General features: G+C 60.4%; 100 protein-coding genes (1 of these 100 cut by a window edge). 51 read left to right on the forward strand and 49 right to left on the reverse strand.

Features of this window, described 5'->3' with window-relative positions; genetic code table 11:
- Positions 1-495: 495 nt before the first annotated feature.
- Positions 496-1,503 carry a hypothetical protein gene (locus CCGE531_RS19570; RefSeq protein WP_120667000.1) on the reverse strand — a complete coding sequence of 336 codons (1,008 nt, stop codon included), beginning with the start codon at positions 1,501-1,503 and terminating at the stop codon, positions 496-498.
- 467 nt (positions 1,504-1,970) lie between these two features.
- Between CCGE531_RS19570 and CCGE531_RS19575 the strand changes: the two genes are divergently transcribed.
- A complete protein-coding gene (locus tag CCGE531_RS19575; RefSeq protein ID WP_120667002.1) occupies positions 1,971-2,375 on the forward strand; it encodes a GFA family protein in 405 nt (134 codons plus the stop codon).
- A gap of 144 nt (positions 2,376-2,519) precedes the next feature.
- On the opposite strand, the gene CCGE531_RS19580 is transcribed toward CCGE531_RS19575, so the two are convergent.
- Both CCGE531_RS19580 and CCGE531_RS19585 read right to left on the reverse strand, forming a co-directional pair.
- The gene (locus tag CCGE531_RS19580) at positions 2,520-3,602 is read right to left on the reverse strand and encodes a hybrid-cluster NAD(P)-dependent oxidoreductase (protein ID WP_120667004.1); all 1,083 of its coding nucleotides are present in this window, start codon (positions 3,600-3,602) and stop codon (positions 2,520-2,522) included.
- Entirely contained in the window at positions 3,592-4,845 is a 1,254-nt protein-coding gene (locus tag CCGE531_RS19585; protein ID WP_120667006.1) for an aromatic ring-hydroxylating dioxygenase subunit alpha, read from the reverse strand. The genes CCGE531_RS19580 and CCGE531_RS19585 overlap by 11 nt, the downstream gene beginning before the upstream one ends.
- A 109-nt stretch (positions 4,846-4,954) precedes the next feature.
- On the opposite strand from CCGE531_RS19585, the gene CCGE531_RS19590 reads away from it, so the two are divergent.
- The 3 genes from CCGE531_RS19590 (at position 4,955) to CCGE531_RS19600 (ending at position 9,279) form a co-directional block, all read left to right on the forward strand.
- Complete coding sequence (locus CCGE531_RS19590) at positions 4,955-5,842, forward strand: LysR substrate-binding domain-containing protein (RefSeq protein ID WP_120667008.1); 888 nt, start codon at positions 4,955-4,957, stop codon at positions 5,840-5,842.
- A gap of 348 nt (positions 5,843-6,190) precedes the next feature.
- On the forward strand, positions 6,191-7,120 hold the full coding sequence (locus CCGE531_RS19595) for a substrate-binding domain-containing protein (RefSeq protein ID WP_120667009.1): 930 nt from the start codon (positions 6,191-6,193) through the stop codon (positions 7,118-7,120).
- 14 nt (positions 7,121-7,134) lie between these two features.
- Complete coding sequence (locus CCGE531_RS19600; RefSeq protein ID WP_120667011.1) at positions 7,135-9,279, forward strand: HAMP domain-containing methyl-accepting chemotaxis protein; 2,145 nt, start codon at positions 7,135-7,137, stop codon at positions 9,277-9,279.
- A gap of 149 nt (positions 9,280-9,428) precedes the next feature.
- On the opposite strand, the gene CCGE531_RS19605 is transcribed toward CCGE531_RS19600, so the two are convergent.
- Both CCGE531_RS19605 and CCGE531_RS19610 read right to left on the reverse strand, forming a co-directional pair.
- Positions 9,429-11,252, reverse strand: coding sequence for an ABC transporter ATP-binding protein (locus CCGE531_RS19605; protein ID WP_120667013.1), 1,824 nt, complete (start codon positions 11,250-11,252; stop codon positions 9,429-9,431).
- Positions 11,253-11,742: 490 nt separating this feature from the next.
- Positions 11,743-13,191 (reverse strand): hypothetical protein, encoded by a 1,449-nt coding sequence (locus CCGE531_RS19610; RefSeq protein ID WP_162943962.1) that lies wholly within the window; start codon positions 13,189-13,191, stop codon positions 11,743-11,745.
- 1,122 nt (positions 13,192-14,313) lie between these two features.
- On the opposite strand from CCGE531_RS19610, the gene CCGE531_RS19615 reads away from it, so the two are divergent.
- The 3 genes from CCGE531_RS19615 to CCGE531_RS19625 are packed head-to-tail and all read left to right on the forward strand — an operon-like array spanning position 14,314 to position 16,855.
- Complete coding sequence (locus tag CCGE531_RS19615) at positions 14,314-14,835, forward strand: hypothetical protein (RefSeq protein ID WP_245459306.1); 522 nt, start codon at positions 14,314-14,316, stop codon at positions 14,833-14,835.
- Positions 14,836-14,837: 2 nt separating this feature from the next.
- A complete protein-coding gene (locus CCGE531_RS19620; protein WP_120667017.1) occupies positions 14,838-15,503 on the forward strand; it encodes a response regulator transcription factor in 666 nt (221 codons plus the stop codon).
- Positions 15,500-16,855 (forward strand): HAMP domain-containing sensor histidine kinase, encoded by a 1,356-nt coding sequence (locus CCGE531_RS19625; RefSeq protein WP_120667019.1) that lies wholly within the window; start codon positions 15,500-15,502, stop codon positions 16,853-16,855. The genes CCGE531_RS19620 and CCGE531_RS19625 overlap by 4 nt, the downstream gene beginning before the upstream one ends.
- Before the next feature lie 47 nt (positions 16,856-16,902).
- Here the strand turns inward: CCGE531_RS19625 and CCGE531_RS19630 are convergent, their stop codons facing one another.
- The 9 genes from CCGE531_RS19630 to CCGE531_RS19670 form a co-directional block, all read right to left on the reverse strand.
- Positions 16,903-17,127, reverse strand: a complete 225-nt coding sequence (locus tag CCGE531_RS19630; protein ID WP_162943963.1) for a hypothetical protein — start codon at positions 17,125-17,127, stop codon at positions 16,903-16,905.
- 64 nt (positions 17,128-17,191) lie between these two features.
- Positions 17,192-17,686, reverse strand: coding sequence for a hypothetical protein (locus CCGE531_RS19635; protein WP_245459307.1), 495 nt, complete (start codon positions 17,684-17,686; stop codon positions 17,192-17,194).
- A 618-nt stretch (positions 17,687-18,304) separates the two neighbouring features.
- Positions 18,305-19,447 carry a fumarylacetoacetate hydrolase family protein gene (locus CCGE531_RS19640; protein WP_120667024.1) on the reverse strand — a complete coding sequence of 381 codons (1,143 nt, stop codon included), beginning with the start codon at positions 19,445-19,447 and terminating at the stop codon, positions 18,305-18,307.
- 181 nt (positions 19,448-19,628) lie between these two features.
- Complete coding sequence (locus CCGE531_RS19645) at positions 19,629-20,999, reverse strand: alpha-glucosidase/alpha-galactosidase (protein ID WP_120667026.1); 1,371 nt, start codon at positions 20,997-20,999, stop codon at positions 19,629-19,631.
- A gap of 18 nt (positions 21,000-21,017) precedes the next feature.
- Complete coding sequence (locus CCGE531_RS19650) at positions 21,018-22,688, reverse strand: ABC transporter ATP-binding protein (protein WP_120667028.1); 1,671 nt, start codon at positions 22,686-22,688, stop codon at positions 21,018-21,020.
- 13 nt (positions 22,689-22,701) lie between these two features.
- Positions 22,702-23,829 (reverse strand): ABC transporter permease, encoded by a 1,128-nt coding sequence (locus CCGE531_RS19655; protein ID WP_120667030.1) that lies wholly within the window; start codon positions 23,827-23,829, stop codon positions 22,702-22,704.
- On the reverse strand, positions 23,829-24,839 hold the full coding sequence (locus CCGE531_RS19660) for an ABC transporter permease (protein ID WP_120667032.1): 1,011 nt from the start codon (positions 24,837-24,839) through the stop codon (positions 23,829-23,831). Before CCGE531_RS19660 ends, CCGE531_RS19655 begins: the two co-directional genes overlap by 1 nt.
- Positions 24,840-24,998: 159 nt before the next feature.
- Entirely contained in the window at positions 24,999-27,086 is a 2,088-nt protein-coding gene (locus CCGE531_RS19665; protein WP_120667034.1) for an ABC transporter substrate-binding protein, read from the reverse strand.
- Positions 27,087-27,219: 133 nt separating this feature from the next.
- The gene (locus tag CCGE531_RS19670; protein WP_120667036.1) at positions 27,220-28,686 is read right to left on the reverse strand and encodes an alpha-glucosidase/alpha-galactosidase; all 1,467 of its coding nucleotides are present in this window, start codon (positions 28,684-28,686) and stop codon (positions 27,220-27,222) included.
- Between the two features lie 245 nt (positions 28,687-28,931).
- Between CCGE531_RS19670 and CCGE531_RS19675 the strand changes: the two genes are divergently transcribed.
- Together CCGE531_RS19675 and CCGE531_RS19680 are read left to right on the forward strand one after the other, a co-directional pair.
- Complete coding sequence (locus CCGE531_RS19675) at positions 28,932-29,801, forward strand: AraC family transcriptional regulator (RefSeq protein WP_245459309.1); 870 nt, start codon at positions 28,932-28,934, stop codon at positions 29,799-29,801.
- 195 nt (positions 29,802-29,996) lie between these two features.
- Positions 29,997-32,240 carry a glycoside hydrolase family 2 TIM barrel-domain containing protein gene (locus CCGE531_RS19680; RefSeq protein ID WP_120667040.1) on the forward strand — a complete coding sequence of 748 codons (2,244 nt, stop codon included), beginning with the start codon at positions 29,997-29,999 and terminating at the stop codon, positions 32,238-32,240.
- Positions 32,241-32,261: 21 nt separating this feature from the next.
- Here CCGE531_RS19680 and CCGE531_RS19685 read toward each other — a convergent pair whose 3' ends face one another.
- Positions 32,262-33,173: a GntR family transcriptional regulator gene (locus CCGE531_RS19685; RefSeq protein WP_120667042.1), complete on the reverse strand. Its 912-nt coding sequence runs from the start codon at positions 33,171-33,173 to the stop codon at positions 32,262-32,264.
- Between the two features lie 246 nt (positions 33,174-33,419).
- On the opposite strand from CCGE531_RS19685, the gene CCGE531_RS19690 reads away from it, so the two are divergent.
- The 4 genes from CCGE531_RS19690 to CCGE531_RS19705 all read left to right on the forward strand — a co-directional run bounded on the left by CCGE531_RS19690 (position 33,420) and on the right by CCGE531_RS19705 (position 38,347).
- Positions 33,420-34,439 (forward strand): aldo/keto reductase, encoded by a 1,020-nt coding sequence (locus CCGE531_RS19690; protein WP_120667044.1) that lies wholly within the window; start codon positions 33,420-33,422, stop codon positions 34,437-34,439.
- A 271-nt stretch (positions 34,440-34,710) separates the two neighbouring features.
- The gene (locus CCGE531_RS19695; protein WP_120667046.1) at positions 34,711-35,700 is read left to right on the forward strand and encodes an ABC transporter substrate-binding protein; all 990 of its coding nucleotides are present in this window, start codon (positions 34,711-34,713) and stop codon (positions 35,698-35,700) included.
- A 90-nt stretch (positions 35,701-35,790) separates the two neighbouring features.
- Positions 35,791-37,341: a sugar ABC transporter ATP-binding protein gene (locus CCGE531_RS19700; RefSeq protein ID WP_120667048.1), complete on the forward strand. Its 1,551-nt coding sequence runs from the start codon at positions 35,791-35,793 to the stop codon at positions 37,339-37,341.
- 34 nt (positions 37,342-37,375) lie between these two features.
- On the forward strand, positions 37,376-38,347 hold the full coding sequence (locus CCGE531_RS19705) for an ABC transporter permease (RefSeq protein WP_120667050.1): 972 nt from the start codon (positions 37,376-37,378) through the stop codon (positions 38,345-38,347).
- 134 nt (positions 38,348-38,481) lie between these two features.
- On the opposite strand, the gene CCGE531_RS19710 is transcribed toward CCGE531_RS19705, so the two are convergent.
- The 4 genes from CCGE531_RS19710 to CCGE531_RS19725 all read right to left on the reverse strand — a co-directional run bounded on the left by CCGE531_RS19710 (position 38,482) and on the right by CCGE531_RS19725 (position 42,828).
- The gene (locus tag CCGE531_RS19710) at positions 38,482-39,486 is read right to left on the reverse strand and encodes an acyltransferase (protein ID WP_120667052.1); all 1,005 of its coding nucleotides are present in this window, start codon (positions 39,484-39,486) and stop codon (positions 38,482-38,484) included.
- Positions 39,483-40,778 carry an O-antigen ligase gene (locus CCGE531_RS19715; RefSeq protein WP_120667054.1) on the reverse strand — a complete coding sequence of 432 codons (1,296 nt, stop codon included), beginning with the start codon at positions 40,776-40,778 and terminating at the stop codon, positions 39,483-39,485. The genes CCGE531_RS19710 and CCGE531_RS19715 overlap by 4 nt, the downstream gene beginning before the upstream one ends.
- 9 nt (positions 40,779-40,787) lie before the next feature.
- Complete coding sequence (locus CCGE531_RS19720) at positions 40,788-42,062, reverse strand: polysaccharide biosynthesis/export family protein (RefSeq protein WP_120667056.1); 1,275 nt, start codon at positions 42,060-42,062, stop codon at positions 40,788-40,790.
- A gap of 85 nt (positions 42,063-42,147) precedes the next feature.
- Positions 42,148-42,828 (reverse strand): sugar transferase, encoded by a 681-nt coding sequence (locus CCGE531_RS19725; protein ID WP_120667058.1) that lies wholly within the window; start codon positions 42,826-42,828, stop codon positions 42,148-42,150.
- 741 nt (positions 42,829-43,569) lie between these two features.
- Here CCGE531_RS19725 and CCGE531_RS19730 point away from each other — a divergent pair.
- Positions 43,570-43,860: an exopolysaccharide production repressor protein gene (locus tag CCGE531_RS19730; protein WP_120667060.1), complete on the forward strand. Its 291-nt coding sequence runs from the start codon at positions 43,570-43,572 to the stop codon at positions 43,858-43,860.
- Between the two features lie 112 nt (positions 43,861-43,972).
- The gene (locus CCGE531_RS19735) at positions 43,973-44,983 is read left to right on the forward strand and encodes a glycosyltransferase family 2 protein (protein WP_120669206.1); all 1,011 of its coding nucleotides are present in this window, start codon (positions 43,973-43,975) and stop codon (positions 44,981-44,983) included.
- A gap of 15 nt (positions 44,984-44,998) precedes the next feature.
- Here the strand turns inward: CCGE531_RS19735 and CCGE531_RS19740 are convergent, their stop codons facing one another.
- Together CCGE531_RS19740 and CCGE531_RS19745 are read right to left on the reverse strand one after the other, a co-directional pair.
- Positions 44,999-45,943 (reverse strand): polysaccharide pyruvyl transferase family protein, encoded by a 945-nt coding sequence (locus tag CCGE531_RS19740; protein ID WP_120667062.1) that lies wholly within the window; start codon positions 45,941-45,943, stop codon positions 44,999-45,001.
- Between the two features lie 87 nt (positions 45,944-46,030).
- Positions 46,031-46,990 (reverse strand): glycosyltransferase family 2 protein, encoded by a 960-nt coding sequence (locus CCGE531_RS19745; protein WP_120667064.1) that lies wholly within the window; start codon positions 46,988-46,990, stop codon positions 46,031-46,033.
- 724 nt (positions 46,991-47,714) lie between these two features.
- Here CCGE531_RS19745 and CCGE531_RS19750 point away from each other — a divergent pair.
- The 8 genes from CCGE531_RS19750 (at position 47,715) to CCGE531_RS19785 (ending at position 57,210) form a co-directional block, all read left to right on the forward strand.
- A complete protein-coding gene (locus CCGE531_RS19750; RefSeq protein WP_245459311.1) occupies positions 47,715-48,800 on the forward strand; it encodes an acyltransferase in 1,086 nt (361 codons plus the stop codon).
- A 4-nt stretch (positions 48,801-48,804) separates the two neighbouring features.
- On the forward strand, positions 48,805-49,608 hold the full coding sequence (locus CCGE531_RS19755) for a glycoside hydrolase family 16 protein (protein WP_120669208.1): 804 nt from the start codon (positions 48,805-48,807) through the stop codon (positions 49,606-49,608).
- Between the two features lie 106 nt (positions 49,609-49,714).
- Complete coding sequence (locus tag CCGE531_RS19760; RefSeq protein ID WP_120667065.1) at positions 49,715-50,923, forward strand: glycosyl transferase family 1; 1,209 nt, start codon at positions 49,715-49,717, stop codon at positions 50,921-50,923.
- Positions 50,924-50,943: 20 nt separating this feature from the next.
- Positions 50,944-51,918: a glycosyltransferase family 2 protein gene (locus CCGE531_RS19765; protein ID WP_281024462.1), complete on the forward strand. Its 975-nt coding sequence runs from the start codon at positions 50,944-50,946 to the stop codon at positions 51,916-51,918.
- Positions 51,915-52,853 carry a glycosyltransferase family 2 protein gene (locus CCGE531_RS19770; RefSeq protein WP_120667069.1) on the forward strand — a complete coding sequence of 313 codons (939 nt, stop codon included), beginning with the start codon at positions 51,915-51,917 and terminating at the stop codon, positions 52,851-52,853. Before CCGE531_RS19765 ends, CCGE531_RS19770 begins: the two co-directional genes overlap by 4 nt.
- Positions 52,850-53,875 carry a glycosyltransferase family 2 protein gene (locus tag CCGE531_RS19775; protein ID WP_120667071.1) on the forward strand — a complete coding sequence of 342 codons (1,026 nt, stop codon included), beginning with the start codon at positions 52,850-52,852 and terminating at the stop codon, positions 53,873-53,875. Before CCGE531_RS19770 ends, CCGE531_RS19775 begins: the two co-directional genes overlap by 4 nt.
- Positions 53,876-53,879: 4 nt before the next feature.
- Positions 53,880-54,785, forward strand: coding sequence for a UTP--glucose-1-phosphate uridylyltransferase (locus tag CCGE531_RS19780; RefSeq protein WP_120667073.1), 906 nt, complete (start codon positions 53,880-53,882; stop codon positions 54,783-54,785).
- Between the two features lie 82 nt (positions 54,786-54,867).
- The gene (locus CCGE531_RS19785) at positions 54,868-57,210 is read left to right on the forward strand and encodes a polysaccharide biosynthesis tyrosine autokinase (protein ID WP_120669212.1); all 2,343 of its coding nucleotides are present in this window, start codon (positions 54,868-54,870) and stop codon (positions 57,208-57,210) included.
- 5 nt (positions 57,211-57,215) lie between these two features.
- On the opposite strand, the gene CCGE531_RS19790 is transcribed toward CCGE531_RS19785, so the two are convergent.
- The 5 genes from CCGE531_RS19790 to CCGE531_RS19810 all read right to left on the reverse strand — a co-directional run bounded on the left by CCGE531_RS19790 (position 57,216) and on the right by CCGE531_RS19810 (position 61,528).
- Positions 57,216-58,103, reverse strand: coding sequence for a DMT family transporter (locus CCGE531_RS19790; RefSeq protein WP_120667075.1), 888 nt, complete (start codon positions 58,101-58,103; stop codon positions 57,216-57,218).
- 128 nt (positions 58,104-58,231) lie between these two features.
- Complete coding sequence (locus CCGE531_RS19795) at positions 58,232-58,792, reverse strand: NADPH-dependent FMN reductase (RefSeq protein ID WP_120667077.1); 561 nt, start codon at positions 58,790-58,792, stop codon at positions 58,232-58,234.
- A gap of 72 nt (positions 58,793-58,864) precedes the next feature.
- Entirely contained in the window at positions 58,865-60,091 is a 1,227-nt protein-coding gene (locus CCGE531_RS19800; protein ID WP_120667079.1) for an FAD-dependent oxidoreductase, read from the reverse strand.
- Between the two features lie 10 nt (positions 60,092-60,101).
- Positions 60,102-60,413, reverse strand: coding sequence for a MocE family 2Fe-2S type ferredoxin (locus CCGE531_RS19805; protein ID WP_075855758.1), 312 nt, complete (start codon positions 60,411-60,413; stop codon positions 60,102-60,104).
- Positions 60,414-60,439: 26 nt separating this feature from the next.
- Positions 60,440-61,528: a fatty acid desaturase family protein gene (locus CCGE531_RS19810; protein ID WP_120667080.1), complete on the reverse strand. Its 1,089-nt coding sequence runs from the start codon at positions 61,526-61,528 to the stop codon at positions 60,440-60,442.
- Between the two features lie 150 nt (positions 61,529-61,678).
- Between CCGE531_RS19810 and CCGE531_RS19815 the strand changes: the two genes are divergently transcribed.
- Entirely contained in the window at positions 61,679-62,707 is a 1,029-nt protein-coding gene (locus CCGE531_RS19815) for a LacI family DNA-binding transcriptional regulator (RefSeq protein WP_120667082.1), read from the forward strand.
- Between the two features lie 158 nt (positions 62,708-62,865).
- Positions 62,866-63,678, forward strand: a complete 813-nt coding sequence (locus CCGE531_RS19820; protein ID WP_120667084.1) for a TIM barrel protein — start codon at positions 62,866-62,868, stop codon at positions 63,676-63,678.
- A 36-nt stretch (positions 63,679-63,714) separates the two neighbouring features.
- On the opposite strand, the gene nikR is transcribed toward CCGE531_RS19820, so the two are convergent.
- From nikR to cbiE, 3 genes are all read right to left on the reverse strand, one after another.
- Positions 63,715-64,152: a nickel-responsive transcriptional regulator NikR gene (nikR, locus tag CCGE531_RS19825; RefSeq protein ID WP_120667086.1), complete on the reverse strand. Its 438-nt coding sequence runs from the start codon at positions 64,150-64,152 to the stop codon at positions 63,715-63,717.
- A 76-nt stretch (positions 64,153-64,228) separates the two neighbouring features.
- Positions 64,229-64,987, reverse strand: coding sequence for a precorrin-4 C(11)-methyltransferase (gene cobM, locus CCGE531_RS19830; RefSeq protein ID WP_120667088.1), 759 nt, complete (start codon positions 64,985-64,987; stop codon positions 64,229-64,231).
- Between the two features lie 19 nt (positions 64,988-65,006).
- Positions 65,007-66,248: a precorrin-6y C5,15-methyltransferase (decarboxylating) subunit CbiE gene (gene cbiE / locus CCGE531_RS19835; protein WP_120667090.1), complete on the reverse strand. Its 1,242-nt coding sequence runs from the start codon at positions 66,246-66,248 to the stop codon at positions 65,007-65,009.
- Here cbiE and CCGE531_RS19840 point away from each other — a divergent pair.
- Positions 66,232-67,002, forward strand: a complete 771-nt coding sequence (locus CCGE531_RS19840) for a cobalt-precorrin-6A reductase (RefSeq protein ID WP_120667092.1) — start codon at positions 66,232-66,234, stop codon at positions 67,000-67,002. The genes cbiE and CCGE531_RS19840 overlap by 17 nt on opposite strands.
- Here CCGE531_RS19840 and CCGE531_RS19845 read toward each other — a convergent pair.
- From CCGE531_RS19845 to CCGE531_RS19875, 6 genes are all read right to left on the reverse strand, one after another.
- Positions 66,966-67,730 (reverse strand): precorrin-3B C(17)-methyltransferase, encoded by a 765-nt coding sequence (locus CCGE531_RS19845; protein WP_120667094.1) that lies wholly within the window; start codon positions 67,728-67,730, stop codon positions 66,966-66,968. The two genes, CCGE531_RS19840 and CCGE531_RS19845, sit on opposite strands and share 37 nt — an antisense overlap.
- On the reverse strand, positions 67,727-68,464 hold the full coding sequence (locus CCGE531_RS19850) for a precorrin-2 C(20)-methyltransferase (protein ID WP_120667096.1): 738 nt from the start codon (positions 68,462-68,464) through the stop codon (positions 67,727-67,729). Before CCGE531_RS19850 ends, CCGE531_RS19845 begins: the two co-directional genes overlap by 4 nt.
- Positions 68,461-69,093 (reverse strand): precorrin-8X methylmutase, encoded by a 633-nt coding sequence (locus CCGE531_RS19855; protein WP_120667098.1) that lies wholly within the window; start codon positions 69,091-69,093, stop codon positions 68,461-68,463. Before CCGE531_RS19855 ends, CCGE531_RS19850 begins: the two co-directional genes overlap by 4 nt.
- Positions 69,094-69,095: 2 nt before the next feature.
- Positions 69,096-70,523 (reverse strand): precorrin-3B synthase, encoded by a 1,428-nt coding sequence (gene cobG / locus CCGE531_RS19860; RefSeq protein WP_120667100.1) that lies wholly within the window; start codon positions 70,521-70,523, stop codon positions 69,096-69,098.
- Positions 70,524-70,581: 58 nt separating this feature from the next.
- Entirely contained in the window at positions 70,582-71,358 is a 777-nt protein-coding gene (gene cobF / locus CCGE531_RS19865) for a precorrin-6A synthase (deacetylating) (RefSeq protein ID WP_120667102.1), read from the reverse strand.
- Positions 71,359-71,521: 163 nt separating this feature from the next.
- Positions 71,522-72,358, reverse strand: a complete 837-nt coding sequence (locus CCGE531_RS19875; RefSeq protein WP_120667105.1) for a helix-turn-helix transcriptional regulator — start codon at positions 72,356-72,358, stop codon at positions 71,522-71,524.
- A gap of 121 nt (positions 72,359-72,479) precedes the next feature.
- Between CCGE531_RS19875 and CCGE531_RS19880 the strand changes: the two genes are divergently transcribed.
- Positions 72,480-73,676: an MFS transporter gene (locus tag CCGE531_RS19880; RefSeq protein ID WP_120667107.1), complete on the forward strand. Its 1,197-nt coding sequence runs from the start codon at positions 72,480-72,482 to the stop codon at positions 73,674-73,676.
- A 63-nt stretch (positions 73,677-73,739) separates the two neighbouring features.
- On the opposite strand, the gene CCGE531_RS19885 is transcribed toward CCGE531_RS19880, so the two are convergent.
- Both CCGE531_RS19885 and alr read right to left on the reverse strand, forming a co-directional pair.
- The gene (locus tag CCGE531_RS19885; protein WP_120667108.1) at positions 73,740-74,990 is read right to left on the reverse strand and encodes a D-amino acid dehydrogenase; all 1,251 of its coding nucleotides are present in this window, start codon (positions 74,988-74,990) and stop codon (positions 73,740-73,742) included.
- 33 nt (positions 74,991-75,023) lie between these two features.
- Positions 75,024-76,157 carry an alanine racemase gene (gene alr / locus CCGE531_RS19890; protein WP_120667110.1) on the reverse strand — a complete coding sequence of 378 codons (1,134 nt, stop codon included), beginning with the start codon at positions 76,155-76,157 and terminating at the stop codon, positions 75,024-75,026.
- Between the two features lie 124 nt (positions 76,158-76,281).
- Here alr and CCGE531_RS19895 point away from each other — a divergent pair, with 124 nt between their 5' ends.
- Positions 76,282-76,746: an Lrp/AsnC family transcriptional regulator gene (locus CCGE531_RS19895; RefSeq protein ID WP_120667112.1), complete on the forward strand. Its 465-nt coding sequence runs from the start codon at positions 76,282-76,284 to the stop codon at positions 76,744-76,746.
- Positions 76,747-76,791: 45 nt separating this feature from the next.
- Here the strand turns inward: CCGE531_RS19895 and CCGE531_RS19900 are convergent, their stop codons facing one another.
- Both CCGE531_RS19900 and CCGE531_RS19905 read right to left on the reverse strand, forming a co-directional pair.
- Positions 76,792-78,606 (reverse strand): PAS domain-containing sensor histidine kinase, encoded by a 1,815-nt coding sequence (locus CCGE531_RS19900; RefSeq protein ID WP_245459313.1) that lies wholly within the window; start codon positions 78,604-78,606, stop codon positions 76,792-76,794.
- Between the two features lie 204 nt (positions 78,607-78,810).
- Positions 78,811-79,695: a LysR substrate-binding domain-containing protein gene (locus tag CCGE531_RS19905; RefSeq protein ID WP_120667114.1), complete on the reverse strand. Its 885-nt coding sequence runs from the start codon at positions 79,693-79,695 to the stop codon at positions 78,811-78,813.
- A 237-nt stretch (positions 79,696-79,932) separates the two neighbouring features.
- Here CCGE531_RS19905 and CCGE531_RS19910 point away from each other — a divergent pair, with 237 nt between their 5' ends.
- Positions 79,933-81,252 carry an MFS transporter gene (locus CCGE531_RS19910; RefSeq protein WP_120667116.1) on the forward strand — a complete coding sequence of 440 codons (1,320 nt, stop codon included), beginning with the start codon at positions 79,933-79,935 and terminating at the stop codon, positions 81,250-81,252.
- Between the two features lie 61 nt (positions 81,253-81,313).
- On the opposite strand, the gene CCGE531_RS19915 is transcribed toward CCGE531_RS19910, so the two are convergent.
- Positions 81,314-82,363: an ornithine cyclodeaminase gene (locus CCGE531_RS19915; RefSeq protein WP_120669216.1), complete on the reverse strand. Its 1,050-nt coding sequence runs from the start codon at positions 82,361-82,363 to the stop codon at positions 81,314-81,316.
- Positions 82,364-82,504: 141 nt separating this feature from the next.
- Here CCGE531_RS19915 and CCGE531_RS19920 point away from each other — a divergent pair, with 141 nt between their 5' ends.
- Together CCGE531_RS19920 and CCGE531_RS19925 are read left to right on the forward strand one after the other, a co-directional pair.
- Positions 82,505-82,942 carry an Lrp/AsnC family transcriptional regulator gene (locus tag CCGE531_RS19920; protein WP_120667118.1) on the forward strand — a complete coding sequence of 146 codons (438 nt, stop codon included), beginning with the start codon at positions 82,505-82,507 and terminating at the stop codon, positions 82,940-82,942.
- A 66-nt stretch (positions 82,943-83,008) separates the two neighbouring features.
- Entirely contained in the window at positions 83,009-83,356 is a 348-nt protein-coding gene (locus CCGE531_RS19925; protein ID WP_120667120.1) for a hypothetical protein, read from the forward strand.
- Between the two features lie 35 nt (positions 83,357-83,391).
- Here the strand turns inward: CCGE531_RS19925 and hutC are convergent, their stop codons facing one another.
- A complete protein-coding gene (gene hutC / locus CCGE531_RS19930; RefSeq protein ID WP_120667122.1) occupies positions 83,392-84,147 on the reverse strand; it encodes a histidine utilization repressor in 756 nt (251 codons plus the stop codon).
- Positions 84,148-84,341: 194 nt separating this feature from the next.
- On the opposite strand from hutC, the gene CCGE531_RS19935 reads away from it, so the two are divergent.
- From CCGE531_RS19935 to solA, 6 genes are all read left to right on the forward strand, one after another.
- Positions 84,342-85,181, forward strand: a complete 840-nt coding sequence (locus tag CCGE531_RS19935) for a transporter substrate-binding domain-containing protein (protein WP_120669218.1) — start codon at positions 84,342-84,344, stop codon at positions 85,179-85,181.
- Between the two features lie 101 nt (positions 85,182-85,282).
- Positions 85,283-86,008, forward strand: coding sequence for an ABC transporter permease subunit (locus CCGE531_RS19940; RefSeq protein WP_120667124.1), 726 nt, complete (start codon positions 85,283-85,285; stop codon positions 86,006-86,008).
- A gap of 10 nt (positions 86,009-86,018) precedes the next feature.
- Positions 86,019-86,723: an ABC transporter permease subunit gene (locus tag CCGE531_RS19945; RefSeq protein ID WP_120667126.1), complete on the forward strand. Its 705-nt coding sequence runs from the start codon at positions 86,019-86,021 to the stop codon at positions 86,721-86,723.
- Between the two features lie 22 nt (positions 86,724-86,745).
- Positions 86,746-87,522, forward strand: coding sequence for an ATP-binding cassette domain-containing protein (locus CCGE531_RS19950; protein ID WP_120667128.1), 777 nt, complete (start codon positions 86,746-86,748; stop codon positions 87,520-87,522).
- The gene (hutH, locus tag CCGE531_RS19955) at positions 87,519-89,024 is read left to right on the forward strand and encodes a histidine ammonia-lyase (protein ID WP_120667130.1); all 1,506 of its coding nucleotides are present in this window, start codon (positions 87,519-87,521) and stop codon (positions 89,022-89,024) included. Before CCGE531_RS19950 ends, hutH begins: the two co-directional genes overlap by 4 nt.
- Position 89,025: 1 nt before the next feature.
- Positions 89,026-90,189: an N-methyl-L-tryptophan oxidase gene (solA, locus tag CCGE531_RS19960; RefSeq protein WP_120667132.1), complete on the forward strand. Its 1,164-nt coding sequence runs from the start codon at positions 89,026-89,028 to the stop codon at positions 90,187-90,189.
- A 21-nt stretch (positions 90,190-90,210) separates the two neighbouring features.
- Here the strand turns inward: solA and CCGE531_RS19965 are convergent, their stop codons facing one another.
- A complete protein-coding gene (locus CCGE531_RS19965) occupies positions 90,211-90,705 on the reverse strand; it encodes a cytochrome b/b6 domain-containing protein (RefSeq protein ID WP_120667134.1) in 495 nt (164 codons plus the stop codon).
- 108 nt (positions 90,706-90,813) lie between these two features.
- On the reverse strand, positions 90,814-92,229 hold the full coding sequence (locus tag CCGE531_RS19970) for an aldehyde dehydrogenase family protein (RefSeq protein WP_120667136.1): 1,416 nt from the start codon (positions 92,227-92,229) through the stop codon (positions 90,814-90,816).
- A gap of 94 nt (positions 92,230-92,323) precedes the next feature.
- On the opposite strand from CCGE531_RS19970, the gene CCGE531_RS19975 reads away from it, so the two are divergent.
- Positions 92,324-93,220, forward strand: coding sequence for a LysR family transcriptional regulator (locus CCGE531_RS19975; protein ID WP_120667138.1), 897 nt, complete (start codon positions 92,324-92,326; stop codon positions 93,218-93,220).
- 78 nt (positions 93,221-93,298) lie between these two features.
- Here the strand turns inward: CCGE531_RS19975 and CCGE531_RS19980 are convergent, their stop codons facing one another.
- Positions 93,299-94,057, reverse strand: a complete 759-nt coding sequence (locus CCGE531_RS19980; protein ID WP_120667140.1) for an alpha/beta hydrolase — start codon at positions 94,055-94,057, stop codon at positions 93,299-93,301.
- A gap of 48 nt (positions 94,058-94,105) precedes the next feature.
- Positions 94,106-95,878 (reverse strand): cytochrome c biogenesis protein DipZ, encoded by a 1,773-nt coding sequence (locus tag CCGE531_RS19985; RefSeq protein ID WP_120667141.1) that lies wholly within the window; start codon positions 95,876-95,878, stop codon positions 94,106-94,108.
- Between the two features lie 358 nt (positions 95,879-96,236).
- Between CCGE531_RS19985 and CCGE531_RS19990 the strand changes: the two genes are divergently transcribed.
- The 9 genes from CCGE531_RS19990 to CCGE531_RS20030 all read left to right on the forward strand — a co-directional run bounded on the left by CCGE531_RS19990 (position 96,237) and on the right by CCGE531_RS20030 (position 103,574).
- A complete protein-coding gene (locus CCGE531_RS19990; RefSeq protein WP_120667143.1) occupies positions 96,237-97,289 on the forward strand; it encodes an alpha/beta hydrolase in 1,053 nt (350 codons plus the stop codon).
- A gap of 113 nt (positions 97,290-97,402) precedes the next feature.
- Positions 97,403-98,143, forward strand: coding sequence for a response regulator (locus tag CCGE531_RS19995; RefSeq protein ID WP_120667145.1), 741 nt, complete (start codon positions 97,403-97,405; stop codon positions 98,141-98,143).
- Entirely contained in the window at positions 98,140-99,462 is a 1,323-nt protein-coding gene (locus tag CCGE531_RS20000; protein ID WP_120667147.1) for a HAMP domain-containing sensor histidine kinase, read from the forward strand. Before CCGE531_RS19995 ends, CCGE531_RS20000 begins: the two co-directional genes overlap by 4 nt.
- A gap of 462 nt (positions 99,463-99,924) precedes the next feature.
- On the forward strand, positions 99,925-100,341 hold the full coding sequence (locus tag CCGE531_RS20005; RefSeq protein WP_120667149.1) for an organic hydroperoxide resistance protein: 417 nt from the start codon (positions 99,925-99,927) through the stop codon (positions 100,339-100,341).
- A 118-nt stretch (positions 100,342-100,459) separates the two neighbouring features.
- Complete coding sequence (locus tag CCGE531_RS20010) at positions 100,460-100,603, forward strand: hypothetical protein (protein ID WP_245459314.1); 144 nt, start codon at positions 100,460-100,462, stop codon at positions 100,601-100,603.
- 52 nt (positions 100,604-100,655) lie between these two features.
- A complete protein-coding gene (gene minC, locus CCGE531_RS20015) occupies positions 100,656-101,387 on the forward strand; it encodes a septum site-determining protein MinC (RefSeq protein WP_120667151.1) in 732 nt (243 codons plus the stop codon).
- 29 nt (positions 101,388-101,416) lie between these two features.
- Entirely contained in the window at positions 101,417-102,232 is an 816-nt protein-coding gene (gene minD / locus CCGE531_RS20020) for a septum site-determining protein MinD (protein WP_120667153.1), read from the forward strand.
- The gene (gene minE / locus CCGE531_RS20025; RefSeq protein WP_112344625.1) at positions 102,229-102,489 is read left to right on the forward strand and encodes a cell division topological specificity factor MinE; all 261 of its coding nucleotides are present in this window, start codon (positions 102,229-102,231) and stop codon (positions 102,487-102,489) included. Before minD ends, minE begins: the two co-directional genes overlap by 4 nt.
- A 305-nt stretch (positions 102,490-102,794) precedes the next feature.
- Positions 102,795-103,574, forward strand: coding sequence for a polysaccharide deacetylase family protein (locus CCGE531_RS20030; protein WP_120667155.1), 780 nt, complete (start codon positions 102,795-102,797; stop codon positions 103,572-103,574).
- A 117-nt stretch (positions 103,575-103,691) separates the two neighbouring features.
- Here CCGE531_RS20030 and CCGE531_RS20035 read toward each other — a convergent pair whose 3' ends face one another.
- Complete coding sequence (locus tag CCGE531_RS20035) at positions 103,692-104,300, reverse strand: TetR-like C-terminal domain-containing protein (protein ID WP_120667157.1); 609 nt, start codon at positions 104,298-104,300, stop codon at positions 103,692-103,694.
- A gap of 111 nt (positions 104,301-104,411) precedes the next feature.
- Between CCGE531_RS20035 and CCGE531_RS20040 the strand changes: the two genes are divergently transcribed.
- The 3 genes from CCGE531_RS20040 (at position 104,412) to CCGE531_RS20050 (ending at position 108,906) form a co-directional block, all read left to right on the forward strand.
- Positions 104,412-105,101, forward strand: coding sequence for a PspA/IM30 family protein (locus CCGE531_RS20040; protein WP_120667159.1), 690 nt, complete (start codon positions 104,412-104,414; stop codon positions 105,099-105,101).
- A 37-nt stretch (positions 105,102-105,138) separates the two neighbouring features.
- Positions 105,139-105,420 (forward strand): YiaA/YiaB family inner membrane protein, encoded by a 282-nt coding sequence (locus tag CCGE531_RS20045; protein WP_112798622.1) that lies wholly within the window; start codon positions 105,139-105,141, stop codon positions 105,418-105,420.
- Between the two features lie 90 nt (positions 105,421-105,510).
- Entirely contained in the window at positions 105,511-108,906 is a 3,396-nt protein-coding gene (locus CCGE531_RS20050; protein WP_120667161.1) for an acyl-[ACP]--phospholipid O-acyltransferase, read from the forward strand.
- A 96-nt stretch (positions 108,907-109,002) separates the two neighbouring features.
- Here the strand turns inward: CCGE531_RS20050 and CCGE531_RS20055 are convergent, their stop codons facing one another.
- From CCGE531_RS20055 to CCGE531_RS20065, 3 genes are read right to left on the reverse strand one after another with little or no spacing between them, the layout of a single operon-like run.
- A complete protein-coding gene (locus CCGE531_RS20055) occupies positions 109,003-110,016 on the reverse strand; it encodes a HAMP domain-containing sensor histidine kinase (protein ID WP_120667163.1) in 1,014 nt (337 codons plus the stop codon).
- Complete coding sequence (locus CCGE531_RS20060; RefSeq protein ID WP_120667166.1) at positions 110,016-110,720, reverse strand: response regulator; 705 nt, start codon at positions 110,718-110,720, stop codon at positions 110,016-110,018. Before CCGE531_RS20060 ends, CCGE531_RS20055 begins: the two co-directional genes overlap by 1 nt.
- A 45-nt stretch (positions 110,721-110,765) precedes the next feature.
- A complete protein-coding gene (locus CCGE531_RS20065) occupies positions 110,766-112,247 on the reverse strand; it encodes a DUF4173 domain-containing protein (RefSeq protein ID WP_120667168.1) in 1,482 nt (493 codons plus the stop codon).
- Between the two features lie 765 nt (positions 112,248-113,012).
- On the opposite strand from CCGE531_RS20065, the gene CCGE531_RS20070 reads away from it, so the two are divergent.
- Positions 113,013-114,718: the 5' portion of a sensor domain-containing diguanylate cyclase gene (locus CCGE531_RS20070; protein ID WP_120667170.1), read on the forward strand. Its footprint extends 103 nt past the window's final position; only the first 1,706 of its 1,809 coding nucleotides appear in the window; its start codon is at positions 113,013-113,015; its stop codon lies off the right edge, out of view.

Consider the following 114,718-nt stretch of genomic DNA (forward strand, 5'->3'; position numbering starts at 1 on the left):
CATGTTGCCGTTAACAATGCTGAGGCTCTGATATCCGGTTCGCGTTGGTATCGCGACAAATAACTTTGACGTTGCGTGTGGTTCAGGACAGCTCATGCCTACGCAGCGAACGATAAATTGCCTCACATTGGATCTCTCAGGTGAAAGACATCGGAGCTATGAATATGGAGTCGGAAAGGGTGGACATTTGCCGGCAAAAAGCGTACAAAAATAACGAAATTTGCTGGCGGATAAGGGTATCTCCCTTCACGAATTCGATCGTTTCGACTGAATTTCATCGTACGCTAGCAGATTGATTTCATTGAAGTAAAATCGTCGTCGGAAGCTATATCAGCCTTTCGTACCGCTACGCCTGTGTAGGTTTCGCAAGGTCCTGCGAAAGACATGCGTTGTCATCGACATGACTAATCGTCTCAATCAGGACGGAACGGATATCCCATGCCTGTGGTAGCCGATCCTCGTGCCTGAATTTCCGCACCAGCGGTTATGAAGGCCCTATTGCTGATCGCAAATCGGTATCGGCCGCGGCGGCGGTGCCGGATGATCGCTTTTGTATTGGGCGATGATCGGTTCAAGGGTTTCCTTCGGCCAAAACTTCGGAGTACCGATCTCCTTCAGGCAGGACTCGTTCCAATATAATCCGGACTGCGCCGGAGAGCGCCCGGCTGCAACCGCCTTTGCGACTGCCTTGATGTCCGCGGATTCCGGATAGATGTAGAGGGTCGTCGGATCGTCCTTCACCAGAGAGGTGATCTGATTGGCGTCCGATGTCGACCAACTCGTGCAGCCGTCGCTACGGCCGCCGGCATATTCCACCAGCTTTCCGAGCGGCACGTATCCTTCACGATTGGCATAGGGGCTTTGCGGATCCTTCTTCATGCAGATGCCGGCAACCTTTGCAGCCGCATGACCGCCGATCGCCCGAGCGCGTGCATTCGCGGTTTCGCCAATGCCGTCGAACTGTACGAAGGTGCGAAGGAAGGCGGCATCCTTGGTCTGGGAAACTCGATAGTAACCTTTGAAGGTCGTTTTCGTTTCCTCCGTCACATAGGAGCCGCCGGTCGTCAGGTTCGAATCCATCGCGTTGCCGAAATTCTTGGCGCACATCCGTCCGTTGCCGAAATCGACGACGCCCTTGAGATCGCGGCCGCTGCCGTGGCCCGATGAAACCACGCGGAATGTCTGCGTCGCTTCGCAGACTATGTAGAAACGCCCCGCCGACTTGCCGTCAGCCGGATTGTTCGGCCGGGTTGCATCCATAGCAAAATAGCAAGGGTTTCTGACCTTGCCTTCGCCAATCTTCTGCACGTAGAGCGCACGCGCTCTCTGTAAAATCGGTCGGGCAATCTGACCTTCGCCTTCGCCGACATAGGCGTTCAGCCACGCCGGAAGATCTGATTGACGCTCCGCGGCAAAAGACTGCGATGCTGAAGGGATGATGATGGTAAGAGAGCAAAGGCTGAGCATCTGAGCGACGCTTCGAAGGGCATATCTCGACCGCACGAAAGTAAATCTCCTGTCAAATATTCCGGATCCGCGTGTGCCGCTATTCGTAATGACGATTTTGGCGGTCCGCCCGACCCACAAACCCGACTGCCATGTGCTCGGATCCAGAAATCATAATTGTGCGCTGCTTTGCTGAACGACGACCTAACGGGGACCGGAAATCTCGGCGGCCGCGGAAAGATTATTCGTCCACCATTAATTTCTTCCATCCGCTTCGCATCAGCATTCTTCACCGATCGCGGCGCAAATATGGCCGACCTGCGACGGATGGAACGCATTGAAATCCCAGGCCTGCGATGGGGCGCGGCTCCCCGAAATCAGGTAGACGACGGCAGTCCAGAACGGCGAAGAAGAGCGGCGCCTTGCCTGCATAAAAGTCGAAGACGGCGCCATTTCGGTAGAAACCGTTCTGGCGTCGCCCTAGATTTCAAGGAGCTGTACGCAGCGAAAAAGCGGGAGGTCCGATGCACATAGACGGAAGATGCCATTGCGGGTTCGTTTCGTACAAGGCGGAAATCGATCCTGAGCACGTATCGATCTGCCACTGCACAGACTGCCAGCGGCTGACGGGGACAGCTTGCAGGGTCACCGTCAGCGCGCGCCGCAACGCATTCGAGATCACGAGTGGAGAGCCGAAGCTCTACGTGAAGTTCGGCGATAATGGCCGCCGCCGGCTGCAGTACTTCTGCCCGGATTGCGGCTCACCGATCTACACTAGCGGGGAGCCCGACGATGCTGACGAAATAGGCATTCGCGTGGGGACGATAAACCAGCGACATGAGCTCCGACCTCGGTCGCAGATCTGGTGCTCGTCCCGGCTGCCTTGGATCGACGCCATAGGTGATCTTCCCGGACGGCCATACGATTAGTACGGTATTGGAGGCTCCGGTAGCGGTGACAAGTGCGTGGACCTCAAGCTTGATGTTTTCGGACCCATCTTCGGCTATGAGGCTTTCGATATTTTTCTTCCATCGAAGTCAGGATGCAGCAGAATTCGGTTTGGTACTCGTTGGTCAGCGGTCGATGACCAGATCGCTCAGGGGTTTCGAACAGCAGGGCAGGAACATCCCGGCGTCGATTTCCCGCTGCCTGATGCCGCCATTGTGGTTCATCTCCACCGAACCCGAGACGAGCTTGGACTTGCAGGTTCCGCACATGCCGTTGGAGCAGGATGATGGGAGCCTGACGCTGCCTCTCTTCGCGGCTGTCAGCACCGTCTGATCGAAAGGGACTTCCAGAGTCCGCTTTTGCTTTGCGAACTCGACCTGATGGGTCTTTCCTGCAGGCTGTGCCTCGACGTCGAGGCCGGGTTCATCGATGACAGCCGCATCGAAGCTCTCTTCGATGTAATTCGACTTGGGAACGCCAAGCGCCGCCGTGATCGAACGCGCTGCCGCCATGAATGGCGCCGGACCGCAGCACATGACAATACGTTCGGCGATGTCCGGAACGGCAAGTTTCAAGAACTCGGACGAGATCCGGCCGGTCAATCCCGGCCATGCGCGCTCGCCAACCACCGTTTCCGGCAGGAATTGCAGTCGCAGGCCTTTCATGCGGGCTGCAAGACAGGATAGTTCGCTGCGGAAGATGAGGTCGAGTGGCGTACGGGCTGCATGAAGGAACACGATGTCCGCCGGCTCGCAGCTATCTGCCAAGTCACGGGTGATCGACATGACAGGGGTGATGCCCGAACCGCCCGAAAGCAGCAGAAGCTTCGTTCCCGCCACTTTCGGGCGGATGAAGTGTCCGAGCGGCCCTTGACCCTTGACCGTCATGCCGGGAACCATGTTGTCGTGCAGCCAGTTCGAGACCTTGCCGCCAGGCACGCGCTTGACTGTCACGGTGAACGCGTTGCCGCGATGGGGCGACGACGAGATGCTGTAGCAACGAGCCTCGCCATCCGAGCCTGTCGGGAAGTCGAACAGGAAGTACTGTCCGGCGTCGAATTTGAAGCACTTGCCTTCGACAGATGCGAAGGTGAAGCTCCTCACGTCGTGCGTTTCCTGATGCACGTCGACACAGACGAGCATCTCGTCCCGCTCCGGATCCCAAATATCGGCGTGAACCCGCTGTATCTGTGTGAACTCAATACCCATGAGCGCGCATCCGATCGATGTACCAGATCGCGAACTTGTCCAGGTTGGTTTCCGAGAAGCGGGAATAGGGACCCGGCTGATAGGCCGGGTCGAGTGCGCCGGCGTGCGAGCGGGCGACGAGATCCGCGTCCTGGTCGGTCGTTGCGATCCAGACCTCGGTCAACTTGTCGAAATCGTAGTCCTTGCCTTCGACGGCGTCCTTGTGGACGAGCCACTTGGTTCTGACGAGCGTCCTTCCCGCCGAGAGTGGAATGACGATCGCGACGACGGCGTGATCGCCCATGAAGTGGTTCCAGCTATTGTGACCCCAAAGATGTGTATCGCCGAGGTCCTTCCGGGTCATTTGGCCGAGGAGCTTCGACGATGCCGCCGTCGCATCATGTGTCTGGGATTCGCCGGCACCGGCGATGATCAGGCGCTGGATGCGGAAGTTCGTCGCGCAGTCGACAAGCTGCTCGACCGCGGCCGACGGAAAGCCATCGGCTTCCCAGGCCCTCGTCCGCTCGTCGTAGAGCCGGAAGTGTTCCTCTGCCTGCTGGCGATCCTCCGGGCTCAGCGTCTCCGGGTCGAAACCGAAGTCGAGATCGACGAAGGAAACGCAGAGTTCCGGATGGTTGGCGGAACAGTGATAGCACTCGCGATTGTTTTCCATCGTGAGCTTCCAGTTGCCGTCCTCGATGACATCGGTCTGATGCGCGATCTTGGCGTTGCGGATGTCATACGGGGCGAGGCGCTCGATCAGGGTCTGCTCGAGGTTGGCAATGTCCTCCGGAGGATTATCGGAGAGGCAGACGTAGATCAGGCCGCCGATCGACTTGAAATTCACCGACTTTAAGCTGTGACACTGCTTGTCGAGATCCTTGCCCATATGGGGCGCGTAGGCCAGTTCGCCGGTCAGCTCATAGGTCCAGGTGTGGTAGGGACAGACGAGTTTCGAGACGATGGTCTTTCCGGCGTCGAGCAGGCGCGAGCCGCGATGGCGACAGACGTTGTGAAGCACGCGGATCTCGCCGTCGTCGTCGCGAAGGAGGATCAGGCTGGTCTTGCCGATGTCGACAACCGTCGCATCGCCCGGCTCCGGGACGTCGCAGTCAAGGCCGACGCAGATCCAGTGCTTGTGGAAGAAGACATCGATGTCGGCCTCGAAGACGTCCTCGCGCGTATAGAGGCCGGCCGGCAGGGAATGACCGTCGGCGCGGGCTTCAAGAAGTGCGGAGATGTCGGATGGAAGCCTGTTTAGCATGATAATCTCTTATGGGTTGATGACCCGCAGTTTGCCCTTGCATCTCATAGGCTTCAACTGCATTAATTTTCAGCGATCCATAACTTTATGTAATGCGAAAGGGTGCTTGATGAACTTTCGGCGGCGTATTCCATCTCTGACGGCATTGATGACGCTTGAAGCTGTCCTCCGGCATCGCAGCTTCACTGCGGCCGCGATTGAGCTTGGCGTCACGCAGGCAGCAGTCAGCCGCCAGATCGCGGTATTGGAAGAGGAATTGGGATTGCCGATGTTCGTGCGCAAACACCGCGCCATCGAACCGACTGCGGAATGCCTCACCCTGGGAACGACGCTCGCTCAGAGCTTCGCGAACATCGCGGACACGGTCGACGCGGTCAGGTCCTCCCCGCAGGATGTCGTGACGATCGGTGCGACGGTCGCCTTCTCCTCGTTCTGGCTTCTTCCCCGGCTGGCGGAGTTCCGACGGGAGAATTCGGGCGTGCAGATCAGGGTCGTCTCGCAGGACGCCAGGATCGATCTTGACGCAGGCGGCATCGACATCGCCATTCGTTACGGGAGACCGCCGTTCGCCGACGCGAAGGTGGTTGCCTCCCACGAGGACGTCGTCGTTCCGGTGTGCTCGCCGGACTACCTGCGGCGGCGCCTGTCCGGCGAGCTCAGCGAAACCGACGAATTCATCGAGACGGACGTTCATGACAGATCATGGCTGTCCTGGCCGCAATGGGCGGAGGAGATGGGTCGTGCTTTGCGGATAAGGCCGCATCTTCGCTTCAACCACTATACCGAGACGATCGCGGCCGCGCGCGCCGGGCAGGGGATCGCGCTGGGCTGGCGTCTTCTCGTCCAGACCTTTCTGGATGACGGTACGCTCGTCGCCTTGGACGTGGCCGAGATGCCCACCGAGGACCGGTATTATGTTCTGCTCCCGGCCAGAACGCGCCGCACGCCGGCTGCGGAGCATGCGGCGAATTGGTTAGCCAACGCGCTCACTCGTTGAAAATGCGCAAGATCCCCCGTTTCATCAACAATGCAAACCGCGCCCGCCTGCCGCAGCAGGGAGCAGTACGTGGCGCGATTCTAGACGTAATCCTCACACCGGTGCTCGTGGGATTTTGCCCTTAATACGGGAATAATACTTTACTATTCTTAATTATAAATTTCTTATACGCGATGAGCGCCTTATTTAACTTGTATTTCGCGCATATTCCATAACGTAATGAAATTACAGCGATAATTATATTTTAAATACATCATGTATTAGTCACATTGATTGAGCGAAAATTAATTTTTAACCATATTGTTACTATAAATCTCCTGCTCGCGGGCATCTTGCTGAGAGGGGATTATGAAAAAGGCCATACTTGTTGGAATGCTAATGTCGATAGCCGCCTCAACTGCAAATGCGCAGACGATCGGGGTGTCGATGTCAGATCTCGATAAATTCCGAACCGCATTGCTCAACGGTATTGTTTCGCACGGAAAGTCGGTTTCCGGGCTAAAGCTGGTCACTCAGAACGCCAAGAGCGACAACGAGCTACAAAAGAAGCAGATTCAACAATTCATCGCCGACAAGGTCGACGCCATCATCGTCGCCGTTTCCGACGGCGATCTCGGCCCGCAAATGACGAAGCTTGCCGCCGATGCCCACATTCCGCTGGTCTACATCAATAACGTTCCTTCCAACCTATCGGATCTGCCGGATAGCCAGGCCGTGGTAGCCTCCAATGAGGCGGAGTCGGGCACACTGCAAACCAAAGAGGTCTGCGCCCTCCTGAAGGGAAAAGGGCGTCTTGTCGTATTAATGGGCGAGGCGTTCCATGCAGCCGCGCGCGCCCGCACACAAGATATCGATAACGTCATCGCCACGCCCGACTGTAAGGGCTTGCAGATCGTGGAGCGGCAGGCGGCCTACTGGTCGCGAGACTATGCTGATCAGCAGATGCAGGAATGGTTATCGGCAGGTGTCAAGTTCGATGCGGTAATTGCCAACAATGATGAAATGGCGCTCGGCGCAATCCGGGCCATGAAGCGCAGCGGCATGTCGATGAAGGATGTCGTCGTGGCTGGCATCGATGCGACGGACGATGCCTTGGCGGCGATGGAGGCTGGCGACCTTGACGTCACCGTTCTCCAAAGTGCCTCCGGCCAGGGCGCCGCCGCGGTTGATGCCGCCGTCAAGCTTGCCGGCGGACAGAAGGTGCCACGCGAAAACAACGTGCCTTTCGAACTGGTGACACCACAGAACATTGCCCAATATCTGCCGAAGAGCCAGTGAGCCAGGGGGACACGATGGTACGTTTTTGGAATAAATTGGGCATCCGGACCCAGATTACCGCCGGTTTCCTGCCGCTGATCCTGCTCATGAGCCTGCTTTCGCTCAATGCGATTTCCGGGATGAGCGGACTGTCCTCCATGTTCTCCTCATATCGCAACACGGCCGGTCAAAGCCTGGCCATTTCCGACTACAGCAACCAGCTTCACGAAATTCAGATGTCCGTGGAAGCTTTTCGCTCAAACCCGACTTCGGATATCGTCAATCGGTTTCATGCCGGCGTGAAAGCCTTCGAGAGCGATGACCCGCGTTTTGCCGGTAATAGCGCGCTGCAGGCCGGCATGGCGACCATCCGCCAGGACGTGGGCTCCTATAGCAAGGCGTTCGAGCAGATCGTAACGCTGCAGGCAAAGCGGGATGCCCTGATTTCGAAGGTGACCGAGTTTGGCCCCTGGACCAGCATCGCGCTGAACGACGTGATGCGCAGCGCCTGGCGCCAGAATGACGTGGCGCTGCTGCATGCGACCGGCGCAACGCTCGAAGCCCTAGACCGCAGTCTCTATTTTTCCGAACGCTTCATTCATTCCGGCGATCTGCCTGCGTATGATGCGGCACAATCGGCGTTGAATGATGCGATGGCCTTGAACGACGCGGCAGCGAAAGTGGCGAAGGGTGAATTGCAGCATAAGCGCGTCATGGGCGCGGGCCAGTTGATGCAGAATTACACAAGCCGTCTGGGCGACGTCCGGGACGTGCTTATCGCCACCAACAAGATCCGTGACAGCGAACTTAACACTCTCGCTCCGAAGATCGCCAAGGGTTTCCGCGATCTACAGGGAACCGTCATGGATGCTCAGAAAACGCTTGACGGTTCGGTCGATGAGACCGTCGCTTCCGCGACGCGTTCGACGCTCACGATCAGCGGACTTTTGATCATCGTCGGGCTTGTCCTTGCCTATTTTATCGGACAGCTGATCTCCGCCGCGGTACGCAAGATGGCCCGGGCGATGGAGCGCCTTGCCCGAGGTGACGATGCGGTGACGATTGATGGCGCAGAGCATCATCATGAGCTCGGCGCAATGGCCCGCTCGCTGAAGGTCTTCCAGGAAACGGGTCGTGCCAAGCTTATCGTGGAAGCCAATGCGGAGCGTGCTCGCCTCGCTGCCGAAGAAGAGCGGCTACGCCAGGAAGCTGAGCGTCTTGCCGACGCACAAGTGATGGAGCATGCCTTCCAGCAGATTTCGTTGGGTTTGGATGCTCTTTCCAAGGGTGACCTTACGGCGAGGGTCGGCGATGTCGATGCCCGCTATGTTCGCATCCGGGATCACTTCAACAACTCAGTCTCCAGTCTGGAGGAGGCGGTCGATTCCGTTATCCGCGCGGTCGCCACCATAAAATCCGGCCTGGCGGAAATCTCGACGGCATCTCACGATCTTGCCCGCCGCACGGAACAACAGGCTGCCTCACTCGAAGAGACCGTGGCAGCCTTGGGCGACGTCACCCGAGGTGTTAATGGAACGGCCGAGGGGGCAAGTCATGCCCAGAGCACCGTGGCGACCGCGCGCGCCAATGCGGAGAGCGGCGGCGCCATCGTCGCCCGCGCGATCGCGGCGATGACGGAGATCCAAGGCTCGTCGTCGAAGATCGGCAACATTATCGGCGTCATCGACGAGATTGCATTCCAGACCAATCTGCTGGCCCTTAACGCAGGCGTGGAAGCGGCTCGTGCGGGTGAGGCGGGCAAAGGCTTTGCCGTCGTGGCACAGGAAGTGCGTGAGCTGGCTCAGAGATCGGCAAATGCGGCCAGAGAGATCAAAGCACTGATTTCCATGTCGACGGATCAGGTCAAGACGGGCGTCCAACTCGTCGGCGAATCGGGTACGTCGCTTTCCCAGATCGTCGAGCAGGTCAGTGCGATGAATTCGACGATTGCCGAAATCGCAGTCGCGGCGCGCGAACAGGCGGCGAGCCTGAGAGAGGTCTCGGCTGCCGGCGACCAGATGGACAAGGTCACGCAACAAAACGCAGCCATGGTGGAACAAACGACCGCGGCCGCCCAAAGCCTGACCCAGGAGACCGAAAAACTCGCGGACCTCGTGCATCGGTTCAAGACCCGAAGTGCAATGGCGTCGGGCCCCCGCCTGTACGCTCTCGCATCATAAGTGACCGACGAAAGCGTTGACGACGATGGGCTGGCTATTCGTTACGAAGGCCAGCCCGCCGTTTTCCTTGTGTGAGCTTCATAGGCGGCGCGATCTCGTCGCCTTGGCAGGCGAGCCGATCCTGCGGGGAGGGGACCGCCTGCAGGCTCTTATTGGCCGATCAGCCCTTCGCTCTCGATGCCCCTCGTCAGCTCCAGCGCCTGGCGCTCGAACAGCCCGCGATAGATCCCGCTTTTGCGCCGAATGAGGCTAGCATGAGTGCCTTCCTCGGCGATATGTCCGTGTTCGAAGACCAGCAGCCGATCGAGCGCGCGCACAGTCGACAGTCTATGAGCGACGACGAGTGTCGTGCGTCCCTCCATCAGCCTCTCCATTGCCTGCTGGATGAGCATCTCCGATTCAGAATCGAGACTCGAGGTCGCCTCGTCAAGGATAAGGATCGGCGCATCGGCCAGGAATGCGCGGGCGATGGCGATGCGTTGCCGTTCGCCGCCGGAAAGCTTGATGCCGCGTTCGCCGACAAGCGTCGCATAGCCCTTCGGCAGCGCCTCGATGAAATCATGGGCGCTGGCAAGCCTCGCAGCCGTTCTGATCTCGGCTTGCGTGGCCGTCGGCCTCGCATAGGCGATATTTTCCGCCAGCGAGCGGTGAAACAGGATGGGTTCCTGCTGCACGATGGCGATCTGGCGGCGAAGAGACGTCTGCGCCACCTTGGAAATATCCTGCCCGTCGATCGAGACCACGCCGCGGTTGACGTCATGCAGACGCTGGATCAGCTTGATGAAAGTCGTCTTCCCGGAGCCGGAATGGCCGACGAGGCCAACTCGCTCGCCCGGTTTGATGGTGACCGAGAAGTCCTTGTAGAGTGGGGTATGGTGGTTGCCGTAGTGGAAGGTGACATGATCGAACGTGATCAGGCCGGCCTTCACATGGAGAGCTGGCGCACCGGGAACGTCCTCCACGCCCAAAGGCTGTGCATGGATGGTGACAAGCTCTTCCATGTCGTTCACCGAGCGCTGCAGGTTGCGGATATGCATGCCGATTTCACGCAGGTAGCCCTGAAGGATGAAAAACGCGGTCAGGACGAAGGTGATGTCGCCGGCATTGGCCTTGCCGTTGGCCCAGAGCCAAAGGGCAAGGCCCAGCACGCAGCCGCGCAGCAGGCTGAGCAGCGCATTCTGCGAGGTGCCGTTCAGGGTGCCCCGCGTCCAGGTGCGCCCTGTGCGATCCTGCCACTTGCGAGTGACCGAGGAGAGACGCTGGTCTTCCCGGTCTTCAGCGCCGAAGGCCTTGACCACGGCGTTGCAGGTCACCGCATCGGCAAGCGCCCCGCCAAGGCGAGTATCCCAGCTATTGGCCATGCTGGCCATCGGCGCAACATAGCGCAAGGCCATAGTCGCGGTGAACGCGATGAAGAATACGGATCCGACGCCGACCAGTAATCCCATCATTGGCCAGTACCATGTCATCAGGATGGTCGAGCCGATGAGCATCACCAGCGATGGGAAAAGCGCGACGAAGACGGTGTCGTTGAGCAGGTCAAGCGCCCACATGCCGCGCGTCACCTTGCGAACGGTGGAGCCGGCAAAGCTGTTGGCGTGCCAATCGCTCGAAAAGCGCTGGATATGGAAGAAGGAGTTCGCCGCGATCTCCGACATCGACTTCAAGGTGAAGCCTATGATGACGGTGAACGTGGCATGCCGCAGGATGACGGCGCCGACCGACAGTGCCATCAACCAACAAAAGGCATTGACGGCATTGTTCCATGTTGCGGCGTCGCTGGCCCGGCCGGACACCACGGCATCGACAAGCCTGCCGGAGAACAAGGGCGTGAGGACATCCGCAAGCGTAGACAGCATCGCCGTGAACAACATTAAGGAGGCGCGGCCCGGCTGATGCTTCCAATGAGCCCAGCAATAACGGAAAACGCTGCGAAAAGCACCGCCGCGGCGGGATTTGAAACCAAGAGCCATTGATGTATCCGGCTTTCGCCGGCTCCGTCATAGGGGAAAGAATGTCCGCGCAAAACCGCGCGAAATGGTTTGGTGAGGAACGGTCGACGGGAAGGTCAGCACCAGTCCGTCAGGTTCTGTCGCATTGGAAAACGCTGCCGGCTTCAGGCGATATTCGCGGAAGCCACTGGGGAGCTGGAAAAAATAGCCATTGAAAACTCCCTCGAACCGTGTGGATGATTATCAACCCTAGATCGATTAGGCGCGCAGGCCAAGTCAAATTCGGCGAAATTTTAAGCTAAGCTTTGTGATGCGGCATAGTTGCAACATCAGCTAGGTCGTGAACTCCCCCGAAAGCTGACGTCCAGCGCGGATGGCGAGACAACCTCGCGCTTTGTGCATCGCGGGGGACAGACCCTCCACCGGTATTGTCGTCAGCATCGACGTTCCGTTCATAAATGCTTGGCCGGGCATGGATACCTTTTGCTCCAACGCCGGAAATTTACCAGGATTAGCAGCTGGCAAGTCCCTCCTGGCATTTGGTAGGAACGCTATCGTCGGGCTGCGGCTCCATCTGCTGCTGCGGAGTCCCCTCTGCGGCTGGAACCTGATCGGAGGAGCTGCCGTTTTCTTCTGATGGGTCATTGTCTTGCTGAGGCAAATCTCCCGATTGGTCCCGAACGTCATTCTGGGCATTATTGGGGAGGATTTCCTCTTCGGCGCTCTTATCCTGCAGCTGTTGGCCGCCCTGATGGTCTTCGTTGCCCTGCGGCGTGATCATATTCAGTCTCGCGCCATCCTGTGACCCAAGAGCTTCATCCGGTTGCTCGATGATACCCTGCGCTGCCTCATCCATCTGCGGCGAAGCATCGTCATGTTCCACTTGCGCTAAGGCTTGAGTGGTGAAAGTTACATCTTCCGGCACGACCGGAATATCGACCTCCGCCAAAATTTCCTGAGGCAGGTCCTCGTATTCGATACGGGTCTCGTCTGTTATATTGTAGATCGTCTGATAGTTGATCTCCTGGTTGACCTCAATCTGAGTGATCTCGACCAACGGACCATCAACGACAAGTGGCTCGTCATACCACACCGACTTGCGGCCTTCGTAATAGCCCTCATAATAACCATCCCAATAGGAACGCCAGACGTAGAAGTCCGGGTTGACCGGCTCGAAGTATACATAGTAGGCCGGATAATAGACCCGTGTCGTGTAGGCGAGTGCATCGAAAGAGCCGGACACCACTGTAAATGTGAGCAGCATGCTTTGGTAGGTCCGATAATCGTCAGGGCGGCTATCGTAGTAGGCGAGATCTCGCCTCAGTCGCACAACCTCTCGCCGAAGCGCAGCATTGTCTGCAACCTGATCCTCTATCGACGCCACCCGTTTTTCTAGGGCGGCTATCTTTTCTCGCAGAGATCGAATCCCAGCCCTGCTCACGGTTTTGGTTTCATTCGCTGGTTCTGGAAGGATATATCGAGACGAATAGGTTTTCCATGCGGCATTCAGATATCGCATCCCCTGCGCAGCCTGCGTGTTTTGAGCCAGCGTCAAGGAATACCGCGTCTGCAATTCACCGATCGCCCTTGATACGCTACCGGTGGCGGCGGCAGTGGCTTTGCTGTTATGGGTCGTGAGCGCATTCTCAAGTCGCTGGGTCGCCCGTGCGGCACGGGTCACGGCTTCGAGGAAGCTGGCGGCACTTCGGTGTCGGGCATTGGAGTTTTCCTTATAGCTCCGCGCAATCATACCGAATGATACACGCATGTCCGACAGCAGGCCCTGGGCATTTCGTTTGGCCTGAGGGAAGGCAGCGGCAGATGATGCAAAGGCTATTTGACCGGCACAGACTATCGCGGCAATCGGCATTGAAACTGCCGTGTGACCGGAAATTACAAGCATTAAACTGCCTGATACTATTTTTCTCAGTATCGAGTTTATGGACATATTGGAACTCATGCCTGTGCCTCCGAACGCGCTCTTGGATTTCGTCCCCCGCAGTCGAGCGAAGAATAGCATCATGCTTTGAACGCGGATTTTGGTGAGGAAGAAGACCGACGGCTCAGGAAAGGTTCGGTTTTTCCAACAAGGGCCGAAGGCGGGAGTGGGCTGCAAGCGACAACCCCAGCCCCACCTTGCAATCGACGCCCTCTCGATCTTCCGCGGTTATACGGTGGGTTGCCGAAACGAAACTCCGCATATTTAGCGCCCTGAGCCACAGGGTCGTTGCGCGCGTCCGCAATCGCCCGCTTTCCGAAAGCGATTGCGACTCCATGGGCACTTCGCTCGGCTCGCTGAAATATGGATGTCATTGGTCACACATAGATGAATTATTGCGATTGAAAGTGGCTTTCCACGCCTGCATTTCAGTCTCAGCGCACGAGTCTGCAATCAGAGTATGTCTCACCCTGGCAATGTAGGTTAAATGGCTCGCTCGCATGCGGCGACGGAACAATCAGCATCGACAAAACGATGGCAAATAGCGAAGCCATATAGATGATGGCTGGCACAAAGCGAGACAGTGTTTGCATATTGTATTCCTTTAATTGCTATCGGACGTCGAAAAGGCCCGCCTTGGTAGCGCTTTGATCGACGCGATCGCGCCGGCATCCAGCGGCTGCTGTTGCTACGAGCCCACTACGCTCGTATTAACTGCGGACTTGCCTCCGGTTTCCTTGCTTTGATATGGCGGCAACTGGCATGTTCGATGATGTCTGAAAATACCAAATGGCCGGCATACATGTGTAGGCTGGATAATCGACAGCGACAGAACGATGGCAAATAACGCAGCCACATAGATGATGACTGGCATAAAGCGAAACAGCGTTTGCATATCGCATTCCTTCGGTTGCTATCGCCAGCCGAAGCGTCGTCGGGACGTATCTTCGGAAGCGGTTGCCACAAGATTGCTGCGGTCGTATTGGATTAAGGACTCGCTTTCGGTTGAGTTGGTTTGGCTGTGCGGTGACTGGTATATTGTATAGTGCCTGAGAATCCGGTGAGAGCGTTGTCAGCGAATTGTCAGCTTTGCTCGTCTAAGCTTCTCAGTGCAGTGGCTTTGATGACTTGAGGAGAAGGTATGTGTGTTTTCGGCCCCTGAGAGCCTGCGCGTGGTTCACGGTCATTACCGTTGCGTTGCAACTTCCGGCCGCGGTGCACGCACACGAAACCGCCATCGACACAGGGGACGTTCGTTATATCGAAATCGCCGACGCCGGTGAATCGGAAGGCTCTTCAGACCAGGGGACCGGTGTTGCAGACTCGAATTCGGACTCGAGCAATGGCGATGATGATAGCGGAGGCGACCCCGACGATTCTAAAGGTGACCAGCAGTCCGGTTCCGATGAGTCCGGGCGCAATGGAGCCGACGACAAGTTTGATGGGCCGAACGGCGCTTTGAAGGCTGTTCAAGCCGATCGGGCACTTCCGCTAGACCTCATTGTCGCAATCGCACGGCGACTGACCGATGGGCAGATCATTGATACGCGGCTGCGAGCCGTGAAGGGTGTTCTCCAGTATGAGTTGAAGGTGCTCGAAACCAACAACGACGTTCGACGCTATTCTTTCAATGCCCGCACAGGCACGCTCATTAAGGTAAGGTAGGCATGCGGATACTCGTTGCTGAAGATGACCGTCGGATCGCCGAGTCGCTTGGCACGGCACTGTCGAGCGCCGGCTTCGTCGCGGAATATGCTACGGATGGAGAGGACGCCTGGTTCCGTGGCGACACTGAAACGTTCGACGCGGTGATCCTTGATCTCGGTCTTCCGACATTGGATGGCTTGACGATCCTGAAGCGTTGGCGCCGCGCCGGACGCAAGGCGCCTGTATTGATCCTGACGGCGCGTGGGCAATGGGACGAACGGGTTGAGGGAATTGAATCCGGAGCCGACGACTATGTGGTAAAGCCTTTTCGTATGGAGGAAGTGGTTGCGCGTATCCGCGCGATCGTGCGTCGGGCTGGTGGTCTCGCGTCATCGCAAATCGAAATCGGTGAGCTTGTACTCGATACACGGATGAGACAGTTATCACGGGCCGGCGTTCCGATCGTTCTTACACCGCAGGAATACCGGTTGCTCGCTTTTATGGCACATCAGGGCGGCCGTGTCGTGTCACAGCTCGAGATAGCCGAACACCTCTATACGCAGGACTTTGACGGCGGATCAAACGCGGTCGAGGTGCTGATTGGCCGCCTGCGGAAGCGACTGGGCGCCGATATCATCCTAACGCGCCGTGGCTTTGGATATATCCTTGGCGGGAACGATCCTTGAGAAGTCAATCCTTATGGGTTCGTCTGATACTGGGTGCCGGCGGCTGGATCGCGGTTGCGCTCGTTCTGGCAGGCTTAGCTATTGGATATTTGTTCACAAAGAACGTCGAACGCGGCGCTTCTGCAGATTTATCGGCGACGATGTCGCGCCTGGTCGCTTTGATCAATCCAGACGCGCGCGGTACGGCGCCCGTGCTCACCGGCGCCTTGCCCGATCCGCGCTATGACACGCCGATCAGTGGTCTGTACTGGCAGGTCACAGATCTCGGCAGCCAGCAGATAATCCGTTCTCGCTCCCTTTGGGATTATGTTCTCAAGCTCGATTCCCCCGGCGAAGGCGGCCAACTCTCGACCGTGAAAGGTCCGGTCGGGCAATCGCTGCTCGCCTTTTCGTTGACCGCTCGCTTTCAAAAAAACAACAGCGAGCGGCGCTATCAGGTCATCGTCGCGCAAGAGCGGTCAATCCTCGATGAGGCGATAGTCCGCTTCGGACGAGAATTGGCCGCGGCGCTCCTGATTCTAGGTGTCGCTCTGGTCTTCGCCACCATCCTACAGGTTCGGTTCGGCCTATCGCCGTTCCGGAAGTTGCGCCAGGATATCGAAGGAATCCGCAAGGGCGTTGCGTCTTCAATCGATGCCAACTATCCGCTGGAAGTGGTTCCTGTCGTCAGCGAGGTAAACGCCCTGCTTGCCCTACAGCAGAAATCCATGGATTTTGCACGGTCACGCGCTTCGGATCTTGCACATGGGCTAAAAACACCGCTCGCAGTGCTTGGTACCATTGCCTACGAACTCGAAGAAGGCGGTAATAAGCGCAGCGCGGCCGCGATCATTGAGCTGACAAACGAAATGCGCGACCGGATCGACTATCAGTTGCGTCTCGTCCGACTGCGTCAACGCATTCGGATGCACGCCCTCAGTGCGTCGTTGAGCAGTATCGTCCCGCGCGCGATCGCCGTATTGAAGAAAACGCCTGGGGGTGAGCAACTCGACTGGGTGGTCGATGTTATCGAAGGACTGAACGTCGATATGGACGCAAACGATCTTATCGAGCTTGTCGGGGTGATATTGGAGAATGCGGCCCAATGGGCAAACTCACTAATCTCCATTCAGGCCAGGAAAGAGGCGGCAACCATCGAATTGCGAATAGCTGACGATGGTCCAGGCATTCCGCTGTCTGATCTCACTTCGATCGGTCGACGGGGCAGGCGCTTCGACGAAACCGGCCCGGGCACCGGCCTCGGCCTCGCAATCGCCTCTGAGATCGTTTCCCTCAACAACGGAACGATTGCCTTCGAACGATCCGAACATGGCGGGCTTGAAGTGGCAATCCGTTTGCCAGTCGCAGCCTGATCAACCTTAGCCATTTGCCTGCAAAATGCAGGCAGCAGCGCGATCCGTCATGTGATGTCATGGGAAAAAGCGGAAAGAGCGATTTCATGCGGACGAAGCGCCCCGGCGACATCACCGGCCTTCAATGCAGCTTGATAGGCTGTTTCGGCAACATCGAGCGCTTCGTTGGTGCGCTTTCCCAGTCCAGGCGTATCGGCGAGCGTCGGCTCTGTACAAGATGATCGTGCCGTCTTGCTTGCGGACGGCGTGATCGACAAGACCCACTCGATCAAGCGCGATTCCAGGCTTTTCATCTCAAGGCGACCGGCCGTTTGCCAAATTATCTGCTTAAGGAGCTTAGACCGCCTTGCCGCGAACTCGCCGCGCAGCGCGCCGTAGGCGGTTTTCTCTCAACACATGCTGGAAATTTACATCGGTTTGCGCGTGCTGAGCGAGGTCGCCGAGGAACTCCGCGACGTCTCGAATTGTCTCGACGACAACATACCGCAAGCCGCCGCCTGCATCGACGAAATCATAGCTGATGCTGACGCCAAAGCCGCCGATGACCTGACGAAACCATGCCGATCGCCATTTCGCAAAACCTGTGGGATCCGCCTGAAACTCTGCGAGCAACGCCTTTTGCCGTTCGATCCGGCCGAGGAACGCCGCAACGGCCTCTCCTGGAGCTGCTTTTGGCTTTTCGGCCTTCTTCACGACCCATTTTTCAACGAAGCGGGACTTTGGCGGCAAGCTCGTCGCTTCCGTTCGATCCGCAGTGGCATCTGCCACCAAATTCGATGGAACCGGACTGGATTCAGGCGCGCACGAATTATTCGGCTTTTCCTGCTCCATTCCCAAGCCTTGCTTGAGATCGGGAGCGAATGCACCCCAAATGGATTTCGGCTGCTCGACCGGTCCCGTTCTTTTGCGACGGGCGTTCTTGATTTCGAAGATGAAGGGCTTTGTCTGCTTGGGCATGGTTCTCGGGAGTGGGACTGCGGTGAGCCGTTGCTGACGGATAACCAGCTTGGATGGGATTCGGTAATTTCTCTAATATTTTGGATCGGTAAATTGTAGTCGTTGCGATTTGTATGGTCCAATGACCTACATCATGTGGACGGATCAAGCAATATCAGTGCGGCAGGCAAGCGTCCTGATGCATGATGACGCGGAGCGCCGGATTTATATGAGCAGAACTCTCAAATAATCCTAAAATACTCTGGCGCGACGGTTGTACTCGGTCGAATTTTGCTCTCTCAGCTTCGAAAAATACGATGCCGTTCGAATCCCGACCTTCGGAATTGTTATAACCGGCTCCCGCTTGCTGAAGGCCATGGAAAACAGAAGATGGTTATCATCAATCGCTCGCCGATCGTGGCTATGCCGTATTGTCGGTCAACTATCGCGGTTCAGCCCTATCAGGGCTTGCGTGAAGAGCCGAACCGCTCCAAATCCGGATTCATGGAGGCCTCAGATCAATCCTCGCTTGGCGAGGTTGCGCATCAGATGCGAAGTTCCGAATGTCCAGGGCGCGCATTCGGTCGACAGCAGCACGCGGTTGCGCAGCGCTCCGAGCTTGTCGTTGGAGATGGTGACGACATCGCCCACCTTGTGGGTAAAGCCTTGTCCGGGCGTGTCACGATCCTCGACAGGGGCGAAAAGCGTCCCCATGAACAGCACGAAGCCGTCCGGATATTGATGATGGCGGCCGATGGTCTGGGAAACGAGGTCGAGGGGATCGCGGCTGATTTCCTTCATCGATGAGCGCCCATGCAGCACATAGCCGTCTTCGCCTTCGACCTTCAGGTCGAGATCGGCGTTGCGCATATCGTCCAGGCCGTAAGTCTCGTCGAACAGGCGGATGAAGGGGCCGATCGAGCAGGAAGCGTTGTTGTCCTTCGCCTTGCCGAGCAATAGCGCAGACCGGCCCTCGACGTCGCGCAGGTTGACGTCGTTGCCGAGGGTGGCGCCCTTCACACGGCCCTGGCTGTCGACGGCAAGCACGATTTCCGGCTCGGGATTGTTCCATTTGGAGATCGGATGCAGGCCGACGTCAGCGCCTGGCCCGACCGAGGACATGACCTGCGATTTGGAAAAGACCTCGGCATCCGGCCCAATACCGACTTCGAGATATTGCGACCAAACGCCTTCCTCGATCAGCGCCGCCTTGACCTTGGCGGCTTCGGGAGACCCGGCCTTGAGGTTGCGCAGGCTGTCGCCGATCAGCGCGGTCACCTTGCCGCGGATCGCTTCGGCAAGATCCGGATTGCCGGCCGCGCGCTCCTCGATGACACGCTCCAGCATCGAGCGGGCGAAGGTGACGCCGCAGGCCTTGATCGCCTGCAGATCGACGGGCGCGAGAAGGTGGATGGCCGAGAGCTGGGCTCTGGCGGCTAGCAAGTCGCCGAGCTCGGCGATGGCTTCGCCGTCCTGAGCGCGGACGAAAGCGACAGGATCATCTTTCTCCAGGAGGTCGCGCATGGTCGGCGCTTCCTTCGAGGTGATGTCGTAGACAATGCCATCCCGGACGGTGATGAGGGCAGGGCCTTCGACATCGGGGCGCCAGATGCGTCCGACGAACGTGCCGGTGCTGAACGTGTCTGAGCTGGCCATGCCTTTGATCTCCCTTAAAACCTCGACCCGTTTCTAGCGCAGTCGCTCCGGCTTTGCCATCCGGCATAGGCCTGCAATTCAATGTGTTTTGGACATTCACCTTTTCCAGGTCGGCTAAAAATGTAAGGCCCCGCGGCAGCGCCGCGAGGCCCTTTGGGCCGCTAGCCGGGAGAGAGTGGCTTTATGCGGCCTGTACCTTGCGATTGCCGCGTGCCCATTCAGGCAGCCAATCGCCATGGGTCGCCAACAGCTCATCGACCAGAGACCAGATCTGGTCGAGATCGAGCTCGGCTGCCGTGTGTGGGTCCATCATCGCGGCGTGATAGATGTGCTCGCGATTTTCGGTCATCAGGGCTTTGACCGTCAGCTCCTGCACGTTGATGTTCGTGCGGATCAAGGCCGTCAGCTGCGGCGGCAGGTCGCCGACATAGGTCGGCTGGATGCCGGACGCATCGACGAGGCAGGCGACTTCCGCCGCGCAATTGAACGGCAGCGACGTGATGCAGCCATTGTTGCGGACATTGCCGTAGATGACGGAGGGTTCGCCGGTCCAGACCGAATTGATGATCGAGGAGGCATATTCCTTCGATTGCTTGACCTCGATCTTCTCGGCCGTGCGATATTCTTCGGCCTGGTTCTTCCAGCGCGCCACCTGCTCGATGCAGCGCTTCGGATATTCGTCGAGCGGGATGCCGAATTTCTCGATCAGGTCCTCGCGGCCTTCCTTGATGAAGTAGGGCGTGTATTCGGCGAAATGTTCCGAGCTTTCGGTGACGAAATAGCCGAGCCGGGTCAGCATCTCATAGCGCACCTTGTTCGGGCAGCGCGGGTTCCAGCCGGGTTTCGGCGCGCGGCCCTCGCGATAGGCGCGGACGAGATCGGGATAGAGATTGCGATAGGAACCATCAGCCTGGCGATGCTCGAATTCGAGATAGAAGGCCATATGGTTGATGCCGGCGGAGCGATAGCGGATCTCTTCGTAGGGAATGTCGAGATCGTGCGCCAGCTCCATGGCGGTGCCCTGCACGGAGTGGCAAAGACCGACCTGCTTAATCGTCGGGTACTTCTCGCCAATCGCCCAGGTGTTGATCGCCATTGGGTTGACATATTGCAGCATGACCGCGTTCGGGCAGACGGCGAGCATGTCCTCGCAGATCTTCCACAGATGCGGAACTGTCCGCAGGCCGCGCATGATGCCGCCGACGCCGAGCGTATCGGCGATCGTCTGGCGCAGCCCATATTTCTTCGGCACCTCGAAATCGGTGACGGTGCAGGGCTCGTAGCCGCCGATCTGGAAGGCGACGACGACGAAATGAGCGCCGTCGAGTGCCTTGCGCTGGTCGGTGAAGGTCTCGACGGTGGCGGAGGCGCCGAGCGTCGAAGCGAGCTTGCGGGCGACGATGGCGCTTTCTTCCAGCCGCTGCGGATTGATGTCCATCAGTGCGATCCTGGCGCCAGCCAGGGCAGGGCGCTGCAAGACGTCGCCGATGATATTCTTCATGAAGACGGTCGAACCGGCTCCGATGAAGGTGATTTTGGGAGTGCCTGTCATTTCAAAATCTCCTGAATGCTATGAAGCCACCTCGAACGCCGCTCTGACAAGGCGTTCGGTGTAAGCGGTCTTGGGATGCGATAGAACCTCTTCGACCGGCCCTTCTTCCATGATCTTGCCATGCTGCATGACGATGACGCGGTGGCAAAGGGCGCGGACGACCTTGAGGTCGTGGGAAATGAATAGGTAGCTCAGGCCCCGCTCGTCCTGCAGCCTGCGCAGGAGGTCGATGATCTGGGCCTGGACGGAAAGATCGAGCGCCGAAGTCGGCTCGTCGAGAAGGATGAATTCCGGCTCGAGCGCGATGGCGCGGGCAATCGCAATGCGCTGGCGCTGGCCGCCGGAAAATTCATGCGGGAAGCGCGAGAGAATGTTGGCCGGCATGCCGGCGCTGACCAGCGCCTCCTTGACGCGTTCCAGGCGCTCGGCCTTGTTGGCGCCGAGATTGTTGACCACCAGCCCCTCGGAAATGATCTGACCGATGGTCATGCGCGGATTGAGCGACGAGAACGGGTCCTGAAAGACGATCTGCATGCGCGAGCGCAACGGCCGCATCTCGGCGCGCGAGCGGCCATGGATTGCCTGCCCGTCGAAATAGATCTCGCCGCCATCCGCATCGATCAGGCGTAGCAGCGCCTGTCCGAAGGTTGTTTTGCCGGAGCCGGATTCACCCACCAGGCCGAGCGTTTCGTGGCGGCGCAGCTCGATATTGAGGCTGTCGACGGCGACGAGTTCGCGCATGTCGGGCTTGAAGAAGCTGCCGTGGCGCAGCATGAAGGCCACCTTGACGGACTTGCCTTCCAAAACCGTGTCGCAGTTCGGCGGCAGCGGCTTTGCCTGTCCGCGCGGCTCCGACGTCAACAGATGCTGCGTATAGGGATGCTGCGGCTGCGCGAAGAGCGCCTCTGTCGTGTTGTGCTCGCGCATCTCGCCATGCTGCATCACATAGACATAGTCGGAGAACTGGCGCACGACCGTCAGGTCATGTGTGATCAGGATCACCGCCATGCCGAGCTGTTTCTGCAGGTTGCGGATGAGGTTCAGGATCTGCGCCTGTACCGTGACGTCGAGCGCCGTCGTCGGCTCGTCGGCAATCAATACGTCCGGATCGTTGGCAAGCGCCATGGCGATCATCACGCGCTGGCGCTGGCCGCCGGAGAGCTGATGCGGATATTGCTTCAGCCGCGCTTCGGGATCGGGAATCTGCACCTGTTTCAAGAGGTCGAGAGCCCGCTTCTCGGCGTCGCGGCGGCTCACCTTGCGATGGACCCGGATCGCTTCGACGATCTGGCTGCCGATGGTGTAGATCGGATTGAGCGAGCTCATCGGCTCCTGGAAGATCATCGAGATGCGGTCGCCACGGAGTTGCCGGCGCGCCTTCTCGGAGAATCTCAGCACATTCTTGCCGTCGTAATGGACGGCGGACCTGTCGGAGACAACGGCGCGTTTGGTCAGTAGGCCCATCACGGTGCGGGCCGTTACCGATTTTCCCGAGCCGGATTCGCCGACGATGGCGATGGTCTCGCCGCGATAGAGCTGGAAGGTAATGTCCTTGACGGCATCGACCATGCCGTCCTCGACCTTGAATTTGACGGCAATGTTGCGGGCGTCGATGACGGGCTGCGTTGTCTTTTCGCCAGCATCGTGCCTGACATCGGGAGCAAAGGAATTGACGAGTGCAAGAGCCATATCCGGTCTCCTCTCAATACGGATCAATCGCGTCGCGCAGGCCGTCACCAAGCGCGTTGAAGGCGAAAACGGTGATCAGAACAAAGGCGACGGGCGAGAGAATCCAGGGGTAGGAGCCGATGACCGAATAGGTCGACGTATCCTGCAGCATCAGACCCCAGGAGATCAGCGGCGGCTTGACGGCAAAGCCAAGGAAGCCGAGGAAGGATTCCAGCAGCACCACGCTCGGGATCGCGAGCGTCACGGCGACGATGACATGGCTCATGACGTTCGGGAAAATATGCTGCAGGATGATGCGCCGGTCGCTTGCGCCGACCGCCATCGCGGCACGGACGTAATCGATCCGCGCCAGCGCCAGCGTCTTGCCGCGAACCTCGCGCGACATCTGCGCCCAGCCGAGAGCCGACATGACGATGATGACGAATGCGAGGAAGACGTTGGTGGGTGCTGTCACAGGAATCAGCGAGGTCAACGCCAGATAGAGCGGCAGCTGCGGGAAGGCCAGTACCACTTCGACGAAACGCTGGATCCAGGCATCGAGCGTGCCGCCGAAATAGCCCGATATCATGCCGACCGTGGTGCCGACGATGGTGACGATGGCAACGACCGTCAAAGCGATCATCAAGGAGATACGCGAGCCGTAAATGGCGCGCGACAGCACGTCCCGGCCGAATTTGTCCGTGCCGAGGAAATGGACGGGACCGCCGTCGGTGGCGCCGAAGAGATGCCGGTTTCCGGGGATCAGTCCGAAGAGATGGTAGGGATCGCCCTTGACGAAGAGGCCGAGCAAGCGCGGGTGGTCGTAATCCGGGCCGACGATCGGCTGGAAGGTTACGGGATCGAGATCGCTGGTCTCGGCGAGGGCGTAGACACGGGGCTGGAAGACCAAATTGCCGTCCTTGTCGTGAAAGCTGATGACCTGCGGCGGCGCGAAGCCGGTGTCGGTCGCCTTCGGATCGAGCGGTGCGACGAATTCGGCGAAGACCGCCATCAGCAAGAGCAGAATGACGAGGCTGAGGCCGCCCATGCCGGTCCAGGAGCGCTTCAGGCGACGCCAGACCAGCGCGATGTAACTCTCGTTGCCACTCTTCTGCCTGATCTTCTCTTCGGGCGGCGGCGGGGAGTTGCTGAAGGCAAGCATCAATGGATTCCTCCCTGTTGGCGCACGCGCGGATCAAGGAGCGCAAGCAGAATGTCGGCGATGATGTTGCCCACGATGAGGGTTGCCGAAAGCACCATCATGAAGGTTGCGGTGACATAGACGTCGCCGACTGCCATCGAGCCGACGATCGCCGGCCCGACGGTCGGCAGCGTGAAGATGATCGCGGTCTCGATTTCGCCGGTCATCATGTAGGGCAGGACCACGCCTTGATACATGATCAAGGGATGCAGTGCATTCGGCACGGCATGACGCATGACGACGGCGCCACCCGAAAGGCCCTTGGCGCGCGCCGTTTCCACATATTGGGCATTCAGCGTGTCGAGCAGATTGCCGCGCATGATGCGCATATTGTAGGCGAGGCCGCCGAACGTGGCGATCGCGACGACTGGCCAGACATGTTTGACGAGATCGACGAATTTGGCCCACGACCAGGGCGCGCCGCCATATTGCGGCGAGAAGAAGCTGCCGATCTCCGAGACGTTGAGCTGGAAGACGAGGATATAGACGATGATCAGCGCCATCAGGAAGCGCGGCACCGTCATGCCGAGGAAAGAGACGCCGGCGAGCAGATTGTCGATCCAGCTATATTGCCGCGTTGCGGCCCAAATGCCGAAACCGATGCCGAGAATGGATGCCAGGATGTGGCATACCAGCGCCAATGCCAGGGTGCGCGGCAGGCGCTCGCCGACGACGTCGGCCACCGGCTTGTTGTAGACCATGCTGTAGCCGAAATCACCCTTGGTGACGATGCCGCCGATCCAGTTGAAATACTGGACGAGCACCGGCTTGTCCAAGCCATGTTCGCGGCGGTAGGCCTGCGCCTGCGCGTCGGCCTGTTCGAAGGACGCGCCGCCTTGGTTTATCAGTTGCGAGCGGATGTAATCGGCATAGTCGCCCGGCGGTGCCTGTATGATGGCGAAGGTCACCACGCTCAGGATGAAGAGCACGGGAATGGCGGATGCTATGCGAACGAGCAGGAATCGTAACATCGGACGGTTCGCTTCTCTTGATACTGTCGACAATCTCGATCCGGTGAGGACGATATGCGCCAGCGGTTCATTTTTGCCCGGCGATGGCTGATCGCTGGAATGCTTCGGGTTTCCATGGCAGCCGGCGTCATGCCGGCTGCCATGGGGTTGGTTGGAGCCCTATTTGATCGGGCCGGCGCCGCCCGGGGCGCCCGGCAGTTCCTGGGGGAACAGCTCGTATTTGCCCTGCTTGTCCGCCGCCACCCAAAGCCGCTCGCGGATGACGGAATCTTCGGCCCAGTTGAACAGGAAGATCGGCGTACCCGGAGGAACGTTGGAGAAGCGTTTGTTGATGATGAGAGCGCCCGGATATTCGGTCAGGCCGATATTGTAGAGATGCCCGGTCGAGATCTTCTGGAACTGCTTCATCAGGGCCACGCGCTCATCATTGTCCTTCGAGGTGATGAACTTGCCGATGATATCGACCATATCCTTTTCGAAGGGCATCAGATCCAGCTGGCCGCTTTCCGGAGCGCGATGGTTCCAGCTCGTGCGCGGGCCGACCGGTGCAAGCTGCTCGGTGTTCTGCACGACCGAGGCAAGCTCAGTGGTGTTGCGCCGCACCATCCAGTCGAAGCGGCCGCTGTAGTTGGCATCGTCGCGCTTGGGGCCGACCAGCGCATTGATGATGACACGCAGGCCAAGCTTTTCCATCTGGCTGACGACGCCCTCGGCAAGGCTCTTATCGGTGGTGTAATCGGCGGTGACGAGAAGGGTGATTTCCACATCCTTGCCGCCGTTGACGCCGGCCGGGAAGTTGACGATGCCGTCGCCGTCGGTGTCCTTGAGGCCGGCTTTTGCCAGTTCGGCCTTCGCAGCAGTGAGATCGAACGGATAATAGACGGTGGAGTTGCGATCATAGAAGCTGCTGCCTGAGGACAGCCCGCCCGGATAGATCGCCGTGAACGGTCCCTTGACCAGCGATTCCCCGAGCGCCTTGCGATCGAGCGCCATGGTCACGGCCTTGCGGAAATCCTCGTTGCGGTTCAGGTCACGCACCGCCTGCGCACGCTCGTCCGGGCCGCCCCAGCCATTGGCGGAAAAATTCATCTGCAGGTTATAGCCGATGAGGCGTGGACCGAAGGCGAGGCGAGCCGGGGCATCGGGCTGCGCGGCGCGCTTCAGCGAAGCGACGAAGTTTTCCGGCTGCTCGAGGTTCGACAGGTCGCCAGAGCCGGCAACCGCTTGCACGTCGCGGTCCGCCCAGGTCGAGAGCTTGTAATGCAGCTCGTTGAGATAAGGCAGCTGATTGCCCTTTTCGTCGACCTTCCAGTAATAGGGATTGCGGCGCATGACGATGATGTCGTCGGAGCGATATTCGACCGGCACCCAGCCACCCATGACCGGCATGTTCATATATTCCGGCGGGAAGGCGTTCTTGAACTGATCGTAGGTGTTCTTGGAGTATTTCGGGTGCTGGGGCTTCAGGATATGCGACGGGCCTGGGCAGAAGCTGGGGTAGGCCATCGTGTAGAGATATTGCTTCGGGAAGGCGTCCTTGAAGGTCCATTCGATCGTGTAATCGTCGATCTTCTTGAGGGTCGTTCCCTCGCCGAACGCTTCCGGCGATGCACCGCCGCCCAGCGGCGAGACATTCGGGTCGATGACCTCGTCATCCCAGTAGAACATGATGTCGTCGGCGTTGAAGGGCACGCCATCGGACCATTTCGCCCCTTCGATCAGGTGCATGGTGAGCTTGTGGCCGTCCGGCGACCATTCCCAGCCCTTGGCGAGGTTCGGCAGCGGTTCGGTATCCTTGGCCTCGACCTGGAAGAGCGGCGCCGTGCGCGTCAGGCACTCTGAAAGGCCGATATCGATACCGCCCCAGCCCTGGGTCTGACCGGCGCCATAGTTCCAGCCTTCAGGCCGGCCGCCGATGACATGGCGCAGCGTGTCGCCATAGACGCCGATGCCGTCAGGCATGTTGCCGGTCTTGAACACGAGCGGCTCTTTCGGCAGGCGATCCTTGACGGCCGGCAGCTTGCCGGTCTTGACGAACTTCTCCGTCACCCAGGCGGGCTCGTGATATTCCGGCAGCGCCTTGAATTCCAGAATGGAGTTGCGCTCGACATATTTGATCTTTCCTTCCGCCGGAAAGACTGGCGGAACGGGCGGTACTGTCTGTTCAGCCGCGTAGGCGCTGATGGCGATCGCGGATGTGGCAATCGTCAATGCGGCCAGAAGGCCGATCGGTCGAAAATGTCTCATCTTGTTCTCTCTCCCAAATCGCGAGTGTTCCGTTTGAGGCCTCGCGTTCCTCCATTGAAACGGAAGAGGGTTGCCATGGCGGGATCTCCCCTGAAATCCCGCCACGGTCCCTATCTTCCGATCTGCGTGTTCGTCAGCCGGCCTGCTTCAGCGCGGCTTTCTCTGCCCGCAACTCCTCGATCGAACGGACATCGCGGCTTGCCGCACCCTTCCAATCGCGCGTCTTGACCTTTCCGCGCGACAGGCGCTCCTTCGCTCCATCCACGGCATGTGCGTATTGCGGCAGCCAGCGGGCTTCGGCCACGACCATTTCATCGACCATCTGCCAGACCTCCTCCGGTGTGGCGATGGCACCGACCAGTGGATCGTGCAGGACGGCAAGCTTCAGGAGGTCGATATCGCCGCTGATGGCGGCATGCACCGACATGCGCTGAACGTTGATCGAGGAAATGCAGGTGGCGGCACATGCCTCAGGCAGCGTGATGCCGGCCACCATGTTGATGCCGAAGCGATCGACGAAGCCGGGCGACTCGATGATGGCGTCGCTTGGCAGGTTGGTGATGACGCCATTGTTCTTGACGTTGAAATGGCCGCGATAGACCCGGTTGGTTTCCAGCGCTTCGAGAATATGGCTGGCATGCTCGTTCGATCTGTGGGCAGGGTCGATCGGCTGCGAGGCACTGTCGAGGATCTGCTGGAATTCCGTCTCGAACCAGTTGCGCGTCTCGGTGGAATGACGCAGGTAGCCGCCGGTCTCGCCATGGATCCAGTTCGACATATCGATCCACTTGTTGATCTCGTCGGGACGCTTGCGATACCAGGGCAGGTATTCGGACAAATGACCATTGCTCTCGGTCGAATAGACGCCGAAACGCTTCAGCACGTCAATGCGCAGCTTTTCCTGCTGTGAGAAGACTGGATGCGCCTCGAAGGCCGCGATCAGTTCGTCCTTGCCGATCTTGCGGCCGTTGAGACGCAGATCGACGAACCAGGTCTGGTGGTTGATGCCCGAGCAGATATAGTCGAGTTCGCGCTTGTCCTTCGCGCCGAGCACTTCGGCGATCTGTTCGGCGCCGTGCTGGACGCCATGGCAGAGACCGATCGTCTCGACCTTGCCGTATTCGATGGCGGCCCAGGTGTTCATTGCCATCGGGTTGGCATAGTTCAGAAACTTGGCGCCGCTCTCGGCAACGTCGCGGATATCCTTGCAGAAATCGAGAATGACCGGAATGTTGCGCTGGCCGTAGAGAATGCCGCCGGCACAAATGGTATCGCCGACGCACTGGTCGATGCCGTATTTCAGCGGAATGCGGATATCCTCGGCATAGGCCTCCAATCCGCCGACACGGACACAGCTGATGATGTAGCGCGCGCCTTCCAGCGCCTTGCGGCGATCCGTGGTGGCGGTGACGCGCGTCGGCAGCTTGTTGGCCTCGACGATCCGGTCGAGGATCGCCTTGATCATCGTCAGATTGTGCTCACTCAAGTCCGTCAGCGCGAACTCGACGTCGCGGAATTCCGGCACGCAGAGAATGTCGGTAAACAGCTTTTTCGTGAAGCCGACGCTGCCGGCGCCGATAATAGCGATTTTGAAACTCATGATCCTCACCTTCAAGTCGGTCGAACGAGCAGCAGCAGGGGAGACGACGGTATTTTTGCCCTATGATCGCAACGGTTGCGAAACAGGCCGAAATCGTGGTTTTTCCTCCAATCGCCGATCCTCAACGGCGGTCACGCGCTGTTTTCTGAGCGGAATTATGCCTATAATCATCCGGCCGAACAGAGAACAATTATGCTTTCAAGGGTAATTTTGTGCTGCAGGAATTGATCGATAATGGACAGGTCATGCGGACGGTTTCGCTGCCGCGCGGCCGCCACCGGCTGCATGCCATGCCGACCAGCGCCGGATACGAAGTCCGGCACGACGAACCCTATGATTGGGACGGGCGCCGGCGCGGCCAGACGCCGTTCACCGTGCTTCAGCACACGATCAGCGGCAGCGGTCGATTGCGCTATGAAAACCGCAACTATCGTGTGAATTCCGGCGATACGCTGCTGGTGCTCGTGCCGCACAATCATCGCTACTGGCTGGAGAAGGGGGAGCGCTGGGAATATTTCTGGATCTCGATGAATGGCGAGGAGGCGTTGCGCATCCATCGCCTGATCCTGTCCGCGGCCGGTCCCGTGTTGAAGCTGCAGCCGACAACCGTCGATCATCTGGCCGATTGCGGCTTGCGGCTCGTCAGGGGCGCCACGACGCCCGCCTCGGCTTCCGCTATCGCCTATGAGGCGGCCATGGCGCTCTATGACGACGTCTTCGGCTCGCACGCCTTTGCTGCCGATCGCTCCGCCATGCAGATCGTCATCGATCATATCGATGCCAATCTCGACAAGCCGCTTCCCGTCGATGAGCTTGCGAAGGTGAGCGGGCTCAGCCGTGCGCATTTCTCGCGGGTCTTTGCCGAAAGCGAGGGCCTGTCGCCGGCGGAATTCGTGCTGCAGCAGCGCATGCAGCGCGCGGCGAAACTGCTGACGAAGGCTGCGTTCATTCCCGTCAAGGAGGTGGCGATCATGTCGGGCTTCGATGATGCCAATTATTTTTCCAAGGTGTTCCGCCGCATCTACGGCATCAATCCGACGGAGTTCCGCACGACCGGCATGTATGCCGCGGTGCGCAGCCCGGTCGAGGAGGCGAAGAACGGGCGAAACCGATAGGTCATGCGAGGCGGCAAGCGCTGCTATCGTTCGCTGTCCGGAAAATCAAAATCCGCCAACCGGTCGCATTGCGCGACTGCGATGAGCCTGTATACATATCGCCCCGCGGCGCTGTGCCTTCCTCGCCGCGCGCCTGATTTTCAAGCAACATCTGTTCGTCCCCCGATGCGACGGGCTTAATCGATAGGATTGAATATGCGTTCTGTTGTCGCCTTCAACGAATCCTGGACGTTTCATGAAGGATTTTCGCCGGGAGATGCCGGCCGTCGACAGGAAGGAGAGAGCGTCACGCTGCCGCATACGGCTGTCGAGCTGCCCTTCAACTATTTCGACGAGAAATCCTATCAGCGCGCCTTCACCTATCAGAAGATAGTGAACTGGGACGAGGCATTCGCCGGGCGTGAGATATCGCTGATCTTCGATGCGGCCATGGCCGATGCCGTCGTCTATCTGAACGGCGAGGAGATCGTTGCCCACAAGGACGGCTATACACCCTTCGAGGCGCGCTTGACCGGTCGTCTGCGCCAGGGCGAGAACCTGATCACGGTCAAGATCGATGGCAGCGAGAACCCGGAGATCCCGCCTTTCGGCGGCCGGATCGATTATTTGACCTATGCCGGGATCTATCGTGATGTCTGGTTGAAGCTGACCGCTCCCGTCTCGGTCGCCAACATCAAGGTCGAGACTGGTGATGTCCTCTCCGATCTCAAATCCGCGACCGTACGCTGCGACATCTCCAATCCGCAAAATCTCGCTTTCAAGGGCAGGGTGACCGTTACTCTGCGATCCCGCGATGGCAAGGCAATTGCCTCGGGACAGACCGACACCTCCGCCAAGAGCGTAACGCTCGGCTTCGATGGTCTTGCGGGCATCTCGCTTTGGGATATCGACAATCCCGCCCTCTATTCCGCCGAGGTCGAGCTTGCGACCGATCACGGGACGGATCGTCACGCCACGACTTTCGGCTTCCGCACCGCGAGCTTTACCGCTGAGGGTTTTCTGCTGAACGGAAAGAAGTTGAAGCTGCGCGGCCTCAACCGCCATCAGGCCTTTCCCTATGTCGGCTATGCGATGGGCCGTTCCGCCCAGGAGCGTGACGCCGAAATCATGAAGCGCACGCTGAAATGCAACATCGTGCGCACCTCGCATTATCCCCAGTCGAAGTGGTTCCTCGACCATTGCGATCGTATCGGCCTTCTGGTTTTCGAGGAAATCCCCGGCTGGCAGCATATCGGCGATAAGGAATGGCAGCAGGAATCGATCCGCAACGTGCGCCGCATGATCGAGCGCGACTGGAACCATCCCTCGATCGTCATCTGGGGCGTGCGCATCAACGAATCCCAGGATTCTCACGATTTCTACGCCGAGACGAACCGGTTGGCGCGCGAGCTCGATCCGACGCGCCAGACCGGCGGCGTTCGCTATATCACCGAGAGCGAGATGCTCGAGGACGTCTACACCATGAATGATTTCATCCTCGGCAACGAGGAGTTGCCGGGTGCCAACCGGCCGCGCACGCCGCTGAGGCCACAGCAGGAAAACACCGGTCTTTCCAAGGACGTACCATATCTCATCACCGAATTCGGCGGCCATATGTATCCGACGAAGATCTATGACCAGGAGCAGCGCCAGGCCGAGCATGTGCGCCGGCATCTGGAAGTCCTGAATGCCGCCTATGGCGATCCGTCGATATCAGGCGCCATCGGATGGTGCATGTTCGACTACAACACGCATAGCGATTTCGGCTCGGGCGACCGCATCTGCTATCATGGCGTCATGGACATGTTCCGCGAGCCGAAATTCGCCGCTTATGTCTATGCCAGCCAATGCGAGCCCGCCGAAGAGATCGTCATGAAGCCGGTGACGATCTGGGCGCGCGGCGAGCGCAATATCGGCGGCGCTCTGCCGCTGGTCGTGCTCACAAATTGCGACGAGGTCGAGCTGCGTTACGGTTCGCTGACCAAGCGCCTCGGCCCGGATCGGGAGACTTTCCCGCACCTGCCGCATCCTCCCGTCGTCTTCGATCACCGTTCCTTCACGCCGGACGAACTCGGCGTATGGGGGATGGAGTGGGAGGATGTACATTTCACCGGCTATATCGGCGGCAAACAGGTGCTGGAGCATCATATGGTCGCTAATCCATTGCCGACGTCGCTTCAGGTGGAGGCCGATGCCGATACCCTGCGCGCGGGCGAGCGCGACACGGTGCGCGTCATCGTGCGCGCGCTCGATCAGGCTGGCTCGCGCCTGCCTTTCCTCAATGAGGCCGTCACCATCAAGGTCGATGGCCCGGCGAAGGTCATCGGCCCTGCAACCGTCGCATTCCAAGGCGGAACCACGGGCTTCTGGCTGCAGGCAACGGGAGAGGCTGGCGCCATCAAGCTCGACATCGCGTCTGCGCGCTTTGCCAACCAAAGCCTGAGCTTCACCGCGAAATAAGCGAGCTGCCGGCTCCCGTCGTCACGCGGCGGAGCCGGCAATTTCTCCCGGGATTTGCGGGATCGACTGCAGCAGCGTCTGCCGTGCCGAGGCGAGATGCTGGCGGCAGGCGGCATCGATCCTTTGCTGGTCGCGCGATTGCAGCGCTTCGATATAGTCGAGATGCTCCGCTACGGCGCGGGCATTGCGGTCGCGTGCGAAAGCCTTGTTCCACTGATAGTGATAGTGAAAAATGATGGCGATGACGTCGTAGAACTCGGTGATGAAGCGGTTCTTCGAGGCACGATGGATGAGAAGGTGAAACTTTTCGTCGAGGCGTGAGAAGTCGCGGTAATGCGCGTCGAAATCTCTGAGCAGTTCGTGGTGTTCCTGCTCGATCGCCTTGAGATTTTCCCAAGCACGATGATTGGCGGGCAGGCGGCCGAACTCGGCCGCGGAATGCAGCTCGAACATTTCCCGCACGTCAGCAAGCTCGAGCGCGAATTCGCTGGTGAAGCCTTTGAGAATCCAATGGCTGTTCGGTCGCTTCTCGATCAGGCCGAAACGGCTGAAACGAATGAGAAACTCACGGACGACGGAGGTGCCGGTGCCGATTTCGCGCGCCAGTTCCAGCTCGTTGATCTGCATGCCGGGCTGGGCTTCATCGGACATGATGCGCATCATGAAGCTGCGCTCGATGATATCGTGCAGTGAATCGGTTTCTTCCTTGGGGAAGAAATCGGCCTGGGTCGGCAGGCGCAGAACCGTCTTCTGCCGCTTGTTCCAGAGAATGATGCCGGCGTCATTTAGACGCATGAGGATCGCCCGCGCCGTGCTGCGGCTGACGCCGAGTTCGGCGGCGATTTCCGGTTCGCTCGGCAGCTCGGTATCGGGCTTCAGGCGGGCCGCATAGCGATTGTAGGCCTCCTTGAAGAGCGTGTTTTGCCTTGCCATTTCCCCCTCGCGTATCATCGCCGCTCTTTGCCGGCGGCGCTGTCTGAACCATGTCCTGGTGGCAGTCAATTGCAGGAGTTCTGTCGAAACCACTGTTTCCGCCGTCTCCCGTGGCAGTCCCCGTGATTTCCTCGTTGACACCAAAATGTTTATTGTAGATAAAAAACAAAATCAATGGCGATGGATGTGGAGCGCTTCCGTTAACGCCACCGAAATTGAAATGACCGTCATCACAAGGGAGAGGTGATGCAGAGAAGAACAATCGGCGGGACGGGCCTTGAGGTCACGGAGATCAGCTTCGGCGCTGCGGCGCTGGGCGGCCTCTATCGCTCCTGCCCCCGCGACCAGGCGATGGAAACCCTGCAGGCGGCCTGGGACAGCGGCATCCGCTATTTCGACGTGGCGCCCTGGTATGGCTTCGGTCTTGGCGAGCGCCGCGTCGGCGATTTTCTGCGCGATCAACCTGAGAACAGCTATGTGCTGTCGACCAAGGTCGGTCGACTCATGCGGCCGGTGCCGAGCGACAAGGTGCCGGATTACGGCTACATCGACCCACTGCCTTTCGATGCCGACTATGATTATTCCTATGACGGCATCATGCGCTCGGTCGAGTTCAGCTATGCGCGCCTCGGGCTCAATCGCATCGATATTCTCTATGTCCACGACATCGGCGGCTATACCCACGGCAAGGCGCTCAACGAGCACTATCTCGGCCAGCTCTTGGGATCCGGGTTGAAGGCTCTGGAGGAGCTGAAATCATCCGGGGCGATCAAGGCTTATGGCCTTGGCGTCAACGAGGTGCCGGTCTGCCTGGACGTAATGCATGCGGCCGATATCGACTGCATTCTGCTGGCGGGCCGTTACACGCTGCTGGACCGCTCGGCCGTTGCCGAGCTGTTGCCGCTTTGCGAGAAGAAGGGGACATCCCTGGTCGTGGGTGGTGTCTTCAATTCCGGCATTCTGGCGACAGGTCCGGTACCCGGCGCGCATTTCGACTATCTGCCGGCTACACCGGATATCCTCGCCAAGGTTGGGGCGATGGAGGAAATCGCCCGCAAGCATGGCGCTCCGCTCGCCCAGCCGGCGCTTCAATTCCCGCTGCGCAGTCCTTGCGTAGCTTCGGTGCTGATCGGCACCGCGAAGCCGGAAAGTCTTGTCCGCAACATGCAGCTCGTGGAGCCCCGCCTTCCCGACAGTCTCTATGCGGAATTCGAAGGATTAACCCTGGTTGCGCCTCCTTTGGGAGCCGAAGCCGTCCGGGTCTAGCAATTCCAGGAAAAGTGCGAAGCGGTTTTCCTGGAATTGCGTTGAAATAACAGATGGAGCGATTTTGCAATTCCGTGAGATGCTAAACCGCTTCGACAGATTGGGAGCTACCGAGCTGTCCGGAGAGACGGCTCGAGCAGGAGGAAAGCCTGTTTTGGCGTCGGTGGCTTTTCCGCCGCGCGATGCGTGACGCCGCAAGGCGTCGCGATGCCAACCGTAAGCGTTCAGCGGCAGGTGTGCAGGAGAGAGAACGCGTTGAGAGGAGAAGCAGATGAAAATTGCCAAGTCACTTTTGTCCCGCCGCAGCTTTGCCGGCCTTGCCGGTGCTGCCGTCATCGCCATGGCGATGCCCATGCAGTCCTTCGCGGCCGACGTGACCATCCCGATTATCGTCAAGGATACGACATCCTTCTACTGGCAGATCGTTCTTGCCGGCGCTCGCCAGGCAGGCAAGGATCTCGGCGTGAAGGTGCCGGAGCTCGGCGCTCAATCGGAATCCGACATTAACGGCCAAATCAGCATTCTCGAAAACGCCGTTGCCGGCAAGCCGGCCGCCGTGGTCATTTCACCGACGGAATTCAAGGCGCTCGGCAAGCCCGTGGATGAAGCCGCCAAGTCCGTGCCGGTCGTCGGCATCGACTCTGGCGCCGATTCCAAGGCCTTCGTCTCGTTCCTGACCACCGACAACGTCCAGGGCGGCCGCATCGCCGCTGATGGTCTTGCCGCCGCAATCAAGGGCATGACCGGCAAGGAAGAGGGTGAGATCGCCATCATCACCAGCCTTCCAGGCGTCGGCTCCCTCGATCAGCGTCGCCAGGGCTTCCTGGAAGAGGTCAAGAGCAAATATCCGGGCCTCAAGGTCGTTGCTGACAAGTATGGCGATGGCCAGGCAACCACCGGCCTCAACATCATGACCGACCTGATCACGGCCAATCCGAAGCTCGTCGGCGTCTTCGCCTCCAACCTGATCATGGCGCAGGGCGTCGGCCAGGCCATCGCCGAAAACAAGCTCGGCGACAAGATCAAGGTCATCGGCTTCGACAATGACGACAAGACCGTCGGCTTCCTGAAGTCGGGCGTACTTGCCGGTCTCGTGGTGCAGGACCCCTATCGCATGGGCTATGACGGCATCAAGACGGCGCTCGCCGCTTCCAAGAAGGAAAAGGTTGCTGCCAATGTCGACACCGGCGCCAACCTCGTCACCAAGGCGAACATGAGCGATCCGAAGATCGACGCCCTGTTGAATCCGAAGGTCAAGTAAGCTTGAGGCCGCGCCCGAGGGATCGGGCGCGGCCTTTTCGTCTGGCCGCCCCGAGGCGGCCGAGCGGAGATGCGAGAGGGAGGAGACGCCATGACGAGCCTTGAAGAAATCAGCCATCGGCACGATGACACCGTCAAAACGGAAGCAAACCGCATTCCGGCGGGCTCGCCGATCCTTGAACTTAAAGGGCTGCAGAAGCGCTATGGCTTTGTCGAGGCGCTGAAGCCCGCGACGGTCACGTTTCTGGCCGGGGAGATTCATGCCATCGTCGGCGAAAACGGTGCCGGCAAATCGACGCTCATCAAGCTCCTGACCGGCGTGATCACGAGGACGTCAGGCGAAATCTTCTGGTGCGGCCATCCGGTTGCGCTCGCGACGCCGAATGAGGCGATCGCTCGCGGTATCAATGCCGTGCATCAGGAGGTGGTGCTTTGCCCGCACCTCACGGTCGCGGCTAATCTTTTTCTGGGTGACGAAGTCAACAGTTTCGGCCTCATGCGCAAGAAGCGGATGGTGGCCATGGCGCAGACCGTGCTCGATGATCTCGGCTTCGGGCTGCCGGCCGGCGAACTGTTGAGCTCGCTCACCATCGGCCAGCAGCAGCTGGTCGCGACGGCCAGAGCCGCGATGCGCGGCACGCAATTCCTGATTTTCGACGAGCCGACCGCCTATCTCACCCGTCAGGAATCGGCGCAATTGTTCAAGCTGATCCGTCGGCTGCAGAGCGATGGCGTGACGATCGTCTATATCAGCCATCGCATGGAAGAGGTGTTCGAACTCGCCGATCGGGTCTCCGTGCTGCGCGACGGCACGCATGTCGGCACCCGCGCGATTGCCGAAACCAACGAGGACGAGTTGATCAAGCTGATGATCAATCGCTCCATCGAGCAGATCTACCACAAGGAAGAAATTCCGATCGGCGACACCATCCTCGAGGCGCGCGGCCTTTCCGGCCCCGGTTTCGAGAATGTTTCGCTGAGCGTCCGTGCCGGCGAGATCGTCGGTCTTTACGGGCTGATCGGTGCCGGCCGCAGCGAATTCGCTCTCGGTCTATACGGGCGTCAGCCGCTCTCTTCGGGGGAAATCCACTGGCGGGGCAGCAAAGTCGACATCCGCAACGAGCGCGACGCGATGGAGCTCGGTATTGCGCTGGCGCCGGAAAGCCGACGCGATCAGGGGCTCTGCCTCAACCTGCCGATCGGCCTCAACATCAATCTGCCGGTGTTCAGGCGGCTGAGCCGCGGCCCGATCATCGACAGGAAGAGCGAATCCGCCAACGCCGACAAGCAGATCCGCGATCTCAGCATCAAGACGCCGAGCCGGCGGGTTCTGGTCTCCGCCATGTCCGGCGGCAATCAGCAGAAGGTGGTCATCGGCAAATGGTTGAGCTATGGCGCCAAGCTTTTCATTTTCGATGAGCCGACGGTCGGTGTCGATGTCGGGACGAAGGCCGAGATCTATCGGTTGTTCGCCAAGCTGCTTCGCGATGGCGCCGGCATCATCGTCATCTCATCCTACCTGCCCGAGGTCTACGAGCTCGCCGATCGCCTGCACGTCTTCCGCCACGGCCAGCTGGTCGCCAGCCATGATTTCCACGCGGCAACGCATGAGGAAGTCCTTGGCGAGGCGATCGGCGTCTGAACAACAAACAAGTCGAAAGAGGGAGAACAAAAAAATGGCCGCGAATACGACAGAAGGCCCGACGGTTGCGCCGCGGCGCAAGATGAATATCCTCTTCAGCTTGACGCTGATCCTGCTCCTGCTGGCGCTCTGGGTTCTCCTGGGCTTCTGGACCGACAAGTTCTGGACACCGCTCAACATCACCAATCTGATGCGCCAGGGCTCGATGACGGCCATTCTTGCGCTCGGCCAGACCTTCGTCATCATCACGGCGGGCATCGACCTCTCCGTCGGCGCGATCGTCGGCTTTTGTACCGTCATCGTCGCCTGGCTGCTCCAGGCCGGGTTTCCGGTATGGGCCGCCATCCTCATTACCCTGCTGTTCGGGGTCCTGATCGGGGCGTTCCACGGCTTCGGCATCGTGCGCATGGGCCTGCCGCCCTTCATCATCACGCTGGCGACGCTGACCTCACTGCGCGGCATCGGCCTGCTCATCACCAACGGTTCGACGATCAATATCGTCAATGACGATTTCACCAATTTCGCCGTTTCGGAGTTCCTGGGGATTCCGAGCCTGTTCTGGATGGTGATCCTGGTGGCGATCCCAGCCGTCATTTTCCTGCATCTGAGCCGCTGGGGTCGCTACCTTTTCGCCGTAGGGTCCAATCGGGAAGCAGCCCGGCTTTCCGGCGTCAACGTCAACTGGATGATCTATCTCGCCTATATCCTGTCGGGGACCTGCGCCGCCTTCGTCGGCGTTCTGCTTGCCTCGCGCATCGCGATCGGCAATGCCACCCAGGCCGATGGCTGGGAGCTACAGGCAATCGCTTCGTCGGTCATCGGCGGAACCAGCCTGTTCGGCGCGGTCGGCTCCGTCTATGGCCCGCTGATCGGCGCGTTCATCCTGGCGACCATCAACAACGGTGCCAATCTCTTGAACCTGAATTCCTTCTGGCAGCGCATCATCACCGGTGCCCTGATCATCGTCATCGTCTATTTCGATCAGCTGCGGCGCCGGCGGCTTTAGAGCAATTCCAGGAAAAGTGCGGAGCGGTTTTCCGTCCGGAATTGCGAGGAAACAAAGAAATAGAGCGGTTCGGCGATTTCGTGAAAGGCTGAACCGCTCTGGTCCGCTGCCGCCGATCGAGAGACAGCCCGCTATCAGGCTGGCGAGGGACGGGTCCTTCGCCAGCTGAAGTTCCGCAACAGGTTGCGCAGCGGCTTTTCAACCAGCTCATAGGCAAATATCCCAAGCACGGTGCCCGCAATAGCGCCGACGAAGGCGACCACATCGGAAGGGATCGGTGTCGATGTCGCGAGCTTTACCACGACTGAGATTGCAAGCGTGTGCCACAGATAGATGGAGTAGGAGCCGTTGCCGAGATAGGTGAGCGGCGCAATCTGTGGCAGCCTGCCGCTGCGCTCGACCGAAACCATGCCCAGTACCAGCGCTACGGCGAGCGGACCGCAGGTTATCTCGTTGAATTCGAGGCTGAGAATTTCAATGGCTGCAAAACCGCCAATCGCCGCGACCATGAGCGTCAGGCCAAGGCCGAAACCGGGGATATTTCCCTTCAGCCAGAGCTGCCCGAGAACCGCACCCGCCACGAATTCGAGAATGATCGGCCTGGTATAGGTGACAAGCAGCGGCGATTGCGGGTGGATGATCGCGCCGACGATGACGAAGGCGAGAAAGACGCCGATCAGGCTGCCGAGACGCAAACGCCGCGGCAGGAACAGGCAGGCCGCGAAGATGACATAGAAGAACATCTCGAAGTTCAGCGTCCATCCCTGAACCAGGACCGGCCAGATCTCGTTGCTATCGTTTGGCGAGCGGACTGGAATGAACAGCAGCGAACCGAAAATATGGCTTGCCGTCAGCTTGAGGTTCGGAAACAGGCCGACGACTGCCCCGCCGATCATGATGGCCGTGACGATCCAGTAGGACGGCGCGATGCGCTGCAGGCGATCCAGCACGAAGCGCAGCGGCGTCACCGGACGGCGTTCGCTCATGGTCCACATGATGAATCCGCTGATGACGAAGAAGACGTCGACGCCGGCAGCCCCGATACGAAAATGGCCGCCGCTGCGCTCGGCGGCGTGAAAGAACACCACGGCGAGCGCGGCAAAGGCACGGAGGTACTGGATACCGAAGAGTGTCTTCATTGGCCCGTCCGCGGCTCCCAGTTTACAGGCGTCGCGAATTGCATCCGGTCATCGCTGGCGGGCAGTGGCGCGTTTACGCGCGCTCGCGCTCGCACGGAGAGTTTTCCCGCCGTGTAATAGAACAGGAAGGAGCCGACATGATACGGATTGAGGATGTCGATCTCCACGAACGAGCGGATCAGCAACAGAGTAGCGACACCCAGAAGGATGTAGGACTCATCATTCCTGATGTCGCTCAGGAAGCGGCTGATGTGGCCGATGAAGGCGGTCAGCAGGATCGAGGCGAGCAGGAATACGCCGACGAGCCCCGTTTCCACCGCGGTTTCGATATAGGTATTATGGAAATGGAAGCCGGCCCGCGAAGCGATGAAAAACTCATCCCACAGTCGTTCTGGTTCGGAGAACCCCTGGACCCAATATGCCTGATAGCCGATCCCGAAGAACGGGTTCTGCTGCGCGGCGGCGATGCCCTGCTGCCAAAGATAGGTGCGCCCGGTGAGGGTGGAATCCTTGCCGAAGGCGCCAAGCACAAGATCGACCGCACCGAGATAGACCCCGGCGACTGCGAGAACGACGCCGGAGATGGCCACGGTCACAAACAGCCTTTTGCGCTGCTTTGGCGACAGGTAAAGGATGACGCGCAGGCTCGCGCACAAGATCACGACCAGCCCGGTCGTCAGCACCGAGGTGGCCGATTGCGAGGCGAGCAGGCAATAGGCGGACAGCAGGCCGGCAATGCCCCCACCCAGCATCCAGATTCGCCGTTCGCCAAGAACGAAGACGGCGGCAAAGGCGAAATAGATGCCGATCGAAGCATAGAAGCCGAGCTGGTTCTTGGAGTCGAAGGCGCCGACGAAGCTGTAGGTTCCGTCGATCGGATCATAGGCATAATAGCCGAACAATATCGAATAGATGAGCACGATGCCGGTGCCGGCGATCGCGCCGCGCGCCAGCGTGCGGATATCGAGCGTGCGCATGGCGACCAGGGCGCAGAAGATATGCGTCATATACTGGATCGCCGCGCGCGCCGTCACGGAAGGCACGACCGACCAGAAGATCGACAGGCAGGTCAAGACGCCGAAGGCGAAAAGCCAGAGCTGCCTGTGGTAGCTGCCGAGCACGTTGCGATAGTCGATCATCACAAGCGGGAACCAGAGCGCGTAATAAAGCAGGATCGCAGGCTGGCCGAAGCGCGAGGAATAGGCAAAGACGAAGAAGGAGAGAGCAATCGCCACCATGCCATAGGTGGCGTTACTGCCTGGACGGACGAAGATCGATTTGGCTATCCGCATCGACTTTCCTTATCGCATGGCAAGACCGGTGCTGATCTTGATTAGATCACCGGGCAATACCTGCGTATTCTCCTGGGCCTGGATTTCCTTCGACTGGCCGTTCTCGTCACGAATGATCGTGTAGGTGATGCTCACACTCTGGCCGCTGGGATCGAGGTTGCTTGCGTCCGAGGATTGGGCAAGTGCTTCCTGCATCAGCGACTGGCTGGTCGAGAGCTTCAGCTGCAGGGTTTCCAGCTGCGTATCGGTATCCTGCATGTCTTTGGCCAGCGAGCTCTGCCAGTCGTTATGAACCGTATTCTCGTCCTGGGTGGCCTTGTTGATGTCCTGCTTGGCTTTCAGCGATGCCGTTTCCGTATCGAGAAGGGTTGCCTCCAGATCGGATGCGCGCTGTTCGGCGGAGATCCGGCGGGACGCAAGTTCAAGCCCCCGTTCAGCCAGGCTCTCGACCTTGTCGCGGTCGGCCTTTGCCAAATCCAGCTGACGGCTTTGCGTATCGTTCTTTTTCGAAAGCGCTTCGACTTCGTTCTGCAGAAGGGTTCTCAGATCTTCCAGTGTCTGCAGCTGGTTCTTCATGCGCTCGCTGCGGGTCTGCATCAGCGCCCGCTCGCTTGCAAGCACACTTTCCGCTTGCGGCGTCTGCTTGAGTTCCGGGGGGACGTCGATTTCGTCCTTGCCGGCCAGTTCGGCCAGCAGGCGCGCCTTGCGCATCAGAAGGCGGCCGCGCTCGGCCATGTAGACGACGGCGTCGCCCTTGGCATTGATGAAATCCCTTGCGAAACGCTGGCCGGCATCGGCGCGACGCATGCCGCCCCCAAGGCTGACGGCCTTGAGCACGGTGAGGTTCGGCGCGAAGGGATATTCGCCCGGATTCTGCACCTCGCCTGAAAGATAGATCGGGCGGAACTGGGAGAGTTCGACCGAGGCAGAGGGGCGATCACGCAGCCCGAACTGCTTTTGCAGCCCGAGGCCGATGGCCTCTGCGATCTGATCCGTGGTCTTGCCGACCGCGGACATGTCGCCGATGAAAGGAACGGAGATCGAGCCGGAGGGGCCGACTGTGTAGTCGCCAGAAATCGAGGACCAGTCGCGAACGGCGCCTTCGGCGGTCTGCCATTCGGCAACGCGCACATGCAGCTTGTCCATGACACCCAAATGATATCCTGGAAGATTTTCGGCTGAAGCCGAGACGGACGCTGCGCAAAGGCTGAGAGCGACGAAAGCTGCGCATCGAAGAGATGTATTCACGCGAACAAGCCTCTTGAAAGGCCGAAATTCAATCATGCAGGATCTTCCCTGTTAGTGGTTGGCAGCCCCGCCGAGCGCGGGAAAACCGCAGGAGATGACCCGCGGTATCTGCCGGTCATCATCAATAGCTGCCGCGCGAGAGGCAGACCGCAGGAATGGTTTTGGCGATGATCATCATGTCGCTGCTGAGCGACCAGTTCTTCACATAATGCGTGTCGAAGGCGACACGGCTGGCATAGGAGACGTCATTGCGTCCGCTGACCTGCCATAGGCCGGTCAGGCCGGGGCGGGACTGCAGATAATAGATCGCGGCGGTCTCATAGAGCTCAAGCTCGTCCTCCACGACCGGCCGCGGCCCGACGATGCTCATTTCGCCGCGGATGATGTTGATCAACTGCGGCAGCTCGTCGAGGCTGAGCTTGCGCAGCACGGCCCCGATGACGGTGACGCGGGGGTCGTCCTGCAGCTTGCGCGTTGCGCGCCATTCTTCCATCGCCTTCGGATTGGCTTGCAGATGAGCCTGCAGAACCTTGTCGCCGTTGACGACCATGCTCCGGAACTTCATGCAGCGGAAGCTCTTGCCATTATGGCCGATGCGGCGATGGCCGTAAAACGCGGGACCCTGGTCCGTAAGTTTCACCAGCAGCATCAGCATCAGGAAGAGCGGGCTGATGAGAACCAGGGCGGTCATTGCGGCGGAGACGTCGAAAACGCGTTTCAATACTCCACCAGTTGGCGGAAAGACGTCACTTTCCGCGGCGCTGAAAAAAGCCGATGTGGCCGATCTCGTCGCAGACTTCATAGAGAAAACTCCATTCATGTTGACGATTGGTCGGAAATTCTCGGACGCGTAATTAGAGCCGGGACGAACGGAGTGTAGGTTGGGAATTGGACTTTTTAAGCCAAACTTTTGTAGCGATATGGCATGGCGGTATATATTTACCGCATCGATGGTGACTTGGTTTAAATCAGTGATCGGCAATGGATGGGTTGTACTGTATCAAACCTCGTATAATGGCAGGGTTGATAGCTCTACCGCCTCATAGTCGACAGTTTCCAAGGATGTTATAGGCGACGGACAGTAAGTTGTTCATTATCATTGGCTTCGAAAGCTTGTGATCGTTCTCCCCTCAGCTATATGCTATCTTGATGCCATCTTGACTTCTTCACAGGATATATTGCAGTGCAGCAATATTTTGCGGCGCACATACTGATGGCGGCTTTTCCAGGACTTTGTAATAAAAGTTGATTGAATTGACGAGGAAGCCAGAGGCATGTGGCTGACCGCATCTGTCGCAATAATTGTATATTGGCGATATATATCCATATAATTGCAAAGAGAAAGATGAACAAATTCAATTGTAATTATAATCGAGGTGTAGTTTTAACAGCCACAGCGTAAGGATCGTCTCAATTCGCAACGGATTACCGTGACTTGGTTGAATCTCAATGAATCATAAAATATATTTGACTTTAGGGTCTGATAAGGGAGGAAAGACCTTGATCGCTTTTTACATGATAGTTCAGCGGGCGGGGTAAGATTATGTACGCACCGCGCGTTTTCATCAGCATGTTGGGCACGCTGATCGTATTTGCTATCGCAACATACTTTTTGACGAATTCTCTTTGGACCACGTTGGTCGAGACGATCATCTGTGCCGTGCTCCTGCAGATCGGCTATTTTCTGGGCGTGCTCTATCTCGTCTGGAAAGAGCGCAAGTCGCGCCATGCCTTCCTGACCGAAGACAAGGGGCTGACGCCGGGGGCGGAAGATACGAAGGTCGGCGGTCTCTCCACGTCCAATTTCAAGCGCTCCGAGCCGTTCAACCCTTAGACCGGCCTTCAGTCGGCCTTCAGTCGGGTTGCCAGGCAGATCTTTTGCCGGTCCGGCGGTTGCCGGATCGGAGCCATGTCCTAAGTCTCCGGCAGAACCATTGGAGGCTTACGTGACCGACAGTGCAGAAAAAGGCGTCTGCGTAATCATCGCCGCAAAAAATGCCAGCGACACCATCGGGCTGGCTGTTGCCTCGGCTCTTCGGGAGCCGGAAGTGGCGGAAGTCGTCGTCATCGACGACGGTTCGACGGATGGAACAGCCGCGGCCGCCGCCAGCGCCGACGACGGCAGCGGCAGGCTGACGATCCGGGAGTTCGAAAAGAACCGCGGTCCCGCCGCCGCACGCAATCACGCGATCGAGATATCCAAGGCCCCGCTGATCGGCATTCTCGATGCCGATGATTTCTTCTTTCCGGGTCGTTTCGCCTCGTTGCTTGCCGCCGACGATTGGGATTTCGTCGCCGACAATATCGCCTTCGTCAATGCCGATACCGTGCGGGATGCCCATGCAAGGCTCGATCACTTCGATGCGAAGCCGCGCTTTCTCGATCTCGTTGCCTTCGTCGAGGGCAATATTTCCAAGCGGGGCGTGCGGCGCGGCGAGATCGGTTTTCTCAAACCCTTGATGCGGCGTTCTTTTCTGGATGCGCATGGCCTGCGTTATAACGAGGCGCTGCGCCTCGGCGAGGACTACGATCTTTATGTGCGCGCGCTGGCCAAAGCAGCGCGCTACAAGATCATCCATAGCTGCGGCTATGGCGCGGTCGTGCGTAGCGATTCCCTGAGCGGCCGACACAGGACCGAGGATCTACGACGGCTCTATGAAGCCGACCGGGCCATCCTTGCAAAGGGCGGCCTTTCTTCGGTGGATGCAGCCGTGATCCGCCGCCACGAGCAGCATATTCGCGACCGCTACGAGTTGCGGCATTTCCTCGATGTCAAATCGCAGTCCGGCCTGCTGTCGGCTGCGGCCTATGCGCTGTCGCATCCCTTTGCCGTTCCGGCGATCGCCGGCGGCATCCTGGCGGACAAGACGGAGCGTTTCCGCAAGCGAGGCGGTGCGCCCATCGCCCATTCCGGCGCGAACGGCCTGCGCTATCTGCTGCAGGCCGCTCCGGAATAGGAATCTCTCGCAAATTTAGAGATAATCGCGCCGCACGCCTTCGATCACGCCCAGGAGGCGTTCCTTGCACGCAGCAAGCGCGCTGTCCTTGCTCAGCTGCGGCTTTGCCTTGCTGGCCTGCCAGAGAGCCAGGGCCGAAGGCGCGGCAAGCGCTTGCTTCGCCATGACCCGAAACGTGGTCTGCTCGGGATCGGCAAGCATGACATTTTCCCCGTACCGCTGCTTTTCGAGTTCGGCGGCGGCTTGCTTGTTGCGTTCGAAGCCGACGCCCCAGAATTTGGCACCCTTGGCGATCGCTTCCGCGCGAGTGGAAACGGGGATGTGCTTCGGCGCATAGGTCACGCCGAGTGAACGTGCCCAGTCGTTCCATTTGAAGCTGTTGATGGAGCGCGAGGAGCTGACTGCGATCCACGGGACGCGGAAGGCATCGGCAAGGATCGCGCCATGCATCGATTCCGCGACGATCAGCTCGGAAGCGGCAATTTCGCGGATTACGGCCTTCGCCTCGCCGCGGGGATCGAGATAGGAAAGGCCGACGGTCTTGCAGATCTCGGGCCAGAGACCAGCGGCGGCCGATTCCCAATGCGGTATGAAGGTGCGCCTGCCGTTCTTGGAAATGTTCTGGAATTCCGGCATTTCCGTCACCAGCACGGCAGGATCGACGATGCCCATTTCGGCCGGCAAGCCGACCTTCTCCGCCGTCAGGGGGCCGCGGACGCTGCGGACATCCCATTGCGACCGGTCGCGCATGTCGGGAAGGGAACCGTAGCCGAAGCCGCTGCCGATGACGAGCTTGCGTCCATCGGCTGGCAGGATTTCCGTGTTGAGGACGGTTCCGACGCCGACCAGCAGCGTTTCTTCATGAACGTTGCGAAGGCCGGGAAACAGGAAATCCCAGAGCCAGAGATTGAGATCGTCACCGAAATTGCCATGGGTGGATTCCCAGTGGAACGGCTTCATGCAGGACTCCTTGATGATCCAAACGATAACGGGGCATGCCGATGGCTCTTGGATGCGGCATGCACAGCTTATGCTGCGCTGCAAAATCTAGGGCGCGAGTTTGCCGACGGCAAGCCGCATCGCGCTTTGCAAGATTGCGGGATCGCGTATGGCCCATTTTGCCAGCAATCCGAATTGCGGCAGGCGCCGCTGCCGCAGCTGCCGCGCCTGGCTCCAAAGTGCCTGGCGACGGGCGCGATTTTTGTAGAGGCGGATGGCGGCGACATCCTGCGGTCGGCGCGAGAATCTTTGTTCCAGCGTGTTGAGCGCCGTCCAGGTATTGAACTGTTGACGCAGGAATTGCGGGGAATCATTGTCGATGCTGTGAAAGATGTTCACACCCTCGCCACGCAGCGCGCCGGCATTTTCGCACAATAGCACGCGCTTGGCCGCCAGGATGCAGTCGCAGAAATAGAGGACATCCTCCGCCGCCAGCCGCAGCGTCGGTTCAAAGCGCACCTTCTCGAAAAGAGATCTGCCGATCACCATGCAGGACATGTGCAGGAAGCTCCAGTCCTGCAGCATGACGCTGGCGATATTGGGGATCTCGATGACGGCCGGCTTGTCCGACAGCCGTACGATGTCGGTCGATTTTGCAAGTTCCGCGATGCTGAAGTGATAGTAGAACTCTTTGCCGCCGTCGATGGAGTCCCAGTAGCAATCGGCATCGTGACGTGTCAGCGTCTCGAATGCGTTGCTCAGATGCTCGGGCGCCCATTCGTCGTCGGAATCGAGGAATGCGACGAAGCGGCTTGCCGCCGGTACGTTGTCGAGACCGGTGTTGCGCGCCCCGCCCGGTCCGGCATTGGTCTGACGAATGACGCGGATGCGCGCGCGCTCATCCCCGCTCAGCGATTGCAGCTCTTTTTCCGCGGGAAGCGGTGATGCGTCATCGACGATGAGAATATCGAAATCCTGAAACGTCTGCCGGGATATTGATCTCAAGGCGCGCTGCAGAACGCCCGGTTGCTTCTGGTAGAACGGAACAACAATCGTGAGGGACGCCATTTTCCCGCCTTTACGGTTTTTCAATCCAAGAGTTTGCGGCCTTATCCCCAGGGACGTAACCATCGGCTTCTCGGCTGCATCCATCGCCATTCTTCAGCTGTTTGCCCGGTGATGGATGTCGCCGCGACGCCAACAGGTAGCGTTCATTCGATGGGGAGCAATGTCGAAGGCGGAGATTTCTTAAACTTTATCCCCACCAGACGCGGGATGCCGAATTACATTCCCGATGGTCTATTGTGACACATCGGTTTTCAGGATCGGACGGTATTGCACCTATGAGAAGAGCGGTGAAAATCGATATTCCCACGGCGATTGCAATAGTGTCGCATTTTTGTCATGCTTCGCACGGCGATGTGTGCTGCGCTGCAAAAAATCTTCACCCTCCGGTAAAAAATCTAGCTACGCTGAAAGCCTTGCGTGAAGTCGGCATCAAAAAATGCCCCGGGTCCGCTTAAATCCTTTTTCCCGCACGATTTTTCTCCTTTGAAGAGCAATTGTTTCGCCTTTCGAACAGTCCGGAAGGATTGCTCCAACGCAGTCTGGGATATCACTTTTCGCCCATTTTTGCTGCGCCGCCATATTTCCTTTCCCAAGATCGCCCTAGGTTACGTCTGCGAGCTCTGCTGTGCTCTGAATGAAATAGCTGCGAGGGGGGATGCAGCACGAAGAAGGGGTGACAGACATCGTGAATGTGACTGCCAACGTGTCTTCGCGGATAAACCTCATGCGTATCGTGCTCATCTCGGGCATCATCTTTGTCCATATGCCGTTCGATATGCGTTCCAGCCCGTTCAGCGGCGCATATGGCCTTTTTGACTGGCTGAGGGTGTTCCTTCGGGACAGCCTGTTTCGCGTCGGCGTTCCCTGCCTGAGTGCGATTTCGGGTTACCTGTTGTTTCGCCAAGGCACGACATCGCTGGACTATGGGAAGACCATCCGTCGAAAGACAAAGACGGTTATTCTGCCCTTCCTGTTGTGGAACAGTGCGTTCTTCGTGTTCGTCCTGGCCCTCCAATATTACGGAATTGGTGATGGGTATCTGCCGGATATCTCGGAATCTACTCCGCATACGCTATCGAATCTTCTGTTTGCAATCGACGGAGCACCGATCAATCTGCCGCTTTACTTCTTGCGCGATCTTTTCGTCTGCATCCTGTTGTCGCCAATCCTTGCCCTTCTCATCGGGCGTGCGCCATTGCTGACATTGGCCTTTCTGCTGTTACTTGCGGCTTGGCCGGTATCGATCGGCATCGTGCTGCGCAACTCGATCCTCTTCAGCTTCAGCTTCGGGATTTATCTCAGCCTTTACCGCATCGACGTGACGATCATGGATCGCTATGCCGCGTTGATCGGTGCCGGCTTCATTGCGCTTGCAGCCCTTCTGGCGACCGCCGCCTATATGGCGGGACCCGGTTTGCCCCTGTGGCTCGAGGTTTGCCGCAATCTGATGGTGATCGTCGGCATTCCAGGATTCTGGGCCCTGTCGTCGATCTTCATTCGCAGCCGCGTCGGACAGGGGCTGGCGGGAACCGGCAGCCTCAGCTTCTGGATCTTCTGTGCCCATTATCCGCTGCTTTTCTGTCTCTGGGTTCTTTGGAAGCGCGGCGGCAGCGAACTCTATCCGATTTTCTATCTTCTGGCGGCGGCACTTGCCGTGCTGCTGCTGCCTCTGACGAATGGCATGGCGCGTTCCGCCCTGCCAAGCCTCTACAACCTGCTGACCGGCAGCCGGACGCGCCCGCTGGCCGAAGCCAGTGCCGTCCAGATCCGCGCCGCCGAAGATCGGCGTGCGCGTTCCGAGCAAAGGTGATGCCATGACGACATCGAAGAGCTATGTGCAAAGACTTGGTCTTGTCTCAATCGCCCTTATGGGTGCCTGCTTCATGCCGCAGGCCGTGTCCGCGCAGGACGCGCAGCCGGCGGCTGGATCCTTCGTTGACAATTTCGAGCGGCTGGACACCAGCCGCTGGTACATCTCCGACGGCTGGAACAATGGGGCGTTTCAGAATTGCACCTGGTCGCGCAAGCAGGTGAGCATCGCGGACGGAATGCTGCAGCTGCAGTTCATCGAGTCCAAGACCGGTCAGCGGAACTACGCCTGCGGCGAGATCCAGACCACCAAGCGCTACAGCTACGGTACTTACGAGGCGCGCTATCGTACCGCTACCGGATCGGGTCTCAACTCCGCCTTCTTCACCTATATCGGCCCGACCGACAAGAAGCCGCATGACGAAATCGATTTCGAAGTGCTCGGCAAGAATCCCGGTCAAGTCCAGGTCAATCAATATATCTCGGCCAAGGGCGGCAACGAGAAGCTGGTGCCGGTTGCCGGCGGTGCCGATCAGGGTTTCAACGACTATGCCTTCGTCTGGGAAAAGGATCGCCTGCGCTACTATGTGAACGGCAAGCTGGTTCAGGAGGTCACCGATCCTTCGAAGATACCGACCAATGCCCAGAAGATTTTCTTCAGCCTGTGGGGCACGGACACGCTGAGCGCCTGGATGGGCAAGTTTGCCTATGGTGGCCAGCCGGCAGCCATGCAGATCAAGCGCGTTGCCTTTACCGCGGCGGGCGAGAAGTGCCTCTTCCCGGAATCGATCACCTGCAAGGTCGATTGAACCTGACCGGTCGCGCTGTGCCTTGCGCGGTCGGTTGCGATGCCAGGATGCAACACCAACCACACAAGGCGCTCGGTCTCGTCCGGGCGCAAAAGCGGAAACTTTGATGCTGCATATTCTTTATTTCGTTCACGATCTTGCCGATCCGGCTGTGCGCAGGCGGGTGCTGATGCTGCAGGCCGGCGGGGCGCTCGTGACGCTGGCGGGCTTCCGGCGCGATGATAACGCGCTTGCTGCCATCCATGGCATCGAACCGATCGAGCTCGGCAAGACGCAGGACGCTCAGTTTGCGCAGCGTGTCGCCGCGGTGGCCAGATCGGCGGCGAAACTGCGCGGCGCCTTGCGCTCCGTCGCAAGACCGGATGTCATCATCGGCCGCAATCTCGAGATGCTGACGCTGGCCAATCGCGCCAAATCCGTGTTCGGCGGCGATATGCCGATCGTCTACGAATGCCTCGATATCCATCGGCTGCTGCTGCGCAACGATGTGGTCGGCGGCGCTCTTCGCAGCGCCGAGCGCCATTTCGGTTCGCAGGCGGCATTGCTCATCACCAGTTCCCCCGCCTTTGTCGAGCGTTACTTTCGGCCGCGCTCCGGCCTGCGTCTGCCGGTCATGCTGCTCGAAAACAAGGTGCTCGCACTCGAGCCTGCGGCAAGCGCAGTCGCGCCGGTTGCCCGCCCGCCGGCCGCAGGCAAGCCATGGAAGATCGGCTGGTTCGGCGCGCTTCGCTGCCGGAAGTCGCTGGCCTTGCTCGATGAATTTTCACGCCGGATGGAAGGTCGCTTCGAGGTCGTGTTGCGGGGCCGGCCCGCTTATTCGGAATTCGACGATTTCGATGGCTTCGTGCGCAAAGCGCCGTTCATGCACTTTGCCGGCGCCTACAAGAATCCCGAGGATCTCCAGGCGATCTACAACGATGTCCAGTTTTCCTGGGCGATCGACTTCTTCGAAGAGGGCCTGAATTCGAGCTGGCTGCTGCCGAACCGCCTTTACGAAGGCGGCCTCTACGGTGCCGTGCCCATCGCCATGGAAGGCACCGAGACGGCACGGTTTCTGGCAAGCCGAAAAATCGGGCTCACGCTCGATACGGCCGAGGCCGCACAGCTGACGGCGCTTTTGGGCGGGATGGACGAGCAGCGCTACCTTGCCGCCTTCGGCGCCGTGGCGTCGCAGGATCGCGAGCATTGGATGACCGATCGCGCCGATTGTCATGGTCTGGTGCAGCGGCTGGCTTCGCTGACGCGTGCCAATGAACAGATCGCCGAATTACAGGCCCTCCCACAACTGCATCGCAATAGAGGTGGATTGCAATGACGAACGGAAGCTCAGGGGACATGCGTTGCATAATCGTTATTCCCTGCCTCAACGAGGAAAAACACATCGAGCCGCTGATCGGCAAGCTCGGGCAGGCTCTGGACGAACTCGATGCCAGGATCGTGGTGGCTGATGGCGGCAGCACCGATCGCACGCGCGAAATCGTCAGGGAGATTGCCGCGAGAGATCCGCGCATCCTGCTGCTTGACAATCCCAAGCGGCTGCAGAGTGCCGCCATCAATCTCGCCATGGAAACCTTCGGCGACGACTATGATTATTTCATCCGTATCGACGCTCATGGCGACTATCCGGCCGATTACTGCCAGACGCTGGTTCAGGAAGCCGGCGCCACGGGCGCGGATTCGGTCGTCGTCGCCATGCGCACCATGGGCTTCAGCGCTTTTCAGAAGGCAACGGCCGTGGCGCAGAACTCCAAGCTCGGCAATGGCGGCTCGAAGCATCGCGAAGGTGCCAAGGGCCACTGGGCCGAGCATGGGCATCATGCGCTGATGCGTATCGCGGCCTTTCGCACCGTCGGCGGCTATGACGAGACCTTCAGCCACAACGAGGATGCCGAGCTGGACTACCGTCTGCATAAGGCAGGGTATCGAATCTGGCTTACGGACAAGACCGCCATGACCTATTATCCGCGCGCCAGCGTCCCGACGCTCTTCAAGCAGTATCTCGGCTATGGCCGTGGCCGCGCGCGCAACATCCTGAAGCATCGCAGCCTGCCGAGCATGCGCCAGATGCTGCCGCTGGCGGTGGTGCCGATCTTCATCGGCGCATTCCTTGCCGTGCTCAACTGGATTGCGGTCATTCCCGTCGGCCTTTGGGCTGTGGCCTGCATCGCTTACGGCTTCTGGATCGCTCTCGGTCAGAAGAACCCTTATGGCCCGCTCGCCGCCATCTCGGCCATGGTCATGCATTTCGCCTGGTCGATGGGTTTCTGGATGGAAGTCTTGAGCTTCCGCAATCGCAGGGTCGCGTCATGACACAAGTCCATCGACGCCCGATAAAGATCGATATCGCGGTCTGCACCTACCGCCGGGCAGAGCTTGACCAGACGTTGCTGTCGATTGCCGTGCTTGCCATTCCTGCCGGCGCGATCGTCCGCATCATCGTCGCCGACAATGATGTCACGCCGAGCGCGCGCGGTCGTGTCGACGCCATGCGTTCGGCCGTGCCCTTTGAGATCGTCTATGTCCATTGCCCGGCATCGAATATCTCGATCGCACGCAATGCCTGCCTGGATCATGCAAGCGGCGATTTCATCGCTTTCATCGACGACGACGAGACGGCGTCGGAAGATTGGCTGGCGGAATTGCTCATCATGGCCGACACGACCGGCGCCGATGCCATTCTCGGCCCCGTGCAGGCTGTTTATGCGAATGTCGCGCCCGCCTGGATGCAGCGTGGCGATTTCCATTCGACCTTGCCTGTCTGGGTCGCGGGAGAGATCCTCACCGGTTACACCTGCAATGTGTTGCTGCGCCGAAGTGCGCCTTCGCTTGCCGGTCGGCGTTTCAATATCGCGCTTGGTCGCAGCGGTGGCGAGGACACCGAGTTTTTCATCCATATGCATAAGGCGGGCGGCAGGATCGCCTATGCCGAGGATGCGCTGGTCCATGAGCCCGTTCCCGACAAGCGCGCCACGGTTTCCTGGCTGTCGAAGCGCCGGTATCGCATGGGCCAGACGCACGGGCGCATGCTGCTGGAGGCCGCCAGCGGCTTCGGACGCTGGCGCGCGATTGCGCTCGCCGGCACGAAATCCGCCTATTGCTTTGCCGCAGCCGCGCTCCTCGCCGCCTCTCCCGTCAAGCGGCATCGCTTTGGCCTGCGCGGCATCATGCATGCGGGTGTCGTCAGCGGCCTCTTCGGGGTCCGCGAAATCGAGCAATATGGAAGTCTGGAGAAGGCGCCGCAATGACGGATTTCATCCCCGATGTCAGCTTCGTCATCGCTGCCTACAATGCCGAGGAAACGCTTGAGCGCGCCATCGACAGCGCGCTAGCGCAAGGCGCCGTCAGCATGGAAGTCATCGTCGTCGACGATTGCTCGACGGACGGAACGCGCGAGATAGCCGGCAACCATACGGATCCGCGCGTTCGTCTCGTTGCCATGGCCCGCAATGGCGGGCCGGGCGCTGCCCGCAATGCCGGCCTCGATGCGGCCCGCGGCCGCTGGGTGGCCGTGCTCGATTCCGATGATGCCCTGCGGCCGGACCGCATGGCGCGTCTGATCGCACGGGCGGAAAAGGCAGAGGCGCAGATCGCGGTCGACAATCTCGACGTCATTCGCGAGGACGTCGGAACGACGCTTCCCATGTTCCCCGAGGCGATGTTGGCGCGCATTACGGTGTTGCCGCTGGCGACGTTCATCGCCTCGAACATGATTTTCCGTTCGGAGCACAATTTCGGCTATATGAAGCCGGTCTTCGAGCGCGCCTTCATCGAGAAACATCGCCTGCGCTTCGATGAAACGCTGCGGATCGGCGAGGATTATATCTTCCTTGCTTCCGCCCTTGCCCGGGGCGGCATCTGTGTCGTCGAGCCGATGGTGGGGTATCTCTACTATATTCGCGATGGCTCGATCTCGCGTGTTCTCAGAAAAGAACATGTGGAGGCCATGCTTGCCGCCGATGCCAGGTTCTTCGCCGAACATTCCTTCGGTGCGGCTGCCCTTGCCGCGCAGCGGCGGCGCACGCGCAATCTCAAGGACGTCATCGCATTCCTGAAGCTGGTCGACAGCATCAAGGAGCGCGAACTGCAGGCGATGCTCAAGATCGCATGCCTCAATCCGCGCGCCGTGCGTCATCTCAGCATGCCGATCTTCGCCCGTTTTCGTCGCCTGGCAGCCTCTCTGCGGAGCGGCCGCGAGGCGACGACGACCTCCCAACTTACCTCGCCCTTGCCCAATATGGGCGTAGGCCCTCACTCTAACAAAGGATAGAGCCATGGACCCCAAGCATCGTGTGAGAAAAGCAGTCATCCCGGTTGCCGGCAACGGAACACGTTTCCTGCCAGCCACCAAGGCCATGCCGAAGGAAATGCTGACGATCGTCGATCGTCCGGTCGTGCAATATGCCGTCGATGAAGCCATCGAAGCCGGCATCGAGCACATCGTCTTCGTCACCAGCCGCAACAAGTCGGCAATCGAGGATCATTTCGACGACACGCCGGAGCTGATTTCATCGCTGCAACGGGCGGGCAAGAGCCATCAGGTTACCGAGCTGGAACGCCTCCTGCCGCGGCCGGGCTCCGTCAGCTTCACCCGCCAGCAGGCTCCGCTTGGCCTCGGTCACGCCGTCTGGTGCGCCCGCGACCTGATCGGCAACGAACCCTTCGCGCTGCTATTGCCCGACATGCTCTGCTACGGCATGCGCGGCTGCATGGCCGGCCTGATGGAGCTCTATAATGAGGTTGGCGGCAACATCGTCGCCGTCGAGGAATGCGCTCCGGAAGAGACGTCGAAATACGGCATTATCGGCAAGGGCGCGGCGGTGCGGCACGGCTTTGCCGTGACCAAAATGGTCGAAAAGCCGCACCCGTCCGAGGCGCCTTCAAACTTTTACCTCAATGGCCGTTATATTCTTCAGCCCGAGATCTTCGACATTCTGGCCCGCCAGGAACGCGGTGCCGGCAACGAGATCCAGCTGACCGATGGTATGCTGCGCCTTTCCGAGACGCAGGCCTTCCATGCCCAGGTCTATAACGGACGCACTTTCGACTGCGGGTCCAAGCACGGCTTCATCGAAGCGAACGTCGCCTTTGCGCTCGCTCGCGCCGATATCGGCGGCTTGGTCTATGACTCGATCCGCAACCTGGTCGTCTCGCACGAAGCGCAGATGACCGCCGCTTAAGCCTGTTCACATTGTGGCCTGCGGCAGAGAAGGCCGCGGGCCTGGCTATTTTCATTCAGGCTTCTCCGACAAGGTGGTCGCCATGCATCAGAAGAACTTCACTTTCCACAGCGCTCTTCCGCAAGCGGAATCGCAGGATGGCTTCATCGATCTCGATCGGTTGATGGCGGTCGTTGTCCGCCGCTTCCGCACCATTATTTTCGCCGTGGCCGCTTTCGTCATTCTGGCTGTCGCCTACTTGCTGACCGCCACTTCGAGCTATACCTCGATGACACAGATATTGCTCGACGAGAGCATGACGAAATATGCGGAGGATCAGCCGCCGGCTGCCAGCAGCCAACAGGCGGACATGGAAATCGCGAGTGCGGTCGAAATCCTGAAATCGAACGAGATGGCGTTGCGCGTCGTCGATACGGCCGGTCTTGCCGACAATAACGCGCTGCTCAATCCGCCGGTGTCGCCGGCGGCGCTGCTTAAATCCGGCGTCGGCCTGATCGTCAGCGTCTTTACGCCGGGCCGCCCACCGATGACGGCTGAAGAGCAGCGCGAGGCGCAGCGCCAGAAAGTCGCTGCCGTTCTGCAGGATGGTCTCAAGGTCGAGCGCGTTACGCGAAGCTCGGTCGTCGCCGTCTCCTTCAACTCGACCGACAAGCGGCTCGCCGCCAGGGTCACCAGCGCCTATGCCGACGCCTATCTGACCGATCAGTTGAACGCCAATTTCGATGCGACCGAACGCGCATCCGTCTGGTTGCAGGAGCGTCTGAACGACCTGCGCCAGCGCGCGCAGGAGGCTTCGCTCGAAGTCGAGAAATACAAGGCCGAGAATGGGCTGACTTCGACCGGCGGCGAGTTGATGTCGGAACAGCAGATTTCCGATTTAAACAAGCAACTGATCATTGCCCAGGCTGATACGGCCAGCGCAGCCGCGCGTTACAATCAATATAAGTCGATCATCGATCAAGGTCCCGACAACGCCGTCAAGAACGCGACTATCTCGTCGAGTTCGACCGACAATTCCGTGTTGCAGGATCTGAAGACGCGTTACCTCGCCGTCGAAAAGCGCGAGCAGGACGTCACGCGGAATTTTGGCGCCGACCATCCGCAGGCCGTCGCGCTTCGCACCGAACGGCAAGACATCACACGGCAGATCTATCAGGAACTTCAGCAGCTCACGGCTAGCTACAAGAACGAGTATGATGTAGCGCAATCTCGGGCGGCATCGCTGCGCGAAAGCATCGAAAATGTCGTCGGCAAGAATTCCGAAGCCAACAAGTCGCTGGTTCACCTGAACGAGCTGAACCAGAAGGCGACGGCGCTGAAGAGCCTTTATGAATCCTACCTTGGCCGTTTCGAGCAGGCGACCCAGCAGCGATCCTTCCCGATCGCCAAGGCGCGCGTCATCTCGGTTGCCGGCGTGCCGACCGCGCCGTCGAGCCCGAAGAAGACGCTTGTCATGGCGCTTTCCGTGATCCTCGGCCTGATGGTCGGCTGCGGAGTGGCCGCATTCCAGGAGTTCCGCGATCGGTTCTTCCGCGTCGAAGCCGACGTGCGCTCCGCGCTTGGATTGAAGTTCCTTGGCTATCTGCCATTGCTCGGCCAACAGGCCAACCGCAAGAAGAAGCGGCGCAAGCCCAGTGCCGGAGCGGAGCCGGTAGCGGCAGAAGATGTCGAAAACGGCGTTACCTTCGAGCGGATGATGCGCATCTCGGTCGAGGCGCCGCGCTCGATCTTCGCCGAGACACTGAGGAACGCCAAGCTCGCCAGCGATGTGATGCTGCAGGGACGGGCCGACCGCGTGATCGGCGTCGTCTCGGCGCTGCCGGGCGAAGGCAAGTCGACGACGGCGGCCAATTTCGCCGCTCTGCTCGCCAGCAGCGGCAAGCGCACGCTGCTGATCGACGCCGACTTGCGCAATCCGGGCCTCAGCCGGACGCTGAAGTCGCCGCCGCAGGCCGGGCTGATCGAAGCCGTGCTCGGCGAAGTTCCCTGGACGAATGCCGTGAAGGTCGACCCACGCACCAAGCTTGCTATCCTGCCGGTCGTGGTGCGTGATCAGCTGTTGCACACCAGCGAGCTGTTGTCGTCGCAGGGCATGCAGCAGCTCATGGAAAACGCGCGCAAGATGTTCGATTATATCGTCGTCGATCTCGCGCCGCTCGGTCCGATCATCGATGCGAAGGCCTTCGCACCGCAGGTCGATGCGTTCCTGCTCGTCACCGAGTGGGGTGCGACGCCGACCAACCTGGTCCGCGACGTGCTTGAGCAGGAGCCGCAGATCAACTCACGTATTCTCGGCGTCATCTTGAACAAGACCGACATGTCGGAACTGCCGCGCTACAGCGATTTCGGCGGAACGGAACGCTATCGGCAGAAATATGTGAGCTACTACACCGAGCCGCAGCCGCGCGCCCAGGTGGACGCGTAATTCGCTCATGCCTTACCGGTCTTGAGCCGGGACCTTGCCAGGGCATGTTCACGCCAGATCGTGAATATGCCCGCCGCCACGACGATGAGCGCGCCCATGATCATGGGCGCGCTCAGCTTTTCGCCGAATATGGCAACGCCGATGATGGCGGAGAAGACGAGCTGCAGATAGGTCAGCGGCTGGATCACCACGGCGTCGAGCAGGTCGTAGGCGCGAATGAGGAAATAATGGCTCGACACGCCCGTCAGGCAGAGAATGCCCATGAAGATCCAGTCATGGGGTGCCAGCGTCGTCCAGAAGAATGGCCCGATGCAGCTCATCGCGACAGCGCCGACGACGCCCGTATAGAAAAAGCTGGTCATGGCGCCATCCTCGCGGCTGACATAGCGGGTGAGGACGACATAGAGCGAAAACAGCAGCGCGCCGAATAGCGGCACCAGGAATCGTGTGTCGAAGACGCCGCTTTCCGGCTTCAGGATCAATAGAACGCCGACGAAGCCGAAGCAGATTGCCAGCCATCGCCGCCAGCCGACCTTCTCGCCGAGGATCGGTATGGACAGCAAGGCCACCATCAGCGGGCCGGATGAAAAGATTGCCTGCGAATGGGCCAGTCCGACGATGACGAAGGATGAGATGGCGACGACGATCTGTGCGGCGAGCAGCAGGCCGCGGGCAATCTGCAGGACAGGCCGCTTGGTCCTGACGTTGCGTCGCAGGCCGCCGGGTGCGCGCGAGGCCATCGCGATGGCGAAAAGCATGAAGGCCCAATAGCGGATCATCGCCACCAGAAGCGGCGGATAGGCACTGACGAGGTGCTTGGATATGCCGTCCTGTATGGCGAAGATGCTGATGGCCACCAGCGTGAAGACGTAACCGGCTCTATTGGATTTCATGATTTTCGAAGGAAGAAGGTGTGTGAGGCCCCGGAGGCGCCGGGACCCGGCGCCTTGTTCACATTAGGCTATTCGCCGTTTCAATCATAGGATCATATTTGCCTTTTAGTCCCGCCGGAGAGCAGCCATCAGCCCTTCTTGCGATCTGCGACAAAGGCGCTGAAACCTTCGATGAAGGTTGCCAGATTATGTTTGACCTTCTCATCAATGAGTATGCCTTCTTCATTAAAAACGCTGCCGGCCCGCGACACCATCAGCCGGCCACCGAACCAGGCATCGGCGCCGAGCGTGCGCAGGACCGTCAGCCAGGCGTTCTGGCTGAGGATCGTGCCGAAATTACCGGGCGAGGCGCCGAGAACGGCGACAGGCTTGCCGCCGAAGACCTGGGCGATGTCGCTGGAAGGGCGGCTCATCCAGTCGATGGCGTTCTTGAACACACCGGGGAGCGAGTTGTTGTATTCCGGCGTGAACAGGATCAGCCCATCGGCCGATATGGCCAGCTCCTTGAGCTCCTGAACTTTTTCCGGAATGCCATCCGCAGCCTCGAGATCGGCGTCATAGAGCGGCACGCCATGGATGGTGCGGGCGATCAGTTCGACACCGCTTGGCGCCAGTTCGACCGCCGCGTGGAGCAGGGCCGTGTTGAAGGAGCCTTTGCGCAGGCTGCCTGAAATGCCGAGTATCTTCATTGGTTTCCCCGTTTGCCGTGATGGGAAGACATTTATGCTTCGCCATCCTTCGTCAAGGTCTTAAGCGCGATCTTATGCCGCCAGCAGTGACTTCAACTTGACGGAACTCGCCGCCAGAGCGGTGTGATCCGGATGCGCGCGGGCGGCGATCAGCATTTCGGCAAGGCGGATGTCGCGGGCGATGGCATTGCCGCGCCCGATGCCGCTGGCGGCGAGCAGCCGCCCGTCTGCACCAAGATGGAAGAGGATGAACGCCCCGTCATCGAGGTTGCGGCGCACATGAGTGACCGCCTCATCCGCCAGGCCGGCGATCTGCAATGTCAGGTCATACTGGTCGGACCAGAACCATGGCACGGCGGATATTTCCGCGCCTTCTCCCAGCATATTGGCGGCGGCGAGATTGGCCTGTTCCTGCGCATTGCGCCAGGATTCGAGGCGCACACGCCTGCCGCCGTAAAGCGCCAGCGGAAACGAACAGCAATCGCCTGCCGCATAGATGTCGGCAATGGAGGTCTCCAGCCGCTCGTTGACGGCAATGCCGTTGTCGATCGCAAGGCCGGCTTCGGCCGCAAGCGCGACATTCGGCAAGGCACCGATGCCGACGAGCAGCAGATCGGCGGAGATCACTTCACCATTGCTAAGCTTGACGATCGCCTTGCCGGCCTCTTCCTGCACGGCTTCTATGATCTGGCCGCAGCGGATGTCAGCACCTTCCTGGTGATGGCGTTCGGTAATCGCCTCGGCGATCGCCTCCGGCACGCCGCGCTTCAATACACGCGGCAGGCCTTCGATGACCGTGACGTCGGCACCGCGCATGCGCGCCGTTGCCGCCAGCTCAAGGCCGATGAAGCCGCCGCCGACGACGGCAATGTGTCGGCCGGGGTAAAGAGCGGCATGCAAGGCTACCGCATCGGCATGGGTGCGCAGCACGCGGATGCGTTGCGACGCGACGTCGACACCGGGAAAGCCGCGCGCCGAGGCTCCGGTTGCAAGCAGCAACTTGTCGTAGCTGAGCGTTTCTCCGTCCGCGAGCCTAACGGTTTTTGAGGAAGGATCGATCGCTTTCACCGTCGTATTGAGCTTCAGATCGATCGTTTGCTCGCGATAATGCTCCAATGCGGCGATAAATTTAGGTTCCGGCGCCTCATCCGATCCGCCTTTCGAAAGGGGCGGGCGTTCGTATGGGGCGAGCGGTTCAGTGCCGATAAGCGTGATGTCGCCCCCAAAAGCCTTTTCGCGAAGCGCGAAGGCAGCACGAGCGCCACATTCTCCGGCCCCGATAATGACGAAATGCGCCACGATTGCCTCCTTAGAGCCCGATGAAGACGGTGCCATTCTCGACCTTGACCGGATAGGTCTGCAGATTGACGCAGACCGGAGCGCCCTTGGCTTCGCCGGTGCGGTAGTCGAAGCGGCCGTTGTGCTTGGGACATTCGATGATGTTGTCCATCACAAGGCCGTCCGCGAGATGGATCTTCTCATGCGTGCAGAGGCCATCGGTGGCGAAATAATCGTCTTCGGGGCTGCGATAGACGGCGAAGGTTCGCCCGTCATGGTCGAAGCGGATGACGTCCTCTTCATCGATCGCGTCAGCGGCGCAGACTTCGATCCAGTTGCTCATGTTTTCCTCCCTTAGCATGTCCGGTTTTATTGAGCGGCGGCAGCCGGTCGCTCGCCGTGGAATTCCTCGCGATAGGGCCGCGCGGTCAATGGCAGCTCGCGCTTCAGGAAATAGTCCTCGTTGCGCAATTGCCGCAGGAATGCCGGTATCATCTCGCGATAGCCGGACCATATGGACGGATTGGCAGCCGGCAGATCGTGCTTGATCATCGCATGCAGCTTCGGCAGCGCGTGGTAGGGCACCATCGGGAACATGTGATGTTCGACATGGTAGTTCATATTCCAGTAGATGAAGCGGCTGACCGGGTTCATCATCACGGTGCGGCTGTTCAGCCTGTGGTCGATAACATTGTCGGCAAGGCCGCCATGCTGGAGCAGTCCGGTCAGAACGTGATGCCAGGCGCCATAGAGCCGGGGGAGCCCGATCAGCATCATCGGCAGGATCGAGCCCATGGCGATCGCGCTCGCAACCGTCGCGACATAGATGGCAAGCCAGATGCGGGCGATGCGAATGGCCTTCGGCTGCTCCATCTCGGGAATGAAGGTCTTTTCCGCGGCGCTGATGACGCCGCTCGCATTGCGCAGCATGTCGACCATTGCGTACCAGGCATCGAGGATGCCGAAGAAATTCAGGACGAGACGGAAGAGATCCGGCGGCCGCATGACGGCAATCTCCGGGTCGCGGCCGACGATGACGGTATCGGTGTGGTGGCGCGCATGGCTCCAGCGCCAGGTCACCGGATTGCGCATGATCATGAAGCAGGCGATCTGATAGACCGCGTCGTTCATCCAGCGCGTCTTGAAGGCGGTGCCGTGGCCGCATTCGTGCCAGCGGCTGTCGGAGGCCGAGCCGTAGAGCACGCCATAGGCCAGGAAGAAGGGGATGCAGATCCAGGATCCCCAGAAATAGACGCTCAGCCCGGCGAAGACGACCATGCTGCCGAGCCAGATGACGGTGTCGCGGATACCAGGCGCGTCCGAGCGCTGCATCAGCGCCTTCATGTCCTTGCGCGCGACATCCGTGTGATACCATTCGGCGGCAGCCAGTCCGGTTTCCACCGCCAGCCTGCCGCTTTTGCCGAGCAGATCGTAATCCCGCTTGATTGTCGTCGTCATTCCCGCCTCCCGCGATACGCAACGGCGCCTCGCCTTCCATGCCGGAAACGATAGATCGACTTTTCGCTTGCCTCAATGCGGGAATGATGGAATCTATCAAAACACATCAAACTCTGACGTCACGAATGATGACATATCTCAGGAGCAGCCATGCGTCGCCCCACCATATCGGATCTTGCCAAGGCATCCGGCGTCAGCGTCGCAACGATAGATCGCGTGCTGAACGGACGCCATCGCGTGCGGGAGGAAACGGCAAGGCGGGTCTACGAGGCGGCGCAGGAGATCGGCTACCACGCCGTCGGTCTGCTGCGTCAGCGCGTTTTCGAGGACCTGCCGCAATATCGCTTAGGCTTCGTCCTGCAGAAGCCGGTTCAGGCCTTCTATCAGGCTTTCGCCAAGGAGATCGTCTCCGCCGCGCAGGCGGTCACATCAGCCCGGATCAATGCTCAGGTCGACTTCGTAACGGCGTCGACGCCGACGGCGATTGTCGAGAAATTGAAGGCGATGGCTGCCCGCAGCCAGGCCGCTGCCCTTGTCGCGCCGGATTATCCGGCGGTCACGGCGGCGATCGAGGAACTGAAGGAAAAAGGCATTCCGGTCTTTTCCCTGCTGTCCGATTTCTCCACCACGGCGCGTCAGGGCTATATCGGCGTCGACAATCGCAAGGTGGGACGCACGGCCGCCTGGATCATCGCGCGCTCGGCGCGTCGTCCCGGCAAGGTCGCCTGCTTCGTCGGCAGCCATCGCTTCCTCGGACATGAGCTGCGTGAAATTGGTTTTCGCTCCTATTTCCGCGAAAATGCGCCGGAATTCGAGGTGCTGGATACGCTGATCAATCTTGACACGCCTGAGATCACCCATGAGGCGACGCTCGATCTCCTGCAGAAGCACCCTGACCTCATCGGCTTCTATGTCTGCGGCGGTGGCATGGAGGGCGCCATTTCAGCCATTCGCGAGGAGCGGTTATCGGGCAAGCTGATCGCCGTCGTCAACGAGTTGACGCCGGAATCGAAGGCGGCTCTGGCCGACGACGTCGTCGCCATGGCGATCGGAACGCCATTGCCCGCGCTTTGCAAGGAGCTGATGAGCCTGATGATCAAGTCTGTCGAGAGCGATGACGCGGCGGTGCCCGGACAAATCTTTCTGCCATTTGAAATCTTCGTCTCGGAAAACATCTAGCATTCATGATGGAGTTCCATCATTTTGCCAATAATTCTTTCAAGAATGATAGCTAGGAACGATGGAAGAAAGACATGAATGTCGCTAGTCCTTCGAAAGCAGGCGCGGCGGATTTGGAATGTCTCTGCGGCCGGACGCCTTGAGGAGGATTGCCTATCATGAGTTCCATTCGCTTCGCGCTCAATCATATGTGCGCGCCGTCCCTGAAGCTGGAGGCGTTCTTTGCTGCCGCGAAAGAGCTTGGCATCGATAACGTGGAGATCCGCAACGATCTTGCCGGCAACGCGATCCTGGACGGTACGCCGGCAACGGCCGTCAAGGAGCTTGCAGCGCGCCAGGGACTGACGATCATCTCCATCAACGCGCTGCAGCGGTTCAACGAATGGAACGACGAGCGCGCACGGGAAGCGGCGGAGCTGATCGATTATGCGCGCGATTGCGGCGCCAGGGCGCTCGTCCTTGTTCCGGTCAATGACGGCAGCGGCCGCGAACCGGAGGTGCGCCGCGCCAATCTTCGCAAATCGCTTTTGGCGCTGAAGCCGATGCTGGAAGCTGCCGGCATTATTGGCCTCGTCGAGCCGCTCGGCTTCGAGATCTGCTCGCTGCGACTGAAGAGCGAAGCGGCAGCGGCGATCGAAGAATTGGGCGCGAAGTCCACCTTCTGCCTGGTACACGATACCTTCCATCATCACCTTGCCGGCGAAACCGCGATCTTCCCCGAGCTGACGGGTCTCGTGCATATTTCCGGCGTCACCGATCCCAACGTCTCGGTTGCCGATATGCGTGACCCGCATCGCGTGCTCGTCGATGCCACGGATCGTCTCGACAATGTCGGCCAGTTGCGGGCGTTGATCGCTGCCGGCTATGTCGGTCCGGCATCCTTTGAGCCTTTTGCCCCGACGGTCCATGCCCTGAAGGAGCCGGTTGCCGCTCTCAAGGAGAGCATGGCCTATATCGCGGGTCAGCTCTGATCGACGCGGTAGTCCGCGGGCAACTCGCCCGGTCGCTCAATCATGCGAATGCGTTTCGGGATGCTCCACGCCATGGTCCGATGGGATGATGTGCAGGTTCCCGAAGCGCACGCCGCGCTGCGTCACCACGCTGTCGGCGAAGGTCATTATCTCCTCTGCCTTGCCCTTCAGCACGGAGACTTCGAGGCAATCCTGCCCGTCGATATGGACATGAAGCGTCGAGACTGAAAGATCGTGGTGGTGATGTTGCGCCGTCGTCAGCCGGCGCGACAGGTCGCGGGTTTCGTGTTCATAGACATAGGTCAGCGCCGCATAGCATCTGGCTTCGCCATCAACTGTCGGCTGCGCGCGGGTGACAGCGTCGCGAACGAGATCGCGCAAGGTTTCCGAGCGGCTGGCATAGCCCCGTTGCGCGCTGATCTTGTCGATCGTCTCCAGAAGATCGTCATCGATGGTGATGGTAATGCGTTGCATGTCCTGATCCTCGTTCCCCGCAGTTCGTTGGTGTCGACTAGAGGAAATTTCGAGGCGATTTGCAACGGTGTCAGGCTTATTGGCGGCCGCGGAAGCGACGCTGGTAGGTCGGGTCGTAGAGCGAGCTTTCACGGAAATCGCTGGCGGCGAGCGAGGGACCGACAAAGATCAGCGCGGTGCGCTCGATCGGTTCGGCCGCGACCTTTTCCTCGATCGTGGCAAGCGTGCCCCGAATGATCTGCTCGTCCGGCCAGGACGCCTTGACGACGATCGCAACCGGGCAATCCGCGCCATAAAGCGGCGTCAGGTCCTCAACGACTTTTTGAAGCGCGTGGATCGCCAGGTGGATGGCGAGCGTCGCGCCAGTCGCGCCGAATTTTTCCAGTGTCTCGTTGTTCGGCATGGGCGAGGCACGGCCGGAAACCCGCGTCAGAACCAGGCTCTGGGCGACAGCCGGGATGGTCAGCTCGCGGCCGAGCGCCGAAGCGGCAGCCGCGAAAGCGGGAACACCGGGGGTCAGCGTATAGTCGATGCCGTGCTGTTCGAGCCTGCGGATCTGCTCGGCAACCGCGCTCCAGACCGAGAGATCGCCGGAATGCAGGCGCGCGACGTCTTCACCGGCCGACGCCGCTTTCAGATATTCGGCCTCGATCTCATCGAGCGACATCGGTGCGGTGTCGATAATCCGCGCGCCGGGCGGGCAATATTGCAGCAGCTCTCGCGAAACGATCGAGCCGGCATAGAGGCAGACCGGGCATTTGCCGATGAGATCCCGGCCTCGCACCGTGATCAGGTCGGCGGCCCCGGGGCCTGCGCCAATGAAATGCACTGTCATCGCTCTACCTCGTTCTGAATTATGGCTTGGTCCACGACCATTGCGTCACCGGCATGGCCGGCCGCCAGCCCGTCATGCGGCCGACGGGTGCGGCGCGGGCAATATCGATGCGGATCAGCGAGCCGCCCCTGCGTGCCTGTTCGGCCAGCAGAAGAGCTTCCATCTCCGTCGTGACGGCATTGACGACCAGCCTGCCGCCGCTTTTCAATTGGCCGATGGCGGCATCGAGCACGCCGGCATCGCTGCCGCCGCCGCCGATAAAGATCGCATCCGGTGTCGGCAGGCCAGAAAGTGCATTCGGCGCCTCGCCCTCGACAACGGTCAGACCAGGCACGCCGAAATTCAGCGCGTTGCGGCGAATTCGCGCCGCACGCTCAGTTGATGCCTCGATGGCAATGGCGCGCAGCGAAGGGTCTGCCAGCATCCATTCGATGCCGATCGAACCGGAGCCGGCGCCGATATCCCAGAGCAGCTCGCCGTGGCGTGGCGCCAGCGCCGATAGCGTGATTGCACGTATCTCCCGCTTGGTGATCTGGCCGTCATGCTCGAAAAGCTCATCCGCCAAGCCGGCGCTCAGCGATAAAATCCGCGCGCCGGTGTCGGCTTTGACCTCGACGCCGCAGATATTGAGATCGTTGATGCCGGAAAGGGAAAAGTTAGCGGCACCTTGCCGCGTGAGCTTCTCATGCGGGCCGCCAAGCGCTTCCAGAACCGTAAGCTCGGACTGACCGAAGCCTGAGCTTTGCAGCAGGGCGGCTAGCTCTGAAGGACCTTTGCCGTCGGATGTCAGCGCCAGGATCTTGCGGCCGGGATGCAGATGCGGCCGGATGAGGTCGATGGGCCGTCCATGAAGCGAAAGGATCGTGGTGTCCTGCAAAGGCCAGCCGAGACGCGATGCGGCAAGGCTGAAGGAGGAGGGCGCCGGGATGACCGTCATTTCAACGACTGGAATGTGCCGCGAGAGCGTTGCGCCGATGCCGTAGAAGAAGGGATCGCCGGAGGCGAGAACCACCGTCGGCTTGCCCTGCTGGGCAAGGACGGCTTCCACGGATCTTTCGAATGGCGAAAGCCATGCTTGCGTCTCGCCGGTGACGAGCGGCTTCATCAACTCGATATGGCGCATCCCGCCGAAGACGACCGGCGCCTCGGCGATCAGCCGTTTGGCTTCGTCGCCGATGCCGGCTGGACCGTCTTCGCCGATGCCGATAAGAATGAGCCAGCGTTGAACTGAAGGTGTCTCAGCCATGGGCAAGGCCCGCATTCTGATCCTCGGCGGTACGACGGAGGCCCGCGCACTGGCGGCAGCTCTTGCCGCCCGCGCCGATCTCGACACTGTTCTGTCGCTTGCCGGCAGGACCGCCGATCCAGCCCCGCAGCCCGTTCCGGTGCGCAGCGGCGGTTTCGGCGGAGCCGAGGGGCTTGCGCGCTATCTTCGCGAGGAAGCGATCGATCTGGTGGTCGATGCCACCCATCCCTTCGCGGCCCGCATCTCCGCCAATGCCGCGCAGGCGGCTGCTCAATGCGATGTGACGGCCTTTGCGTTGCGCCGCCCCGCCTGGGTGCCGGTCGAAGGAGACGACTGGCTGTCGGTGCATAGCGTTTCGCAGGCTATCGCCGCGCTCGGCGCAGCACCCTTGCGCGTTTTCCTGGCGACGGGCCGACAGGAGGCGCATCAGGCGAACGCGGCGCCGCAACACCATTATTGGGTCCGCAGCGTCGATCCCGTCGAGCCGCCGCTGACGGCGCCGCATGTCAGCTACATCCATGGCCGGGGTCCGTTCCGATTGGCCGATGAGCTGGATGTGCTGCAACGGCACGGGATCGAGGTCGTCGTCGCCAAGAATAGCGGCGGTGATGCAACCTACGGAAAGATCGATGCGGCAAGGCAGCTCGGCATCAAGGTGATCATGGTCGAGCGCGCGGAGACTGCCGGTTTGCCGGTGGTCGAAACAGTCGATGCTGCGCTCGATCGGATTGATCATTTCGTCTCTTCCCTGATGAAACGCGGCGTATAGACCAGATCCGGGCGTCCTTCGCGGGCAATGATCCGGGTCTCGGCCGAGCCGATGATGACGCAGGTCGCCATATCCGCCTGCGAAGCCTCGGCATCGCCGAGCCGTGCCACCGTCATGTGCTCGTCGGGCCGGCCGGCTGCCCGTCCGAAGATGATAGGCGTATCCGCCGGCAATATGTCACGAACGATTTCGAAAGCCTTGCCAAGCTGCCAGGGCCGCGCCTTGCTGATCGGATTGTAGAGCGCGATGACGAAACCGGCCCCGGCGACGGCGCGGAGCCGGTTTTCGATCAGCGGCCAGGGCTTGAGATTGTCCGACAGCGACATCGCGCAGAAATCGTGCCCGAGAGGCGCACCGATGCGTGCCGCCACGGCAAGCATGGCTGTAATGCCCGGCACGACGACAAGATCCACCGCGCGCCATTCCGCCGGACCGTGATCGATTGCTTCACAGACCGCCGCGGCCATGGCAAAGACGCCCGGATCGCCGCCGGAGACGACGCAGACATTGACGCCGGCTGCGGCCCGCTGCAGCGCCACTTTGGCACGATCCAGCTCCTCGCGATTGTCGGATGCCTGGCGGATCTGGTCGCCGCGCAGCGTCAGGCGGTCGAGATAAGGGCCATAGCCATAAAATTCATGGGCGTCCGCAACCGCCGCCAGCGCTTCCGGCGTCGCCTGTGCGGGGTTGCCGGGGCCGGTGCCGATCACATAGAGACGCCCGCTCATGGCCTTCCTTCCCAACCCGGAACGAGGACCAGCGAGAAATATGGCGCCTCGGCATCGTCGCGGCTGGCAAGTGGCGCCATCGCGCCGTTCGTCATCGTGCCGCGCTCGACATAGATGGCCTCGCTCAGCCGACCGGCGGCATCAAGCGCGCGGCGGATCTTCGGCAGGTTGCGGCCAACCTTCATGATGACGGCTGCCTGGGTATCCCCCAGGCGCCGAGTAAGCTCAGCTTCCGCCATCGTTCCCGGCAGCACCGAGAGGACGTCGTCTCCCTGTACCATCGGCAATCCGGCCAGAGACCAGCAGCCGGACATGGCCGTCACGCCCGGTATGACTTCCGTCGGAAAACGATCGGCAAGGCGTACATGCAGATGCATGTAGGAGCCGTAGAAGAGTGGGTCGCCTTCGCTGAGCACGGCAACGGTCTTTCCTTCGCGCAGATGCGCCGCCACCATCTCGGCCGAGACGTCATAGAAGGCGGTAATCTGGTGACTATATTCCGGCGCGTCCTTATCGATCTCGGTCGTGACGGGATAGTAAAGCGGCAGGAGCGTCACGTCTGCTTTCAGCAGATCGCCGACGATGGCTCGTCCGTTGCCACCTTTGCCCTGCTTGGCAAAGTAGGCGACGACATCGGCACGCTCCAGCGCCTTGACGGCCTTGACCGTCAGCAGTTCGGGATCGCCGGGGCCGGTGCCGACACCGATCAGGCTTCCATTCGACGGCGCGTTCATAGGCCGGGCCTCGCCAAAGCGTTAAGGGCGGCTGCCGTCATGGCGCTGCCGCCAAGCCGGCCGCGTACGATGGCAAAGGGAACGCCGTAGGAATTCTCGGCAAGGGCATCCTTCGATTCCGCCGCGCCGACAAAGCCGACGGGCATGCCGATGATGGCGGCAGGCTTCGGCGCGCCATCGCGCAGCATTTCCAGAAGGTGGAAGAGGGCAGTCGGCGCGTTGCCGATGGCGACGACAGCGCCTGCAAGCCGATCGGTCCACAGATGCATGGCCGCAGCCGAACGCGTGTTGCCGATGGTCTTTGCGATTTCCGCCGTGCGCGGATCCTGCAAGGTGCAGATCACCTCGTTTGCCGCCGGCAGGCGGGCGCGGGTCACGCCACGGGTGACCATTTCCGCATCGCAGAAGATCGGCGCGCCGGCAGACAGCGCCTGACGCGCCGATGCGACGAAATCGGGCGAGAACATGAAATGCTCTGCCGCTTCCACCAGTCCGCAGGCATGAATCATGCGGACAGCGACATCGGCCTCTGCTTCGGGAAAACGCGACAAATCGGCTTCGCTGCGGATGATCGCGAAGGAGCGTTCATAGATCGCATCCCCCTCGCGGATATAGTCATAGTCAGGCATTTCTATCCCTGTCGTAAAGCCGTCGCGATTGCGTCCCGGCCAAGCCGTTTAAGACACTGCTGTGCCGATTCGCCAGCAGCTTTGTTGTTTCGTACCAGTTGCCCGAGCGCCGCCAGCGCGGATTTCAGGTCTTCCTTGCCGATGTAAGCCACAGGTTCGCCCGATGATGACCCATTTACGACAATAGCATGGCCTGTTGCAGCCCCGACGATCGTGAGCATTGCCGGAGAGGGATGGGCGCAGCCTTTTGTGCAGCCGGACAGGTGCACCTTGAGCGAGCCGTCAAGCAAGTCGGCCCCCACGCCGACCAGATCGGCGGCGGCCTCTCTCGTTGCATAGTGGGCGGAGGCGCATGCGCCGGTACCGGCGCACGGAATTGCATAATTTGCCGGATCGTCGGCGCGCGTCTGAAAGCCGCAATCGGCTGCCGCAGCCTGCATGCTTTCGACCCGATCAAGCGGAAGGCCGAGCAGCAACAGGCTGTGTTCCGGCCCCGTCCGGATTTCACGCACACCCGCCGCCTCCGCGAGGCCAAGAAAGCGGAGGAGATCCCGGGCATGGATCTGACCGAAGGCGGGGCGCAGCCCGAGCGCGGAATGTTCCTTGTCAAGGGGAATGATGCCGACGGGAGAGGGCGGTGGGATGGTTTCGCCACACGCATGGTCAGGCAGTGCGGGAAACTGCGCTTGCAGCGAGGCGGCGTCCAGATCGCGGCCACGGGCGCGGGGTCCAATCGCAGCCAAGGTTTTCAGCAGCGCGTTGACGCCGGCAATCGCCTGTTCGCTGGGCAATGCGGCAATTGGCATCGCCGTCGCGTCCGTTCCGGCGATCGCGAGTGTCCACAGTTGCCGGTCATCAGCGACCTTGACGGCTTTCAGCCTGATGTCCGCCGAGAGTTCGTCGAGGACCAACCGGCCGCCGCCATCGACGATAATGGCGAGTTTGGCGGCCAGCAGCAGTTTGGGATCGGGTGAATCGATCGCGCTTCGCAGGCGTTCGGCGAGCAGGCGCGCGTTGGCGATTTCCGATGGATCGAGGCCGCTGAGCGGTGGGACCTCAATGGCAACGCCGCTCTCCGGTACGATGCCGGCACGATCGATATCGGCGGCCAGTCCGGCCATGCTTTCCACTGTCATGCCCCGCAGCTGAAGATTGCCCCGCGCCGTGATCTCGATCAGGCCATTGCCATGCTTTTTCGTGGCCTTGGCCAGGGCGCGAAACTGCGCAACCGTCAATCCCGGCGTCGAGGGGCGCAGGCGCACAAGCAGGCCATCGCCCGTCCGCATCGGTGCGCTAAGCGAGGGGCAGGCACCGCGAACCATGGAGGGTAGGGGCAATGCAGCATTGTAGCGGTCGCCCTCCTCCTGCGAGAGGCACGCTTGTCCTTTTACCGTCTGCGCGTCGGCCGCAACCATAAGACTGCCCTTCATAGGGGACATTTCCTTGCACAATCCGGATCGGCGGGCAAATGATTTGGCGTAGGACCATTCATTCGCGATCGTCGAAATCGCGCCCCTTGCGCATGAGATAAATATCCATGATCCATCCATGCTTGGCGCGGGCCTCGGCTCGCGTTGCAAGAATGCGCTCCGAAACGTCCGCCAGCCTCCCGGCGATGGTGATCTCGTCCTTCGTGCCGAGATAGGCTCCCCAGTAAATATAGGCATCGAGATCGTCGATCTTGCTGAAGGCCTGCTCGCCGTCGAGCATGACCACGGCCGTTTCGGCAATGCCCGGGAAGCTCTCTGCCAGCCGCCGGCCGGTGGTGATCTGCACCGGCTTGCCGACGAGATTGAGGGGGATGCGATGGCTTGCCGTCAGCGCCTGGATGCTGGTGATGCCGGGAATAATGCTGTAGTCGAGGGCGAGATTGCCGCGAGCAACGACCCGCTCGAGAATGCGCAAGGTGCTGTCGTAGAGGCCGGGGTCGCCCCAGACGAGGAAGGCAGCACTTTGGCTTTCCGTCAGGTGCTCCAGAAACAGCCGTTCATAAGTGGCTGAAATCGCCTCATGCCACTCGTCGACGCCCTGCACGTAGCTGCGCTCCGCCGTCTGGCGTGAGGGCACTTCATAGTCGACGAAGCGCGTGGCTGGATTGGTGACATAGCGCTGGCAGATCTCCCGCCTGATGTCGGCAAGCTCGCTCTTGGCCGCCCCCTTGCTGGGAATGAGGATGACATCGGCTGCGTTCAGCGCATTGATCGCCTGCACGGTCAGATGTTCAGGATTTCCCGTGCCGATCCCGACGATGTGAATATGCCGCATATGCTTGCCCTCGCTCTTGGTGCAATTCCAGGAAAAGTGCTGAGCGGTTTTCCGTCCGGAATTGCAAGGAAACAAAGAGATAGAGCGGCTCAGAGATTCCTTGAAAGGCTGAGCCGCTCTGGCGCTGTTTGCCGGAAGCGCCCGATCATTTCAAGGGGAAGCTTCAAGCCGATTGCCGCTCGAGGGTCCAGCGATTGGCCATATAGCTGCGCGGAGAGGTGCCGAGCATGCGCCGAAACATGGTGGTAAACGCCGCCACGCTCTCATAGCCCGCTTCGAGCGCGACATTGGTGACGGGCTGGCCTTCGGCAAGCTGGGGCAGACAGGCAAAAACGCTCGCCTGCTGGCGCCAGGTCGTGAAGCTGATGCCGGTTTCCTTACGGAACTGCCGTGTGAACGTCCGGCGGCTCACCGAAAGCTTTTCGGCCCATTCGTCCAGTCTGGCGTTGGGCGACGGGTTGGCGAGATAGTCGCGGCAAAGCACGGTCAGCCGACGGTCGGACGGGAAGGGGAGGCCGAGCGGACGTTCCGGCAGCGTCGCGATCTCCTCGACGAGCAGAGACAGAACCAGCTTGGCCTTTCGATGACCGATGGGCGCTTCCCGCAGCCGAACGGCTTCCAACAGCAGGCTGCGGGCGAGATCCGTGACTTCGACGACACGCGGGGCTTCGTCCTTCGGCGGCTGGCCGCGCGGCGTCACGTAGACGGATTTCATGCTGACATCGCTCAGGATCTCGATCGAATGCTCGAGCCCGACGGGGATGAAAAGAGCATGACCGGGCGGCACCATCCAGCGGCCGCGCGCCGTCATGATCAGGGCGACGCCGGCGAAGATGCAAAGCAATTGCGTGCGGCGATGATGATGCCAGGGAACGGTATAGCCCTGCGGCGGCTCGGCACTATGGACAAGCACGTCCGCGGGCGACTGCTCCATCCAGCGCACGTTCTGCACATGGTCGTTGTCGAGGGTTGCCAGCAGCTGTTTCGATAGCTTTTCCATTTTGGCCCGATCGAGAAACTATTGGACCAAAACACGAAAGAAGGACACAGGCAAGCCGTGTTAAAGGCGGAACAGATAAGATGGTCGGCAAGGCTTGCCGGCCGAGGTAAGGATTCCTCCCATGGTTGCGGCATTCTCGGGTACGCAGGCCCGGTATGAAAAGACGACGATGTCGATCGTCATGGCGGTCAGCACCTGCCATCTTTTGAACGATACGATGCAGTCGCTTTTGACATCGCTCTACCCGATGTTCAGAGAGAACTACGCGCTCGATTTCGTGCAGATCGGGTTGCTGACGATGATGTTCCAGATCACCGCGTCGCTGCTACAGCCGGTGGTCGGCATCGTCACCGACAAATGGCCGATGCCCTACTCGCTGCCGGTCGGCATGGTCAGCACCTTTTCGGGCCTTTTGCTGCTCGGCTATGCCGGCAGTTTCAGCGTGCTCCTGATCGCCGCAAGCCTGATCGGCTTCGGCTCGGCCGTCTTCCATCCCGAGGCATCGCGCGTTGCCCGCTTGGCTTCGGGCGGCCGTCACGGCCTGGCGCAATCGCTCTTCCAGCTTGGCGGCAATGCCGGTTCGGCAATCGGGCCGCTGATCGCTGCCTTCTTCGTCCTGCAGCACGGACAGAAGAGCGTGGCCTGGCTTTCGGTGCTGGCTGTCATCGGCTTCATCGTTCTCAGCTGGGTCGGCAACTGGTTCGTCAATCACCGTCGCCAGCAGTCGGCGCGTCCCGCGCCGAGCCGCGCCTTGCCGATCTCGCGCAACAAGGCGATGTGGGCGCTTGCCATCCTCATCCTGCTGACGGCGACGAAGAATGTCTACATGGCGAGCATTTCGAGCTATTTCACCTTCTACGTCATCGACAAGTTCCATCTCGATGTCCGCGACGCGCAGCTGATGTTGTTCCTCTTCCTCGGCTCCGTCGCCGTCGGAACGATCATGGGCGGTCCGGTGGGCGACCGCCTGGGCGCGCGCTTCGTCATCTGGTTCTCGATCCTCGGCGTCATCCCCTTCGCGTTGCTGATGCCCTATGCGGACCTGTTCTGGACCTGTGTCCTGACTGTGATCATCGGCCTCGTGCTGGCCTCGGCCTTCCCGGCGATCGTCGTCTTTGCGCAGGAGCTGATCCCCGGCCGCGTCGGGCTGATCGGCGGCATCTTCTTCGGTTTCGCCTTCGGCGCGGGCGGGCTTGGCGCGGCAGCGCTCGGAGATTTTGCTGACACGCACGGCATCTCTTTCGTCTACACGATCTGCTCGTATCTGCCGCTGCTCGGCCTGTTCACGATCTTCCTGCCACGCATCTCGCGGCATTGATCGATATCGGCGGGTGACGAGCCCGCCGATCTTTTCAAGCGCTTATATGCCGAATCCTGCTGGTCAGGCGTAGCGGCTGATGGCGAGGTCGGTTGCGTCGATATCAGGCTTGCGGCCGCTGACGAGATCGCTGATGACGCGCGCCGAGCCGGAGCTCATGGTCCATCCAAGCGTGCCGTGGCCGGTATTGAGGTACAGACCCCTAATCTTCGTCGCCCCGATGACCGGCGTGCCGTCCGGCGTCATCGGCCGCAGGCCGGACCAGAAGGAGGCCTTGGCGACATCGCCGCCGGGGAAGAGATCGGTGACGGAATGCTCGAGGGTCTGGCGCCGGGCAAGCCCGAGATCGTTGGTATAGCCGGAGATTTCAGCCATGCCGCCGACGCGGATGCGATCGCCAAGCCGGGTGATGGCGATCTTGTAGGTCTCGTCCATCACGGTCGATTCCGGGGCGCGCGATGCATCGGCGATCGGGATCGTCAGCGAGTAGCCCTTGACCGGATAAACGGAGAGGCTGATGCCGAGCGGCTTCAGCAAGAGCGGCGAATAGCTGCCAAGTGCTACGACGATCGCATCGGCGTCCACCCGTCCGCGATCCGTCATGACGCCGCGCGTCTGGCCACCCTCAACGTCCAGCCCCTTGATCGTCGTGCCGTATTGGAACTTGACGCCGAACTCGATTGCCTTTGCGGCGAGTGCATTGGTGAACTTGAAGCAGTCGCCGGTCTCGTCCTTCGGCGTCAGCAGACCGCCGACGATCTTCTCGCGAACGTGCAGCAGCGCCGGTTCGACGCGGACGCAGCCGTCGCGATCGAGTACCTCATAGGGAATGCCGTCGGCCGCCAGGGCCTTGACGTCCTTGGCCGATGCATCGAGCTGCTGCTGCGTGCGGAAGAGCTGCAGCGTGCCCTGCATGCGCTCGTCATAGGCGATGCCGGTCTCCTGGCGAAGCTGGGCGAGCGAGATGCGGCTGTAATCGGCAAGACGCAGCATCCGGCTCTTATTGATCGCGTAGCGTTCCGAGGTGCAGTTGGACAGCATCCTCACCATCCACGAGAGCATCGCGCCATCCACTTTCGGGCGCAGGATGAGCGGAGCATGTTTCATGAACAGCCATTTCAGCGCCTTTGCGGGAATGCCGGGTGCGGCCCAGGGCGAGCAATAGCCGAAGGAGACTTCGCCGGCATTGGCAAAGCTCGTTTCCAGCGCCGGCCCCTGCTGCCGGTCGATGACCGTGACCTCGTGGCCTGCCTTGGCAAGCTGATAGGCGGATGTGACGCCGACGATGCCGGCACCCAGAACGACGACTTTCATGATGTCCTCAGAGAGAAATGAGCGATGGGAAGGTCAGCGGTATTGACGGTGGAAGCGGTGGCCGAGACTGGTCAGGATCTCATAGGAAATCAAGCCGGCATCCCGCGCAAGGTCCTCCAAGGTCTGGTGATCTCCGAGAACCTCCACCATGCTTCCGAAAGAGAGCGCGTCTTCGGGCAGAGCGCTGATATCGATTGTCGCGCTGTCCATCGACACGCGGCCGACGATCGGCAGACGCGCGCCGTTATAATAAACCGCGCCACGGTCGCTGAGGCTGCGCGGCAGCCCATCGGCATAGCCGGCGGCAATCGTCGCAAGCCGGGTTTGGGTCTTCGTCACGTACACGCCGCCATAGCCGACGCGCGCGCCTTCCGGAACGGTTCGGGTCTGCACCACGGCGACATCGAGCCGGACGACGGCTTCCATAGGGTTGGCGACACCGCTCGTCGGCGCGCCGCCGTAAAGGGCGATGCCCGGCCGCGCCAGAACACCGTGAAAATTGCCGCCGAGGAAGATGCCGCCGGAATTCGCGAAAGAGATATCGTAGCTCGGGAATTCGGCTGCGACGCGGCGCATTTCGGCGAGTTGGTCGGTATTTTGCCGGTTGTCGGCTTCGTCGGCGGAGGCGAGATGGCTCATGACGAACAGGATGTCGAGATCATCAGATGTCTGCAGGTGGGCCGCGACGGCGGCTCTGTCTTCCGGCGGTATGCCAAGCCGCGACATGCCGGTATCGAATTGCAGAACCGCCGGCAGCCTCCGCTGGAGGGTACGCGCGATCTCAGCCCATTGCCGCAGCTGATCGAGCGAATTGATCAGGGGCACGATGCCGCCATCGGCACAAGGCGCCTCGTTGCCCGGCAACAGGCCATTCAGCACGAAGATTCTGGCATCGCCGGGCAACTGCGGACGCAGCCGCAGCGCTTCGATGAAGTGGGCGACGAAAAAATGCCGGCAGCCACGCCCATAAAGCGCCTTGGAGACCTGGCTTGCGCCGAGCCCATAGGAATCGGCCTTCACGACAGCGGCTGAGCGCGCCGGGGCAACGATCGCGGATAGCTTGTCGTAGTTCCGGCATAGCGCCGCCAGATCGATCGTCAGATAACCACAAGCCGCGTTGTCGATCGCCAATTTTGGCGCCCGGGAATCCACTATGCCGCCGTCCATGTCCGCCCTCGTTCTTCAAGTGCAGATTATTGAAATAATCGTGAAATTGCCTATCAAACAGCGATTGATTATTGTGTAATTGCATTGATATTGAAATGAACTGCAAATTTTTGAAAGAATTCACATGCCCGCCCTCGATGCCATCGATCGCAATATTCTTCGCCTGCTTCGGCTCAATGCCCGCGTCAGTAATGCGTGGCTGGCGGGAGAGGTGGGATTGTCGCCGTCGGCCTGCCTGCGGCGTATCAAATTGATGGAGCAGGCCGGCGTCATCAGGGGCTATACGGCGCTGGTGGATACTTCCCAGGCGGAAGCGACGATCGCCGTCATCATCAATATTACGCTCGAGCGGCAGACGGAGGATCATCTCGATCGTTTCGAAGCCGCGGTGCGCAAGCATCCTGAAATCAAGGAGTGCTTCCTGATGACGGGCGGGTCCGATTATCTCCTGCGCGTCGAGGTCGCCAATCCCGGCGATTTCGAGCGCATCCACAAGGATATTCTTTCGACCATGCCGGGGGTGCTGCGGATCCATTCGAGCTTCTCGATCCGCAACGTGCTTGCGACGCGGCCGAAAAATCCGCGCTGAACAAGCTGCCTGCTCGGCGCATACGTTGTTTCAGGCAGTTCTCTCTCAGGCCTGATCCCAGCCGATGCCTGTCGCGGCATGTACCTCGCAGACCACGCCGCTTGGCTCGTAGCTGATATTGACCTGGCCGTTCAGTTCGGCCGCCAACAGGCTTTCGATCAACCTGGAGCCAAACCCCTTGCGTGTGGGCGGTTTGACGGTCGGTCCTCCCGCTTCTTGCCAGCGCAGGCTCAGCCGATCGGTCTTGTCGGGTTCCAGAGACCAGCGGATGGCTATACGGCCATCAGGCACCGACAGCGCGCCGTATTTGGCGGCATTCGTTGCAAGCTCGTGCATCGCAAGCGATATGGAGACAATGGTTCGCGGCGCCAGTTTGATCGCCGGACCGGAAATTTCGAACTTCTCCTTAGGGTAGAGCGACAGCGCCTGGCCTATGACGGCCAATAGGTCCGCTTCCTCCCATTTGCCGTGGATCAGTAGGTCATGCGCGCGCGCCATCGAAGCCAGCCGCGCCTCGAATGTCTCGACGGCCGCCTTGTCGACCTCGTCGCGCCCCAATGTCTGGCGTGATATGGCCATGACAGTTGCAAGAACGTTCTTGACGCGATGATTGAGTTCGCCGACTAGCACTGTCTGCAGGCGTTCGGCTTCCTTCTTCGCACTGATGTCGTGAGCGGTCTTCGAGGCCCCTACGATCCGGCCGTAGGCGTCATAGATCGGGGAGACACTGAGCAGGACGTCGACAAGTTCGCCGTTCTTGCGGCGCCGCTTGGTCTCGTAGGGCTCGACCTTCTGACCCGCGTGGATCTGGGCGAGGATGGTCGGTTCCTCTTCGCTTCGGTCGTCCGGGAGGAGCATCGTGACCGACCTGCCGATAGCTTCTTCGGCGGAGTGGCCGTAAAGCCTTTCCGCACCCGTATTCCAGCTTGTGATCACCGTGTTGAGATCGATGCTGAGGATCGCGTCGTCCGACGAGGCGATGATGGCCGCCAGACGCCGCTCCACCTGCTGTACCCGTTTGCGTTCGGTGATATCGGTGACGACGCCGGCGACCCGCTGGATGCGTCCCGAACTGTCCCGCAGACCGGAAACTGAGTTTACGACCCATACGAGGCCGCCGTCCTTGCGGACATAGCGCTTTTCGATCTCGAAGCTTTCGCCGGTCGCAATCATCGTCTCGAACAGGCGCATATTTTCGCGCAGATCGTCCGGATAGGTGATGTCGTCCATCAGCATGCCGAGAAGCTCGCTCTCGGAGTAGCCGACGATCTCGCAGAAGCGCCCATTCACGTGAACGAAGCGGCCGTCGAGCTCGCATTGGGCCATTCCCGTCGCGGATTGAGAAATGACCGCGCGGATTCGCTCCTCGCTTTCCCGCAATATCTGTTCGGAGCGAACGCGCTCCGTCGTCTCATTGACGATGCAGAAGACACCCAGCACCTCGCCATTCGTATCGCGAACGGGCGAATAGGAAATGTCGAAATAGACCGTTTCGGGATAGCCGTGGCGCTCTATGTAGAACGGCCGATCCTTGGCGACGACCGTATTGCCATCCTGCAGAACGGAGCGCAGAAGCGGCTCCAGATCGTTCCAAAGTTCTGCCCAGTTTTCCCGCGCCGGACGCCCCAGGGCTCGTGGATGCTTGTCGCCTATCGTGGCGGCATAGGCGTCGTTGTAAAGGGCGACGAAGTCCTCACCCCAGAACATGACGATCTGCGCCTGCGCCGACAGCATGATGTCGACCGCGACCGTGAGGCAGGAGGGCCATGCCGATCGAGGGCCGAGATTGGTCGCTGCCCAATCGAGGCCGGAGATGCGCGCTGCCATTTCGCCGGATTGACTTGCCACGATGTTCAGCATGGATACTCTCTCGAACGACATCTGAGCCTGCAAGGGTTGACCGGTTTGCTCATGTTCGCAAGGATTCATAGCATATTCCTCGTTGCGGGGTGCATGGAGAAAATTCGGCGATTTCTGTGTATTTTAAGTAACATAAGTCAATTCCGCCATGAATATTTCGCGGCGATATGAAGCGCCGCAAATTGCCGGTCCCGATCGCGGCGGTCAGGTGTCCGGCCTTGCATGCATTTCCGCCGTCAGCCATCGCTCGAGCGCCAATGCGTCTGGTCTGCCTGCAATATGCGGGGCGATCCAGAGCACCATGCGCCTCGGCCCGGGCAGGAAACCGAACGGTGCCACCAGCCGCCCCGAGGCGAGCTGATCGAGCACCAGCATCTGCGGGACGACCGCAATGCCGAGGCCGCAGGCGGCCGCCTGGATCAGCAGGTAGAAATGGTCGAAAGCGGACTGGGCCGCGGGCAGCAGATCCCTCTCGCCTGCGATCGCCCGCCAGTCGCTCCAGGCTTGCGGGCGCGTGCGTGTGGAGAGGAGTGCGGCATTCTCCATGTCGCTTGGAAAAAGAATGCCGGAGCGGCTCAGATATTCCGGCGAACAGACCGGGCCGATCGCTTCGCCGCCAAGCTCGCGGATGATCGCATCCTTCGGTGGTTCGATGATGCTCGAGCGGATCGCGAGGCTGATCTTGTCCCGGACGAAATCGACCTGATCGTAGTTCATGTTGAATTGCAGGGCGATGTGTGGATGGCGCTCGTGGAATTGGCCGATGCGCGGAATGATCCATCCCATCATGATGGATGAGGAGCAGGAAAGCGTCAGCGGGCCAGGGCGAACACGCTCGACGCTCGCCTGCATCAGGCCGAAAGCGCTTGCCAGCCCCTCGGCCAGCCGCAGCCCTTCTAGCGTCGGCTCGGTGGAATGCGCCCGGCGGTTGACGAGAATAACGCCCAATGTCTGCTCGAGACCGCGAATGTGCCGGCTGATCGCGCCATGCGTGACGCAAAGCTCGTCGGCAGCCAGCGTCATCGACCTGTGCCGCGCGGTCGCTTCGAAAGCCTTCAAGGCATTCAGCGATGGAAGAGGGCCGCTCATTTTCCAGTCCTGCGATAATATGATGTGATTTTTCCTCACATGACAGGGAGATTAAATCGTTTGCTTGCAGCTTGTCCATACCATTAGAGATCAAGGTCATTCGAGGGCGCATGCGGCCGTAGGCAGGGATTGGAAGGGAAGTCGGAGTTTCCGTTCGGTCAGCGACGCAAGCGGAGCGCTGCGTCGCTGGGTTTCAGGACTGGGGGAGGATTTCTATTGCAGCCTGCTAATCAGGAAATGTCACAGGTCGAGCGTTCGGCCATCGCCAAGGTGTCGAAGCGGCTGGTGCCGTTCATCGCCCTGATGTTCTTCATCAACTTCCTTGATCGCACCGCGATCTCCTTTGCCGGCCCGAACGGCATGACGACGGATCTGGCGCTGACGGCGGCGCAATTCGGTTTCGCGGCGGGTATCTTCTTCCTCGGCTATATCGTGCTCGAAATCCCGAGCAATCTGGCACTCCACAAATATGGCGCCCGTCGCTGGCTCGCTCGCATCATGGTGAGCTGGGGCATCGTGGCGCTGTTGTTCACCTGGGTATCGAGCGCGACGGAGCTCTACGTGCTGCGTTTCTTCCTCGGGGTTGCCGAAGCCGGCTTCTTTCCGGGCGCGATCCTGTTTTTGAGCATGTGGGTGCCCGCCAAGCATCGCAACAAGATCCTGGCTTTGTTCTATCTCGCCCAGCCGCTGACCACCGTCGTCGGTGCACCCTTTGCGGCGATGCTCATTCAGATGCATGGTGTCTTCGGCTTGGAAGGCTGGCGCCTCATGTTCTTCGGCGTTGCCGTCCCCGCCATCGTCATCGGTATCGTCGCATGGTTCTATCTCGCGGATCGACCCGACGATGCCAAGTGGCTGACACAGACGGAGAAGGATTGGCTGAACCGGGAACTTGCCCGCGAGGAAAAGGCAAAGACGGCCGCTCATGGCAAGATGACTGGCCTGGCCCTGACGGATGGCCGTGTGTGGCTGCTGTCGGTAATCTATTTCGGCCTGATCTACGGCCTTTATGCGCTGGCCTTCTTCCTGCCGACCATCATTGCCGGTTTCGAGACGAAGTTCGGCACCAAGTTCGACGTTTTCGACAAGGGCTTGATCACGGCCATTCCTTATCTGCCGGCCGCCTTTGCCCTGTTCTTCTGGAGCCGCGATGCTTCCAGGCGCGGCGTGCGGCCGTGGCATATCGGCATTCCGGCCCTGATCGGCGCGCTCAGCATTCCGGCCGCGCTCTATATGGGCTCGCCCGAAGCAACCATCGTCATGATCACGCTGACGGCCTGCGCGATTTTTTCCGCCCTGCCGAACTTCTGGGCCATTCCGTCGCGCTTCCTGACGGGACCGGCGGCCGCAGCCGGCATCGCCCTGATCAACACGATCGGCAACATTGCCGGCTTTGCGGCGCCCTATATCACCGGCGTCGTCAAGGATGCGACCGGCCTTTACCAACTGCCGATGTTCATCGTCGGGGCGCTGATGCTGCTATCGGCACTGCTCGCCTTCTCGCTGAGCGGCAGGGTAGAGGAACCGAAACTGGTTGCGTCGGGCAGCAAGGGCTGAAAACATCCGCAATGAATGGATGAATTCGATGGCGGTCACCGATGCGATCGCCATCGAATTTTTAGGCCGCCCGCAGCAGCATGCCGAACAGGTCGCGCGGGTCGTCCGGGTCGGCAATAATATCGAGCTTCTGGAAGTAGTCCGTACCCGCCAGCCTCTCGCGCACATAGCGCAGGGCGGAGAAATCCTCGATCGCAAAGCCGACGCTGTCGAACAGCGTGATCTGCCGCTCGCTGCTGCGGCCCGGTGCCCGGCCGGCGACGACCTGCCAGAGTTCAGTAATCGGATAGTCCGGATCCATCTGCTGGATCTCGCCTTCGATGCGGGTCTGCGGCGGATATTCGACGAAGGTGTCGGCGCGCAGCAGGATGTCGCGGTGAAGCTCGGTCTTGCCCGGGCAGTCGCCGCCGATGGCGTTGATGTGCACGCCGGCGCCGACCATGTTATCGGTCAGAATGGTCGCGAACTGTTTGTCGGCCGTACAGGTGGTGATGATGTCGGCGCCTTCGATGGCGGTCTGGGCCGAGGTGCAGGGCATGAGCCGCAGACCCGTTCCGGTGAGGTTGCGCACGGTCTTTTCCGTCGCCTTCGGATCGATGTCGTAGAGGCGGACTTCCTCGATGCCGAGAACCGCCTTCATCGCCAGCGCCTGGAATTCCGCTTGCGCGCCGTTGCCGATCAGGGCGAGGCGGCGCGAATTGGCCGGTGCAAGGTGGCGGGCCGCCATCGCCGAGGTCGCCGCCGTGCGCAGGGCCGTCAGGAGCGTCATTTCGGTCAATAGCACCGGATAGCCCGTCGAGACCTCCGCCAGCAGGCCGAGGGCTGTGACGGTCTGCAATCCCCGAGCCATGTTCTTCGGATGGCCGTTCACATATTTGAAGCTGTAGACCGCTCCGTCGGACGTCGGCATCAGCTCGATGACGCCGTCATGCGAATGGGAGGCGACGCGGGGAGTCTTGTCGAAAAGCTCCCAGCGACGGAAGTCCGCTTCGATGGCGTCGGTGAGTTCGACCAGCATGGTTTCAATGCCGACATGATGGACGAGCCGCATCATATTCTCGACGCTGACGAAGGGAATGAAGGCTTTTTCCGAAGGGAGCGGTGCGGGCATCGTCATGTCCTCAATGCAATTGTTTCCCATAGGGTAACAAGCGGATCGATTGACTGAAATCGCAAAACTGTGTCAGTTCTGGTATTGCTTTGTACGAATTGCCTAATGTTTTTGGCGGAAAACGCAAAATGGGATTACGCAATGGCGCTTGCCAAATATATTCCGGACGATCTTGATCGACGCATCATAGCGCATTTGCGGGCGGATGGCCGCGCTTCGCTTTCCAAGCTATCGGATGCCCTGGGCGTCGCGCGCGGTACCGTGCAGAACCGGTTGGACCGGCTGATCGAGACCGGCACGCTTCTCGGCTTCACCGTGCGGGTGCGCGAAGATTATGAAGAGCAGACCGTCCATGCCGTCATGATGATCGAAGTCGTCGGGAAATCGACGACCCAGGTCATCCGCAAGCTGCGCGGTCTGCCCGAGATCTATTCGCTGCACACGACCAACGGCAATTGGGACCTGGTTGCCAATATCCGCGCAATCAGCCTTTCGGACTTCGACCGGGTCCTGCGCGAAGTGCGCATGATCGACGGCGTTGCCAATAGCGAAACCAGCCTGCTGCTCAGTAGCCTTTGAAGATGCCGATGTCGTCGAGGCGGCGGCGCGCTTGAAAACGCGTTGCATGTGTTGTTATGATTTCGCATGGACCTCGCTTTGCTCGCCCACGCCCTTGCCTGGACCGTCCTCGGCCTGATCGTCGTGACCACGGTCGTCCCGGTTCGGACGAGGTATCCGTTCATGGCGCCGGCAAATGTCGACAGCATGGTCCCGTTTGGTCTTCTGGGTTTCCTGTTCGTCATGGCTTACCCTGACGACCGTCGCATCGTTGCCTTGGTGTGCATATCGATCGCGGCGGCAAGTGAAACGCTTGCCCTGGTCCTGCCGGAGAAGTGTCTGCGGATCGAGCGCGCGATCCTGAAAGTGCTCGCCACGGTTTCGGGCCTGCTTTTGGGAGCCTTGTTGATGGCGCTCATGCAGCAGGCGTTATAATCCCGCCTCTGTGCAGCCTATCTTCCATATACAACCTAGCGATCCGAAGGCCTGCCGCTTTGGCTTTCCAGCCGGTAGCGGTTGCCCGGATAAACCAGCCGGGCCGTGGAAACGACGCCGCGCGTCGACCATGTGCGCCGGCGGATCGTCAGGCAGGGCTCGGTTTTCAGGATCGTCAGCAGCTTGCATTCCCAGGCTTGCGGCATGACCGCTTCGACCACATGTTCCGAGCCGCTCAAGGGCGCGACCGCCGAAAGATAGGCGTTTGGCGTCATGCCGATGAAATCCTGCTGCAGGTAGTCGGGTGCCGCCTCCGGATGGACATGCCTGTCCTCGATCTGGACCGGCACCCCGTTTTCGCTATGCACGATCAGCGAATGAAAAACCGGCGATCCGATGTCGAGTTCCAGCGCATCGGCAACGTCGGGTGATGCGGCTTCCCGGGCCAGCACGATCACGGTTGCCTGGTGGGAATGGCCGCGTTCGGCGATTTCCTCGGCGATGTTGCGCACTTCGAACAGGGCGGATGCGCCCTTGCGTTCGGCGACGAAGGAACCGACGCCCTGGATGCGGACCAGTTCGCCCTCGCTGGCGAGTTCGCGCAGGGCGCGATTGGCTGTCATCTTGCTGACGCCAAGCTCGACCACCAATTCGTTTTCGGAAGGAACGCGATATTTGGGCGGCCACTCGCCACTGTGGATGCGGTCGAGTATCATCTGCTTGACACCGGCATAGAGAGGTGCGGTGTCATTTTCCGCCAGTTCGCGTCTCATCTCGCCGGAGCGCTTCATTGCCTATTCCCTTTGCACCGAGTGAATCTGCCTCGAAAACAACTTTCCCACTTGCATATCATAAATTATCTCATATGGTACCCTATACAACCTCGCAATCAATCCTAAAAATAAATTGGGAAAGCGGGCAAGCCGGCGAAGATCGGTAGGAAGTGCTGAAAGGCCAGTTTTCAACCTCAGAGGAGCTCTACACGATGAAATTCAGTGCAATTCTCTTGTCAGGCGCCATGGCCGCCGCCGCGTTCGCGGTCCCGGCTGCCGCCAAGGACTGGAAGACGGCGACGATCACCCTGGAAGGTGCCTACGCCCCGTGGAACATGACCAATGCCGACGGTACGCTCGGCGGCTTCGAGCCGGAACTTGCCAAGGTCCTGTGCGAACGCGCCAAGATCGACTGCAAGCTTGTCGCTTCCGATTGGGACGGCATGATCCCGGCGTTGAATGCCGGCAAGTTCGACGTGATCATGGATGCGCTGTCGATCACCGACGAGCGCAAGCAGGTCATCGGCTTCACCATTCCCTATGCCGCTACGCCCGCCGCCTTCGCGACCGCGAAGGATAGCCCGCTTGCCAATGCCGCCGGCACCGGCGCCACGATCAAGATGACCCCCGGCCAGACCGGCGTCAAGGAAATCGACGTCCTGAAGGACGCCTTCAAGGGCAAGACCATCGGCATCCAGGCTGCAACCGTCTATGCCAAGTTCGTCTATGACAATTTCGGTTCGATCGCCACGATCCGCGAATACAAGACCGGCGCCGACCGCGATCTCGACCTGCAGAACGGCCGTATCGATCTCGGCTTCGACGATGCGGTTTACTTCGCGAACGCCTTCGCCAGTGCCAATGACTCGCTCGCCTTCACCGGCCCGGAAATCGCCGGCTCCATCTGGGGCGAGGGCGAAGGCCTCGGCATCCGCAAGGCCGATACCGATCTGCGCGACAAGCTCAACGGGGCGATCAAGTCTGCACTTGCCGACGGCACCATCAAGACCCTGTCGATGAAGTGGTTCAAGGTCGACGTCAGCCCGGAATGATCGGTTCGGCCTTCGGGCCGTTACCATCGGTCTCCGGCTTTGCCGCCGGAGACCGTATGATATGCTGACGCCTGAAACTGCCACGGACAGGGATTGGATCTATGGCAACCTTGCAACTGCTGGGCTTCGGCCCGAACGGCTGGGGCGCGCTGCTGCTCGTTGCCACCTTGATGACGCTCGCCGTCACGGCGACGGCTTTGGCCATCGGGGCTGTGCTGGGTGCGATCGTCGCCTCGGCAAAGCTTTCCGGCAACCTGCTCTTGAAGACCCTCGGCAACGTCTACACGACCGTCTTTCGCGGCGTACCGGAACTTTTGATCATCTACCTTATCTACTTCGGCGGCTCTTCGGCGGTCACTTCGGTCGGCCAGTGGCTCGGCTATGAGGGCTTTCTCGGCCTGCCGTCCTTTGCCGCGGGCGCCCTTGCCGTCGGTATCATTTCTGGCGCCTATCAGGCGGAAGTGTTCCGTGGCGCTTATCTTGCCATTTCCAAGGGTGAGCTGGAGGCGGCTTCGGCGATCGGCATGCATGCCGGCCTGCGCCTGCGCCGCATCATCATTCCGCAGGTCGTGCGCTACGCCATTCCCGGCCTCGGCAACGTCTGGCAGCTCAGCCTGAAGGACTCCGCCTTGATCTCTGTCACCGGCCTTGCCGAGTTGATGCGCACCAGCCAGGTCGCGGCCGGCTCCACGCGGCAGTACTTCCTCTTCTTTATCGCCGGCGGGATTCTCTACCTGATCCTGACCAGCCTGTCGGATCGCATCTTCAACAGGGCGGAACGACGCGCCAACCGCAGCATGCCGGCTGCGACAATCGGCCAGGCTTGAGGAGCGGCAAATGGATTTTACCTTCCTCTCGAGCACCATGATCACGCTGCTGCAGGCGGTGCCGATGACACTCCTGCTGTTTTCTCTGTCGATCGTATCAGGCGGTATTCTCGCCCTCGTCATCGTCGCCTTGCGCGTGAGCGGCAATCCGATCCTGTCGGGCTTTGCCAAGGGTTATATCTTCGTCTTTCGCGGTTCGCCGCTGCTGATCCAGATGTTCCTGATCTTCTATGGCTTGGCGCAATTTTCCATCATCCGCTATTCGTTCCTCTGGCCCTTCCTGCGCGAGCCCGTGGTCTGCGCGATCCTGTCGCTGGCGCTGTGCACGGCCGGCTATACGGCCGAGATCTTCCGCGGCGGTATTCGTGCCGTTTCGCCCAAAGAGATCGAGGCGGCGCGCTCGATCGGCATGTCTCGCCTCCTGCTCGTGCGCCGCATCATCGCGCCGATCGCCTTCCGGCACGCTCTGCCGGCCTATTCGACCGAAATCGTCCTGATGATGAAGTCGACGGCGCTCGCCAGCCTGGTCACCGTCTGGGAAGTCACAGGCGTTGCGCAACGGCTCATCTCGCACACTTATCGCACGATGGAGGTCTTCCTCTGTGCCGCGATTATCTACCTCGTGCTGAATTTCGTCATTCTGCAGGCCATGGCCCTGCTGGAATATTCCTTGTCCCGCCATCGCCGCGCCATTCCGCCGGCGCTGAAGGCCTAAAGCGTACAGGAGCAGGCAAATCATGCCAGATGTCACCCGACTTTCCGTCCGCAACATCCGCAAGAGCTTCGGTACTCATGAGGTCTTGCGCGGCATATCGCTCGATGCTCAGGATGGCGATGTGATTTCGCTGCTCGGCGCTTCCGGCTCGGGCAAATCAACCTTCCTTCGCTGCATCAACCTCCTTGAGATCGCCACGGATGGCGAGATCTGGGTGGATGGCGAGCAGATCCGCATGATCCACAAGAATGGCCGCAGCCGTCCGGCAAGCCACAAGCAGGTGGATCATATCCGTTCCGAACTCGGCATGGTCTTCCAGAGTTTCAATCTCTGGTCCCATATGACGATCCTGCAAAATATCATCGAGGGGCCGGTTCATGTCCTGAAGCGCCCGCGCGCCGAGTGCATCGCCGAGGCCGAAGCGCTTCTCGAGAAGGTCGGCATTGCCGACAAGCGCCATGCCTATCCCGCCCATCTCTCCGGCGGCCAGCAGCAGCGCGCGGCGATTGCCCGCGCGCTTGCCATGAAGCCGAAGCTCATGCTGTTCGACGAGCCGACCTCGGCGCTCGATCCCGAGCTCGTCGGCGAAGTGCTGCGCGTCATGCGCTCGCTCGCGGAAGAGGGCACGACGATGCTGGTCGTCACCCACGAGATGAGTTTTGCCCGCAACGTCTCCAACCGCGTCGTCTTCATGAAGGAAGGGCTCGTCGAAAGCACCGGCACGCCGGACGAGATGTTCGGCGGCGGCGCATCGCCGGCCTTCCGCCAGTTCATCGGCCATTTCGGAACCGGGCAATGACCGTCACGATCGACAAGCCGATTTCCTGGCGCGAGGTCGCGCGGGTCGGTGCTGGAGAATCTGTTGCGCTGTCCGATGCAGCCTGGGAACGCGTTACCGAGGCAAGCCGTATCGTCGAGCGGATCGTGGAAACGGGCGTGCGCGCCTACGGCATCAATACCGGCGTCGGCGCCTTGTCCGATACGGTGGTCGATCGGGATTCCCAGAGCCGGCTTTCGCGCAACATCATCTTGAGCCATGCCTGCGGCGTCGGTCCGCTTTTGCCGGCGCGCGAGGTGCGCTCCATCATCGCGGCGCAGATCGCCAATTTCGCCCATGGCCATTCTGGCGTACGGCCAGAGATCATCCGATATCTGGCCGCGTTTCTCGAACATGAGTGCATTCCGGAAGTCCCGTCCAAGGGGTCTGCCGGTTACCTCACGCACAATGCCCACACCGCCCTCGTCCTGATCGGCGAGGGCAGGGCTGTCGTGAAGGGCAAATCCATTGATGGCACCGAGGCGCTTTCGGCGATCGGTTTGAGCCCATTGGTGCTCGGTGCCAAGGAGGGCTTGAGCCTCGTCAATGGCACGGCCTGCGCCACCGGATTGTCGGCCCTTGCAGTTTCCCGCGCCGAACATCTGCTTGATTGGGCCGACGCCATCGCCGCCCTGACGCTAGAGGCAGCCGGCTGCCAGGTCGCGGCTTTCGATGAGAACGTGCTGGCGCTTCGCCCGTCGGCTGGCATCGCCAAGGTCGGGCGCAGATTGCGCAACAGACTGGATGGCAGTGGCCTCGTTGCGGCCGCCCTTGGGCGACGGACGCAGGATGCATTGAGCCTGAGGTCTGTCCCTCATGCCCATGGCGCCGCCTGGGATATCTTCGAACAGACGGCTCGCATCGTCGATCAGGAATTGGCGTCCGTGACGGACAATCCGGCGGTTTCGGGCACGCCCGAGCAGCCGGTCGTCTCCTCCGAAGCCCATGCCGTCGCTCCGGCCCTTGGTCAGGCAGCAGATAGCCTGGCGATTGCGATTGCCCAGATTGCTGCCATGAGTGAGCGGCGGATGGATCGTCTCGTCAATCCGCTGGTCAGCGGCCTGCCGCCGTTCCTGGCGAGCGACGCCGGCAGCCATTCCGGCTTCATGATCGCGCAATACACCGCCGCGGCGTTGAGCAACGACAATAGACGGCTGGCTGCTCCCGCCTCCCTCGACGGCGGCCTCACCTCCGGCCTTCAGGAAGACTTCCTTGCCCATCCGACCGCTGCTGCCAACAAGCTGCTCGCGATCCTCGACAATGCCGAATACATCCTGGCGATCGAGCTGATGGCGGCGGCGCAGGCGCACGACTTTCTGGTCTCGCAAGGGACGCGGGCGCCGGGAACAGAGCGTGTCTACGCCGCGGTTCGTTCATGCGTGCCCGTTTATGGCGATGATCGTCCCTTGAATGCGGATATCGAAGCCCTGCGGGCCATGATCGCCGAGGTCGCGCCGCCTGCCGAAGGCGAAACTGGAGCATAATATGTCCGCGGAATTCGACGTTGCCGTCATCGGGCTCGGCGCGATGGGAAGTGCTGCATTGTCCTTTGCAGCGGCTCGCGGCGCAAAGGCAATCGGGATCGAGGCGCATTTCCCCGCCCATGCGCTCAGCTCCTCGCATGGCGACAGCCGTCTGATCCGCCTCGGCTACTTCGAGGATCCATCCTATGTTCCGCTGCTGAAGCGAGCTTATGAAAACTGGCGCTCGCTGGAGGCAAGGCTGCGCGCCGAGATCCTGACGGTCACCGGCGTCCTGCAGATCGGCGCGCCCGACAGCAAGATCGTCAGCGGCACGCGCGCATCCTGCGACATGCATGGATTGCCGCATGAGATACTCGACCGGGACGCCATGAAGCGCCGTTTTCCGGCTTTTGCACTGGAGGAAGGCGAGGTCGGCCTGCTCGATCCGCAGGGCGGCTATGTCAGACCGGAAGCTGCGATCATGGGCTATCTGAAGCTTGCGGCGGAGGATGGTGCCGTCCTGCATTTCGGCGAACGCGTCGTTTCCATCGAGCCCGACGATACGGGCGTGACGGTTGTTTCCTCGACGGGACGATATCGCGCCCGCAAGGTGATCGTCGCAACCGGCGCATGGATCGCCGAGCTCGTGCCGCAGCTGAAGGCGCATGCGCAGCCGATCCGGCAGGTGGTCGCCTGGTATCAGCCGAAGGATGGTTTCGTTGCCGAACCACGGCGCATGCCCTGCTTCCTGCGCGACGAAGGCGCCGAGGGTTCCTATTTCGGCTTCCCGGCGATCGGCGTCGATGGCGTGAAAATCGGCCGCCACGCGCATTTCCGTGAACCGATCGACCCCACGATGCCCAATCCGCCGGTCAATGACGCCGATACCGATCTGCTCGACAGTTTCGCCCGCAATCGCCTGCCGGAGGCAGCGTCGTTTCGCGTGCGGGCGACGACCTGCCGCTATACCATGCTGCCTAGCGAGGATTTTCTCATTGATCGAGTCCCGGGCCTGCCTGATATCGTCGTGTCTTCGGCCTGCTCCGGCCATGGCTTCAAGTTTACGAGCGTGGTCGGCGAAATCCTTGCGGATTTGGCGCTTGAAGGCGGAAGCGCATTGCCGACCGCCCTGTTCTCCTTTGAGAAGCATTTTGGCGAGAAGTACTTTGGCGGCTTGCGGGCATAGGCCGCCAATCCCGTCGGCAATTTAGCCGAGCGTCATGCGCCGCAGCACGTCCGATCTGAAATAGAAGTGCTGGACGAGTGCGCCGAGGATGTGAAGGACGACGACGATCCAGAGCAGGGACTTGATCGGACCGCCATGGACGAAGGCCGCCGTGTCGATCCCCAGATAGTAGGCTGCCATTCCCGACAGCGGCATCGCAAAGATCAGCACATAGAGCAGAACGTGCGTCAGCCGCGCGATATAATGCAGGAAGGCGGGCTGATTGTCCGGCGTGGCGGGAAGGTCGGATGAAAATCTGACCGCAAGGCGCATGATGGCGAGCAACAGGATGGCGATGCCGGCATAGGCGTGGATATTGGCGCTGGCGATATCGGCCGACGAGGGCGTCTGGCCGTTGCGGACCAGATGCCGCCACGCGTTCATTCCATCGGGAAACAAGAGATTGAAAAAGATGAGCAGGGCCATAAGCCAGTGAAGAATGCGTTGCGGAACGGAATAGGTGGATCTGGTGGACATCGGATCTCCTTAGATCGGAAATGTTCTAAAGATAGAACGTGATTCTAACGAGAACCTGAACGCCACCGAGAGCCCGGACGGCCGTTTAAGAGCCTCCGGGCTCTCGTATCAGCTCAGCACGGCGCGCGGCTCAAGGAAAGACTCCAGACCATGCGTGCCGAATTCGCGGCCGATGCCCGATTGCTTGAACCCGCCGAAGGGGGCGAGCGGTTCGTGCGACGCGCCATTGATAACGACACGGCCTGCCTCGATGCGCTCGGCGATCCGCTTTGCCCTGGCGATATCGGAGGAGAAGACATAGGCTTGCAGGCCATAGGCCGTATCGTTGGCGATTTCGAGCGCGTGCGCTTCATCGCGATAGGGGATGACGCAGAGCACAGGCCCGAAAATCTCCTCCCGCGCGATCCGCATATCGTTGTCGACGCCGGAGAAGATCGTCGGACGAACGAACCAGCCGCGATCGAGCCCTTCGGGGCGGCCTTCTCCGCCCGCGATCAGCCGAGCGCCTTCTTCCTGTCCGAGGCGGATATAGGATTGGACGCGATCCCACTGCTTCTGGCTGACCATCGGGCCTATCTTGACGGCGGGATCGCTCGCATCGCCGACCTTGTGCGCCGCGACCGCATCGGTCAGTCGGTCGTGGATTTCCGCCAGTCGGCTTTCAGGCGCGAGAATGCGGGTGCCGGCGATGCAAGCCTGGCCGCTATTGGCAAAGCCGGCGGCCAAGACCTGCGGGATGACGGTATCGAGATCGGCATCATCCAGGATGATGTTCGGGCTCTTGCCGCCGAGCTCAAGCGTCACGCGCTTCAAGGTCGCTGAGGCAGCCTGAAGGATCGCCCGTCCCGTCACCGTGGAGCCGGTAAAGCTGATCTTGGCGATATCGCGGTGGCTGCTGAGGGCAGCGCCCACCACATGGCCATGGCCGTTGATGATGTTGAAGACACCATTCGGCAGGCCGGCTGCATGCAGGCATTCGGCGATGAGCTGCGTCTGGATCGCGCTCATTTCGGAGGGCTTGATCACCATGGTCGTGCCGGCGGCAATGGCGGTCGCAAGCTTGCTGCAGATGAAGCCGTAATTGCTGTTCCACGGCGTGATCGCGGCTGCGACGCCGGCGGGCCGCATCTCGATTTCAGCGTGGCCGATACGGCGCCGGAATTCATAAGTTTCGAGCGTCTTGGCCATGTGGAGAAACGCCGTGGCGGCATGCGGCACCGAAAAGCAGATGAAGGCTGCCGGTGCACCATATTCCTCGCGCATGGCGTCGGTGAGATCAGACGCGCGAGCCGCGACGGCATCGTGTAGGCTTTGCAGCATGGCAATGCGCTCGGCCTTCGAGCTTTGCGACATCGCCGGAAATGCCGTCTTGGCGGCGCCGACGGCACTGTCGACATCCTGTTCGTCGCCAAGGCGCACCGTGCCGATCTGCTCCTCGGTGGCCGGGTTGAAAAGCGGAGCCTCGTCCTTGCCGTGCGGCTGAACGAAGCTGCCGTTGATATAGATGGTGTCGATGGTGCGCATGAACGTCTCCTTTATCTTCACGAGAGAGGTAGGATGCGCTACCTGATCGGTGTAGCTGGACAAAGCGGAACAGGCTGATGAGGAAAATCGCGCAATGAAGGCAAGCCTTGCGGAGCTCGAGGCGATCGCGGCGGTTGCCCGGCATGGCGGCTTTCGCGCTGCCGCCCGCGAACTCGGCATGTCCCCGTCGGCGCTCAGCCACGCGGTCGCAGCGCTGGAGGAGCGCCTGTCCGTGCGGATTTTCAATAGAACGACGCGCAGCGTGACCTTATCGGAGGCTGGCGAGCGCTTCGTGGCGGATATCGCGCCGGCGCTGGCAGTGATCGACAGGGCTATCGAGGATGCCGGCGGGTCGTCGGGATCGGTGTCGGGCACGCTTCGGCTCAACATGGCACCCGGCGCGGCGCGGATGCTTTTGGTTCCCCTCATTCTCGAATATGGGCGGCGCTATCCGAACGTGGACGTCGAGATCGTCACCGATAACGCCTTGGTCGATGTGATCGGCAAGGGCTTCGATGCCGGCATTCGGCTTGCCGAGACCGTGCCGACGGATATGGTCGCAATACCTATCGTTCCGACGCTGCGCTCGCTCGTCGTCGGCTCACCCGCCTATTTCAGCAACAGGCCGCGCCCGCTCGTTCCGGGCGATCTCTTGCAGCATCGCTGCATCCGCGCCCGCATGGCAAGCGGCCGGCTTTATCGTTGGGAATTCGAGCGGCACGGTCAGGCCATTTTGATCGACGCGCCGGGAAGTCTCACTCTCGATGCTTCCGATCTATTGTTGAGCGCTGCCCTCGATGGGGTGGGGCTGGCCTATATCAGCGAAGCGTCTATTGCCGATCACATAGACGCGGGCAATCTGATCTCCGTGCTGGAGGACTGGAGCCCGCCTTATCCGGGTCTCAGCCTCTATTTTGCCCAGCGCCGCCAGATGCCGGCACGATTGCGCGCCTTGATTGATCTGATCCGTGAGCGCAACGCCTCCCGCTGATGATCGGCGAAGGATTTGCGCCTGGAAGGCTATAGGAAGCAGGCGGCGGCCCATTCATGAGACCGCCGCTGGCTTAACTTATTTGCCGGCCTCCTTGGCCGCCTTCTCGATCACGGCGGCAACCTTTTCCGGCTGCGAGGCGAAAACGGCGTGGCTTGCCTTGATTTCGGTCACGTCGCTGCCGGCGCGCTTTGCCATATCGCGCTCAAGGTCGGGATTGATGGAGCGGTCGTTGGTTGCAACGACGGCCCAGCTCTTCTTCGCCCGCCAGGCCGGCTCGCCGATCTTGGCGGTAAAGGCGGCCTTTGATGCAAAGACCTGCGATTTCGCCAGGAAATCGGCTTCGTCCTTCGGCAGGTCGGCGGCAAAGTCGGCTGCGAATGTTGCCGGATCCAGATAGAGATACTGGCCGTCCTTGGTTTCGCGGATGTTCATGCTACCCGCCGGCTTGGAGCTGGCGAGGCTGATCAGGCTTTCGCCCTTATCCGGCTGAAACGCGGCGACATAGACGAGGCCGGCGACATCCGGGTGGTTGCCCGCTTCGGTGATGACCATGCCGCCATAGCTGTGACCGACGAGCAGGCTTGGCCCGTTCTGAAGGTCGAGTACGCGGTTGGTCGCGGCGACATCGTCGGCGAGCGAGGTGATCGGCTCCTGGACGACCGTGATCTTGAAGCCGTCCTTTTCCAGGATCTCGGCAGTCTTGCGCCATCCCGAACCGTCGGCAAGGGCGCCGTGAACGATGACGATGTTCTTGATCTCGGCTGCCTGCGCCGCAAATGCGACGGTGCTTGCGGCAAAGCCAAGGGCGGCGATGGAGAGAAAACGGGTATTCATGGTGTGACTCCTGTCAGTTGAGGTTCATGCTTGGGTGGGATGGTAATTTCAGCCGAAGGTGAAGGCGTAGGCCTGGACCCCCGGATCGAGGAAACGGATCTCGAAGTTGCGTGCGGTAACGTCACCGGACTGGCGGACGAGCTGGTAGAGCTTGGTTGCAGTCACGGTGCCATTCCCGGCGTCGTCGATATCGGAGCCGTGGTCGGCGCCGGGCGCCTTTCCGTCCACGGTCACCTGGAAGCGGATCGGTTTTCCGTCGGACGCCGGCCCGAGGACGAGATGCAGGTCGCGGGCGCTGAAGCGATAACTGATGCCGCCGCCCGCCTTGTCAAGCAATGCCTGTTCCTGGCCGATAGTCCAGGTTCCTGCCAATCCCCATTGGTTGAGGCCGGGATTGGCAATCGAATAGTCGGCCGCAGTATCTGCCTTCACGCCTTCAGGGGAAGCAAAGCCTGTTGCCTGCTTGTAGCCGACATAGGTCTCGCCCGAGCGGATATGGCCGAGGTCCGGGCCTGCTTCCGCACCCTTTGCATCCGGAACGACTGGCCCGTCTTGAGCCATGTCGCTGCCCGCTTCGCGCAGAAGGTCCTGGATCGCCTGTTCGGTCTGGCGATAGTTGCCTTCGCCGAAATGCTGGTAGCGGACCTGTCCCTTGGCATCGATCAGGTAGTGGGCGGGCCAGTAGTTGTTCTCGAAGGCGCGCCAGATACTGTAGTCGTTGTCGATCGCGACCGGATAGCCGATCTTGAAGTCTGCAATCGCCTTCTTGACGTTGTCGACATTCTTCTCGAAGGCGAATTCCGGAGCATGGACGCCGATCACGACGAGGCCCTGATCCTTATACTTTTCCGCCCAGGCACGAACATAGGGGATGGTGCGGATGCAGTTGATGCAGGAATAGGTCCAGAAATCGACGAGCACGACCTTGCCGCGGAGCCCGGTTGACGTCAGCGGCGCGGAGTTCAACCAGGTGACGGCGCCGTCGAGCGAAGGGGCGGGGCCTTCGATGGGAAGGTCGCTGTGGAACGGGCGTGCCGTGTCGGTGGCAACCTTCACGACGCCGTTGCTGGCGACTTCGGTCCCCGGGCTTGCAGACTTGCTATGCAGCTTCTCCAGCAAGGCCTGCTCGAAGGAGCCGGTGCTTGCGTAGGAGAGGCGGGCGAGCAGGCCGGTGTCGAGGCCAAGGGCGATGGCTGCCACACCTGCCAGAACCGCAGCGCCCGCAAGCTGGCGGATGCGTTCGCTGACGCCGAGAGACCGCTTCATGCCGGCAAAGATCCTGCCGCCGGCAAAGAGAGCAACGGCAAGCGAGGTCGCAGCGCCGGCGCCATAGGCCAGCAGCAGGAATGTCGTCTGCAGATTGGCGCCCTTCAACGCGGCGCCGGTCAGGACGAGCCCGAGGATCGGGCCGGCGCATGGCGCCCATAGCAGCCCGGTCGCAATGCCAAGCACGAAGGAGCTTTTGACGTTCGATGTCGCGCGGCCATTGCCCGCGGTGTTCAGGAGATTGTTGCCGAGATCGATGGCCGGCCGAGACAGAGCGCTCGCGATGCGGGGCGAAATCAGGCTCAGGCCTAAGAGGCCGAGCAGGACGATTGCCGCGAGGCGACCATATTCATTGGCACGGATTGCCCAGGCGCCGCCGATCGCAGCAAGGGTTGCGACGAGCGCGAAGGTCAGCGCCATGCCTGCAAGCATGGGCAGCGTGCTCCTGACGAAGGGCTGACCGGCGCGGGCAAAGACGAAGGGGAGAATGGGCAGGATGCACGGACTAAGGATCGTCAGCGCACCGCCAAGATAGGCTATGATGAGAAGCGTCATCGTCTTGTTCCTTTAGAAGCAATTGACGGGCTGCGGACGGCGACGCGCCGTGCTCAGCAGTGACGCTATCTGCCGTTGGCGACGTATCTCGAATGTGTCTGGCTCTATGGGAGAATGTACCGAAACGTCGATCTTCTCGGCTTCGATACACTGCGATACAAACTGAAGGATGCCGGCGCGATTTTGCCGGCGCTTCAGGCGCTGCTAGTCCCTAGCCGATCAAAGGAAGTGATTGTATCAGACTGTATCTGCACGGTCCGAAGCTACACAGGCATTCAAAAGCCCGCTGCTTGCGACACATCGGCGATACATGCGGCTGGTTTTGTCAGCTTCACGATCCAATCGACAGGAGAGACAGATGTCTGAGGAAATCAATCACAATCGCCGCCGCTTCTTCGGTATTGCCGCCATTGCCGTCGCGGCCGCCGAATTCGGCCTGCCCGCTATCGCCGGTGCTGAGGAGGCCAAGGCTTCCGCTTCGACCCTGCCCGCCGTCAAGGCCGGCAGCCATACATCCTTCGGCGCGCTGAAGCAGATAGATGCGGGCGTGCTCAATGTCGGTTACGCGGAAGCCGGCCCGGCTAATGGTCCGGTCGTCCTGCTGCTGCATGGCTGGCCCTATGACATTTACAGCTTCGTCGATGTCGCGCCGCTTTTGGCCGGCGCCGGCTATCGCGTCATCATTCCCTATCTTCGCGGCTATGGCACCACCAACTTCCTTTCGAAGGACACGCCGCGCAACGGCCAGCAGGCAGCGCTTGCCGCCGACATGATCGACCTTCTCGATGCGCTGAAGATCGAAAAGGTTGTCGTTGCCGGTTACGACTGGGGCGGCCGCACCGCCGACATCATGGCCGCACTTTGGCCCGAGCGTTGCAAGGCGTTGGTGTCGGTCAGCGGCTATCTTATCGGCAGCCAGGAAATCAACCGCAAGCCACTGCCGCCAAAGGCCGAGCTTGCCTGGTGGTACCAGTTCTATTTCGCCACCGAGCGCGGCCGCCTCGGCTATCAGGAAAACCGGCATGATTTCGCAAAGCTGATCTGGCACACCGCCTCGCCGCAATGGGCTTTCGACGACGCCACCTATGATCGATCGGCCGCCGCTTTCGACAATCCGGATCACGTCGATATCGTCATCCACAATTACCGCTGGCGCCTGGGTCTCGTCGAAGGCGAGGCGAAGTTCGATGCCGATGAAAAGAAGCTCGCCGCCGGGCCGATGATTTCGATCCCGACGATCACCATGGAGGGCGACGCCAACGGCGCGCCGCACCCGGAGCCCTCGGCCTACCGCGGCAAGTTCTCGGGCAAGTATGAACATCGCACCATCACCGGCGGCATCGGTCACAATCTTCCCCAGGAAGCGCCGCAAGCCTTCGCCCAGGCTGTGATAGATGTTGATCGTTTCTAGTTCGGCGGTAGTGTGCGAGCGGGAGCTAGCATAGGCTGGCGCCCTCTGCCGTTGGCGCGATGAGGGATGACTATTCGTAGGTTGGTGCTTACGATGTTGAGTGGGAAATCAAAATGGAGCATGTCGACCATATCCTGGTCGTGGATGACGATCGGGAAATCCGCGAGCTGGTGTCCAGCTATCTGAAAAAGAACGGCTTGCGGGCGACGACAGCTGCCGACGGCCGGCAGATGCGCAGCTTTCTCGAGGCCAATTCCGTCGATCTGATCGTGCTCGACGTGATGATGCCGGGCGACGATGGCCTGGTGCTGTGTCGTGAGCTTCGCGCCGGAAAGCACAAGGCGACGCCCATCCTGATGCTGACGGCGCGCAGCGACGAAATGGACCGGATTCTCGGGCTGGAGATGGGGGCGGACGATTATCTGGCAAAGCCGTTTGCCGCCCGCGAGCTTCTGGCCCGCATCAAGGCGGTTCTGAGGCGCACCCGCATGCTGCCGCCCAACCTGCAGATCAGCGAAGCCGGCCAGATGCTGGCCTTCGGCGATTGGCGGCTGGATACGGTCGGGCGTCATCTGCTCGACCGGGATGGAACGGAGATTACGCTCAGCGGCGCCGAATACCGTCTGCTGCGCGTCTTCATCGACCACCCGCAGCGGGTGCTCAATCGCGATCAGCTGCTGAACCTGACGCAGGGCCGTGATGCCGATCTCTTCGACCGATCCATAGACCTTCTCGTCAGCCGTCTTCGCCAGCGTCTGGGGGATGATGCGCGCGAGCCGGCCTACATCAAGACGGTTCGCAGCGAAGGCTATGTCTTCTCCGTTCCGGTGGAAATAACGGAGCTTCGCTCATGACCATGGCGGACTTGCCAGGTCACAGGCCGTGGTGGCCCAGTACCATGCGTGCACGCATTTCGCTGATCCTGCTGGCCGGGCTGGCGATCGCCTACGGCCTATCCTTCAGCGTGCTCTATATCGAGCGCTACATGTCGGCAAAGGCGGTCATGCTCGGCACGCTGGAGAACGACGTCGCGACCTCGATCGCGGTGCTCGATCGCCTGCCGGCGGATGAGAGGGCGAATTTCGTCGATTGGCTCAGCCGCGGCAATTATAATTTCGAGCTGGGCAACGGCCTGCCAGGCGTGCCCGATACCTCGACCCATGGTGCGGAGATCGCCGCCAAGATAGAGGATGCGGTCGGCCATCGCTTTCCCATCCGCATGGAATCGATACCGGGCCCGATCTCGCGCCTGCAGGCGCATCTCAATCTGAGCGATGGCAGTCCGCTGACGATCGATGTCACGCCGAAAGGCGTCATGCCGATGGCGGCTTGGCTGCCCTATGTCTTCGTCGTCCAGATGCTGCTGATCGTCCTTTGTATCTGGTTTGCCGTTCGTCAGGCGACTCGTCCGCTCGCCGAGCTTGCAGCCGCCGCCGATGCGCTCGATCCCAACAAGAAGAGCCAGGCATTGAGCGATCGGGGACCAAGCGAGGTGGCCCATGCCGCCAGGGCCTTCAACGCCATGCGCGACCGAATCGCGCATTATCTCGAAGAGCGCGTGCAGATTCTCGCCGCCATCTCGCACGACCTGCAGACGCCGATCACGCGTATGCGCCTGCGTGCCGATATTGCCGATGATTCGCCCGAGAAGACCAAGCTGCTGCAGGATCTTAGCGAGATCGAGCGTCTGGTGCAGGATGGGATAGCCTATGCACGCAGCGCCCATGGCAATGGCGAGAAGAGTGCGCGAATCGACCTTGCCTCCTTCATCGAGAGCATCAGCTACGATTATCAGGACACCGGCAAATCCGTCGAGATTCTCGGTCTCATTCAGGGGACGGCGACAACGAAGCCGCATGCGCTGCGTCGGATTCTCACCAACTTCATCGACAATGCCCTGAAATTTGCCGGCGCGGTGGAAATCGCCGTGGAGCGCAGGGGTACGGGTGAGATTGCGATCACCGTTCTGGATCGTGGCCCCGGAATTCCGCAGGACCAGATCGAGGCGGCTATGCAGCCCTTCTTCCGGCTGGAGCAATCGCGCAACCGCAACACCGGTGGTACGGGACTCGGCCTTGCGATTGCACAGCAGCTCGCCCAGACACTGGGTGGTTCCGTCAGACTCTATAACCGCGAAGGCGGCGGTCTCGCGGCCGAAGTCGTCATTTCCTGATCGCCCGTGGAAAGGATTTTTAGGTAACTGGCCTTCTGTTAGCCTGGACGGCAGCTAAATCCACCCAAACAGCCACGCTAGTAGCAACAGGACCGCAACTAGCGCCAGCCAAAGCAGGAATCGCTCTTTGGATACCCGCTTGGCATCCTCTTTGGAAACAACTTGATATGCCTCCTTCCGAGTCTTCTGCGCGTCTCCGTCGAGATCGACGTGTCTCGAAATGTTGTTTGGTCTCGTTTTGCACCAAGCGTATCTCCGATTCTCTATTCGCCCTTTTTACTCTACTTACACTTACCAGGATCTTTGTAAGCGTTTGTATCCGGCCTATTAGGCTCTACGTTTTGTGACACTTCCAGCGATTCCGGAAACATGCCGGATACGTCGATCCATCAAAAACAACTCCGTCAACAGACGTCGTCCCTCACAACACAACAGAGCGACGACGCAACAAAGGAGTGTTCCATGACCAAGATCGACAAGGTTCTCTACACCGGCAGAACGCACACCATCGGCGGCCGCGACGGTTTCGCGCGCAGCGATGACCATCAGCTTGATATCAAGCTTTCGCCTCCCGGCAGCGCGCATGCCGGCACCAATCCCGAGCAGCTCTTTGCGGCCGGCTGGTCGGCCTGCTTCATCGGCGCGATGGGCCTTGCCGCTGGCAAGCGCAAGGTCAAGCTGCCGGCCGATCTTGCCGTCGATGCCGAAGTGGATCTGGGCACTACGGAAGGCGCCTATTTCCTGCAGGCGCGCCTGACCATCAGCATGCCCGGCATCGAGCCTGAGCTGGCACGGACGCTGGTCGAAGAAGCCCACCAGACCTGCCCTTACTCGAAGGCCACTCGCGGCAATATCAATGTCGAGCTGAAGCTCGCCTGAGAACAGCTCAAGCGTCGATATTGCGCGCCGTACCGGAGGGCACGGCGCGCGGAATCGTTAATTTTTATTGCATCGGATATCAGCCAAAGCAGCCTGTGCTTTGCGCCTGGAGGATTACATGAGACCTATCATTCTTCTCCTTGCGGGAGCTGCGATTTTCACCGCGCCATGCGTCTACGACCCCGGCTCCAACGAGCCTTCGGCGCTTGCGAGCATCGCTGTTTTATGGGGCGGTTCGGGCTCGAATGAGAGCCCGCGTTAACCAGTTGTTAACCATATCAACGGTACACAAGGGCAACGATTTATTCACATAGATGACCAAAGTGCTAACAGACGCTCGCTCGATCCGTATCAAGGGCCGCTCCTTTCTTGCGGTCATGCTTTCGCCGGATCTTCCGCTGGACCAGTGGTTGATCAGGCTTGACGACCTCGCAGCCCGTTCGGCCGGCTTCTTCCTGGGGCGGCCGGTCGTGCTCGACATTACCGATCTGCCGATCGACAAGGCGCAGCTCAAGGAGCTGATTGCGGAGCTTTCGGCCCGCAACGTCAGTATCATGGGCATCGAGGGCGGTCGTCCGTCGATTGCCGGGCCTGGCATGCCGCCGATACTGAAGGGTGGGCGTCCGGCTGCCGATTTCGAAGTCTCCGAGGCCGAGCCGGTGGTGGAGCTGCGCAACAGCGAACCGAAGCCAGCGCTGCCGGAAATCCGGCCGGTCACGCAGTCGCTGATCATCCGCGAGCCGGTGCGTTCGGGGCAGTCGGTCATCTTTCCCGAGGGCGATGTCACCATCATCGGTTCGGTGGCGTCCGGCGCGGAAGTCATCGCGGGCGGGTCGGTCCACATCTATGGCGCCCTTCGCGGCCGCGCCATGGCGGGCTCGATCGGCAATGCCTCGGCGCGAATCTTTTGCCGCAAGCTCGAGGCCGAGCTGCTGGCGATCGATGGCATCTACAAGATGGCGGAAGACATATCACCAGGCCTCAGGGGGCAGGCCGTTCAGCTCTGGCTGGATGGCGAAACGATCATGGCCGAAAAACTAATCTGAGCCGAAGCCGGCCAAAACAGGAGAGCGAGATGGGCAAGGTAATCGTCGTCACATCAGGCAAGGGCGGAGTTGGGAAGACGACTTCGACGGCCGCATTGGGGGCGGCTCTGGCGCAGAGAGGCGAAAAGGTCGTCGTGGTCGATTTCGACGTCGGCCTGCGCAATCTCGATCTGGTCATGGGCGCGGAACGCCGCGTCGTCTACGACCTCGTCAACGTCATCCATGGCGACGCCAAGCTGCCGCAGGCCTTGATCCGTGACAAGCGGCTGGAGACGCTCTTCCTGCTGCCGGCTTCGCAAACGCGCGACAAGGACAATCTGACGCCCGAGGGTGTCGAGCGCGTCATCAACGAGCTCAGGAACTATTTCGACTGGGTCATCTGCGACAGCCCGGCGGGCATCGAGCGCGGCGCCACCCTTGCCATGCGCCATGCCGACGTCGCCGTCGTCGTCACCAATCCGGAAGTTTCCTCGGTGCGCGATTCCGACCGCATCATCGGCCTGCTGGACTCCAAGACGCTGAAGGCTGAGCGCGGCGAGCGCATGGAAAAGCACCTGCTGCTGACACGCTTCGATGCCGGTCGCGCCGAACGCGGCGACATGCTGAAGGTCGACGACGTGCTGGAAATCCTCTCCATTCCATTGCTCGGCATCATCCCGGAAAGCACGGACGTTCTGCGCGCCTCCAACCTTGGCTCGCCTGTCACGCTCGCCGATGCGCGCTGCGCGCCGTCGCTCGCCTATTTCGAAGCCGCGCGCCGTCTTGCCGGCGAGCAGCTGCCGATCACCATCCCCGGCGAGAAGCGGGGCATCTTCGGCAAGATCTTCGCAAGGAGGGCCGCATGAGCATTTTCGGACTGTTTCGCAAGCAGAGGTCTGCACCGATGGCGCGCGAGCGTCTGCAGATTCTCCTTGCCCACGAGCGCGCCTCCGTGGGCTCGGATCTCGTATCCGTGCTGAGGGAGGAAATCCTCGCCGTCATCGCCAAGCATGTCCAGGTCGACCGCGACAAGGTGCAGGTGAAGATGGATCGCGACAAGGACGTCTCCATGCTGGAGATCGATGTCGAGATCCCGCGCGATGCGGCCCTGAAGGCCGCCTGAGGCAAGCCCGGCACCGCGCATGTGTGCGAATGATGCCACATGGTTTTCCCATGTGGCGGATCTTCGACATATTTCGAAGTTCGCCCTTGCAAAGGATGCGATTCGCTATTATCTGCACGTCATCACCTGTATCGATGGCCTGCCGCTGACATTTCTGTGTCCAGCCGGTGTTCGCTGTCCGGGTTAAAAAGCAAGGGCGCTCCCCAGAAATGGGTAGAGCGCCCTTTGCTTTTGTCGCGTTGGTAGCACTTTTCTTGTCCGATGCGATATGCCAGTTTGCGCTTATCATGCGGGGAGGCGATTGCTTGGGCGGATTGGACAATCGACGGAATGCCGTGTTCAGATGGCTGCTTGCCGGCATCTTCTTCGCTGCATGCGCCATCGGCGCCCAGGCGGCCGACAAGACGATTTATCTCACATTCGACGACGGCCCCTTGCCGGGAACCAAGAACATTCTCGCCGTGCTGAGCGAGGAAAATGTTCCTGCCGCCATGTTCATGGTCGGCCTGCATGTCGAAACCATTTCGTCCGGGCGCGATCTGCTTGCCGAAGCCAAGGCCATGCCGCTTGTTACCATCGGTAACCACAGCTATAGCCACGCCAACAATCGTTACAGGAAATATTACTCCGATACCCAGGCCGTGGTTGCGGACATGCGCCATGCCAACGAAGTGCTCGGCCTGACGCCGATCGTGCATGCGCGGCTGCCGGGCAGGGACGTCTTTCGGCTTCCCACGGTCGCGAGAGAGGATCTGTCCATCAATGTCGCGCAATGGGAGCGCGAATGGTTGGATTACGAGCTGGTCGCCGAATCGGGTTTCTACCTCTATGGCTGGGATTTCGAATGGGTGCACAGCGACGACGGTAAGCCGGTCCAATCGGTGGACCATCTGGTCAGCGAGATCGATCACCTCTTCCAATACGGCCGCTTCACGCAGCGGGGAAAGATGATCCTGCTTATGCACGACGAAATGTTCCAGGATCAGTTCAACGGGCAGGATAATCTGAAAACATTGATCCATTCGCTTCGCGAACGCGGCTATGCCTTCGGCGATATCAGAACCTACGCGCCATCAAATCCCTGAACCCACCTGAATTTGTTTAGAGCGGTTCAGCTTTTCACGGAATCGCTGAACCGCTCTATCTCTTTGCACTCTCGCAATTCCGGACGGAAAACCGCTGCGCACTTTTCCTGGAATTGCTTAGGTCTGTCTCGCCGCAGCTCCCGTCGCAACCGTCAGGATGAAATCGTCGAGCTCCTGCTCCAGGCTTTCGACCGGCAAGCCGACGAAACGGCCTTCGAGGCTGATGCTGACGACGCCGTGGACGGCGCCGAACAGGGTGCGCGCGCGGATGGCGCGCGCCGTCTCCGACATGGTCGGCTGCAGTTCTGCCAACGGCTCGGCAATGACGCCCATCAGGAACATATGCTCTTGCAGATGCCATTCGGGGCTCGCGCGATAGTCCGGTGGCCGGTGATCGAAGAGTGCCTTCCATAGATTGCGGTGCGCGACCGCGAACCGCAAATAGCCGCGCGCCAGGTTCCGCAGCCGGTCCGTCGGCGTGTGATCCCTAACCTCCGCCAGCGTCAGCGAGGCTTCGAGCGCCTTCAGCGTCGCCGAATTGACGTGAATGACGAGATCGTCGAGGTCGGCAAAGACCGTATAGAGGCCTCCGAGGGCGCAGCCGGCATCCTGCGTGACGTCGCGCGCCCTCAGGTTGGAAAGGCCATCGGCCATTATGCGATTTCGTGCCGCCTCGATCAGCCGCAGCTTCAGATCCTCGCGCTTTTCCAGGGTTTTTCTCGCCATTATCAATTCCAATCCGATTTTTTGAACGACGTTCAAAATTTTTCTTGAACGACGTTCATGATTCTGGCATACATCGTTTCGTGAACATCGTTCATAAACGAGAGACGACAAATGTTCAATTCAATTCTGACGCTCATCCGCGGCCGGGCCTATGGTGGCGAGCAGGCATTCATCGATCGCAATGCGGTGCCGTTGCTGGCCCAGCAGATCCGCGACGCGGCCGGTGCCATTCAGTCGGCGCGGCGGGCGGTGGCGATCGCGATTGCGCAGAACGAGCAGGAAAAGAGCCAGCACGCGGCGATCGTCGGTCGCATCGCCGATCTGGAAACCCGCGCGGTTGCCGCGCTTCAAAAGGGCAGTGACGAGCTTGCCCGGCAAGCGGCCGAGGCGATCGCCCAGCTCGAAGCCGAGCGCGATGCTTCCGAGAAGGCGCAGGCGCAATTCACACAGACGATCGGCAAGCTCAAGGCAATAGTTCGCGCATCGGAAGCGCGCCTGCAGCAATTGCAGCGCGGCGAGCGCCTGGCGCGTGCCACAGAGCAGACGCAGAAGCTGAATGCCGCCTGCGATGACAATTCCGGCCTGGCAACGCTGGATGACGCTGAAGAGACGCTTGCCCGCCTTCAGGCCTATCAGAACCGCTGCGAAGTCGCCGCCTCGGCCATGAAGGAAATGAACGCTGCCAGCCGGCCCGAAATCGTTATCGAAAAGCTCGCCGATGCCGGCTTCGGCGCACCGCTTGGCCCTTCGGCCGACGACGTGCTTGCCCGCCTGCGCGAACGCATGAATTCAGCAGCCTGAAACCGAATACACCAGACATATCAGAGAGGATACGATCATGAACGACAGCTTCCAGAAGCATTCCCAGGCTTGGGTCAGCTTCTCCTACATTTCCTTCGGCGCCGCCGCCTTCATGCTGTTCGTCGGTCTTTACATGATGCCGATCGATCTTTGGGGTAAAGGTTATCTCGCCATGGGCATCCTGATGCTGGTGCAGACGGCGGTCAACGTCACCAAGACGATCCGCGACAATAGCGAGGCTGACAAGCTGATCCGCAAGGTGGAGGATGCCCGCACGGAGAAGCTGCTGGTTAAGTTCAATCGTGACGGTCAGGACTAACCTTTATTAACGACGCTGCAGGGTTGTATCAGTGCTCAACCTTTGCGTAACCACTCTGTGGCGTCTTGTTGGCTGAACGAGGGGTATGCCATGCAAAAGCACCTGATGAGATCGAGGAAATTCGCGCCGCTGTTCTGGACGCAGTTCCTCACCGCCTTCAACGACAATTTTCTGAAGCAGACATTGGTTTTCGTCATTCTCGCGCAGATGGCGACGGAGGGTGCGGCGCTGGTGACGCTTGCCGGCGGCATTTTCATCGTGCCGTTCCTGCTGCTGTCGGCGATTGCCGGTGAACTCGCCGACAAATACGACAAGGCCAAGATGGCCGAGCTGCTGAAGCGATGCGAGCTTCTCGTGGCGGCGATCTCGGTCGTCGGTATCGCCTTCTCGTCCATCTGGATCCTGATGCTCGCCCTGTTCGGCTTCGGCGTCATTTCTTCGCTCTTCGGGCCGATCAAGTACGGCATCCTGCCGGATCATCTGGAAAGCCGCGATCTTCCCAAGGCCAATGCCTGGATCGAGGGCGGCACCTTCATCGCCATTCTGACCGGCACCATGGTTGCCGCGGTCGCCTTCCGCGAGGGCGAGAATGTCTGGATCTTCGGCCCGATGATGATGGGACTTTCCATCCTCTGCTGGTTCGCCGCACGCATGATCCCCTCGACCGGGTCAAAGGCGCCGGACCTGGTCGTCGACACCAATGTCGCGCGCTCCAGCTACAGGCTGGTCAATGAGCTTCGCGCCGATAGCCGCATCTGGCGGGCATCGCTGATGAATTGCTGGTTCTGGTTCGTCGGCGCCTTCATCATGTCGATGCTGCCGGTCATGGTCACCGATATTCTCGGTGGCTCCGAAATCGTCGTTCCCGCCTATCTGGCGATCTTTGCCGTGTCCGTCGCCATCGGTTCGGCCATTGCCGGATGGATGGCTGCCGGCCGCATCGTGCTTTTGCCCGCACCTGTCGGCATGCTGATCGTCGCGCTCTTCGGTCTCGATCTCGCCTGGAATCTCTGGGGTCTTCAGTCGACCAGCCACGCCGAAACCATTCTCGCCTTCTTCGCCGGGCCGAAGACCATCCGCGTCGCCATCGATCTCGCCGGCATGGCGATCGGCGGTGCCTTCCTGGCCGTCCCGACTTTCTCGGCCATGCAGAGCTGGGCGCATGAGGATCGTCGCGCCCGTGTTATCGGCGCAGCCAACGTGCTGTCGGCTCTCTTCATCGCCGTCGGCCTGGCGCTTGTGGCTGTCCTGCAGGCCGTCGGCCTGTCGATTCCGGTCGTCATCGTCAGCATCTCCGCACTGAACGTCGTCGTGGCATGGGTGATGCTGAAAACTCTGCCGACCAATGCTTTCCGCGACCTCATCTCCATCATCTTCCGCGCCTTCATGCGGCTCGAAGTCGAGGGCCTGGAAAACATCCGCAAGGCCGGCCCAGCGCCGATCATTGCTTTGAACCATGTCAGCCTGCTCGATGGCGCGCTGGCACTCGCCATCACCGAGGAAGAGCCTGTCTTTGCGATCGATTATTCCTTCGCCAAGAAATGGTGGGTGCGGCCGCTTTTGACGAAGTGCAAGTTCTTGCCGCTCGACCCGACGAAGCCGATGGCGACGCGCTCGCTGATCAAGGTCATCCAGGACGGCAGCCCGGTCGGCATCTTCCCCGAGGGTCGCCTGACCGTGACAGGCACCCTGATGAAGGTCTATGACGGTGCGGCCATGGTCGCCGACAAGACCGGCGCAATGATCGTACCCGTTCGCATCGACGGCCTGGAAAAGAGCTACGCTTCCTATCTGACGTCGAGCCACGTTCGCCGCCGCCTCTTCCCCAAGGTCAAGGTGACGATCCTCGAGCCGGTCAAGCTCGATGTCCCGGCGGAGCTAAAGGGCCGCAAGCGTCGCATCGCCGCCGGTGTCGCTCTCTACCAGATCATGTCGACGCTGATGTTCCGCACCGCCGACACGAACAATACGGTGCTTGGACGCGTCATCGAAAGCGCCCACGAATATGGCGGCAAGAAGCTCGCCGTCGAAGATCCGATTGCCGGCAAGCTGTCCTATGCCAAGCTTCTGACCGGTGCCGCAGTGCTGGGCGCGAAGTTCAAGAAGATGTTCCCAAAGGAGAAGACGCTTGGCGTCATGCTGCCGAACGCCAACGGCACGGCCGCGACCCTGCTTGGCGTCATGTCGGCGGGCAAGGTCCCGGCCATGCTGAACTTCACAGCGGGTGCGGCCAATATCCTGTCTGCCTGCCGGACGGCAGAGGTCAAGCATGTGCTCTGCTCGCGCGCCTTCGTCACGCAGGCAAAGCTCGGTCCGGTCGTCGAAGAGCTCGAAAAGCATATGACATTCGTGTGGCTGGATGAGCTGCGCACGCAGGTCACCTTCCTCGACAAGATCGTCGGCCTCATGCGCAAATATCGGCCGCTGGTGAAGCGCAATGCCGATGATCCGGCAGTCATCCTCTTTACCTCCGGTTCCGAAGGCGCGCCGAAAGGCGTGGTGCTGACCCACCGCAATATCCTGTCGAACGCGGCGCAGGCCGCCTCGCGCATCGACTTCCACCCCGGCGACAAGGTGTTCAACATCCTGCCGATGTTCCACTCCTTCGGCCTGACGGCCGGCACGATCCTGCCGCTGGTCTCGGGCGTGCCGGTGTTTCTCTATCCGTCGCCACTGCACTACCGCATCGTGCCGGAGCTGATCTACGTCTCGAACGCAACCATCGTCTTCGGCACGGATACGTTCCTGAACGGCTATGCACGCAGCGCCCATCCTTACGATCTGAGATCAATCCGCTACATCTTCTCCGGCGCCGAGCCGGTGAAGGCGTCGACCCGCGAAGCCTATATGGAGAAATTCGGCCTGCGCATCCTGGAAGGCTACGGCGTCACCGAGGCGGCCCCGGTGATCTCGCTGAATACGCCGATGTACAATCGTACGGGAACGGTCGGCAAGATCATGCCGGGCATGCAATGGAAGCTCGAGCCGGTTCCCGGCATCGACGAGGGCGGCCGTCTTCTCATCCGCGGCGCCAATGTGATGGCCGGCTACCTGCGCGCCGACAATCCCGGCGTCCTCGAGCCGCTGCCGGAGGGCTGGCATGATACCGGCGACATCGTCACCATCGATGAGGACGGTTTCGTCAAAATCTGCGGCCGGGCCAAGCGCTTTGCCAAGATCGGCGGCGAAATGATCTCGCTTGCCGCGGTGGAGACCCTTGCCGCGCAACTCTGGCCTGGTGCTCTGAGCGTCGTCTCGGCCGTGCCGGACGCCAAGAAGGGCGAGCGTCTTGTGCTCCTGACCGATGCGCCGGATGCGACCCGTAGCGATTTCCTGGCATTCGCGAAATCGAAGGGTGCCACGGAAATGATGGTCCCCGCCGAAGTCACTGTCGGCAAGGTGCCGGTCCTCGGTTCCGGCAAGGTCGATTTCGTGACGGCGCGTGCCATGGCTTTGGAAGCTCAGTCGCAGTCACAGGCGGCGTAAGCTTCCGATCCTGAAAGACAAAGCGGTCGATGGTTTTAGCCATCGGCCGCTTTTTGCTGTCGCCGCTAGACCATTGTGGATCGCTTCAATTCCGCTTCAGGCAATGCGTGGCAGAACGATCTGAAAGGTCGTGCCGTCCTTGCCGCTGTCAAGCAGCTCGATGCCGCCGCCATGCGAGGCAAGCATTGCCCGGACGATGCCGAGGCCCATGCCCGTGCCGCCATCATCCCGCCGCGTCGAGAAGAATGGCTCGAAGATGCGGTCCCGATTGCCGTCGGCAATGCCGCGCCCATTGTCGCGAACCTGGACCGTCATCCTTCGCCCTTCGCCGCTTGCCTTGATCGCAAGTTTTGTGGCGCCGTTCTGGAAGCTGTTCTCCACCAGATTGGCAAAGATGATGCCGGCGGCCTCGCCGGGCAGTGCCAGTATGTCGTCGGCGCTTCCCTCATCGCTAACAGCCAGTTGACGAAACTGCATTCCGAGCTGGCTTATGATGTCGCGAAGGCTGCTTGAACCCCGTTCGGACGGCAGCTCGGCTTTCGCTAGCTCCCGCAGGCGTGACAACAGCCTGTCCAGCCGTTCTGTATCCGCGATGATATTGGCGAGGAAGCGGTTGCGTTGCTCGACGCTCATCGGATTGCTGTCGTCATCATCGCGCAGGAGCTCGGCCGCGCCTTTGATCGAGGTCAGGGGCGATTTCAGCTCGTGGGAAACATGGGCGGCGAAGGAGCGGACGTAATCGGAATGATCGACCAGTTTGCCGGCGAGATCGAGAAAGCTTTGCGAGAGGGTCGCAACCTCCCGCGTGCCATAAATTTCGAGTGGTCGGATCGCTGAGCGTCCTCCGCGGGCGATCTCGTTCGTGCGGGCGATCAGTGCGTTGATCGGCACGGTCAGCGTGCGTGTCAGAACATAGGCGACGACCAAGGTGAGGAGAAGAACGGCGGCGAGTGTCGCAATCTCCGCCGGCGCCATGGCGCCGGAGGCGGCGCGAACGACGCGAAACCAGATGATCGTGAGCATCGGCAGCATCATCACGGTCAGAAGCATGGCGTAGACGATGAGGGCGAGCGGCGGCCGCCATTTCGGCTTCACCCGTGGTGCACGCATCAGGCGCTTCCTTCCATGCCTGATGTCAGCTTGAAGCCGATCCCGTGCACCGTGGCGATGATGCCCTTGCCGCCGGCCGCCGAAAGCTTGGCGCGGATATTGCGGATATGGCTGTCTATGGTGCGGTCGGCCACCTGCATGTCGGCGCCGTAAGCCGCCTCCATCAGCTGGTCGCGGCTGAAGACGATCTCAGGGCGCGTCAGCAGCGTGTCGAGGATGGAAAATTCGAGCGCCGTGAGGTTCAGCGGCATGTCGGCGAAACTCGCCGTACGGCCGCCGCGATTGAGCCGCAGCGGACCCACGGACACAGAGCCGTTGACCGCATCCGGCTCAGAACCGTTTCCGCTGCGCTTCAGGATAGTCCGGACCCGGGCAACCAGCTCGCGCGGGCTGAAGGGCTTGGTGACATAATCGTCGCCGCCGATCTCCAGCCCGACAATCCTGTCGATTTCCTCGTCGCGCGCCGAGAGGAAGAGGATCGGAAGATCAGATGTCTTGCGGATGCGCCGGCAGACCTCCAGCCCATCCATTTCGGGCATGCCGACATCAAGCACGATCAGATCGAGACCGCCTTTGTGAAAAGCCATCATGGCCTCCGTCCCGTTGCGGGCGGTCGTCGTCTTCATGCCGGCGCGATCGAGCGCGAAGCAGATCACGTCGCGAATATTGGGTTCGTCGTCGACGACGAGGATGCGCTGTGCCATGCGATGCGGGTCCTGGTTTACTCGCCCGTTGTCTTCGTTTCGCGCTCATCTTGCAAGCACCGCATGGATCTTGAGGTAGTCGTCGAGACGGGCGGCGCGATATGTCCAGCTTCGCCAGTCGAGCGAGCGAGCCTCATGCTGCCATCGAAGCACTTCGCGCACCCTGCGGACATTGCCGTCGGCAGGCAGCGCTGCCAGATAGGTATCGAGTGAGGGGATGGCTGCCGGGCCGAGCACTGCGAGATAATCAAGGTCGAGCACGATGCCTTCGCCCGATATTTCGCGGCTATGGGCGACATTGAAGCGGGCGATGAAGGCGGGAATATCGGCGAGCGCGGCGGCGTAAAGCGTGATGACCAGCGTCACGGAGCTGAGTGCGGTCAGCCATTCGTTCGAGCGGTGAAGCAGGATGCGCAGGAGGATGAGGAAGAGGCCGATCGCGACAAGCCCCATCCATAAACCGGCCGCAACGCGCAGCTCCGTCAGCGAATAGACTTCGACATAGAGATCGAGCCGCAGGATGGAGGAAAGGCAGAGCAGGATATTCTGCGCGATCCAGAGATGCACGAGGCCGCGAAGCAGGGCGCTTCCATCGCCCTGTCCGCCGCGGCGCATGGCGACGAGCACGAAGACGGCAGCGAGGATTGCGGTGATCATCAGCGGATAGGCGCCGCGATGGGCGTATTCGGCATGGGTCATGCCATCGGGCAGGCTGGCCCCGCCCCAGAGATAGGTGAGATCGAGGAGCGTCTGCACCGCAAACAGCACGTTGAATACGAGCAGCGAGCGCAGCAAGGCGCCATGGCCGAACAGCCCATCCTCAGTTCCCGCGACGATATCAGGCATTTCGCGTCGATGAGGGCGGCGCCGCGCCAGGCGTGGATAAAGAAGCAGCGACACGAAAGCTGCGACGACAAGCCAGAAGCCGATGCGCCACAGGTTCAGCAATTGCAGCAGGAAGGTAAGGTCGATGCTGCGCAGCGTCTTGTCGATCAGTGGATTGGCCATTGCGAAGAGGGCAAGAAAGCCCGCGGCAAAACCCAACGGCATGATCCAGCCGCGAAGGTGGTGCCGCACGCCTTGCGATGACGGTTTCTGCAGGTGCTGTAGCCAGCGATAGCTTACTCGACGGAAAGGCCGCGCCGGCACATCCAGGAGGAAGCGGAGCAGGACGAGCGGCAAGCGCGTCCATTGCCGAGGGATCAATCCGCCGGCGCCAAGCGAGACGCAGGCAAGAGCGAGCAGGCAGACGGTGACGCCCATCCAAGAAAGGGTCTCGATGAGCGGGATCGATGCGGCGAAGCCGAGCAGCAACAGCCCGGCAGCTTTGGAAAGGGACAGGGATTTTCTGGAGCAGATCAGCAGAGCCGTGGCGACGATATTGGCGAAAAGGAAAAGGTTGAGGCCGGGCTCCCTCTCGAAAAGAAGAAAGTCGGCGAATACGACGAGAGCAAGAAGTATCAGGAATTTTCGATTGGAGTTGCTTGCGGAATTGGCGGGAAGGGTAGAGGCGTCGGATATGCTCATCGGTATCGGCTCCGTGCAAGACGTTCGGTCGTGGCCAATGCTATGATCCTGGCGCATTGAGGGGGCGGATCCGCCTGAGGAGGATGATCGTCCACCAGCCACCAGCCTTCCTTGAGGAGGCTATGCGGCAGGCGAACGGGCGGGGCGGCTGGGGTCTCGGGCGTGTTGTTCATGACGCGACGATGCCGCTCGGCTTTGCAGAAACTGTGCAGAGCGCTAGGAGCTATTCAGGAAAATTGGTTAAGTTCGAAAGTCGAATTCATCGACACTGTGCGAGGCCTGAACAACAATTGCTTCAGGTGCGGCCAATCTTGGCCAGGATCAACTTGAGCATTTTTCGATGGATGTCCCATAACGGGGCAGTCACTTGTGGAACTTAACCGTATGTTTTCCAGCTTCCAGTCATCCTATGGATTGCCGGTTTGAAAATCGATTTGTTGTCGGCGCTGTCGTACTCACCCCTGACGACAGCCGGGAGTCTCGGAGGCGGCCCTTCAGCTGCAGCCGAGATTCCCGTCAGAGGATACCAATGCCAATCGGCCGGTGCCCAATAGAGTGAGAGAGCGGCTGCGAAATATCGGGATGTCGGGGTCCAGCCATTCGCCACGGTCGTGGATTGGATTGGCGGGGATGTGCATTCCAGAGGCCCGGAATAGGCTTTCCTCGCCGCTTGTTCAGGCTTTATCATATCGGTTGATGTCATAACTGAAGGCTCGACGAGAGAAGTACTTCAGGAATGCATGAGCGAGGCGCAGGGAACGGTAGATGAGAATTACGACGATTACGAATTGGGCCTACGGCATCACCGTCGTCCTGACCGTGCTGTCCGCCGTGGCATTCATCCTCTCGGCCCGAAGTGCCATCCAGGAGAGGCAGGCTGTCGAGCAGCACCTGCTGTTGAACAGCATGGGCGAGGAACTTGCGCTCGCGGCGGAAGAGACGACGGACGAGGCTCGCCTCTACGTCATGCGCGGCGCCGCGAGACATCTCGATGCTTTCACAGTCGACGAGGGCGAGGAGCGCCGGCGCGATACTGCGCTCAATTCCTTGCGTGGCTCGGGCATTCCCGATGCCGAGCGTCAGGTCGTCGAGCAGGTGGCAGCCAATGCGGAAGGGCTGGATAAGATAGAGGAAGCGGCGGTGGCCGCTTATACCGGCGGCAATCAGACGGGTGCGCGCGATACCCTGTTCGGGCCGGAGCATGAACGTATCCAGATGGCTCTCCTCAACAGTGTCAGCCAGTTTCGCACCCTAGCTGCCGCGCGCACCGAAACGGCCGTGCGCAGTGCGCAGGCACGCAGCGATCTTTGGGCCGATGTCGCCAAGGTGATGCTTGCCCTGACTGCGGCGGTATTTCTCGGCGTGCTCTATTTCATCATGCGGCGTCGGGTTGCCCTGCCGTTGATCCGCATGACCGGCATCGTCAACCGGTTGGCAAAGCAGGACTATGCCGTCGAAGTGCCGACCGACCGCCGGCGCGACGAAATCGGCGAGATGAACGACGCCATTCAGATCTTCCGCGAGAACGGTCTGGAGCGGAACCGGCTGGATGCCGAGCGCAAGCGCGACCTGGAGACGAAGGATCTCATCCTGCAGATGATGCATCGCCTGCAGGCCTGCTACGCTCAGAACGAGCTTGCCGAAGTCGTCGCGCTATTCGTGCCGCAGATCTTTCCAGGCATCGCGGGTTGCCTTTACATGATGAACGAGAGCAGGACGGCGCTGACGGAAGTCAGCCGGTGGCTGGAGCCGGCCCATACCGAGCCTTCCTTCCCCGCTTCGGCCTGCTGGGGGCTGCGTCGCGGCCGGCCGCATGTCAGCCATGTCGCCGACAATGATATTCCCTGCCAGCATCTGGATGGTTCCGGCGTGCCCGGCCTTTGCGTGCCCTTGACAGCGCTCGGCGAGGCGATCGGCCTGCTCTATTTCGAAGATCGATCGAAGGACGCGACCGCGGCCGATGCGCCACGGCTCTACCTGGAACTGATCGCGGAGAATATCGGCCTTGCCATCGCAAACCTGCAGTTGCGCGACAGGCTGATCAATCTTGCCGTGCGCGACGCGCTGACGGGCCTGCTCAACAGGCGCTCCCTGGATGAAATGCTGAACAATCTTTACCGGGATCATTCAGCCCGCACGGTCATCTGCATGATGATCGACATCGATCACTTCAAGCGCTTCAACGACGAGTTCGGCCATGATGCCGGCGACGAAGTGCTGCGCCATGTCGGGCAGATCGTCGCCGATACGGTCGCCGAAACCGGCACGGTCTATCGTTTCGGCGGGGAGGAGCTGACGGTCATCGCCACCGACATGGCCGACCAGGCGGGCTTCGCGCTTGCCGAGCAACTGCGCGCGCGGGTCTTCGCCACGCCGTTTTCCTATCGCGCACGCATCGTCGGGCCGCTCTCCGTCTCCGTCGGCATCGCCTCATCCCCGGCTTCCGGACCGGCTAAGACATTGATCAATCG

The sequence above is a fragment of the Rhizobium sp. CCGE531 genome (assembly GCF_003627795.1).
Classification (GTDB): Bacteria; Pseudomonadota; Alphaproteobacteria; order Rhizobiales; family Rhizobiaceae; genus Rhizobium.

What these genes read in the sequence shown, in the direction of transcription:
- CCGE531_RS19575 (WP_120667002.1), top strand. Translation starts at nt 1,971, where the DNA reads ATGCACATAGACGGAAGATGCCATTGCGGGTTCGTTTCGTACAAGGCG.
- CCGE531_RS19580 (WP_120667004.1), bottom strand. Translation starts at nt 3,602, where the DNA reads ATGGGTATTGAGTTCACACAGATACAGCGGGTTCACGCCGATATTTGG.
- CCGE531_RS19585 (WP_120667006.1), bottom strand. Translation starts at nt 4,845, where the DNA reads ATGCTAAACAGGCTTCCATCCGACATCTCCGCACTTCTTGAAGCCCGC.
- CCGE531_RS19590 (WP_120667008.1), top strand. Translation starts at nt 4,955, where the DNA reads ATGAACTTTCGGCGGCGTATTCCATCTCTGACGGCATTGATGACGCTT.
- CCGE531_RS19595 (WP_120667009.1), top strand. Translation starts at nt 6,191, where the DNA reads ATGAAAAAGGCCATACTTGTTGGAATGCTAATGTCGATAGCCGCCTCA.
- CCGE531_RS19600 (WP_120667011.1), top strand. Translation starts at nt 7,135, where the DNA reads ATGGTACGTTTTTGGAATAAATTGGGCATCCGGACCCAGATTACCGCC.
- CCGE531_RS19605 (WP_120667013.1), bottom strand. Translation starts at nt 11,252, where the DNA reads ATGGCTCTTGGTTTCAAATCCCGCCGCGGCGGTGCTTTTCGCAGCGTT.
- CCGE531_RS19610 (WP_162943962.1), bottom strand. Translation starts at nt 13,191, where the DNA reads ATGAGTTCCAATATGTCCATAAACTCGATACTGAGAAAAATAGTATCA.
- CCGE531_RS19620 (WP_120667017.1), top strand. Translation starts at nt 14,838, where the DNA reads ATGCGGATACTCGTTGCTGAAGATGACCGTCGGATCGCCGAGTCGCTT.
- CCGE531_RS19635 (WP_245459307.1), bottom strand. Translation starts at nt 17,686, where the DNA reads ATGGAGCAGGAAAAGCCGAATAATTCGTGCGCGCCTGAATCCAGTCCG.
- CCGE531_RS19640 (WP_120667024.1), bottom strand. Translation starts at nt 19,447, where the DNA reads ATGGCCAGCTCAGACACGTTCAGCACCGGCACGTTCGTCGGACGCATC.
- CCGE531_RS19645 (WP_120667026.1), bottom strand. Translation starts at nt 20,999, where the DNA reads ATGACAGGCACTCCCAAAATCACCTTCATCGGAGCCGGTTCGACCGTC.
- CCGE531_RS19650 (WP_120667028.1), bottom strand. Translation starts at nt 22,688, where the DNA reads ATGGCTCTTGCACTCGTCAATTCCTTTGCTCCCGATGTCAGGCACGAT.
- CCGE531_RS19655 (WP_120667030.1), bottom strand. Translation starts at nt 23,829, where the DNA reads ATGCTTGCCTTCAGCAACTCCCCGCCGCCGCCCGAAGAGAAGATCAGG.
- CCGE531_RS19660 (WP_120667032.1), bottom strand. Translation starts at nt 24,839, where the DNA reads ATGTTACGATTCCTGCTCGTTCGCATAGCATCCGCCATTCCCGTGCTC.
- CCGE531_RS19665 (WP_120667034.1), bottom strand. Translation starts at nt 27,086, where the DNA reads ATGAGACATTTTCGACCGATCGGCCTTCTGGCCGCATTGACGATTGCC.
- CCGE531_RS19670 (WP_120667036.1), bottom strand. Translation starts at nt 28,686, where the DNA reads ATGAGTTTCAAAATCGCTATTATCGGCGCCGGCAGCGTCGGCTTCACG.
- CCGE531_RS19675 (WP_245459309.1), top strand. Translation starts at nt 28,932, where the DNA reads ATGCGGACGGTTTCGCTGCCGCGCGGCCGCCACCGGCTGCATGCCATG.
- CCGE531_RS19680 (WP_120667040.1), top strand. Translation starts at nt 29,997, where the DNA reads ATGCGTTCTGTTGTCGCCTTCAACGAATCCTGGACGTTTCATGAAGGA.
- CCGE531_RS19685 (WP_120667042.1), bottom strand. Translation starts at nt 33,173, where the DNA reads ATGGCAAGGCAAAACACGCTCTTCAAGGAGGCCTACAATCGCTATGCG.
- CCGE531_RS19690 (WP_120667044.1), top strand. Translation starts at nt 33,420, where the DNA reads ATGCAGAGAAGAACAATCGGCGGGACGGGCCTTGAGGTCACGGAGATC.
- CCGE531_RS19695 (WP_120667046.1), top strand. Translation starts at nt 34,711, where the DNA reads ATGAAAATTGCCAAGTCACTTTTGTCCCGCCGCAGCTTTGCCGGCCTT.
- CCGE531_RS19700 (WP_120667048.1), top strand. Translation starts at nt 35,791, where the DNA reads ATGACGAGCCTTGAAGAAATCAGCCATCGGCACGATGACACCGTCAAA.
- CCGE531_RS19705 (WP_120667050.1), top strand. Translation starts at nt 37,376, where the DNA reads ATGGCCGCGAATACGACAGAAGGCCCGACGGTTGCGCCGCGGCGCAAG.
- CCGE531_RS19710 (WP_120667052.1), bottom strand. Translation starts at nt 39,486, where the DNA reads ATGAAGACACTCTTCGGTATCCAGTACCTCCGTGCCTTTGCCGCGCTC.
- CCGE531_RS19715 (WP_120667054.1), bottom strand. Translation starts at nt 40,778, where the DNA reads ATGCGGATAGCCAAATCGATCTTCGTCCGTCCAGGCAGTAACGCCACC.
- CCGE531_RS19720 (WP_120667056.1), bottom strand. Translation starts at nt 42,062, where the DNA reads ATGATTGAATTTCGGCCTTTCAAGAGGCTTGTTCGCGTGAATACATCT.
- CCGE531_RS19725 (WP_120667058.1), bottom strand. Translation starts at nt 42,828, where the DNA reads ATGAAGTCTGCGACGAGATCGGCCACATCGGCTTTTTTCAGCGCCGCG.
- CCGE531_RS19730 (WP_120667060.1), top strand. Translation starts at nt 43,570, where the DNA reads ATGTACGCACCGCGCGTTTTCATCAGCATGTTGGGCACGCTGATCGTA.
- CCGE531_RS19740 (WP_120667062.1), bottom strand. Translation starts at nt 45,943, where the DNA reads ATGAAGCCGTTCCACTGGGAATCCACCCATGGCAATTTCGGTGACGAT.
- CCGE531_RS19745 (WP_120667064.1), bottom strand. Translation starts at nt 46,990, where the DNA reads ATGGCGTCCCTCACGATTGTTGTTCCGTTCTACCAGAAGCAACCGGGC.
- CCGE531_RS19750 (WP_245459311.1), top strand. Translation starts at nt 47,715, where the DNA reads ATGCGTATCGTGCTCATCTCGGGCATCATCTTTGTCCATATGCCGTTC.
- CCGE531_RS19755 (WP_120669208.1), top strand. Translation starts at nt 48,805, where the DNA reads ATGACGACATCGAAGAGCTATGTGCAAAGACTTGGTCTTGTCTCAATC.
- CCGE531_RS19760 (WP_120667065.1), top strand. Translation starts at nt 49,715, where the DNA reads ATGCTGCATATTCTTTATTTCGTTCACGATCTTGCCGATCCGGCTGTG.
- CCGE531_RS19765 (WP_281024462.1), top strand. Translation starts at nt 50,944, where the DNA reads ATGCGTTGCATAATCGTTATTCCCTGCCTCAACGAGGAAAAACACATC.
- CCGE531_RS19770 (WP_120667069.1), top strand. Translation starts at nt 51,915, where the DNA reads ATGACACAAGTCCATCGACGCCCGATAAAGATCGATATCGCGGTCTGC.
- CCGE531_RS19775 (WP_120667071.1), top strand. Translation starts at nt 52,850, where the DNA reads ATGACGGATTTCATCCCCGATGTCAGCTTCGTCATCGCTGCCTACAAT.
- CCGE531_RS19780 (WP_120667073.1), top strand. Translation starts at nt 53,880, where the DNA reads ATGGACCCCAAGCATCGTGTGAGAAAAGCAGTCATCCCGGTTGCCGGC.
- CCGE531_RS19785 (WP_120669212.1), top strand. Translation starts at nt 54,868, where the DNA reads ATGCATCAGAAGAACTTCACTTTCCACAGCGCTCTTCCGCAAGCGGAA.
- CCGE531_RS19790 (WP_120667075.1), bottom strand. Translation starts at nt 58,103, where the DNA reads ATGAAATCCAATAGAGCCGGTTACGTCTTCACGCTGGTGGCCATCAGC.
- CCGE531_RS19795 (WP_120667077.1), bottom strand. Translation starts at nt 58,792, where the DNA reads ATGAAGATACTCGGCATTTCAGGCAGCCTGCGCAAAGGCTCCTTCAAC.
- CCGE531_RS19805 (WP_075855758.1), bottom strand. Translation starts at nt 60,413, where the DNA reads ATGAGCAACTGGATCGAAGTCTGCGCCGCTGACGCGATCGATGAAGAG.
- CCGE531_RS19810 (WP_120667080.1), bottom strand. Translation starts at nt 61,528, where the DNA reads ATGACGACGACAATCAAGCGGGATTACGATCTGCTCGGCAAAAGCGGC.
- CCGE531_RS19815 (WP_120667082.1), top strand. Translation starts at nt 61,679, where the DNA reads ATGCGTCGCCCCACCATATCGGATCTTGCCAAGGCATCCGGCGTCAGC.
- CCGE531_RS19820 (WP_120667084.1), top strand. Translation starts at nt 62,866, where the DNA reads ATGAGTTCCATTCGCTTCGCGCTCAATCATATGTGCGCGCCGTCCCTG.
- nikR (WP_120667086.1), bottom strand. Translation starts at nt 64,152, where the DNA reads ATGCAACGCATTACCATCACCATCGATGACGATCTTCTGGAGACGATC.
- cobM (WP_120667088.1), bottom strand. Translation starts at nt 64,987, where the DNA reads ATGACAGTGCATTTCATTGGCGCAGGCCCCGGGGCCGCCGACCTGATC.
- CCGE531_RS19840 (WP_120667092.1), top strand. Translation starts at nt 66,232, where the DNA reads ATGGGCAAGGCCCGCATTCTGATCCTCGGCGGTACGACGGAGGCCCGC.
- cbiE (WP_120667090.1), bottom strand. Translation starts at nt 66,248, where the DNA reads ATGCGGGCCTTGCCCATGGCTGAGACACCTTCAGTTCAACGCTGGCTC.
- CCGE531_RS19845 (WP_120667094.1), bottom strand. Translation starts at nt 67,730, where the DNA reads ATGAGCGGGCGTCTCTATGTGATCGGCACCGGCCCCGGCAACCCCGCA.
- CCGE531_RS19850 (WP_120667096.1), bottom strand. Translation starts at nt 68,464, where the DNA reads ATGAACGCGCCGTCGAATGGAAGCCTGATCGGTGTCGGCACCGGCCCC.
- CCGE531_RS19855 (WP_120667098.1), bottom strand. Translation starts at nt 69,093, where the DNA reads ATGCCTGACTATGACTATATCCGCGAGGGGGATGCGATCTATGAACGC.
- cobG (WP_120667100.1), bottom strand. Translation starts at nt 70,523, where the DNA reads ATGAAGGGCAGTCTTATGGTTGCGGCCGACGCGCAGACGGTAAAAGGA.
- cobF (WP_120667102.1), bottom strand. Translation starts at nt 71,358, where the DNA reads ATGCGGCATATTCACATCGTCGGGATCGGCACGGGAAATCCTGAACAT.
- CCGE531_RS19875 (WP_120667105.1), bottom strand. Translation starts at nt 72,358, where the DNA reads ATGGAAAAGCTATCGAAACAGCTGCTGGCAACCCTCGACAACGACCAT.
- CCGE531_RS19880 (WP_120667107.1), top strand. Translation starts at nt 72,480, where the DNA reads ATGGTTGCGGCATTCTCGGGTACGCAGGCCCGGTATGAAAAGACGACG.
- CCGE531_RS19885 (WP_120667108.1), bottom strand. Translation starts at nt 74,990, where the DNA reads ATGAAAGTCGTCGTTCTGGGTGCCGGCATCGTCGGCGTCACATCCGCC.
- alr (WP_120667110.1), bottom strand. Translation starts at nt 76,157, where the DNA reads ATGGACGGCGGCATAGTGGATTCCCGGGCGCCAAAATTGGCGATCGAC.
- CCGE531_RS19895 (WP_120667112.1), top strand. Translation starts at nt 76,282, where the DNA reads ATGCCCGCCCTCGATGCCATCGATCGCAATATTCTTCGCCTGCTTCGG.
- CCGE531_RS19900 (WP_245459313.1), bottom strand. Translation starts at nt 78,606, where the DNA reads ATGCTGAACATCGTGGCAAGTCAATCCGGCGAAATGGCAGCGCGCATC.
- CCGE531_RS19905 (WP_120667114.1), bottom strand. Translation starts at nt 79,695, where the DNA reads ATGAGCGGCCCTCTTCCATCGCTGAATGCCTTGAAGGCTTTCGAAGCG.
- CCGE531_RS19910 (WP_120667116.1), top strand. Translation starts at nt 79,933, where the DNA reads ATGTCACAGGTCGAGCGTTCGGCCATCGCCAAGGTGTCGAAGCGGCTG.
- CCGE531_RS19915 (WP_120669216.1), bottom strand. Translation starts at nt 82,363, where the DNA reads ATGCCCGCACCGCTCCCTTCGGAAAAAGCCTTCATTCCCTTCGTCAGC.
- CCGE531_RS19920 (WP_120667118.1), top strand. Translation starts at nt 82,505, where the DNA reads ATGGCGCTTGCCAAATATATTCCGGACGATCTTGATCGACGCATCATA.
- CCGE531_RS19925 (WP_120667120.1), top strand. Translation starts at nt 83,009, where the DNA reads ATGGACCTCGCTTTGCTCGCCCACGCCCTTGCCTGGACCGTCCTCGGC.
- hutC (WP_120667122.1), bottom strand. Translation starts at nt 84,147, where the DNA reads ATGAAGCGCTCCGGCGAGATGAGACGCGAACTGGCGGAAAATGACACC.
- CCGE531_RS19935 (WP_120669218.1), top strand. Translation starts at nt 84,342, where the DNA reads ATGAAATTCAGTGCAATTCTCTTGTCAGGCGCCATGGCCGCCGCCGCG.
- CCGE531_RS19940 (WP_120667124.1), top strand. Translation starts at nt 85,283, where the DNA reads ATGGCAACCTTGCAACTGCTGGGCTTCGGCCCGAACGGCTGGGGCGCG.
- CCGE531_RS19945 (WP_120667126.1), top strand. Translation starts at nt 86,019, where the DNA reads ATGGATTTTACCTTCCTCTCGAGCACCATGATCACGCTGCTGCAGGCG.
- CCGE531_RS19950 (WP_120667128.1), top strand. Translation starts at nt 86,746, where the DNA reads ATGCCAGATGTCACCCGACTTTCCGTCCGCAACATCCGCAAGAGCTTC.
- hutH (WP_120667130.1), top strand. Translation starts at nt 87,519, where the DNA reads ATGACCGTCACGATCGACAAGCCGATTTCCTGGCGCGAGGTCGCGCGG.
- solA (WP_120667132.1), top strand. Translation starts at nt 89,026, where the DNA reads ATGTCCGCGGAATTCGACGTTGCCGTCATCGGGCTCGGCGCGATGGGA.
- CCGE531_RS19965 (WP_120667134.1), bottom strand. Translation starts at nt 90,705, where the DNA reads ATGTCCACCAGATCCACCTATTCCGTTCCGCAACGCATTCTTCACTGG.
- CCGE531_RS19970 (WP_120667136.1), bottom strand. Translation starts at nt 92,229, where the DNA reads ATGCGCACCATCGACACCATCTATATCAACGGCAGCTTCGTTCAGCCG.
- CCGE531_RS19975 (WP_120667138.1), top strand. Translation starts at nt 92,324, where the DNA reads ATGAAGGCAAGCCTTGCGGAGCTCGAGGCGATCGCGGCGGTTGCCCGG.
- CCGE531_RS19980 (WP_120667140.1), bottom strand. Translation starts at nt 94,057, where the DNA reads ATGAATACCCGTTTTCTCTCCATCGCCGCCCTTGGCTTTGCCGCAAGC.
- CCGE531_RS19985 (WP_120667141.1), bottom strand. Translation starts at nt 95,878, where the DNA reads ATGACGCTTCTCATCATAGCCTATCTTGGCGGTGCGCTGACGATCCTT.
- CCGE531_RS19990 (WP_120667143.1), top strand. Translation starts at nt 96,237, where the DNA reads ATGTCTGAGGAAATCAATCACAATCGCCGCCGCTTCTTCGGTATTGCC.
- CCGE531_RS19995 (WP_120667145.1), top strand. Translation starts at nt 97,403, where the DNA reads ATGGAGCATGTCGACCATATCCTGGTCGTGGATGACGATCGGGAAATC.
- CCGE531_RS20000 (WP_120667147.1), top strand. Translation starts at nt 98,140, where the DNA reads ATGACCATGGCGGACTTGCCAGGTCACAGGCCGTGGTGGCCCAGTACC.
- CCGE531_RS20005 (WP_120667149.1), top strand. Translation starts at nt 99,925, where the DNA reads ATGACCAAGATCGACAAGGTTCTCTACACCGGCAGAACGCACACCATC.
- CCGE531_RS20010 (WP_245459314.1), top strand. Translation starts at nt 100,460, where the DNA reads ATGAGACCTATCATTCTTCTCCTTGCGGGAGCTGCGATTTTCACCGCG.
- minC (WP_120667151.1), top strand. Translation starts at nt 100,656, where the DNA reads ATGACCAAAGTGCTAACAGACGCTCGCTCGATCCGTATCAAGGGCCGC.
- minD (WP_120667153.1), top strand. Translation starts at nt 101,417, where the DNA reads ATGGGCAAGGTAATCGTCGTCACATCAGGCAAGGGCGGAGTTGGGAAG.
- minE (WP_112344625.1), top strand. Translation starts at nt 102,229, where the DNA reads ATGAGCATTTTCGGACTGTTTCGCAAGCAGAGGTCTGCACCGATGGCG.
- CCGE531_RS20035 (WP_120667157.1), bottom strand. Translation starts at nt 104,300, where the DNA reads ATGGCGAGAAAAACCCTGGAAAAGCGCGAGGATCTGAAGCTGCGGCTG.
- CCGE531_RS20040 (WP_120667159.1), top strand. Translation starts at nt 104,412, where the DNA reads ATGTTCAATTCAATTCTGACGCTCATCCGCGGCCGGGCCTATGGTGGC.
- CCGE531_RS20045 (WP_112798622.1), top strand. Translation starts at nt 105,139, where the DNA reads ATGAACGACAGCTTCCAGAAGCATTCCCAGGCTTGGGTCAGCTTCTCC.
- CCGE531_RS20050 (WP_120667161.1), top strand. Translation starts at nt 105,511, where the DNA reads ATGCAAAAGCACCTGATGAGATCGAGGAAATTCGCGCCGCTGTTCTGG.
- CCGE531_RS20055 (WP_120667163.1), bottom strand. Translation starts at nt 110,016, where the DNA reads ATGCGTGCACCACGGGTGAAGCCGAAATGGCGGCCGCCGCTCGCCCTC.
- CCGE531_RS20060 (WP_120667166.1), bottom strand. Translation starts at nt 110,720, where the DNA reads ATGGCACAGCGCATCCTCGTCGTCGACGACGAACCCAATATTCGCGAC.
- CCGE531_RS20065 (WP_120667168.1), bottom strand. Translation starts at nt 112,247, where the DNA reads ATGAGCATATCCGACGCCTCTACCCTTCCCGCCAATTCCGCAAGCAAC.